The 111,691-nt window shown below is 55.2% G+C and carries 109 protein-coding genes, 3 tRNA genes and 4 pseudogenes (1 of these 116 only partly in view); 48 read left to right on the forward strand and 68 right to left on the reverse strand.

All coding sequences use genetic code 11. The features are described from left to right. Positions 1-355, forward strand: the 3' end of a protein-coding gene (locus A7Q03_RS05460) for a lipoprotein-releasing ABC transporter permease subunit (RefSeq protein WP_067448021.1). Its footprint begins 896 nt before the window's first position; the window shows 355 of its 1,251 coding nt (coding positions 897-1,251); the start codon falls outside the window, past its left edge; its stop codon occupies positions 353-355. Further along, positions 348-1,028 carry a lipoprotein-releasing ABC transporter ATP-binding protein LolD gene (gene lolD / locus A7Q03_RS05465; RefSeq protein WP_067448023.1) on the forward strand — a complete coding sequence of 227 codons (681 nt, stop codon included), beginning with the start codon at positions 348-350 and terminating at the stop codon, positions 1,026-1,028. The genes A7Q03_RS05460 and lolD overlap by 8 nt, the downstream gene beginning before the upstream one ends. Before the next feature lie 278 nt (positions 1,029-1,306). Here lolD and A7Q03_RS09815 read toward each other — a convergent pair whose 3' ends face one another. Continuing rightward, positions 1,307-1,807, reverse strand: a complete 501-nt coding sequence (locus tag A7Q03_RS09815) for a tetratricopeptide repeat protein (protein WP_369814459.1) — start codon at positions 1,805-1,807, stop codon at positions 1,307-1,309. A gap of 120 nt (positions 1,808-1,927) precedes the next feature. After that, positions 1,928-2,080 (reverse strand): annotated as a pseudogene (locus A7Q03_RS05475) (hydroxymethylbilane synthase); the annotation flags it as partial. Positions 2,081-2,180: 100 nt separating this feature from the next. Between A7Q03_RS05475 and A7Q03_RS05480 the strand changes: the two are divergent. After that, on the forward strand, positions 2,181-2,558 hold the full coding sequence (locus tag A7Q03_RS05480; RefSeq protein ID WP_067448029.1) for a hemerythrin domain-containing protein: 378 nt from the start codon (positions 2,181-2,183) through the stop codon (positions 2,556-2,558). Between the two features lie 117 nt (positions 2,559-2,675). Here the strand turns inward: A7Q03_RS05480 and folD are convergent, their stop codons facing one another. Then, positions 2,676-3,539, reverse strand: coding sequence for a bifunctional methylenetetrahydrofolate dehydrogenase/methenyltetrahydrofolate cyclohydrolase FolD (gene folD, locus A7Q03_RS05485; protein WP_067448031.1), 864 nt, complete (start codon positions 3,537-3,539; stop codon positions 2,676-2,678). 379 nt (positions 3,540-3,918) lie between these two features. Between folD and A7Q03_RS05490 the strand changes: the two genes are divergently transcribed. The 7 genes from A7Q03_RS05490 (at position 3,919) to rplI (ending at position 5,835) form a co-directional block, all read left to right on the forward strand. Beyond that, positions 3,919-3,996, forward strand: a tRNA-Pro gene (locus A7Q03_RS05490). 32 nt (positions 3,997-4,028) lie between these two features. After that, positions 4,029-4,105, forward strand: a tRNA-Arg gene (locus A7Q03_RS05495). A 12-nt stretch (positions 4,106-4,117) separates the two neighbouring features. Then, positions 4,118-4,193 (forward strand) — tRNA-His (locus tag A7Q03_RS05500). 251 nt (positions 4,194-4,444) lie between these two features. After that, entirely contained in the window at positions 4,445-4,819 is a 375-nt protein-coding gene (gene rpsF, locus A7Q03_RS05505; RefSeq protein WP_067448033.1) for a 30S ribosomal protein S6, read from the forward strand. A 10-nt stretch (positions 4,820-4,829) separates the two neighbouring features. Next, complete coding sequence (gene priB / locus A7Q03_RS05510) at positions 4,830-5,126, forward strand: primosomal replication protein N (protein WP_067441469.1); 297 nt, start codon at positions 4,830-4,832, stop codon at positions 5,124-5,126. A 6-nt stretch (positions 5,127-5,132) separates the two neighbouring features. After that, entirely contained in the window at positions 5,133-5,363 is a 231-nt protein-coding gene (rpsR, locus tag A7Q03_RS05515) for a 30S ribosomal protein S18 (RefSeq protein WP_067441425.1), read from the forward strand. Between the two features lie 19 nt (positions 5,364-5,382). Beyond that, on the forward strand, positions 5,383-5,835 hold the full coding sequence (gene rplI / locus A7Q03_RS05520) for a 50S ribosomal protein L9 (protein WP_067448035.1): 453 nt from the start codon (positions 5,383-5,385) through the stop codon (positions 5,833-5,835). Positions 5,836-6,208: 373 nt separating this feature from the next. Here the strand turns inward: rplI and A7Q03_RS05525 are convergent, their stop codons facing one another. After that, complete coding sequence (locus tag A7Q03_RS05525; protein ID WP_156496201.1) at positions 6,209-8,242, reverse strand: M3 family metallopeptidase; 2,034 nt, start codon at positions 8,240-8,242, stop codon at positions 6,209-6,211. A 228-nt stretch (positions 8,243-8,470) separates the two neighbouring features. After that, a complete protein-coding gene (locus A7Q03_RS05530) occupies positions 8,471-8,869 on the reverse strand; it encodes a hypothetical protein (protein WP_067448039.1) in 399 nt (132 codons plus the stop codon). On the opposite strand from A7Q03_RS05530, the gene A7Q03_RS10155 reads away from it, so the two are divergent. Next, positions 8,868-9,062 (forward strand): hypothetical protein, encoded by a 195-nt coding sequence (locus A7Q03_RS10155; RefSeq protein ID WP_153705555.1) that lies wholly within the window; start codon positions 8,868-8,870, stop codon positions 9,060-9,062. The genes A7Q03_RS05530 and A7Q03_RS10155 overlap by 2 nt on opposite strands. Before the next feature lie 57 nt (positions 9,063-9,119). On the opposite strand, the gene A7Q03_RS05535 is transcribed toward A7Q03_RS10155, so the two are convergent. The 3 genes from A7Q03_RS05535 to A7Q03_RS05545 all read right to left on the reverse strand — a co-directional run bounded on the left by A7Q03_RS05535 (position 9,120) and on the right by A7Q03_RS05545 (position 15,212). Beyond that, complete coding sequence (locus tag A7Q03_RS05535; protein WP_067448041.1) at positions 9,120-10,616, reverse strand: efflux transporter outer membrane subunit; 1,497 nt, start codon at positions 10,614-10,616, stop codon at positions 9,120-9,122. A 61-nt stretch (positions 10,617-10,677) separates the two neighbouring features. Beyond that, the gene (locus A7Q03_RS05540) at positions 10,678-13,926 is read right to left on the reverse strand and encodes an efflux RND transporter permease subunit (protein ID WP_067448043.1); all 3,249 of its coding nucleotides are present in this window, start codon (positions 13,924-13,926) and stop codon (positions 10,678-10,680) included. A 14-nt stretch (positions 13,927-13,940) separates the two neighbouring features. Next, positions 13,941-15,212 carry an efflux RND transporter periplasmic adaptor subunit gene (locus tag A7Q03_RS05545; RefSeq protein WP_067441417.1) on the reverse strand — a complete coding sequence of 424 codons (1,272 nt, stop codon included), beginning with the start codon at positions 15,210-15,212 and terminating at the stop codon, positions 13,941-13,943. A gap of 262 nt (positions 15,213-15,474) precedes the next feature. Here A7Q03_RS05545 and A7Q03_RS05550 point away from each other — a divergent pair, with 262 nt between their 5' ends. From A7Q03_RS05550 to A7Q03_RS10165, 3 genes are all read left to right on the forward strand, one after another. After that, a complete protein-coding gene (locus tag A7Q03_RS05550; RefSeq protein WP_067441415.1) occupies positions 15,475-16,149 on the forward strand; it encodes a TetR family transcriptional regulator in 675 nt (224 codons plus the stop codon). 224 nt (positions 16,150-16,373) lie between these two features. After that, complete coding sequence (locus A7Q03_RS10160; protein WP_156502940.1) at positions 16,374-16,517, forward strand: hypothetical protein; 144 nt, start codon at positions 16,374-16,376, stop codon at positions 16,515-16,517. Positions 16,518-16,731: 214 nt separating this feature from the next. After that, positions 16,732-16,977, forward strand: a complete 246-nt coding sequence (locus A7Q03_RS10165; protein ID WP_153705552.1) for a hypothetical protein — start codon at positions 16,732-16,734, stop codon at positions 16,975-16,977. A gap of 59 nt (positions 16,978-17,036) precedes the next feature. Here the strand turns inward: A7Q03_RS10165 and A7Q03_RS05555 are convergent, their stop codons facing one another. Both A7Q03_RS05555 and A7Q03_RS05560 read right to left on the reverse strand, forming a co-directional pair. After that, positions 17,037-17,903 carry a peptidyl-prolyl cis-trans isomerase gene (locus A7Q03_RS05555; protein ID WP_067448045.1) on the reverse strand — a complete coding sequence of 289 codons (867 nt, stop codon included), beginning with the start codon at positions 17,901-17,903 and terminating at the stop codon, positions 17,037-17,039. Positions 17,904-18,142: 239 nt separating this feature from the next. Further along, positions 18,143-18,436: a YciI family protein gene (locus tag A7Q03_RS05560; RefSeq protein ID WP_193563044.1), complete on the reverse strand. Its 294-nt coding sequence runs from the start codon at positions 18,434-18,436 to the stop codon at positions 18,143-18,145. A 502-nt stretch (positions 18,437-18,938) separates the two neighbouring features. Here A7Q03_RS05560 and A7Q03_RS05565 point away from each other — a divergent pair. The 4 genes and pseudogenes from A7Q03_RS05565 to A7Q03_RS09820 form a co-directional block, all read left to right on the forward strand. Continuing rightward, positions 18,939-20,942 (forward strand): FimV/HubP family polar landmark protein, encoded by a 2,004-nt coding sequence (locus tag A7Q03_RS05565; protein WP_067448047.1) that lies wholly within the window; start codon positions 18,939-18,941, stop codon positions 20,940-20,942. A gap of 254 nt (positions 20,943-21,196) precedes the next feature. Then, positions 21,197-22,006 carry a tRNA pseudouridine(38-40) synthase TruA gene (truA, locus tag A7Q03_RS05570; protein ID WP_067448049.1) on the forward strand — a complete coding sequence of 270 codons (810 nt, stop codon included), beginning with the start codon at positions 21,197-21,199 and terminating at the stop codon, positions 22,004-22,006. A gap of 10 nt (positions 22,007-22,016) precedes the next feature. Continuing rightward, a complete protein-coding gene (locus A7Q03_RS05575) occupies positions 22,017-22,262 on the forward strand; it encodes a glutaredoxin family protein (protein ID WP_067441404.1) in 246 nt (81 codons plus the stop codon). An 18-nt stretch (positions 22,263-22,280) separates the two neighbouring features. Beyond that, positions 22,281-22,406: pseudogene (locus A7Q03_RS09820) on the forward strand (N-(5'-phosphoribosyl)anthranilate isomerase); the annotation flags it as partial. Between the two features lie 75 nt (positions 22,407-22,481). On the opposite strand, the gene A7Q03_RS05580 reads toward A7Q03_RS09820, so the two are convergent. The 4 genes from A7Q03_RS05580 to glmM form a co-directional block, all read right to left on the reverse strand. Beyond that, the gene (locus A7Q03_RS05580) at positions 22,482-23,096 is read right to left on the reverse strand and encodes a DUF4189 domain-containing protein (RefSeq protein WP_067448051.1); all 615 of its coding nucleotides are present in this window, start codon (positions 23,094-23,096) and stop codon (positions 22,482-22,484) included. A gap of 253 nt (positions 23,097-23,349) precedes the next feature. Further along, positions 23,350-24,978, reverse strand: coding sequence for an FAD-dependent oxidoreductase (locus A7Q03_RS05585; protein WP_067448053.1), 1,629 nt, complete (start codon positions 24,976-24,978; stop codon positions 23,350-23,352). A 123-nt stretch (positions 24,979-25,101) separates the two neighbouring features. After that, positions 25,102-25,782 carry a DedA family protein gene (locus tag A7Q03_RS05590; protein ID WP_067448055.1) on the reverse strand — a complete coding sequence of 227 codons (681 nt, stop codon included), beginning with the start codon at positions 25,780-25,782 and terminating at the stop codon, positions 25,102-25,104. Between the two features lie 27 nt (positions 25,783-25,809). Continuing rightward, positions 25,810-27,141 carry a phosphoglucosamine mutase gene (gene glmM, locus A7Q03_RS05595; protein WP_067448057.1) on the reverse strand — a complete coding sequence of 444 codons (1,332 nt, stop codon included), beginning with the start codon at positions 27,139-27,141 and terminating at the stop codon, positions 25,810-25,812. A 396-nt stretch (positions 27,142-27,537) separates the two neighbouring features. On the opposite strand from glmM, the gene A7Q03_RS05600 reads away from it, so the two are divergent. Further along, positions 27,538-28,068, forward strand: coding sequence for an inorganic diphosphatase (locus tag A7Q03_RS05600; protein ID WP_003824323.1), 531 nt, complete (start codon positions 27,538-27,540; stop codon positions 28,066-28,068). Positions 28,069-28,185: 117 nt separating this feature from the next. Here A7Q03_RS05600 and A7Q03_RS05605 read toward each other — a convergent pair whose 3' ends face one another. Continuing rightward, positions 28,186-28,701, reverse strand: coding sequence for a MarR family winged helix-turn-helix transcriptional regulator (locus A7Q03_RS05605; RefSeq protein WP_067448059.1), 516 nt, complete (start codon positions 28,699-28,701; stop codon positions 28,186-28,188). A 304-nt stretch (positions 28,702-29,005) separates the two neighbouring features. On the opposite strand from A7Q03_RS05605, the gene guaD reads away from it, so the two are divergent. The 3 genes from guaD (at position 29,006) to A7Q03_RS05620 (ending at position 33,021) form a co-directional block, all read left to right on the forward strand. Next, entirely contained in the window at positions 29,006-30,307 is a 1,302-nt protein-coding gene (guaD, locus tag A7Q03_RS05610) for a guanine deaminase (RefSeq protein WP_067448061.1), read from the forward strand. Positions 30,308-30,397: 90 nt separating this feature from the next. Then, positions 30,398-31,636: an MFS transporter gene (locus tag A7Q03_RS05615; protein WP_067448063.1), complete on the forward strand. Its 1,239-nt coding sequence runs from the start codon at positions 30,398-30,400 to the stop codon at positions 31,634-31,636. 173 nt (positions 31,637-31,809) lie between these two features. Next, entirely contained in the window at positions 31,810-33,021 is a 1,212-nt protein-coding gene (locus A7Q03_RS05620) for a nitrate/nitrite transporter (protein ID WP_067448065.1), read from the forward strand. A gap of 90 nt (positions 33,022-33,111) precedes the next feature. Here the strand turns inward: A7Q03_RS05620 and A7Q03_RS05625 are convergent, their stop codons facing one another. After that, positions 33,112-33,768 carry a triacylglycerol lipase gene (locus A7Q03_RS05625; protein WP_067448067.1) on the reverse strand — a complete coding sequence of 219 codons (657 nt, stop codon included), beginning with the start codon at positions 33,766-33,768 and terminating at the stop codon, positions 33,112-33,114. A gap of 4 nt (positions 33,769-33,772) precedes the next feature. After that, on the reverse strand, positions 33,773-34,129 hold the full coding sequence (locus tag A7Q03_RS05630) for an STAS/SEC14 domain-containing protein (RefSeq protein WP_067448069.1): 357 nt from the start codon (positions 34,127-34,129) through the stop codon (positions 33,773-33,775). Between A7Q03_RS05630 and A7Q03_RS10725 the strand changes: the two genes are divergently transcribed. Further along, entirely contained in the window at positions 34,128-34,256 is a 129-nt protein-coding gene (locus A7Q03_RS10725) for a hypothetical protein (protein WP_255361306.1), read from the forward strand. The two genes, A7Q03_RS05630 and A7Q03_RS10725, sit on opposite strands and share 2 nt — an antisense overlap. A gap of 191 nt (positions 34,257-34,447) precedes the next feature. Here the strand turns inward: A7Q03_RS10725 and clpP are convergent, their stop codons facing one another. The 6 genes from clpP to A7Q03_RS05660 form a co-directional block, all read right to left on the reverse strand. Then, positions 34,448-35,068, reverse strand: coding sequence for an ATP-dependent Clp endopeptidase proteolytic subunit ClpP (gene clpP, locus A7Q03_RS05635; RefSeq protein ID WP_064084091.1), 621 nt, complete (start codon positions 35,066-35,068; stop codon positions 34,448-34,450). A gap of 97 nt (positions 35,069-35,165) precedes the next feature. Then, a complete protein-coding gene (gene tig, locus A7Q03_RS05640) occupies positions 35,166-36,470 on the reverse strand; it encodes a trigger factor (RefSeq protein WP_067448071.1) in 1,305 nt (434 codons plus the stop codon). A 367-nt stretch (positions 36,471-36,837) separates the two neighbouring features. Further along, a complete protein-coding gene (locus tag A7Q03_RS05645) occupies positions 36,838-38,475 on the reverse strand; it encodes a SulP family inorganic anion transporter (protein ID WP_067448073.1) in 1,638 nt (545 codons plus the stop codon). A gap of 272 nt (positions 38,476-38,747) precedes the next feature. Next, positions 38,748-40,001 carry a M48 family metallopeptidase gene (locus A7Q03_RS05650; RefSeq protein WP_067448075.1) on the reverse strand — a complete coding sequence of 418 codons (1,254 nt, stop codon included), beginning with the start codon at positions 39,999-40,001 and terminating at the stop codon, positions 38,748-38,750. Positions 40,002-40,561: 560 nt separating this feature from the next. Continuing rightward, positions 40,562-41,677 carry a phospholipase A gene (locus A7Q03_RS05655; RefSeq protein WP_067448214.1) on the reverse strand — a complete coding sequence of 372 codons (1,116 nt, stop codon included), beginning with the start codon at positions 41,675-41,677 and terminating at the stop codon, positions 40,562-40,564. 54 nt (positions 41,678-41,731) lie between these two features. After that, positions 41,732-42,532, reverse strand: a complete 801-nt coding sequence (locus A7Q03_RS05660) for a hypothetical protein (RefSeq protein WP_082880696.1) — start codon at positions 42,530-42,532, stop codon at positions 41,732-41,734. Positions 42,533-42,738: 206 nt separating this feature from the next. On the opposite strand from A7Q03_RS05660, the gene A7Q03_RS10170 reads away from it, so the two are divergent. Next, on the forward strand, positions 42,739-42,870 hold the full coding sequence (locus A7Q03_RS10170; RefSeq protein ID WP_153705547.1) for a response regulator transcription factor: 132 nt from the start codon (positions 42,739-42,741) through the stop codon (positions 42,868-42,870). 122 nt (positions 42,871-42,992) lie between these two features. Next, complete coding sequence (locus tag A7Q03_RS10390) at positions 42,993-43,109, forward strand: helix-turn-helix transcriptional regulator (protein WP_167738609.1); 117 nt, start codon at positions 42,993-42,995, stop codon at positions 43,107-43,109. A 105-nt stretch (positions 43,110-43,214) separates the two neighbouring features. On the opposite strand, the pseudogene A7Q03_RS09830 reads toward A7Q03_RS10390, so the two are convergent. Beyond that, positions 43,215-43,412: pseudogene (locus tag A7Q03_RS09830) on the reverse strand (molybdopterin-synthase adenylyltransferase MoeB); the annotation flags it as partial. Between the two features lie 159 nt (positions 43,413-43,571). Here A7Q03_RS09830 and A7Q03_RS10175 point away from each other — a divergent pair. Further along, positions 43,572-43,772 carry a hypothetical protein gene (locus tag A7Q03_RS10175; RefSeq protein WP_153705546.1) on the forward strand — a complete coding sequence of 67 codons (201 nt, stop codon included), beginning with the start codon at positions 43,572-43,574 and terminating at the stop codon, positions 43,770-43,772. Positions 43,773-43,851: 79 nt separating this feature from the next. On the opposite strand, the gene carA is transcribed toward A7Q03_RS10175, so the two are convergent. The 4 genes from carA to A7Q03_RS05680 form a co-directional block, all read right to left on the reverse strand. Then, the gene (carA, locus tag A7Q03_RS05665; protein WP_067448077.1) at positions 43,852-44,985 is read right to left on the reverse strand and encodes a glutamine-hydrolyzing carbamoyl-phosphate synthase small subunit; all 1,134 of its coding nucleotides are present in this window, start codon (positions 44,983-44,985) and stop codon (positions 43,852-43,854) included. Between the two features lie 333 nt (positions 44,986-45,318). Beyond that, entirely contained in the window at positions 45,319-46,890 is a 1,572-nt protein-coding gene (locus A7Q03_RS05670; RefSeq protein ID WP_067448079.1) for a TerC family protein, read from the reverse strand. 404 nt (positions 46,891-47,294) lie between these two features. Then, positions 47,295-47,753: a threonine/serine exporter family protein gene (locus A7Q03_RS05675; protein ID WP_067441353.1), complete on the reverse strand. Its 459-nt coding sequence runs from the start codon at positions 47,751-47,753 to the stop codon at positions 47,295-47,297. A 3-nt stretch (positions 47,754-47,756) separates the two neighbouring features. Next, the gene (locus A7Q03_RS05680) at positions 47,757-48,563 is read right to left on the reverse strand and encodes a threonine/serine exporter ThrE family protein (protein ID WP_067448081.1); all 807 of its coding nucleotides are present in this window, start codon (positions 48,561-48,563) and stop codon (positions 47,757-47,759) included. Positions 48,564-48,874: 311 nt separating this feature from the next. Between A7Q03_RS05680 and A7Q03_RS09835 the strand changes: the two genes are divergently transcribed. From A7Q03_RS09835 to dnaE, 3 genes are all read left to right on the forward strand, one after another. Next, the gene (locus A7Q03_RS09835; RefSeq protein WP_082880698.1) at positions 48,875-49,441 is read left to right on the forward strand and encodes an L-threonylcarbamoyladenylate synthase; all 567 of its coding nucleotides are present in this window, start codon (positions 48,875-48,877) and stop codon (positions 49,439-49,441) included. Positions 49,442-49,864: 423 nt separating this feature from the next. After that, positions 49,865-52,141, forward strand: a complete 2,277-nt coding sequence (locus A7Q03_RS05690; RefSeq protein ID WP_067448085.1) for a DNA internalization-related competence protein ComEC/Rec2 — start codon at positions 49,865-49,867, stop codon at positions 52,139-52,141. A 169-nt stretch (positions 52,142-52,310) separates the two neighbouring features. Continuing rightward, positions 52,311-55,742, forward strand: a complete 3,432-nt coding sequence (gene dnaE, locus A7Q03_RS05695) for a DNA polymerase III subunit alpha (protein ID WP_067448087.1) — start codon at positions 52,311-52,313, stop codon at positions 55,740-55,742. Between the two features lie 186 nt (positions 55,743-55,928). Here the strand turns inward: dnaE and tilS are convergent, their stop codons facing one another. The 8 genes from tilS to def all read right to left on the reverse strand — a co-directional run bounded on the left by tilS (position 55,929) and on the right by def (position 65,352). Next, on the reverse strand, positions 55,929-57,248 hold the full coding sequence (gene tilS, locus A7Q03_RS05700) for a tRNA lysidine(34) synthetase TilS (RefSeq protein ID WP_067448089.1): 1,320 nt from the start codon (positions 57,246-57,248) through the stop codon (positions 55,929-55,931). Further along, positions 57,226-58,185: an acetyl-CoA carboxylase carboxyltransferase subunit alpha gene (locus A7Q03_RS05705; RefSeq protein WP_067448091.1), complete on the reverse strand. Its 960-nt coding sequence runs from the start codon at positions 58,183-58,185 to the stop codon at positions 57,226-57,228. Before A7Q03_RS05705 ends, tilS begins: the two co-directional genes overlap by 23 nt. Before the next feature lie 502 nt (positions 58,186-58,687). Then, positions 58,688-59,962, reverse strand: coding sequence for a sigma-54 dependent transcriptional regulator (locus A7Q03_RS05710; RefSeq protein WP_067448093.1), 1,275 nt, complete (start codon positions 59,960-59,962; stop codon positions 58,688-58,690). Then, positions 59,949-62,063 carry a PAS domain-containing sensor histidine kinase gene (locus tag A7Q03_RS05715; protein ID WP_067448095.1) on the reverse strand — a complete coding sequence of 705 codons (2,115 nt, stop codon included), beginning with the start codon at positions 62,061-62,063 and terminating at the stop codon, positions 59,949-59,951. The genes A7Q03_RS05710 and A7Q03_RS05715 overlap by 14 nt, the downstream gene beginning before the upstream one ends. 9 nt (positions 62,064-62,072) lie before the next feature. After that, on the reverse strand, positions 62,073-62,669 hold the full coding sequence (locus A7Q03_RS05720) for a DUF4390 domain-containing protein (protein WP_067448097.1): 597 nt from the start codon (positions 62,667-62,669) through the stop codon (positions 62,073-62,075). Then, the gene (gene rsmB / locus A7Q03_RS05725) at positions 62,632-63,891 is read right to left on the reverse strand and encodes a 16S rRNA (cytosine(967)-C(5))-methyltransferase RsmB (protein ID WP_067448099.1); all 1,260 of its coding nucleotides are present in this window, start codon (positions 63,889-63,891) and stop codon (positions 62,632-62,634) included. Before rsmB ends, A7Q03_RS05720 begins: the two co-directional genes overlap by 38 nt. Then, positions 63,888-64,823: a methionyl-tRNA formyltransferase gene (fmt, locus tag A7Q03_RS05730; protein ID WP_067448101.1), complete on the reverse strand. Its 936-nt coding sequence runs from the start codon at positions 64,821-64,823 to the stop codon at positions 63,888-63,890. Before fmt ends, rsmB begins: the two co-directional genes overlap by 4 nt. A 25-nt stretch (positions 64,824-64,848) precedes the next feature. Continuing rightward, positions 64,849-65,352, reverse strand: coding sequence for a peptide deformylase (def, locus tag A7Q03_RS05735; RefSeq protein WP_067448103.1), 504 nt, complete (start codon positions 65,350-65,352; stop codon positions 64,849-64,851). Between the two features lie 187 nt (positions 65,353-65,539). Between def and A7Q03_RS05740 the strand changes: the two genes are divergently transcribed. Then, a complete protein-coding gene (locus A7Q03_RS05740; protein WP_067448105.1) occupies positions 65,540-66,799 on the forward strand; it encodes a LysM peptidoglycan-binding domain-containing protein in 1,260 nt (419 codons plus the stop codon). A 762-nt stretch (positions 66,800-67,561) separates the two neighbouring features. Here A7Q03_RS05740 and htpX read toward each other — a convergent pair. The 3 genes from htpX to A7Q03_RS05755 all read right to left on the reverse strand — a co-directional run bounded on the left by htpX (position 67,562) and on the right by A7Q03_RS05755 (position 71,492). Beyond that, positions 67,562-68,419 carry a protease HtpX gene (gene htpX, locus A7Q03_RS05745; RefSeq protein WP_067448107.1) on the reverse strand — a complete coding sequence of 286 codons (858 nt, stop codon included), beginning with the start codon at positions 68,417-68,419 and terminating at the stop codon, positions 67,562-67,564. Positions 68,420-68,712: 293 nt separating this feature from the next. Continuing rightward, positions 68,713-70,023 carry a M23 family metallopeptidase gene (locus A7Q03_RS05750; RefSeq protein WP_082880699.1) on the reverse strand — a complete coding sequence of 437 codons (1,311 nt, stop codon included), beginning with the start codon at positions 70,021-70,023 and terminating at the stop codon, positions 68,713-68,715. 242 nt (positions 70,024-70,265) lie between these two features. Continuing rightward, positions 70,266-71,492, reverse strand: coding sequence for a YihY family inner membrane protein (locus A7Q03_RS05755; protein ID WP_067448109.1), 1,227 nt, complete (start codon positions 71,490-71,492; stop codon positions 70,266-70,268). A gap of 195 nt (positions 71,493-71,687) precedes the next feature. On the opposite strand from A7Q03_RS05755, the gene rlmH reads away from it, so the two are divergent. The 3 genes from rlmH to ispD all read left to right on the forward strand — a co-directional run bounded on the left by rlmH (position 71,688) and on the right by ispD (position 74,171). Then, complete coding sequence (gene rlmH, locus A7Q03_RS05760; protein WP_067448112.1) at positions 71,688-72,158, forward strand: 23S rRNA (pseudouridine(1915)-N(3))-methyltransferase RlmH; 471 nt, start codon at positions 71,688-71,690, stop codon at positions 72,156-72,158. Between the two features lie 586 nt (positions 72,159-72,744). Beyond that, on the forward strand, positions 72,745-73,467 hold the full coding sequence (gene dnaQ / locus A7Q03_RS05765; protein ID WP_067448114.1) for a DNA polymerase III subunit epsilon: 723 nt from the start codon (positions 72,745-72,747) through the stop codon (positions 73,465-73,467). Then, on the forward strand, positions 73,464-74,171 hold the full coding sequence (gene ispD / locus A7Q03_RS05770) for a 2-C-methyl-D-erythritol 4-phosphate cytidylyltransferase (RefSeq protein ID WP_067448116.1): 708 nt from the start codon (positions 73,464-73,466) through the stop codon (positions 74,169-74,171). The genes dnaQ and ispD overlap by 4 nt, the downstream gene beginning before the upstream one ends. A gap of 155 nt (positions 74,172-74,326) precedes the next feature. Here ispD and A7Q03_RS05775 read toward each other — a convergent pair whose 3' ends face one another. The 7 genes from A7Q03_RS05775 to A7Q03_RS05800 form a co-directional block, all read right to left on the reverse strand. Next, positions 74,327-74,953, reverse strand: a complete 627-nt coding sequence (locus A7Q03_RS05775; protein ID WP_067448118.1) for an NAD(P)-dependent oxidoreductase — start codon at positions 74,951-74,953, stop codon at positions 74,327-74,329. Positions 74,954-75,107: 154 nt separating this feature from the next. Next, a complete protein-coding gene (gene hutW, locus A7Q03_RS05780) occupies positions 75,108-76,940 on the reverse strand; it encodes a heme anaerobic degradation radical SAM methyltransferase ChuW/HutW (RefSeq protein ID WP_067448120.1) in 1,833 nt (610 codons plus the stop codon). 389 nt (positions 76,941-77,329) lie between these two features. Further along, positions 77,330-78,997: an AMP-binding protein gene (locus tag A7Q03_RS05785; RefSeq protein WP_067448122.1), complete on the reverse strand. Its 1,668-nt coding sequence runs from the start codon at positions 78,995-78,997 to the stop codon at positions 77,330-77,332. A 116-nt stretch (positions 78,998-79,113) separates the two neighbouring features. Then, entirely contained in the window at positions 79,114-80,220 is a 1,107-nt protein-coding gene (gene mnmA / locus A7Q03_RS05790; protein WP_067448124.1) for a tRNA 2-thiouridine(34) synthase MnmA, read from the reverse strand. A gap of 54 nt (positions 80,221-80,274) precedes the next feature. Continuing rightward, a complete protein-coding gene (gene der, locus A7Q03_RS05795; protein WP_067448126.1) occupies positions 80,275-81,732 on the reverse strand; it encodes a ribosome biogenesis GTPase Der in 1,458 nt (485 codons plus the stop codon). Between the two features lie 89 nt (positions 81,733-81,821). Beyond that, on the reverse strand, positions 81,822-82,391 hold the full coding sequence (locus tag A7Q03_RS10180) for a hypothetical protein (protein WP_153705541.1): 570 nt from the start codon (positions 82,389-82,391) through the stop codon (positions 81,822-81,824). Positions 82,392-82,540: 149 nt separating this feature from the next. Beyond that, positions 82,541-83,548, reverse strand: coding sequence for a L,D-transpeptidase (locus tag A7Q03_RS05800; protein ID WP_067448128.1), 1,008 nt, complete (start codon positions 83,546-83,548; stop codon positions 82,541-82,543). Between the two features lie 294 nt (positions 83,549-83,842). Between A7Q03_RS05800 and pncB the strand changes: the two genes are divergently transcribed. Both pncB and A7Q03_RS10185 read left to right on the forward strand, forming a co-directional pair. Next, positions 83,843-85,051, forward strand: a complete 1,209-nt coding sequence (pncB, locus tag A7Q03_RS05805) for a nicotinate phosphoribosyltransferase (protein ID WP_067448130.1) — start codon at positions 83,843-83,845, stop codon at positions 85,049-85,051. Between the two features lie 166 nt (positions 85,052-85,217). Next, entirely contained in the window at positions 85,218-85,466 is a 249-nt protein-coding gene (locus A7Q03_RS10185; RefSeq protein WP_153705692.1) for a hypothetical protein, read from the forward strand. A 341-nt stretch (positions 85,467-85,807) separates the two neighbouring features. Here A7Q03_RS10185 and A7Q03_RS10600 read toward each other — a convergent pair whose 3' ends face one another. The 5 genes from A7Q03_RS10600 to A7Q03_RS05835 all read right to left on the reverse strand — a co-directional run bounded on the left by A7Q03_RS10600 (position 85,808) and on the right by A7Q03_RS05835 (position 89,334). Further along, entirely contained in the window at positions 85,808-86,002 is a 195-nt protein-coding gene (locus A7Q03_RS10600; RefSeq protein ID WP_231863742.1) for a hypothetical protein, read from the reverse strand. 702 nt (positions 86,003-86,704) lie between these two features. Next, positions 86,705-86,818, reverse strand: coding sequence for an MOSC domain-containing protein (locus A7Q03_RS10850; RefSeq protein WP_369799509.1), 114 nt, complete (start codon positions 86,816-86,818; stop codon positions 86,705-86,707). Positions 86,819-87,230: 412 nt separating this feature from the next. Continuing rightward, on the reverse strand, positions 87,231-87,686 hold the full coding sequence (locus A7Q03_RS05825; protein ID WP_067448136.1) for a hypothetical protein: 456 nt from the start codon (positions 87,684-87,686) through the stop codon (positions 87,231-87,233). A gap of 220 nt (positions 87,687-87,906) precedes the next feature. After that, positions 87,907-88,728: a hypothetical protein gene (locus A7Q03_RS09840; RefSeq protein WP_082880700.1), complete on the reverse strand. Its 822-nt coding sequence runs from the start codon at positions 88,726-88,728 to the stop codon at positions 87,907-87,909. 138 nt (positions 88,729-88,866) lie between these two features. Beyond that, positions 88,867-89,334, reverse strand: coding sequence for an META domain-containing protein (locus tag A7Q03_RS05835; RefSeq protein ID WP_067441286.1), 468 nt, complete (start codon positions 89,332-89,334; stop codon positions 88,867-88,869). Between the two features lie 278 nt (positions 89,335-89,612). On the opposite strand from A7Q03_RS05835, the gene hpnC reads away from it, so the two are divergent. Continuing rightward, complete coding sequence (hpnC, locus tag A7Q03_RS05840; RefSeq protein WP_067448138.1) at positions 89,613-90,428, forward strand: squalene synthase HpnC; 816 nt, start codon at positions 89,613-89,615, stop codon at positions 90,426-90,428. Positions 90,429-90,536: 108 nt separating this feature from the next. Here hpnC and folE2 read toward each other — a convergent pair whose 3' ends face one another. Continuing rightward, entirely contained in the window at positions 90,537-91,319 is a 783-nt protein-coding gene (gene folE2, locus A7Q03_RS05845) for a GTP cyclohydrolase FolE2 (protein ID WP_067448140.1), read from the reverse strand. A gap of 189 nt (positions 91,320-91,508) precedes the next feature. Here folE2 and gshB point away from each other — a divergent pair, with 189 nt between their 5' ends. The 6 genes from gshB to A7Q03_RS05875 all read left to right on the forward strand — a co-directional run bounded on the left by gshB (position 91,509) and on the right by A7Q03_RS05875 (position 95,187). Further along, positions 91,509-92,462 carry a glutathione synthase gene (gene gshB / locus A7Q03_RS05850; RefSeq protein ID WP_067448142.1) on the forward strand — a complete coding sequence of 318 codons (954 nt, stop codon included), beginning with the start codon at positions 91,509-91,511 and terminating at the stop codon, positions 92,460-92,462. Between the two features lie 91 nt (positions 92,463-92,553). Next, positions 92,554-93,273, forward strand: a complete 720-nt coding sequence (locus tag A7Q03_RS05855) for a DUF6796 family protein (RefSeq protein ID WP_067448144.1) — start codon at positions 92,554-92,556, stop codon at positions 93,271-93,273. Continuing rightward, positions 93,270-93,632 carry a diacylglycerol kinase gene (locus A7Q03_RS05860; protein WP_067448146.1) on the forward strand — a complete coding sequence of 121 codons (363 nt, stop codon included), beginning with the start codon at positions 93,270-93,272 and terminating at the stop codon, positions 93,630-93,632. Before A7Q03_RS05855 ends, A7Q03_RS05860 begins: the two co-directional genes overlap by 4 nt. Positions 93,633-93,799: 167 nt before the next feature. Further along, on the forward strand, positions 93,800-94,222 hold the full coding sequence (locus A7Q03_RS05865) for a hypothetical protein (protein WP_067448147.1): 423 nt from the start codon (positions 93,800-93,802) through the stop codon (positions 94,220-94,222). Beyond that, complete coding sequence (locus A7Q03_RS05870) at positions 94,219-94,500, forward strand: hypothetical protein (RefSeq protein ID WP_067448149.1); 282 nt, start codon at positions 94,219-94,221, stop codon at positions 94,498-94,500. The genes A7Q03_RS05865 and A7Q03_RS05870 overlap by 4 nt, the downstream gene beginning before the upstream one ends. An 81-nt stretch (positions 94,501-94,581) precedes the next feature. After that, complete coding sequence (locus A7Q03_RS05875) at positions 94,582-95,187, forward strand: murein L,D-transpeptidase family protein (RefSeq protein ID WP_067448151.1); 606 nt, start codon at positions 94,582-94,584, stop codon at positions 95,185-95,187. 85 nt (positions 95,188-95,272) lie between these two features. Here A7Q03_RS05875 and rsmI read toward each other — a convergent pair whose 3' ends face one another. Beyond that, positions 95,273-96,148, reverse strand: a complete 876-nt coding sequence (gene rsmI, locus A7Q03_RS05880; RefSeq protein ID WP_067448153.1) for a 16S rRNA (cytidine(1402)-2'-O)-methyltransferase — start codon at positions 96,146-96,148, stop codon at positions 95,273-95,275. A gap of 126 nt (positions 96,149-96,274) precedes the next feature. On the opposite strand from rsmI, the gene A7Q03_RS05885 reads away from it, so the two are divergent. The 5 genes from A7Q03_RS05885 (at position 96,275) to A7Q03_RS05905 (ending at position 99,133) form a co-directional block, all read left to right on the forward strand. Further along, a complete protein-coding gene (locus tag A7Q03_RS05885) occupies positions 96,275-96,622 on the forward strand; it encodes a YraN family protein (RefSeq protein WP_003823326.1) in 348 nt (115 codons plus the stop codon). A gap of 347 nt (positions 96,623-96,969) precedes the next feature. Beyond that, positions 96,970-97,560 (forward strand): phosphoheptose isomerase, encoded by a 591-nt coding sequence (locus tag A7Q03_RS05890; RefSeq protein ID WP_067448155.1) that lies wholly within the window; start codon positions 96,970-96,972, stop codon positions 97,558-97,560. A gap of 37 nt (positions 97,561-97,597) precedes the next feature. Continuing rightward, complete coding sequence (locus tag A7Q03_RS05895; RefSeq protein ID WP_064106386.1) at positions 97,598-98,206, forward strand: BON domain-containing protein; 609 nt, start codon at positions 97,598-97,600, stop codon at positions 98,204-98,206. A 32-nt stretch (positions 98,207-98,238) separates the two neighbouring features. Continuing rightward, positions 98,239-98,724 (forward strand): hypothetical protein, encoded by a 486-nt coding sequence (locus tag A7Q03_RS05900; RefSeq protein WP_067448157.1) that lies wholly within the window; start codon positions 98,239-98,241, stop codon positions 98,722-98,724. Between the two features lie 214 nt (positions 98,725-98,938). Then, the gene (locus A7Q03_RS05905) at positions 98,939-99,133 is read left to right on the forward strand and encodes a DUF1737 domain-containing protein (RefSeq protein WP_067448159.1); all 195 of its coding nucleotides are present in this window, start codon (positions 98,939-98,941) and stop codon (positions 99,131-99,133) included. A 67-nt stretch (positions 99,134-99,200) separates the two neighbouring features. On the opposite strand, the gene A7Q03_RS05910 is transcribed toward A7Q03_RS05905, so the two are convergent. From A7Q03_RS05910 to gatC, 15 genes and pseudogenes are all read right to left on the reverse strand, one after another. Then, positions 99,201-99,656 carry a hypothetical protein gene (locus tag A7Q03_RS05910; RefSeq protein WP_067448161.1) on the reverse strand — a complete coding sequence of 152 codons (456 nt, stop codon included), beginning with the start codon at positions 99,654-99,656 and terminating at the stop codon, positions 99,201-99,203. A 237-nt stretch (positions 99,657-99,893) separates the two neighbouring features. Beyond that, a complete protein-coding gene (gene holA, locus A7Q03_RS05915) occupies positions 99,894-100,901 on the reverse strand; it encodes a DNA polymerase III subunit delta (RefSeq protein ID WP_067448163.1) in 1,008 nt (335 codons plus the stop codon). Continuing rightward, positions 100,901-101,377, reverse strand: a complete 477-nt coding sequence (gene lptE, locus A7Q03_RS05920) for an LPS assembly lipoprotein LptE (protein ID WP_067448165.1) — start codon at positions 101,375-101,377, stop codon at positions 100,901-100,903. The genes holA and lptE overlap by 1 nt, the downstream gene beginning before the upstream one ends. A 113-nt stretch (positions 101,378-101,490) precedes the next feature. Then, a complete protein-coding gene (locus A7Q03_RS05925) occupies positions 101,491-101,937 on the reverse strand; it encodes an RDD family protein (protein ID WP_067448167.1) in 447 nt (148 codons plus the stop codon). Between the two features lie 136 nt (positions 101,938-102,073). Further along, positions 102,074-102,403 carry a hypothetical protein gene (locus tag A7Q03_RS05930; protein ID WP_231866524.1) on the reverse strand — a complete coding sequence of 110 codons (330 nt, stop codon included), beginning with the start codon at positions 102,401-102,403 and terminating at the stop codon, positions 102,074-102,076. A gap of 136 nt (positions 102,404-102,539) precedes the next feature. Further along, entirely contained in the window at positions 102,540-102,971 is a 432-nt protein-coding gene (locus tag A7Q03_RS05935; protein WP_067448171.1) for a hypothetical protein, read from the reverse strand. A gap of 191 nt (positions 102,972-103,162) precedes the next feature. Then, the gene (gatB, locus tag A7Q03_RS05940; protein WP_067448173.1) at positions 103,163-104,593 is read right to left on the reverse strand and encodes an Asp-tRNA(Asn)/Glu-tRNA(Gln) amidotransferase subunit GatB; all 1,431 of its coding nucleotides are present in this window, start codon (positions 104,591-104,593) and stop codon (positions 103,163-103,165) included. A gap of 105 nt (positions 104,594-104,698) precedes the next feature. Next, positions 104,699-105,319 carry a trimeric intracellular cation channel family protein gene (locus A7Q03_RS05945; protein WP_067448175.1) on the reverse strand — a complete coding sequence of 207 codons (621 nt, stop codon included), beginning with the start codon at positions 105,317-105,319 and terminating at the stop codon, positions 104,699-104,701. Between the two features lie 151 nt (positions 105,320-105,470). Next, positions 105,471-105,722 carry a hypothetical protein gene (locus tag A7Q03_RS05950; RefSeq protein ID WP_067448177.1) on the reverse strand — a complete coding sequence of 84 codons (252 nt, stop codon included), beginning with the start codon at positions 105,720-105,722 and terminating at the stop codon, positions 105,471-105,473. A gap of 8 nt (positions 105,723-105,730) precedes the next feature. Then, positions 105,731-106,501, reverse strand: a complete 771-nt coding sequence (locus A7Q03_RS05955; RefSeq protein ID WP_067448179.1) for a DpnI domain-containing protein — start codon at positions 106,499-106,501, stop codon at positions 105,731-105,733. A gap of 41 nt (positions 106,502-106,542) precedes the next feature. Beyond that, positions 106,543-107,049, reverse strand: a pseudogene (locus tag A7Q03_RS05960) (DNA adenine methylase); the annotation flags it as partial. Between the two features lie 52 nt (positions 107,050-107,101). Then, positions 107,102-108,550: an Asp-tRNA(Asn)/Glu-tRNA(Gln) amidotransferase subunit GatA gene (gene gatA, locus A7Q03_RS05965; RefSeq protein ID WP_067448180.1), complete on the reverse strand. Its 1,449-nt coding sequence runs from the start codon at positions 108,548-108,550 to the stop codon at positions 107,102-107,104. Between the two features lie 78 nt (positions 108,551-108,628). Next, on the reverse strand, positions 108,629-109,207 hold the full coding sequence (locus A7Q03_RS05970) for a DUF4303 domain-containing protein (protein ID WP_067448182.1): 579 nt from the start codon (positions 109,205-109,207) through the stop codon (positions 108,629-108,631). Between the two features lie 66 nt (positions 109,208-109,273). Further along, positions 109,274-109,780, reverse strand: a complete 507-nt coding sequence (locus A7Q03_RS05975) for a hypothetical protein (protein WP_067448184.1) — start codon at positions 109,778-109,780, stop codon at positions 109,274-109,276. 311 nt (positions 109,781-110,091) lie between these two features. Next, positions 110,092-110,382: an Asp-tRNA(Asn)/Glu-tRNA(Gln) amidotransferase subunit GatC gene (gene gatC, locus A7Q03_RS05980; protein WP_067448186.1), complete on the reverse strand. Its 291-nt coding sequence runs from the start codon at positions 110,380-110,382 to the stop codon at positions 110,092-110,094. A 213-nt stretch (positions 110,383-110,595) separates the two neighbouring features. Between gatC and A7Q03_RS05985 the strand changes: the two genes are divergently transcribed. Then, positions 110,596-111,636, forward strand: coding sequence for a rod shape-determining protein (locus A7Q03_RS05985; protein ID WP_067441210.1), 1,041 nt, complete (start codon positions 110,596-110,598; stop codon positions 111,634-111,636). Positions 111,637-111,691 lie beyond the last annotated feature (55 nt).

Consider the following 111,691-nt stretch of genomic DNA (forward strand, 5'->3'; position numbering starts at 1 on the left):
AAAGCAGGCTGCCATCGCCATTTTGCGCACCCTCGGCCTGCCCCCGCGCGGCATCATGAAGATTTTCTTGGTGCAGGGTACGCTCTTGGGCGTGGTTGGCACCGCCATCGGCGTGGTGCTGGGCGTGACTGTGGCGCTGAATGTGGGCGTTATCGTTTCTGCCATCGAGCAGATGGCCGGTCGCAAGCTGGTTACTTCCGCCATCTATTTCATCGACTATATGCCTTCGCAAGTAAAGCTGTCTGATGTGCTAGCGATTATTGCTATTTCCCTCGGCCTCTCCTTCGTGGCCACCATGCTGCCCAGCTGGCGCGCATCCAAAACCCAACCCGCAGAGGCCTTGCGCTATGAATAAAGAAGCCGTTATCCAATGCCAAAACGTAGGCAAAACCTACGACGACGGCAGCCTCAAAGTAGAAGTGCTGCGCAATATCGATTTTCAGGTAGCCTCAGGCGAAGGCATCGGCATCATCGGCGCCTCCGGCAGCGGCAAATCCACCCTGCTGCACATTCTCGGCGGGCTGGATAAACCCACCAGCGGCGAAGTGAAAATCCAAGGTCAGGGCCTAAACAGCCTCTCCCAGGTGGCTATCGGCCAGCTGCGCAACCGGCATTTGGGCTTCGTTTACCAATTCCACCACCTGCTGCCCGAGTTTTCCGCGCTGGAAAACGTGATGATGCCGCTTTTGGTGGCACGCAAGAGCCGGGCCGAAGCGCAGACGGCCGCTGCCGAAATTTTAGAAAAAGTCGGCCTTGGCAGCCGTATGACCCACCGCCCCGGCGAACTCTCCGGCGGCGAACGTCAACGTGCCGCCATCGCCCGCGCCCTGGTAACCAAGCCCGACTGCCTGCTGGCTGACGAGCCCACCGGCAACCTCGACCGCAAAAACGCTATCCATGCATTGGAAATGATGCTGGAGCTCAAACATGAGCTGGGTACCGCTCTCATTGTAGTTACCCACGACGAGCAACTGGCCAAACGCTTCGACCGCGTGCTCACTATGGACGACGGCAGTTTGCGGGCTTGAATCTATCCAACAACTATCCAAGCCGCCTAGCGCATAACAAAGGCTACCTGAAAGCTCAAACTAGAAAGAGTTTGGCAATTTTCAGGTAGCCTTTGCCCATTTCCGAAAATGAAGGCATAAATCACCCTGCCCCGATAGCATTTCAGGTAGCCATTTATTTCAGATGGTATCGGGTTACCTGAAAACAGAAGTGATTTACTTATCCAACCGTTTCAATTGTTTGGTAGCATATTTATCATCTGCTGCCGCAGCGCAGCGGTAGTAGCGGATAGCTTTTTTCAGATGGCCTGCATCTTCATACAGGACACCGAGGTTGGATAATGCAAGGATGCTACCCGCGTGGGCGGCGAGTTTGTACTATTTCTCCGCCAGTTTTTTGCTGCAGGGCACGCGCCTTTGCCGTTGTTAAAACCGAGGTTGTTACAGGCGGCGGCATTAACCTGCAAGGCGGCGCGGGCGTACCATTTGCGGGCTTTGGCGTGGTTTTGTGGCAGGCCGAGGCCTTTTTCGTATAGGTAGCCGATGGCTTCCTGTGCTTCGGCATGGCCGTAGTTGGCAGCGCGGTGGTAGTGCTTTTCAGCTTTGGCAAGGTTTGGCTTGACGCCGTAGCCGTATTGGCGGGCGCGGCCGAGGACGAACCAGTTGTCGGGGCAGCCTTTTTTGGCGAGTTTGCGGTAGGTGCGGCAGGCGGTGCTGGCTTCGGCCAGGTCGGCGGAGAAAGAGGCGCAATGGAGGTATTCGAGCAGGGTGGCGCGGTAGAGGGATTTGGGGTTTATGATTTTCCTTTAGAGGTGTTTTCAGGTAGTCTCAAGCACAGGCTACCTGAGACGTTTGGAGGGCATTCGTTTTGATTTTACTGAATACTGCCCTGATGCCGTTCAGTTTTGTTCCTACTTTTTTTAAGTAGCCTGCTCGGCCAACACGGCGGCGATGAGCTCTTGAGCGCCGTTGTCGGCCAGTTTTTTGGCTACGGCACGGCCGAGAGCATCGGCGTATTCGCGCAGAGCTTGGGCCTCTTCACGCAGGATGACGGAGCCGTCGGAATGGCAAACGGCGGGCAGTCTATCATGAAACGGCGGCGTGTTTGTGGGCGTTTTGCGCTGCCCGCTATATAATCTGGCCATCGTTCGACCACTTCAGGCTACCTGAAAAATGAAACGCCATCCCCTGTTGATTCCGCTGTCGCAAGACCACCACCATTCGCTGGCCATGTGTGCCCGCATCTTGCGCGACCCTGCCGCCGACCATCGTGCCGATTTTGCCAAGCAGAAAGATGATTTGCTGGCGCATTTTGCCGAAGAGGAAGCGCTGTTTGCGCCGTGGTGGGATAAATTGGCACAGCCGGCCATGCAACGGCGTTTTGAGGACGAACATGTGCTGTTGCGCCAAATGCTGGCCGCGCCTCAGTTCGACAATCCCGGTTGGATGAAGACTTTTGCCGAAATCCTGCGCGGCCATGCGCGTTTTGAAGAGCGCGAACTATTTCAGGCGTTTCAGGAAATCTTGGGTGAAGAGGGAGAGGCTACCTGAAAATATTGTGTGGCTTGCCCAGTAGGGTTTCAGGTAGCCTTTTGAGTGGCTATATCATATAGAAAAACAAGAGCAAACTGCCGATATAGCAGTTTGCTCTTTACATACAAGTACGCCTTAGGCTGTCGGCTTGTCGTGCAGCGTAGCGGCATAGTAGGTGTTTTCCAGCAGGATGGCGATAGTCATCGGACCTACGCCGCCGGGAACGGGAGTAATCATGGAGGCACGCTCTTTGGCGGCTTCAAAATCCACATCACCACAGAGTTTGCCGTCTTCTAGCCGGTTGATGCCCACATCCACCACCACGGCGCCAGGTTTAATCCAGCTGCCCTGAATCAGCCTGGCTTTGCCCGTGCCCACTACCACTACGTCGGCTTTAGAAACCTCATGCTCCAAGTTTACAGTAAAGCGGTGGCATACGGTAACAGTGGCACCAGCCAACAGCATTTCCAGCGCCTGCGGGCGGCCAACAATATTGGATGCGCCCACGATTACCACTTTTTTGCCGCGCAGCTCCACGCCGTAAGTTTCTAGCAGGGTCATCACTCCTTTGGGTGTGCAAGGGCGCATCAGCGGCATTTTCATGGCCAGCCGGCCGATGTTGTAGGGGTGGAGGCCATCCACGTCTTTATCCGGCTGGATGCGCTCGATAACCGACTGGCTGTTAATGTGTGCCGGCAAGGGTAGCTGCACCAAAATGCCGTCCACGGTGGGGGCGGTATTGAGTTCGTCAATCAGCTGAAGCAGTTCTTCTTCGGTAGTGGAAGCGGGCAGCTCGTAGGAACGGGAATCGAAATTAGCCTTTTCACAGGCAATTTTTTTGTTGTGCACATACACTACACTGGCAGGATCACTACCAATCAGCAAAACAGCCAAACACGGGGGGCGCAAGCCTTGTTTGCAGCGCTCGGCCACTTTGTCGGCAAGTTTCAGCAGACGTTCGTTGGCAACGGCTTTACCATCGAGAATCTGGGCTGTCATGGACTGTTCCTTTTCTGTCGGGGTGGGTGGGGAAGTAAAATGGATTGGCTGAATGGCTGCCACGAATAGAAGTAGCAATCTATTGATAAAAAATAAAGATAATCCATGCAGCACTATGCGCTGCAGTCAGCAATTGTTAAGGTTTCAACGATTGTCGACGTGGCGATTATAGCATGTTGCTAATAACTCTTTTGGGCTGCTGGAAATCTTGCCCGTGTGAGTTTACTGTGCATATACGTACTGGTGTTGTGAATTAGATATTCTATTAATAAATTGTTATTTAACATGAAATGTTATCCATGAAAGCAAGGCGACATTTAATTTTGAATCACCTGCTTGACAAAACAAAAGCAGCGTGGGTAAAATCCTTATTTCTTATCGGGGCGTAGCGCAGTCTGGTTAGCGCATCTGCTTTGGGAGCAGAGGGTCGTGAGTTCGAATCCCACCGCCCCGACCAAAGTTCTCTGAGAAATTGTGAACGACAGGATAGCGCCCGTAGCTCAACCGGATAGAGCACCCGCCTTCTAAGCGGGCGGTTACAGGTTCGATTCCTGTCGGGCGCGCCATAAAGTTTTATGGTGGCTGTAGCTCAGTTGGTAGAGCCCCGGATTGTGATTCCGGTTGTCGTGGGTTCGAGCCCCATCAGCCACCCCAAATTGAAAACCCGTATGCTGAAGCATACGGGTTTTCTTTGTATCCCAAGCTTATTTCACCCCACTAAATCCTCTTTTTCAGGTAGCCTGTATTGATTGTGCAAATATTGTACACACACTAAGCCACGATTATTCTGCTACCCCCAGCAAATACTTGCTTACGCTATACTTTACCGATATAATGCTACGCTTTCCACCCTTGCCCGCTGTTTCCGCATGACGGCGGGCTGTATTTAGCCATAAGGAGAGAACATGCGTCATTACGAGATTGTATTTATCGTTCATCCCGACCAGAGCGAGCAAGTACCTGCCATGGTTGAACGTTACAAAGCCCTGATTACCGAAACCGGCGGCCACATTCACCGCTTGGAAGACTGGGGTCGCCGCCAGTTGGCCTACCCCATCAACAAGCTGCACAAAGCACACTACGTGCTGATGAACATCGAGTGCACCCCGGCTGCCATCGAAGAGCTGGAAACCGGTTTCCGCTTCAACGACGCCGTATTGCGCCACCTGACCATCAAAATGGACGAAGCTGTTACCGAAGCTTCTCCCATGATGAAGGAAGAAAAATCCAAAAACCTGCTGAATGGCCAGCCTCAGGAAGAAGTTGCCACCAAAGCCTAAGAGTGAGATTTTGAACAATACTGTAAGCCTTACCGCCCGCATCAAGGATGTCGATGCCTTGCGCTACACCCCGGCCGGCATAGCCGTATTGGGATTGGTTTTAGAGCATGAATCGTGGCAAACAGAAGCAGGCGAACATTATCTCGCCCGGTTTGAACTCCAGGCGAAATTAATCGGCAAACAGGCAAAATTCTGGCAATACAAAGCAGGCAGTATGGTGGATATATCCGGATTTCTTGCGGCTTACAGCCAAAAATACCGTCGCCCCATATTGCATATACAGACAATTATTGAAAATAAAGGTTGAATTGAGATGGCTCGTCAAACATTTAAACGTAGAAAATTCTGCCGCTTTACCGCAGAAGGCATCAAACAAGTAGATTACAAATCAGTTGATTTGCTGAAAGATTTCATTTCCGAGAACGGTAAAATCATTCCTGCCCGCATTACCTGTACTAAAGCCCATTATCAGCGCCAGCTGTCTGTGGCCGTAAAACGTGCCCGTTTCCTGGCTCTGCTGCCGTACACCGACCAACACAAATAATTAACGGAGAATTTATATTATGCAAATCATTCTGTTAGAAAAAATTGGCGGCTTGGGCAATCTGGGTGATGTGGTAACCGTAAAGAATGGCTATGCCCGCAACTTCCTGATTCCGCAAGGTAAAGCCAAACGTGCTACCGAAGCTGCACTGGCCGACTTCGAGGCTCGCCGTGCCGAACTCGAGGCTCGTCAGGCTGCAATCCTGGCTGATGCACAGGCTCGTCAGGCTAAACTGGAAGGCCAATCTATCACTATCGCCCAAAAGGCTGGCGTGGACGGACGCTTGTTCGGTTCTGTAACTAACGCCGACATTGTCGAAGCTATCCGTGCATTTGGTGTGGAAGCTGTTAAAGCCAACGTACGTCTGCCCAACGGCCCTTTCAAAGTAGTTGGTGAATACGAAGTCGAAATTGCCCTGCATGCTGATGCTGTAGCCAATATTACCGTGGTTGTTGTGCCGGCCACAGAATAAGTCCACGCTGTTATCTGCAACATCAAAAAGGCTACCTGAATATTTCAGGTAGCCTTTATTTTATTGTTTTTACTGTATAAGGGATAAATACGTTTTTTAATGTGGCTAAAGCAATTATTTTCATAAAAGTAAAAGGCCACGCGGCATAAACAGTATGGGTAGATAAGATGGCGAAATATAGCTAAATACTTATTTCTTCATCCGATGTTGGTTCACTTTGCGGTATTCCCGTGCTGTCTGGGACTGCAGCTTTGTCTCTTTCCTGTTTGGCATGACTATAATTTATTCAGTAGAAGGGCTACCTGAAAATTTTAGTTTCGTAGAAAAATGTGCTGCGCTTCGTTTTCAGGTAGCCTTTTCTTTACTCTGCGGTTTAGGCACCGTTCAAATCGAAGCCGCTGTGCCGGAGTAGGGCGTCGATGCTGGGGGCGCGGCCGCGGAAGGCTTGGAAGGATTCGGCGGCGCTGCGCGAGCCGCCCACGGCGAGGATTTCCTGCCAGAAGCGGCGGCCGCATTCGGCCACATCGCCGCTTTCTTCAAATGCGGCGTAGGCATCAGCGCTGAGCACTTCAGCCCAGGCATAGCTGTAGTAGCCGGCCGAGTAGCCGCCGGCGAAGATGTGGCCGAAGCTGTTGGCGAAACGGTTGTAGGCGGGCGGTTGCACCACGGCCACTTCGCGGCGCACGCTGTCCAACACTTGAGCCCAGCCGGAAAGACGGTTGGGATTGGTTTCGCTGTAAATCAGCATGTCGAACAAGGCGAATTCCATCTGACGCACGAGGAACATGCCGCGTTGGAAGTTTTTGGCGGCGAGCATTTTGTCGAACAATTCCTGCGGCAGTGGTGCGCCGTTGTCTTCGTGTTCAGACATGCCGCGCAGCACATCGTATTCCCACACGAAGTTTTCCATAAACTGGCTGGGCAGCTCCACAGCATCCCATTCCACGCCGTTGATGCCGCTCACGCCCAGCTCGTCCACTTGGGTGAGCAGATGGTGCAGGCCGTGGCCGGTTTCGTGGAAAAGGGTGAGGATTTCATCGTGGGAGAGGCGGGCTTCTTTGCCTGCTGCGGGCGGGGTGAAGTTGCATACCAGATAGGCGGTGGGGCTTTGCAGCTGGCCGTTGGGCAGGAGGCGGCGGCCTTTATAGTCGTTCATCCACGCGCCGCCGCGTTTACCTTCGCGGGCGTACAAATCCATAAACACGCCGCCGATGTGCGCGCCGTTTTGCGAGAGCTCGAAATAGCGCACGTCGGGGTGCCACACAGGCACGGTTTTTTCGGTGAAATCCACGCCGTAGAGCAGTTTGATTTGGGCGAACAGGCCGAGGAGCACTTTGTCCACGGGGAAGTATTTTTTCACTTCGGTTTCGCTGAACGAATATTTGGCCTGACGCAGTTTTTCGGAGGCGTAGGCCAAATCCCAGGGCTGCGGGTTTTCAATGGCGAGGGTGTCGCGGGCGAAGGCCTGCACGGCGGCAAAGTCTTGTTCGGCGAATGGTTTGGCGCGTTTGGCCAAATCGCGCAGGAAGTCCAGCACTTGCGCGGGAGAATCGGCCATTTTGGTGGCCAGCGAGAGCTCGGCGAAGTTGGCATAGCCCAGCAGCTTGGCTTCTTGTAGGGTGATTTCCAGGCGGCGGGTAATGTTGGGGCTGTTGTCGAACCGGCCTTCATTGGAAAGCTCGCTGGCGCGGGTAACGTAGGCACGGTATACCTCTTCGCGCAGTTCGCGGTTGTCGGCGTATTGCATCACGGCGAGGTAGTGTGGCATTTGCAGGCCGATTTTGTAGCCGCTTTTGCCTTCGGCCTGCGCGGCGGCAGCAAACATGGCCATGGCGTCTTCAGGTAGCCCGGAGAGCGGCTCGGCATTGTCGAAATAGAGGGCGAAGGCATCGGTGGCATCAAGCACGTTTTGCGAGAATTTGGCGGCTAGTTGTGCGCCTTCGGTTTGCAGGGCAGCGAATTCGGCCTGTTTTTCGGGCGGCAGCTCGGCGCCGCTGAGCACGAAATCGCGCAGGTCGTGGTTGAGCTTGGTTTGCTGCGCCGGGCTTAAGGCGGCGAATTCGGGGGAGCTTTTGATGGTTTTGAAGCGTTGGTAAAGCTCGATGTCTTGGCCGATTTCGGTAAAGAACACGGTGATTTCCGGCATCAGCTCGTTATATACGGTGCGCAGCTCGGGGGTGTCGGCCACGGAGTTGAGGTGCGATACCACGCCCCAGATGCGGCCGACGCGCTCGGTGATGTCGGTAAGTTTTTCCACGGTGTTGCCCCAAGTGGCTTTGCTTTGAGCCTTAACTGCGGCAATGCCGGCCCGGGCTTCGGCGATGGCGGATTCGAGTGCAGGGCGGATGTGGGCGGTTTGGATTTGGTCGAAACGCGGCTCTTCACCGAGTTGGAGCAGGGGATTCACGGATTGTCCTTTTGATGATGGGGATGATACGGGCAAATAGGGGCGGGGCGGGTTTTCACAAGGGCAGGGGCAGGGTTAATTGGTGTTTTCAGGTAGCCTGGGTTTGAATCGGCTTGAGGCTACCTGAAAATGAACATCCGGTTGTGGCGGAATAGGGCGGTTTGAGTCTGTTGCGCTTAGCGATGCGGTTTCAGGTAGCCTTTGCTGATACAGCCTTGGGCAGATGACTCAATGGGATAGTTGGTGGGCTTTTAGCAGCTGGTAAAACAGTTCTACTGCTTGGGCGTGCTGCTGTGCGGAAATCGGGAGGGATAGGAAATTTGGCCAATCGATATCGGCAGGGCTGAAGCCGCAGACGTAGGCCAGGATCATGTTGGCAAAGCCAGCGGTGGATTCGGCATAGCCCAGTTGTTGGGCAACGAAATCGTGGAAGGGTCGAAGGGTGTCGGGTTCGTCAATATGGTGACAGCGGGTGGCCATGGTGTAGCCGCTGATGAAGTTCATCAGGCTGGGAAGCGTGGGCGGGTTGATATACATACCGAGCCGGTTTTGCATTTGGAAGAGCAGGGCAGAAAGGGTGGTGGGAAAAGGCATGGTGTGGATTGGGGCTACCTGAAAAGTGGGCATGATTATAGCCAAAGCGCATTTCACTTCCTACCGCGTGAGCCAGCCTTGCGGTGCTGTTTGTACTGTATCCGGCTCGGTAGGAAAAATCATGGCTTTGGCTATGGCCAAAGTGCCGGTTTCAGGTAGCCTCAAGTTTTCAGGTAGCCTCAGTTGCGGTGTGAATACGGATAAAAAACTGCCGACCTTTCTATGATATGTGTGGGAGGGTCGGCAGGGCAGGCTGCCTGAAAACGTAATGAGGGCAGCCGGATTATTTGCCGTTTGCTGCGGCAGGGGCAGAAGCGGCTTCTGCTGTGGCTTGGGCCGGCGTTGCTGCTGCGGCTGGTGCGGCTTCGGTGTGTTGCTTGAGGCCGCCGCCGAGGGCTTTATAAAGGTCGGCTAGGTTTTCCAGCATGGAAAGCTGGGTAGCGAGCACAGCGGCATCGGCGGAATAGCTGCTGCGTTCGGCATCGAGCACTTCCAGCGAGCTAGACACGCCGTGGCGGTAGCGCAGATTAATCAGGCGCAAGCGGTCGTTGTAGGCTTTTTGGGTTTGCACGCGGGCATCGTATTGTTGTTGCAGGGTTTCGCGTGCCACCAGGGCGTTGGATACATCTTGGAAGGCGGACTGCACGGCTTTTTCATACGTGGCCACGGCCGATTGCTGGCGCAGTTTTGCCACATCCAGGCTGGCGCGCAGACTGCCCCAGTTGAAAATCGGTACTTTGATGGTGGGGGAGAATACCCAGGTGCGGTTTATGCCGTCGAATAGGCGATTCATCTCGGTGCTGCCGGTGCCGATGCTGCTGGTGATGCTGATGCTAGGGAAGAAGGCGGCACGGGCGGCGCCGATATTGGCATTGGCCTGTCGCAGGTCGTGCTCGGCAGCGCGGATATCGGGGCGGTTTTGCAGCAAGTCGGAGGAGAGGCCGGCGGGCAGTTGGGTGATGCGGAACTGTTTATTCAGCGGCAGGCCGGCGGGCAGATTGTTGGGCACGGGCTGGTTAATCAGCACGGCCAGGGCGTTGTGTGCCTGCTCGCGGGCGCGCAGGGCGGCGGCGTAGTCGGCTTTGGCCGATTCAATCAGGGCTTCCATTTCACGCAGGTTGACGGCAGAAATCACGCCGGCGTTGTGCTGGATTTGGTTGAGCCGGTAGGTTTGCTCGCGGGTTTGCAGCACTCTTTGTGCAAGCTTCATGGATTCTTCGGCGTAGCGTTCGTTGAAATAGGCTTTGGCTACGGCGGAAACCAGCGCGAGGTGGGCGGAATCACGCGCGGCGGCGCTGCTGAAATAGCCTTGCAGTGCGGCTTGATTGTTGCTGCGGGCTTTGCCGAACAGGTCGAGCTCGTAGGAGGCGATGCCGAGGCCGACGGTGTAGGATTCAGCAATGTAGGAGCGGCCGGTGGCGCTCAAATCTTGCGCCACGCGGGTACGTTGGCCGGTGCCGCTGGCGTTGATGCCGGGCAGTGAGGCGGCGCGGGTAATGGCGTATTGGGCTCGCACTGCTTCGGCATTCAGGGCGGCCATGCGTAGGTCGGGGTTGTTTTGCAGCGCCAGGGTAATCAGGGATTTAAGGCGCGGGTCGGCAAAGTAGTCTTCCCAGCCGGTGTCGGCGGCACGGCTACTTTGGTTGGTGGCGGTGTCGTAGCGGAAGCTGGCGGGCACGTTTACTTCGGGCTGCTGATAGCGTGGCGCAAGGGTGCAGGCGGAGAGCAGCAGGCTGAAGGCGAGGCTGCCGGCAATCGGTTTTAAAACGGTTGTTCTCATGTGCTTTGTCCTTATGGTTTTCAGGTAGCCTCCAATGCGGCAGAGGCTACCTGAAAACATTTTACTGGTCGTTATGCAGGTCGCGTTTCTCTTCTTCGCTCAGCCCTTCTTCAGCGGCAGAAACGTAGAGTTCGGCCTGCTCGGGGCTTATGTTGGTGTGGGCGGCGGCCATTTCGGTTTCGTGTTGGGACGGTTTAAACAGCTTGCGTACCAACACATAGAACAGCGGCACCAGGAACACCGACAGCAGCGTGCCGACAGACATACCCCAGAATACGGCGGTACCGATGGCGCGTTGGCTGGCGGAGCTGGCACCGGAAGCGACATACAGCGGCACCACGCCCAAGATGAAGGCGAAGGAGGTCATCAGAATCGGGCGGAAACGCAGGTGGGCGGCGGCCAAGGCTGATTCCATCGCGCTCTTGCCCTGCGCTTGCAGGTCTTTGGCAAATTCGATAATCAGAATCGCGTTTTTCGCGCTCAAGCCGACTACAGTAATCATACCGACCATGAAGTAGATGTCGTTGAAGAACACCTCCCGGATGCCGAATACGCCGTTGAACAGGTTGCGGCCGAACACGCCCAGCACCACGCCGAGGAAGCCCAAGGGGGCAACCAGCAGCACGGCAGCGGGAATCGACCAGCTTTCATATAGGGCGGCCAGCACGAGGAAAGTGGCCAGCAATACGAAGCCGTAGAGCATGGTGCGCTGGGAAGAGCCGCTGGCCTGTTCGCGCGATTCGCCCGCCCACTCCACGCTGTAGCCGTCCATTTGCGATACGATGCGTTCTACTTCGGCTATAGCGTCGCCGCTGGCGAAACCGGGTTTGACCGCGCCGCTAATCGACATGGCGGGATAGCCGTTGAAACGAGTGCTCTGCTCCATGCCGGCTTCCCACGAGGCGCTGACCACGGTGGAAAGCGGCACGGCCACGCCTTGACCGTTGGGCACGGTCATGGCCAAAATTTGCTCGGCCTGCATACGGGCCTGGGGCACGGCTTGCACATACACTTTTTGCAGACGGTCGTTGTTGGGGAAGTCGTTTACATACGCTCCGCCCAGAGCTGTACCCAAGGTGCTGCGGATAGAAGCCATGCTGATGCCTTGTGCGGCAGCAGCTGCGCGGTCGATGGTAAGTTTGAGCTGCGGCGCATCTTCCAAGCCGGCGGCACGGGTGTCGCCAAATATCGGGTTTTTACGCATTTCGGCAATCAATTTATTGCGTGCCGCCAGCAGGGCTTGATGGCCTTGGCTGTTGCGGTCTTGCAGGTAGAATTCCAGGCCGCCGTTACCCAGTTCGCGGATGGGTGGTGGATTCACGGCGATAGCGAAACCGTCGCGGATCAGGCCGCTGGACATGAAGGTACCAGTCAGTTTCCGAGTGATGCTGGCCGCATCTTCACCTGCGCCTTTGCGTTCGTCCCAGTTTTTCAAAATCACAAAGCCCATAGCCATGTTCTGACCGCTACCTGAAAAGCTGAAGCCGGATACGGTGAATACATCTTTCACGCCGGGCGTGCCTTTGGCAATCTGCTCCACGGCCAGTAGGGTTTGGTCGGTACGCTCTTTGGTGGCGCCGGCCGGCAGCTGGATGCTGACCATCAGGTTGCCTTGGTCTTCTGACGGCAGGAAGGAAGACGGGATACGGGTGTAGAGCAGGCCGGCGGCAGCCACCAGCGCTAAGTACACAATCAGCATACGGCCGGCACGGTGTAGCAGGGCGGCCACCCAGCCTTCGTAGCGCTTGTTGCCAGCAGTGAATTTGCGGTTGAACCAGCCGAAGAAGCCGGTTTTTTCCTCGTGATGCCCTTTCCTAATCGGTTTGAGCAGCGAGGCGCACAAGGCTGGCGTGAGTGACAGAGCAAGGAAGGCTGAGAAAGCGATAGAGAGCACCATAGTGATGGCAAACTGCTGGTAGATTTTGCCGGTGGCGCCGCTGAACATGGCCAGCGGTACGAACACGGAAATCAACACGGCGGTAATGCCGACCACGGCGCCGGAAATCTGCCACATGGCTTTGTGTGTGGCTTCGCGCGGCGGCAGGCCTTCTTCCGACATGATGCGCTCCACGTTTTCTACCACCACGATGGCATCGTCCACCACAATACCGATTACCAGCACCATGGCAAACATGGTCAGCACGTTGATCGACATGCCGAAATAGTAGATGCCGGCAAGACCGCCTAAGAGCGAAATCGGCACCACAATGGTGGGGATCAGGGTATAGCGGATGTTTTGCAGGAACACGAACATCACGATAAACACCAACACCATGGCTTCCACCAAGGTGTGTACCACTTGTTCGATGGAGATTTCCACAAAGGTGGAGGTATCGTACGGAGCGCTCCAGCTAACATCACTGGGGAAATATTGCGCCAATTTGGCCATACGTTCTTTTACCAGTGCGGCAGTGGCGGTGGCGTTGCCGCTATTGGACAACATCACGGCCATGCCGACGTTTGGCTTGCCGTTGAGGCGGGTACTGGCAGAGTAGTCTTCCGAACCTAGCTCGATTTTGGCCACATCGCGCAGATAAACGTTGGCACCATCTGTGGTGCTGCGCAGGATGATGTTGCCGAATTCTTCTGGCGTGCTGAGTTGGCCTTCGGCGGTGATGGTGGCAGTGATGGTTTGCCCCTGCACTGATGGTAGAGAGCCGAGCGAGCCAGCGGAAATTTGCACGTTTTGTGCGCTGATGGCGGCGGAAACGTCGGCAAAGGAGAGGTTGAAGTTTTGCAATTTCTGCGGGTCTACCCAGATACGCATGGCGCGTTCGGCAGCAAACAGGCGCACTGCACCCACACCTTCAACACGTTGCAATTCTGGCACGATATTGCGTTTGGCGTAATCGGCCATTTCTTCCAAATCTTGCGTTTGCGAAGAGAGCGCCACCACCATCAGGAAGTTGGATCGAGATTTGGATATGCGTACACCGTATTGCTGCACGGTGGCAGGCAGGCTGGACAAGACTTCATTCAGCTTGTTGTTTACTTCCAGCTGTGCCACGTCTTCATCGGTGTCGGGCGTGAAGGTGAGGGTAACGCTACCTGAACCGCTGGAGTCGGCAGAGGTAGACATATAATCCAAGCCTTCCACGCCATTCATATTGCGCTCGATCACTGCCAATACACTGTCTTCCATCACTTGGGCGGAAGCACCGGGGTAGGTGGCGGTGAGGTTGAATGTAGGCGCGGCAACAGACGGGTATTGCGATACTGGCAGTTTTCGGATGGCCAGCACACCCGCCAAAATAATAAAGATGGAGATAACCCATGCGAACACGGGTCGGTCAATAAAAAATTTAGCCATTTACGTACGCCCCTTTATTTGGCTTGGGAAGCAGATTGGGCGGCCGGAGCGGAGGCTGCTGTGCCGGATAGGACGGGAGCAGAAGTGCTGTTTGGCTTGATCGGGGCGGCAGCTGTGCCAGATTGTTGCGGCTGTGAGGCTTGCCATTCCTGGGTTTTCACTTTTTGCGCCCCCATCATGCCGGCAATCATAGTGCCGTCTATGGCTACTTTGTCGCCGTCTTTCAGCCCGCCGGTAATAATCCAATTGTTGCCGCTTTGGCCGGCAATGGTTACTTCCTGTTGGCGCATTGAGCCATCGGACGCTACGATTACCACGGTATTTTTGGCACCACGGGTAACGGCGCGTTGCGGAATGAGGTAGGCGCTGTTGGCTTGTGCCTGCGGCAGGCGTACGCGCACATACAGACCGGGTAGCAGGATATTGTCGTCGTTCGGCACTTCCACACGCAGGGAAACCTGGCCGGTGGTTTCGTTTACCGTCGGGTCGGTAAACAGTAGGCGGCCTTTTTGCGGGTATTCGCTGCCGTCTTCTAAAATAATGGTTACTTCCACTGCGCCGTTTACCGCACTCATCTGGCCTTCGGCAATCTGGCGGCGCAGTTTCATCACATCCAGCGCAGACTGGGTAACGTTTGCATACATCGGATTGGTTTGCTGGATGGTGGCCAGCACGGTTGCACCACCGGCAGTGAGCAATGCACCTTCGGATACGTTGGAGCGGCCGATATAGCCGGAAATCGGCGCGGTAATACGAGCGTGGTTCACATTAACCTGCGCCGAGCGGATGGCGGCGCGGGCGGCGTTCACATTGGCCACGGCAGAACGTTGTGCGGCCACGGCAGCATCGTATTCCTGTTTGCTGATGGCATCAGCAGCTACCAAGGGCTGGTAGCGTGCCAAATCGGCATTGGCTTTAGCCTGAGCGGCTTCGGCGGCAGCTAGCTGGGCGCGTGCGCTGGCAAGGCCGGCTGAGTAGCTGGCGTCGTCCAGTTGATACAGCGCCTGGCCAGCTTGTACATAACTGCCTTCTTGGAACAGGCGGCGTTTGATGATGCCGCTCACCTGCGGGCGCACTTCGGCAGAGCGGAATGATTCCAAACGGCCGGGCAGTTCGGTGTTGATGGTGGTGTCTTCTGCCTTCACGGTAAGCACGCTTACTACTAATTCCAGCTCACTCTGCCGCTGTGGCTCGCTTTTGCCGCAAGCAGACAGCGCTAATACGGAAGTCACGACGATTGCACTCAGCCTGAAGCTCGTTTTCCCTGATATGCTGAAATATGTCATTATGATGATGGCCTTGTTAAGTTGATGTCTAATTTAATGAATTATGGCCGCTTGAAGCCCATGGGGGGCGGAAGCAGCCGCTAGATAAAAATAATATTTTACATACATTATTGTATGTTGTCTATGGCTATTCAAATGAAGAAATGCTAATATACTAAAAAGCAACATTATTGCGCGGGCGAGCCGATAGGAAGCTTGAAAGCCTGCTCTAAACATGACAGAATTCAATAATAAATAAACCAGTGAATATTCTGGAATAGTGATGAGAAAAACGAAAATTGAAGCGCAGAAAACACGCAACTACCTACTTAAGGCAGCATTGGATACATTCTATATAAGAGGGGTCAGCCGTTCATCTCTAAACGAAATCGCTCAAACTGCCGGCGTAACGCGTGGCGCGCTGTATTGGCATTTCAAAAATAAAGAAGATTTATTTGAAGGTCTGTTTCAAAAAGTATTTGTCGAATTATCTAGCAAGTTGGCGTACGATATAGAAACCCAATCGCCGGATATTTGGGAAAGTTTTGAAGTAGCCACCATTAATCTGTTTCAAAAGCTGGAAACCGATGAAACCGTAAGAAAGTTTTGCAACATCATTCATTTGAAATGCGAATACACTGAGCAAAACCACTCTGTGGTGAAAATCATGCGCAGCTATCAGGATATGTGGCAGCGTCAGCTCACCGATGTGCTGACGTTAAGCCTGCAAAAGAAAAAGCTACCGGAAGATTTGAATATTAATCTGGCGGTGGTGTTTATGATGTCAGTTATCAGCGGGCTGATGAACATTTGGATGAATATGCCCGAACAATTCAGCATCGGCAAAACTGCGCCGAATATTATCCGTACCGCCATGAAGGCATTGCAGCATTCGCCGGATTTGTGCACTCAGTCTTTTAAACCTCTGCCACTGAGTATGCGGCAGCATAAGGCTTAATATTTCCGTACCGCATACAGGCTACCTGAAAATTTTCTGCTTCATTCATACAGAGTTTTCAGGTAGCCTGAAGTGTTTGTAGCTAAAGCTCTTATTTATTCCTACTACGTTGGATCGCCTTCTCGTATTACTCATACTGTCTACGGCTCACCACCTGGTAGGGAAAAATAATTGCCTCAGCTATATTATCGTTTGAGCTCCTCAAAATATGCCATATGAAAACCTTGTTTTCCGAGTTAGTCCTTTCCCTGTTGCTCATCGGCGTAGCAGTGGGCATCATCGGCATTGTGCTGACATTGCTGCTGCACACGGTACAGCATTTGGCGTTTGGTTATCCGCTGAATGTAGAGAGTTGTCGTACTGCGTGATGGTGGAAGAGAGCATACCGCTGCGGCGTTTGATAGTGCTGCTGCGCTATTGGCTTGCGGCATGGTGTTGTGATGGTGCGCTCGGCATTGGGTGATGTGATTCAGTATCCGCTACTGGATTTTCTTTTTCCGGATGAGTGGGTTAAAACATGAGCACTGGTAGCCTGTGCGTGGAATATTTGACTGCCGGTAGTGGATATGGGGGCGGCAGCATTTGTGGGAGCAGTGGTGTTTTGGGTGTGGCGTAGAAAATGCTGATTACCACGCTGGTGTTTATGCTGGAATTGTCGAACCAGTCGCCAGCGCTGTGGCTGCCGCTGTGTTTGGTACTGACTTTGCTGGTGTATCGGGCATTGCCGGTGAAGCAGGTGGTTTGAGGGCAGGATGGCTGGAGAATCTACCTGAAAAACAAAAACAGTGGTATTGCCATGCCGCTTCCAATTTTTACCAGCCGCCATAAGTAGGCATAACAAAAGGCTACCTGAAGTTTTCAGGTAGCCTTTTCTGTGCTGAATAAGCTTAGCGGATATTGGCTTGTTGATAGAGGCGGGCAATTTCCTGCTCGATCAGCAGGTTTTGCAGGTCTTGCTGGATTTGTGGTTTCATTTGGGCAAACGGCGGCACGCGCACGGGGCGTTTGGCTTCCAGATAGAAAATGGCGAAAATGCCGTTGCTTTCCACTGGGGTTTCGGTGAATTTGCCCTGGCCGAGCGATTTCACGGCGTTGTACACTATGGGTGCACCTTCTTCCAAATCTTTCAGCGGGGTAAAAGTGGGGCTGATGCCGCCGTTGGCACGGCTTGGCGTGTCGATGGTGTATTGGCGGGCAACGTCGGTGAAACGGCGGCCGCGTCGGAGGTCGGCCACGGCTTTTTGGGCGTTATCGCGGCTGTTGAGGATGATTTCGCCGAGTTTTACTTCTTGCGTGCCGCGATAGCGGTTGGTGATTTCCTGATAGGCCTGTTGTACTTGGGCTTCGGTTACGGGATTAGAACGCAGAATGTGAGCCACTAGAGCTTGGGCGGTTACATTGCCTTCAAAGGTTTCCCAGTCTTGGTGGAAGGTGGTTTTGCGGTCTTCACCACTGGTGCGGGCATCGGTGCGGGCGCGTTCGATGATTTGTTTGAATTCGGGGCTTTCGTTTAGGCGCAGGCGGCGTGATTCTTGAATCATCAGTTCGCGGGTTACGAGGCGGCGGGCAATGTTTTCGCGCAGCTCAGGGGTGTCGACCACCTGGCCGTTGCTCTGCTCGTTAATAATCCTTACCTGTTGGTCGATTACGGTGCTGTCAATGCGGGTATTGTTTACGGTTACAACGGTTTGGGCAGCTAGCGGGGAGACAGCCAAAACGGTAGTCAGTAGTAGTGCGAGTGAAGTTTGTTTCATGTTGTTGTCCTTAAATTCAAGATAGTTATAGCCGGATTATAAAGGATTTTGCGGCGCGCATTCTCCGGTGTTTGTGCGCAGATGATCAGGGCGTGGATTTAGGCAGGGTATAAACCGTGCAATATCTGCTGGACTGTGTGTTGGTTGCCGGTGTGGCAGATGTGTAATGGCTCCCGTCGGCCAGTTCGAGCAGGCTGTGAGAAAACGGTTTCCAGGGCGCTGGAGAATGATTTGTGTGCTCATGCAGGCAGTACTTTCTTAAACGGACGGATGAGGATTTCGGCATATACGCCGGCTTCCACATAGGGGTCTTGCCCAGCCCATTCTTCAGCTTCGTCTAAAGAGGCGAAGTCGGCCACGATGAGGCTACCTGAAAAGCCGGTTTCGCCCTCAGGCAGGGGACATGGTCCAGCCAAAACCAGCCGGCCAGCTTTGGCCAGCTTTTCTAACCTGGCCAAATGCGCGCTGCGGGCAGCTAGTCTGGCTTTGGTGGAATCGGTCACGTCGGAGGCCATCAGCATGAACAACATAATTCGGTTTCTCTTGATAAATTTGGAAATCGGGCAAAGGCGTTTGCTGCAACGAAATCTGTGGATAGTTTTGCCCGGCTGCCGTCAAACTTTGCATCATCTTGTAAGCTGGCAGTTTGCAAGTGGTGCGATTTAGGTGTTTATCTTAAAGCAAATGCGGAAATTCTGCACTTAAATATCGCAAAGCTGAGGATTGGGAGGATGCGTTGGCAACAGTGCAAACACACCAGAAAGGCGAAAGATTGAAAGACTGGATTTTTGTTAAATAATTAAAAATGTTTCATTCCTGTATAGAAAATCGGGCCAAATAGCAGAAATGGCTTGGCATAAATAGGAAATAAACGATATGATACCTGAGTTTAGAGATTTTAATCCGTTGCACAACTGCCGTGCTCAGGCTGGAATTTTGCTTATTTGGCCCTGTATTTTTCTGTTGGTTCAGACGGTTAGCAGTGCATTACTTTAGGTTGTTAAGGGGGATTTGATGTTTTGTAAGCAGTATAAAATGAAACTGATCGCGGCTTCGCTGGGTTTGGTAGCCTCTGTCGGTGCCCATGCCGCTTTGGGCGTTTTGCAGGTTCAGTCGCGTTTGGACGAGCCGTTTTCCGCCACAGTGGTGGTAACGGGCGACGAGGCACGTGCTTTGGCTTCGGCCAAGCCCACCATCAATGGTGCCAATCTGCAAGCCACGGTATCGCGCCGAAGCAGCGACCGTGCCGTTATCCATTTGCATTCCAGCACGCCAATTAAAGAGCCGGTGATGACTTTCTGGCTGGGCGTAGGTAATCAAAACCACCAATATACCGCCATTTTGGACCCCCGCGATTATCAATCTGCCCCCAGTAGCTCTCGTTCGCGCCACGAACGCCGTGCTGAAGCTGCACCGAGCCGCCGCCATCCTGCCGAATCCAGACGGCACCGCCGTGCTGCCGACCGTCGCGAAGCACCAGTGCAGATTCAGGGAGAAAGCTATCAGATTAAAGATGGCGAATTGCTGGTGGACATTGCCCAGCGCGTTAAGCCGTCCGGCATGACTTTGCGTCAAACCATCAACGCCTTGGTGGCCGCCAACCCACGCGCCTTCCGCAACGGAAACCCTGATTTGATGTATCGTGGTGCCACCCTCACCATTCCCGATGGCGAAACCCTGCGCCGTTTGGCACACAACCCACCACGCCGCGTAAGCGACCGCGCACAGGAAGAGCGCCCAGCAGTTGACACTGCTCCAGCACGCCAGCTGCCGTCGGTGGAAACTCAGTCGGCCGTACCCACTCCGCCGATTACTCCCCCTGCACCGCCTGTTGAGCCGGCTCAACCCCAGCCGCAACAACCTGCCCAGCCGCCAGTTCAGCAATTGCCTCAAGAGCAGCCTGCTGTTCCGCCCATGGCCAGCGATGTAGTCCCCGAGATGCCGGCTTCTGCCGTGCTGCCCGATATGGGTGCCAGCTTGCCTGAGCAGGCTTCCGATATGATGGTGTCCGAGCCGGTGGAAGAAATGCCGCCGCCCGTGGTTGCCCCGCCGGTGGTGGAAACCCCGCCGATGGAGGAAGAGGGCATGGACATCACTCAGATGGCACTCTACGGTGGTGGTGGATTGTTGGTGTTGGGTGGTTTGGCGTATCTCCTGATGAACCGCCGTCGCAAAATGGCCGCACCTGCCCGCGGTGACGATCATGCGGACGATGACGGCCTCTATTTTGAGAGTGTTACCGACCATTCCAGCAGCTTTTCTGCCGCTCCGGCTGCTCCTGCCGCAGCGCAGCCTGCACCAGTGAGCGAACAGGATTTGGGCTTGGACTTGAGCCACTTAGACGAACAGCAGCAGCTGGGCAGTACTCCCAGTACTGGAGACGCGGCCCGGCAGGCCGAAGCCGATGAGTGGAGTTGGCTGCAGTCCGAACAACCTGCTGCAGCACCTGCTGCCCCGGCTGCGCCCGCTGCTGCTGGATCTGCCGCTTCGGATGACGATTGGCTGAACTTTGCTACCGAAGAGCCTACTGCTTTCGCTGCCCCGGCGGCTCAAGCACCTGTGCAGCCAGCGCCCGAGCCACAGGCTGAACCGGTTGCCCCTGAAGAGCTGGATTGGGTGTTGGATGAAACTCCTGCTGCCGTTGAAGTGGTAGAGCCTGCCCAGCCGGCAGCGTCGGAAATGGACAATACCATTTCCTTTGATGTATCAAGCTTGGATACTGAAGGCGTGAGCAGTGTAGCTGAAGAAGCTGCCGCTGCATCCAATGTAATGGATTTGGACTTTGACAGCACGCCGGCTGTTCCGGCTCAAGCCGCTCCGGTGGAAGTTAGCCAGCCCGCTTCGGCATATACTGAGCCGGTTAGTGCCGGCCCGCTGCCGAAAGAGGCGCTGGAAGCCAAATTGGAACTGGCTAAAATGTATCTGGAAATCGATGATGCCAACACTGCCCGCCAGACCCTGATGGAACTGATTAACGAATCAGAAGGCAGCAGCATTCAGGCTGAGGCGCAGCAATTGTTGAACGATATCGGCCAGTAATCCAGCTAGCCACAGCAACCCGGGCAGTTCCGCCCGGGTTTTTCTATACAGGGCAGGATTTGCCGGCGTTGTTTCTGTTTTCAGGTAGCCTTTTCCAATATGCAGGCTACCTGAAAGCATGGCTGCAACGAAGCTATAGTGAATTAAAATTAAAAATGCTACTGCGTTGACCCGCCTTGCCGTACTATCTGCGGCTCGCCTCCTTGTCCCATTCTTATTTTAATCCACTATAAAACCAATTAATTTGAAGAAACATGAATCCATCTCCCATCAAACGACGTGTCTTATTCGTCAGCTACGACGGCAGCCGTTTTTTCGGCTGGCAGAAGCAGGCAGACGGCATTGCCACCGTACAAAGCGCCTTGGAAGCTGCTTTGAGCGAATTGGCGCAGGAACACATCAGCGTGGTAACGGCCGGGCGTACCGATACCGGTGTGCACGCCACCGCGCAGGTGGTGCATTTCGATTCCGCCGCGCAGCGGCCTGATCAGGCCTGGGTGCGTGGCGTGAACGCGCTATTGCCCAAGGGCGTGGCCGTGTGGCGGGTGCAGGATGTGGCGCCGGAGTTTCATGCCCGTTTCGATGCCTGCGGGCGGCGTTATCGTTATCTGTTGCAGTCGGCGCCGGTGCGCTCGCCGTTGTTGGTGGGGCGTGCGGGGTGGGCGCATTATGCCTTGGATATGGAAGCCATGCGCCAAGCTGCCGCGCTTTTAGTGGGCGAGCACGATTTTTCCAGTTTCCGCGCTGCCGAATGCCAGGCCAAATCGCCGGTGAAAACCCTGTATCGTGTAGCTTTGTGCGGCATGCCGGAATTGATGGCGGTGGATTTCCACGGCAATGCCTTTCTGCACCACATGGTGCGCAACTTGATGGGTGCGCTGGTGTATGTGGGCTGCGGTAAGTTGAGTGTGGACGGTTTTGCCGGGCTGCTGACCGCCCGCAGCCGCAAGCTTGCGCCCCCCACTTTTATGCCCGACGGGCTGTATCTCACCGGTATCGACTATCCGCCGCAATTCGGCGTGGCCACGCCGCCGCCACCCGCCTGGCTGTTTCCAGATTGGTAAGGAAAATCAGATGGTTCTAACTTTAATGTTTCGCGAATATTGCAGCCTGTGCCACCATATGCGCGCTGCCCTGCAGCCGTATCAGGCGGCATATGGTTTTGAGTTGCAGGTGTTTGATGTGGATGAAGATCCGGAGCTGGAAGCGCGGTATAACGAGCTTGTGCCGGTATTGCTGCATGAAGGCGAGGAAATCTGCCATTGGCATTTGGATGAGGCCAAATTGCTGGCGGTGCTGCAAAATGCAAAGGCTACCTGAAGGGAAAACCCGGGCAACGTAGCCGCCGCCGTGCGGCAAACCGGTGCTGCTTGGCTGGATGTGTCCAGCGGGGTGGAGCAGGCTCCAGGGGTGAAGAGTAGGGAACTAAAGGAGTGCTTTGTGCGGCTGGCGCGCGAGGCATGATTGATAAATGGTGCGGGCAATGAAAAGGCTACCTGAAAACTTTTCAGGTAGCCTTTCTAGCCTCAAGCAGCTGTTTTAGCGCTGATTGTAGCTGCTGTAATCATAGCCCGTGCAAAATGCCGTGCCATGTCGGGTTTCCACTGCAGAGAAGCGACAGTTCCCTGCTCCTTCTCTCGACTCACAAGCCTGCCTTGCCTTAGCCGCCGCCTGACGGTCATTTTTATCTATCCCGACAAACACATCAGATTCGGATCTGGCTCCCCTTGCCGGAAGAACCAACACACCGCAGGCATTGCTAAACACCCTCACAACTTTACAGTTGGACGACAAGCAGTTTTTAAGCGCTTCCTCCCTTGCTCGTTGTTCGGAATAATATCCGCCACTCCAGCCCAAACTGTTGGAAGATAAATCAAGGGCCAGCGCTCCATAAAACGGCGTGCGGCGCAGTTCCGCGATTTCTGCTTGCACCTTTGCCTCGCGCTGCTCCCAGGCGCGTATTTCGGCGGCGGTGGGGCTGCGGTTGATCGGCTGTTGTGTTGCTCCTCTTCTTGCACGGGCTGCATTATCTGCATCCGTCTGCATACCTGCTCTGGTATGTGGATCTAAATTCTGTGCCCAAGCCAAGCCCGCACTGCCCAATAGCACTGCCGCCAATACGCCCGCTGCCGTGTTCATCATGGTTTGCTTCATCTTGCCGCTCCTGTTTGGAAAGGGGGAAAAGGGTATTGCCGATGATCGGATTGTAACAAAATACAAGATATTGTAAACATCTATCCCGTTGCTTGAAGGCTACCTGAAAACCATAACATGGTTTTCAGGTAGCCTTTTCGTGTATGGCGATTGGGGATAGCATTGCCGGCTTGGTTTCTGGCGTAGCCGTAAGTTGGGCATGGATGCCCGGCCTACATTCTTTTGTTGGGTTACACCTGCGGCTATACCATCGTCAGCGCGGCAGGATTTTCTTGGCGGCTTCCACGCCCCAGTAAACGGCTTCTTCCATCACGGAGTAGCTGCTCAGGTCGCTGTGGGCAAAGGTGAGGCGGGAGTGGTGTTGGCGCAGCTGGAGTAGGGTTGGTTGGGTGAGGTAGCCGGGGGTGGGGGAGCTCATGCCGTGGCCGCGGATGCTGATGTCTACGGAGGCGACCTGGTGCCAGAAGCTTGGGCCGTAGGCTTGGATGAGGTCTTGGGTAGCGTGTTCGAGCAGCTCTTCTTCGCCCGCTTTAAGCAGCCAGCGGCGGATGCTTTGCGGGCTGTCGTGGTTGAGGGCGGTGTAGGCGGTGAAGATGGTGTGCTCGGGTTTGGCGGTGCGGATAAGCTGGTTGGTGGACACAACATAGCCGAGGCCTTGCGTGCCGTGTACTACGTTGTCCCACGCCAATTCGCTGCGCTGTGCTTCTCGGGGGAAGCCGTTGAGCACGAAATTGCTCACCAGCCAGGGGGCGTAGGCGGGCAGGTTGAGCGAGAAGCCGTAGTGCTGGGGCTGGGCGATGATGCGGGCGGCAATCATCAGGGGCATGGCGCAGATAACGTTTTGGGCGCGGATGAGGGCGGTATGGCCGCTTTGATTGTGGCGCAGGATAACGGCTACGTCTTCATCGGTTTCGCTGATTTGCAGGGCAGAGGCATTGATGGCGGTGGGTTGGGGAAAGGTGAGTTCGGTGGTTTCAGGTAGCCTGTCGATGTTTTGCAGGCGGATATGGCGGCGGATGGCTTCGGAGAGGTGGGCGAGGCCTTCGGGCCAGGTGAGCACGGCTTCGTGGGTGTGGCCGCGGGCGGCGAAGTAGTGCAGGCCGGCAAAGGCGGATACTTGGGCGATGCCTTGGCCGTAGTCGTCGCGGCAGCAGTAGTCGAGATACCAGAGCAGGCTGGGGGAGCGGTAGTTTTCTTTTTCGAGCCAGGCGGCGAAGGTGGTTTGGTCGAGGCGGCGCCATTCTTCGTCGGTGGAGGAGTGGGCGATGGGAATGGCGAAGATTTTTCGCCCGTCGCGGCCGTGTGCGCGGCGCAGGGTTTCGATGAGGGCGTGGAAGCGGCGGCTGTCGGCATCTTCTTGCGGCAGCAGGGAGTATTGCCAGCGGTTTTGGTAATACAGGCGCTCGGCGGGGGCATAAACCAAATCGGTTTCGTGATACAGGGGCTCGGGCTGATCGATGCCGTTGAGCAGGATGCCGAGGTCGGCGAGCAGCTGGCGCACATACACGCTTTCCTGCGAGGGCAGGGCCAAATAGTGTGCGCCGGAGGGGGCGGAGAGGCTACCTGAAACATAGGCGGCATTGTTGCCGTTGCGCTCGATGCCTTCGGCGAGGAGGAAGTTGCGCTGCCCGTGTTTGGTTAAATGCCAGGCGGCGGAGAGAGCGGCAGCGCCGCTGCCGAGGATGAGGGTGTGGCAGCGGTGTTCGGATTGGGGGGCAAGGGAAACTTGGCCGTTGCGCAGCTCGTGGCCGAAGGGCAGGCCGATGCGGTGGATGCGCACGGGCGGCAGGCGGTGGAGGTATTGATGGCCTAGGCGGGAGGCTGCGGCTGCGGCGGTGAGGGCGGCAGCGCTGCCGAGCAGTTGGCGGCGGGTGAGCTTCATGTTTCAGGTAGCCTCTGGCGGAGGCAGGGTTGGGCGGGATGGCTGGCAGAAGTCTAATAGTTTATATGTTTTCAGGCAGCCTCTATCAATTAGGCTACCTGAAAACCAAGATGCGGTGCAGCCTTATTCGGCAGATTGATTTTGCTGTTTGCTGCGTTCGGCCTGCCGCTTTTGGCGCATTTCCTGCAGCTTGGCGTGGAAAAATTGGCGGCGGCGGCGTTTGCGCTGCCAGAAGTAGAACAGCACCAGTGCGCCGATGCCGATGATCACATAAAGTATGTGCTGGAACTGGTGGGCTTTCATGAGCAGCCAGTCTTTGTTTGCAGCGCCGTAGTGGCCGAGATACACCCAGGCGGGCACAGAAATCAGGGAGGCGAGACCGTCCATAATCAGCCAGCGCCAAAATGAGATCCGGCCGCTCATGCCGGCAGTGATGAAGATGGGGGTGCGCAGGCCGGGCAGGAAACGGGCCACGAATAATACCCAGCTGCCGTGTTTGTCGAACTTTTCCTGCACTTGCAGGTAACGTTGCGGCGGCATCAGACGTTGGACGAAGCGGGCTTTGAGGATGCGGTCGCCGTAGAAGTGGCCGAGCAGGAACATCATGCCGTCGCCGGTGAGCACGCCGATCATGCCCACCACCACCATAATGTGCTCATTGCTGTGGCCGAGGCCGGAAATCACGCCGCCGGCAATCAGGGTGATGTCTTCGGGAATGGGAATGCCGAAACCGCAGGCAACCAACACCACGAATACAGCGGCATAGCCGTATTGGGTGAACAGGGCTTCTAGAATGTCCAGCATGGTTGTGGGTGTTCCTGTGAGTTGCTGTTATTTTTGACGGATGCTGTCGGCAATGCGTTCGGCGCAGCGCTGCGCAAGCTTGGTGTCGCGTGCTTCCACCATCACGCGTACCACGGGCTCGGTGCCAGAGGCGCGCAATACCACGCGGCCGTGCCCGGCCAATTCGGCTTCCACGGCCTGCAGCTCGGCGGTGGAGGCGGCTTGCCAATCCTGCTCTTTGCTGATGCGTACGTTAATCATGGTTTGCGGGAAGGGCAGCCAATCTACGGCAGCGGCCAAATCCTGATCCAGCGTTTGCAGTGCAGCCAGCACTTGCAGTGCGGCAATGGTGCCGTCGCCGGTGTTGTGTTTGTCGAGGCAGAGGATGTGGCCGCTGGCTTCACCGCCCAGCTGCCAGCCGTGTTGGTGCAGCTGTTCCAGCACATAGCGGTCGCCCACTTTGGCGCGGCAGAATTCGATCTTGAGCTGCGCCAAGGCCAGCTCCATCGCCATATTGGTCATCACCGTGCCGACTACGCCGCCAACCAGCAAACCGGCTTTATGGCGGGCGCGGGCAATCACATAAATCAGCGAATCGCCGTCGTACACTTTGCCTTGTTTGTCCACCATCATCAGGCGGTCGCCGTCGCCATCGAGCGCAATGCCGTAGTCGGCCTCATTTTGCAGCACGGCGGCTTGCAGGGTTTTGGTGTAGGTGGCGCCGCATTTATGGTTGATATTGAAACCGTTGGGCTGATTGCCGATTTCGATCACGTCTGCACCCAGCTCGTGGAACACTTTAGGTGCCACGTGATAACCGGCGCCATTGGCGGTGTCCACCACCAGCTTCAGCCCGCGTAAATCCATATTGGCGGGGAAGGTGGATTTGCAAAATTCGATGTAGCGGTCGTCTGCGCCGCTCACGCGTTTGGCTCGGCCGAGGTGGTCGGAGGAAACGGTGTGCATTTCCTGTTCCAGCTGCTGCTCGATTTCCTGCTCGATTTCATCAGACAGCTTCATACCATCTTCGGTGAAGAATTTGATGCCGTTATCGGCATAGTGGTTGTGGGAGGCGGAAATCATCACGCCGGCAGAAAGGCGCAGCGCGCGGGTCAGATAGGCCACGCCCGGGGTAGGCAGCGGGCCGGTTTGGATAACATTCACGCCGGCAGCGGTGAAACCGGCCACCAGCGCGGTTTCCAGCATATAGCCGGAGATGCGGGTGTCTTTGCCGATGAGCACGGTGGGTTTGATTTCATCGTCGTGCTGGGTCAGCACTTGGCCGGCTGCATAGGCCAGCTTTAATACGAAATCGGGCGTAATCGGAAATTTGCCCACTTCGCCGCGCACACCGTCCGTGCCGAAATATTTTTTTGCCATCGTGAAATCCTTTGTAGTAGCCGCTTGCAGGCCGAATGAGCGAATTGTAAAGCAGCACTCCTTCTTATGCCAGCATTGCGGCGGTTAAATCGGGCAAACCTACGGCGCAAAAGGCATTTGAATGGCGGCAATCAGTAGGCGGCAAAGCATTCGGCAATGAAGTTTATATCCAGCCCAAAGGCTACCTGAAAAATTAGAGCGGCGCAGAAACTCGCACTACATTTTGATTCGTTGAAGTTTTGCTTTCAGGTAGCCTTTGCCTGAATGGTGCATGTGTTACAGCGAAGCAGGCTAAGGTGGGATTATTGCCCGTTTAGAACGGCTATATATAGATTATGCCAGCGATGGTCGCTATAATCGGGTCTTTCAAACCGTTCAAGCACAGAAGGAAAAACCATGGCAGACTTCAATAAAATTCTCGACGCCGGCGATGTAGACGGCGGCATCATCAATGTAGTGGTGGAAATTCCGCAAGGCTCCAACCAGAAAATCGAATGGGACCGCAAAATCGGCGCAATGAAACTCGACCGCATTGAGCCGCAGATTTTTGCCAAACCCACCAACTACGGCTTCATCCCGCAAACTCTCGATGAAGACGGCGACGAACTCGACGCCCTGATTATTACCGATCTGCCGCTGCCCACCGGCATCTACATGGAAGCCAGAGTGATCGGCGTGATGAAATTTGTGGACGACGGCGAAGTGGACGACAAAGTAGTGGTGGTGCCTGCCGACGACCGCCACAACGGCAATGCCATCAAGACTTTGGCCGATTTGCCGCCGCAGCTGATCAAGCAAATCGAATTCCACTTCAATCACTATAAAGACCTGAAAAAACCCGGCAGCACTAAAGTTGGCCACTGGGGCGACATTGAAGAAGCCAAAGCCGTTATCCGCGAATCGCAAGCCCGTTGGAAAGCGCAGTAACCTTGTGCTAGAGGCTGGCTGAAAAGGCTACCTGAAACGTAGAAACCCGTTGTTCTGAATAAGAGAACAGCGGGTTTTTGTTTTTTCAGGTAGCCTGATTTGGTGAAGGATGGTTGCTTATTTATTCTTTTCTAAGTCCTTGGATAAGGTGATCAATAGATCACGGAGTTGTTGATACTCTTGGAAGGATAGGTTTTTTATTGCTTTGGTTTCTATGCTTAAGTGTGAAGGGACAACTTTTTTTATCAGGGTTTCGCCCTTGGGCAACAAATTGATTAGCCAGCTGCGCCTGTCTTCTGGGTTTAAAATCCGCTGTACTAAGCCTTTTTTCTCTAGTTTATTGATTCTATTGGTTAGTCCGCCAGATGAAATCAATACTAGATCTTGTATCTGTTTTGGTGTCAATGTCTGGTTTGGCTCTCGTAACAATGCTGCCAATACATCGAATTCGCCAACTGTTAGTTTATAGTTGGCCAAGTTTTCATCTACTAATTGAGAAATAATCGAACCAATCCGAATAATCCTGCCGATGATTTCTGTGCCTGAGGTATCTAGGCGGTGGTCAAATTTCTTCCAATGGTCGGTTATATAGCCAACAACATCAATCACTTCTTTTGATTCTGCTTGAGTCATTATTTACCCCAATATTCGGTTATCTAATAAAATCATATATTAATACAAATATTTATCCAAAATGCAAGATTGCAAGCCATCGAGGGGAGAATAGGAATTATATCAAATAAAATTTGATATATATCAAATTTTATCAAGGTTTTCTTTAAAAGTCCTTATGCTGGATTGCGGTGTATTATTATTTCATATAAAATATTTTCATGCAAAGATATTTTATATGAAACTTTATTGGCTGTATGGCTTTAAAGTAATCTTTGCATAGGAAACATATAACTATTTCATACGCTTTAAAAAGGATTAAACTATGAAAACCGCTATCCGAAGTGCGATGCTTACATTCAAAAAAGACCCATTTTTTCATGAAATGGATGAATGCTTGGTATATGAATCTGATGCTGTAATTGTGATGGAAGGAGGGAAAATTACCCAAGTTGGCCGTGCACAAGATATTTTGCCTGAGTTGGATGGCGTGGAAGTAAAACGCTACACCGACAGCGTCATCATCCCTGGCTTTATCGATTCGCACGTCCACTACCCGCAAACTGAAATCATCGGTGCCTATGGCGAACAGCTCTTAGACTGGCTAAACAACTACACCTTCATCGCCGAGCAGGGGTTTAAAAATAAAGAACACGCCAGTGAAGTGGCAAAAGTATTTTTGAAAGAGCAGATTAGAAACGGTGTTACTTCCTCTACTGTTTATTGCACAGTATTCCCGCAATCGGTAGATGCCATCTTTGAAGAAGCGGAAAAATACGATATGCGGATTATGGCGGGTAAGGTTTGCATGGATAGGAATGCACCGGAAGTATTATTGGATACACCGCAGCGTGCCTATGATGAATCTTCTTCCCTAATTAAAAAATGGCATAACAAGGGGCGTGCCGAATATGTGATTACCCCCCGTTTTGTGCCTACCTCTACACCAGAACAGATGGAAATGATGCAGGCGTTAGCTGCGGAAAATCCAGATATGCTCATTCAATCGCATGTTTCTGAAAATGTGAATGAGGTGGCTTGGGTGAAAGATTTATGTCCGAAAGCCAAAGACTATACAGATGCTTATGCACAATATGGATTGGTTAGGCCGAGGGCGATTTATGGTCACGGTATTCACTTAACTGATCGGGAATTAAGTGTATTCAGTGAAACTGGTGCTGCTGTTGCACACTGCCCAACTTCTAATTTCTTCTTAGGGTCAGGTTGCCTAAACGTGAAAAAACTGCGGGATAAAAACCGTCCTGTCCACGTTGGCTTGGCAACTGACTTAGGTGCCGGTACCAGCTTCTCCATGTTGCAAACCATGAATGAAGCTTATAAAGCAGCACAAATGAACGGTACGCCATATACCTCTCTTCACAGTTTCTATTTGGCCAGCTGTGGCACGGCTGAAGCACTTGGGCTACAAGATAAAGTTGGCACGATTGCTGTAGGTATGGAAGCGGATTTAACGGTATTAAATTTGAAATCTACGCCGATTATCGACTACCGCATGAAATATGCAAAAGATTTGGAAGAGGCGTTGTTTATCCAAATGACTTTGGGGGATGACCGCGCTATTGCTGCCACGTATGTTGCAGGCAAAGAAGTCTATCGTGCCAACTGATATTTTCAGGTAGCCTATTAGAGGTTTCTTGAATTATTAGGCTACCTGAAAACGATTTTTTAGTTAAATCGGATTTTTGGAGTATTGATCATGAGTAACAAAACTGAATTTAAACTCGGCGGTACAAGAGCGTGGATCGTTTGGGTTATTGCCGTATTATTTGTGGTGTGGCTGTTCAACGTGCAAACGGGATATGCCATCGTTAACGACAGCGTATCCAAAGCGCTGAATCTGAGTATTGATCAAGTCGGCTTGATTGCTGCTACCTACACTTGGACTTTCGCTATTGCGCAAATGTTCTCCGGCGCTTTGCTGGATAAGCTAGGTAGCCGGAAAATCCTGATTCCTGCCATTACTTTGGTGATTATCGGCGTGTTCCTGTTTGCTTTTGCACAGAGTTTTGAAATGCTGCTCTTGTCGCAGGTTGTATTGGCTATCGGCTCCAGCGCCGGTTTTGTGGGCGCGGGTTATGTGGGCGGTGTTTGGTTCGGTATGGCTAAATTCGGCCTGATGTTCGGATTGGTGCAGCTCGTGGCCGCCTTGTCTTCCGCTTTCGGCCAAACTGGTTTCGACTTCGCCTTGGCTAATTGGGACTGGCGCACCATCATCACTGGCTTCGGTATCTTCGGTGTGCTGCTGCTGGTTGCTGCTGTGATGTTCGTGTGCAACCCTGCCCCGGTGGAAAGTCCAAAAAGCTCCGTTGGTGAATTTATTTCCTCTGTATTGCAATCTATTGTTGAAGTGTTGAAGAAAAGCCAGATTTGGGCCATCAGCATTCAAGGTGCAATTGTGTTCGGTACCATCCTAGCTTTGGGTGTGGTATGGGGCCCGAAGTTGTTGATTGCCCACGGAATGGATCCCAGTGCCGCCAACCACGCTACTGCCTGCCTCTGGCTGGGTCTGGCTGTAGGCAGCCCGCTGATCGACCGCATCTCTAATGCCACCAAATCACGTAAATTGCCAATTACGATTGCTACCATGGTGCAGATGCTTGTGTTAGCCGGTGCGATGTACATCGATGTAACTCCTACAATCGCCATGGTTTTGTACTTTATCTTCGGTTTCTGCAATGCCGGCCATATGCTGAACTTCACTGCTGCGTCAGACAACGTACCCCCGCACAGAATCGGTACTTCATCTTCTATCGTAAACGGTTCTATGTTTATCGCAGGTGGTATTTTGATGGGCTTGCCTGGTAAGATGTTGGCTGGCACTCAGGAAACATTGGCCGACTACCAAGCCGCTCTGCAACCTACCCTGATTGCATTGGCTGTCGCCTTGATTATTGCACTGCTTTGGATTAAAGAAAGTTTCCCGAAGCAGCAATAAATAGATAAATAAAATAGATTCAGGGGGATAGAGAAACTATTCCCCTGAATTTGCAAGAAAACAGCTAATTCCCTCCCTTCCTCGTTATCTCAACCCAACGTTCAGTCTTTCCTGATGCCGCCTGTTTGAGTGGGCAGTAAAGTACCAATTATGGAATTTTTAAAGGAACTATTATGTTTGCCAGTAAAAAAGCGTGGCTTTGTTGGATTTTAGCCGTCAGCTATGTCATTTTGATTTTTGGCTTTCAGACAGGATATGCGGTTATTAACCCAAAAATATCTGAAACATTAGGCTTGAGTGCTACAGAGATGAGCCTGATCAGCGCAACATATACTTTTTTCTTTGCATTCTTTCAGATATTTTCAGGTAGCATTTTGGATAAAACAGGTGTTAAACCAGCAATCCCATTGGCTTGTCTGTTTTTAACGATGGGTTTGGTGTTGTTTGTGCTGTCTAAATCGTTATGGGGGTTTGTATTAGCACAGATTTTTGTGGCATTAGGAGGCTCATTTGGCTTTATTGGTGCTGGATTTGTGGGCAGAATTTGGTTTTCCAGTGAAAAATATGGATTAATGTTCTCATGGGTTCAGTTTGTAGCATCGGTTTCAGCTTGTTTGATCCAGTTGGTATTTATTAAAGTTTTGGAGCATCTGCCATGGGGTGATGTTGTTATTGGTTTTTCTGTATTGGGTGGAATGATGATTCTATTGATGGCGATTTTGCTTGATAATCCAAAAAAATTAAATTTTCAGCCATTGCGTATCGAAACAGCCAGAGCTGTTATTAAGAGTTGTATAGTTGATTTGCTTAAGACAATTCATCAAAAAAAAGTTTTATTTATTATGTTTATTGGAGCGGTTTCTTTTGGGTCGATGCTCAGTTTCAGTATCGTATGGGGTAGCCGATTGCTGCAATCTTATGGAATTGGCCAAAATCAGGCGCATTTGGCAGTAGCAATGAGCTGGTTGGGTTTGGCGATAGGCTCGCCGTTGTTCAGTTATATCAGTAATTTTTTAAGAAGTAATGCAAAAGCTCTTGGAATAGGGCTGATTGGACAAACGGTTACTTTGGCAATCTTGGTTTGTTTGCAAACTAATGCATGGCAGTCTACTCCCCTTCTTTTCTTGTTCGGTATTTTTACTGGAGCATCTATGTTGCCATTTGCAATTGCTGCATCATTGGTTGATGCCAATCATGTTGGCACATCAGCAGCACTGGTGAATGGTAGTCAATTTTTATTTGGTGCAATTTTGGTTTCTATACCAGGCTACCTATTAAATCTCTATCCAGCAGCCAGTATGAGACAGATATTGCTTCCCGTATTCTTTATTTTATTAGCAACAACCTCTTGCTATGTTTTGCTTAGGAAAAAAGCAGCCAAATAAATTAGATATGATGATGCAAACCCCTTGTGATGAATAACCAACACAAGGGGTTGTTCCATGGTGGTACTCAAATTAAACAGACTCTTACCATTACTTATCCGCAGCTGCCGCATATTCAAACCGGCCGTGGCGCAGGAAGTGGGCGGTTTGTCGGGCGACGGTGGGGTCGGTGAGCATGGCGGAGTGGTTGACGGGTAGGACGAGATAGTCGTGGCAGTTGGCAGGGCGGGTTTCGGAGAGGAGGACGGTACCGTCGCCTTCGCCTTGCAAGCCGACGATTTGGCCGACGCCTAGGTGATGGTTGCCGGCGATGCAGCCGAGTTCGAGCTGGGGAGGCCAGGGCGGGAGATTGCCATCTAGGCCGTTCTGGTAGGCACCGCCGATAAGTGCAGGGGCGTAACGGTACAGCCGGTTGGCGGTTTCGCTGCCGAGATGCGGGGTGGCGAGGGTAACGCTGCGGCCGCGTACCAGTTCGGAGTAGTCGGCGGCGAAACGGCGCAACACGAGGCCGCCGAGGCTGTGGCAGATGAAGTGCAGCGGTTCTTGGTGCTGCTGGTAGTGGCGGCGGACGGTTTCGGCGAGGCGGCGGCTGTGCTGGGGCAGAGTTTGGGCGATGCTGTAGTAGCCGAAGCAGCGGCTGTGGATATTATGGCGGCGCAGTTGCCAGGCAAGCGGGAGCATCACCCAGGCATGCATATGGATGCCGTGCAGCAGGAGGGCGCGCAGCGGGGTTTTGGGCTGGTTCATGGTGTTAGCGGCTGCCGTCGGCAAGTAGCCATTTCTGGGCTTCAGCGGCATCGTTGAAATATTTGGGATGCTGGCGGGTGAGTAGGCTGGAAATATGGACGGAGAGGCGTATCCAGAGGTCGTTGGTGACGATGGCGATGCGGCCGAAGTCGTTGTCGTGGTTGTTGAGGAAGCGCAGTTGTTCGGTAGCCATGTCGATGGTGTAGTCGCGCAACAGGGATAGGTCGAGGAGGAGGTCGGGGCGGTGTACGCGTTGGAGGCACTCGAGGATGGCGGCTTCGAGGGTTTTGAAGTCTTCAAGGGTGAATTCGTTGTAGAGGGCAACGTTGAGGCCGTAGTTTTGCTGGCGGATGGAAATCATGGCAGAACTCCTGTTGAGATGGGTTTCCCGCGAGGGAGGGAGTGATACCGGCACGCTGTGGGCGCTTGCTGATTATAGTGAAATTGCCGGCAAACTGCTATGGCATGAGTTTGTATTGCCGCAATGAATGCGCTGTATGCGGGCGGCAAAAAGGCTACCTGAAAATCCACTTGGTCTATTTTCAGGTAGCCTTTTATAGCAAGCCAACTGAATTTTCGCTACAGCGTTGGTTCGCCTTGCCGTACTTCTGTATTGCTTGCGGCTTAATGCCTTGTAGCAGCAAGTCAATTTGGCTTGAGGATGGATTGAGCCGAGACTTTATTTGATGTCGCTGCGGCTGGACAACACTTGGTCGATGAGGCCGTATGCTTGGGCTTCTTCGGCCGACATGAAGTTGTCGCGGTCGGTGTCGCGTTCGAGTTCGTCCAGCGTGCGGCCGCAATGTTCGGCCAAGAGCTGGTTGAGTTTGGCTTTCAGTTTGAGCAGCTCTTTGGCGTGGATTTCGATATCGGAAGCCTGGCCGCCCAAGCCTCCGCTGATTAGGGGCTGGTGAATCATCACTCGGCTGTTGGGCAGGGCGAAGCGTTTGCCTTTGGCGCCGGCGGAAAGCAGGAACGCGCCCATGCTGGCGGCTTGGCCGAGGCACAGGGTGGACACATCGGGCTTGATGAAGTTCATGGTGTCGTAAATCGACATGCCGGCAGAAACCGAGCCGCCGGGGCTGTTGATGTAGAGGAAAATATCTTTATCGGGGTTTTCGCTTTCCAAAAACAGCAGCTGTGCCACCACCAGGTTGGCAGTTTGGTCGTTTACCGGGCCCACCAGGAAGATAATCCGCTCTTTGAGCAGGCGGGAGTAAATATCGAAGGCGCGCTCGCCCCGGCCGCTCTGTTCGATAACTGTGGGCACCAGATAGTTGTTTTCGATTGTGGGATTCATGGGATTCCTCGCGTTTATAAGGGATAATTTGGGCAAAAAGCACCTCGGCGGATACGGCCTTGGTGCTTTGTTTGCAACGAGTTTCAGGTAGCCTGAATTACTGCTGGCCCATCACTTCGTCGAAGCTCAGTTTTTTCTCGTTTACCTTGGCCTGACCCAACACATAATCCACCACATTGGCTTCTACGGCCATAGAAATCGGGCCTTCCAAGCGGCTGCGGTCAGCGAAGTACCAATCCATTACTTCCTGCGGATCTTCGTAGCTTTCGGAGAAGGTTTGTACCACGGCTTTAACTTGGTCGTCGGTCGGCTGCAGATTGTGCTTGCCCACCAGGTCGGCCAAAATCAGACCCAGTGCCACACGGCGTTCGGCCTGCTCGGTAAACAGGCTGTCGGACAAATCCACGTCTTCCGGCTTCATGCCTTGGTTCACTAGGTTTTGACGGGCGTTTGCGGCCATACGGGCAGTTTCTTCGCGCACCAGTGTTTTCGGTAGCTCGATGGGGGTAACGTCCAGCAGGGCTTTCATCACGTTGTCTTTGGTTTGCGCTTCCACGCGGCGGGTTACTTCGCGTTTGATGTTTTTCTTCACTTCTTCGCGCATTTTGGCCACGTCGCCGTCTTGGATGCCCAAGGCTTTGGCAAATTGTTCGTCCACTTCCGGCAGCACGGCTTCTGCTACGTTGCGTAGGGTGATGGCGAATACGGCGGTTTTGCCGGCCACTTCTTTGCCGTGGTAGTCGGCAGGGAAGTTTACGCTGACATCTTTGGTTTCGCCTTCTTTCAAGCCTTGGATGCCGGCTTCAAATTCGGGCAGCATCTGGCCTTGGCCGAGGATGAAGGGGTAGTTTTGTGCAGAGCCACCTTCGAAGAGGATGCCGTCGATGGTGCCGGCAAAGTCGATGATTACGCGGTCGCCGTCTTTGGCTTCGCGCTCCACGCGGTTGAAGCGGGTACGCTGGCGGCGCAGGATGTCGATGGTTTTTTCCACTTCCGCTTCGCCCACTTCGCCCACTACTTTTTCGATTTCCTGGTCGGCCAGGCTGCCCACGGTGATTTCGGGGAACACTTCGAAACGGGCGTTTACTTTGAATACTTTTTCGTCGTCTTGCGCTTCAACGGCATCAAAAGCGAGCAGGCCGGCGAGGCGGATATCTTCGGAATCCACGATTTCACCGAATTTGTGACGCAGGCTGTCGTTTAAAACTTCATCGCGGATGCTCGCGCCATACATGGATTCAATCATGCGCAGCGGGGCTTTGCCGGGGCGGAAGCCGTCCACACGGGCACGTTTTTGAGTGGCTTGCAGGCGTTTTTGTACGGCTGTTTCGATGTCTGCCCAGGACAGTTCCAGTTGCAGGCTGCGTTCGAGACCTTCCAGTTTTTCAATAGTTACGCTCATTCGTAAGACCTTGTTTTGGTGTTAATCAAGCCGATAGGCGGATGCCTGCTCGGAAAAGTTTGCACTTGGCCGGCGTGTTTTTCCGCACCGACCGTAAACGAAAGGCGCAAGTGTATCATAACTTGATGGTGCAGGCAGTATTTGGCTGAGGAATTTATGTGGCAAAACGGGTTTCAGGTAGCCTTTTTAGCGAGGGTGTGAGGCTGGTGGGAAACGGGAGGATGCGAAAGGGTAGGATGCTAAAGGGAGGCTACCTGAAAACTGGGTTGGAGTTTCAGGTAGCCTTTATTTGAACAGATTTGGTTTGAGGCTTGGCTGCTAACATGATGGTGTTGCTTTATTTTCAGGTAGCCTATTTGGTATTCCATCAACTTGCCGCTCCAGCCTTCCTTTCCGCACGCAGCATGGCGGCAGCGTCGTCGAATTCGCGGATGAAGTTGCCTTCGCCGAGCAGGGTAACGATGCCGCTGCGCTCCAGGCTGGCGCGTACTTGCTCATTGGCGCCGGTAACGATAACGCGGATACCGCGTTTTTGCAGGCCGCTGATAACGCGTTCTAGGGTGAGGATGCCGGTGATATCGATATAGGGCACCCAGCGCATCCGCAACACCACGGCGCGTGGCTGGGTGTTGATATCGGCCAGCGTGGTTTCGAATTTTTCCATCGCGCCGAAGAAGAAGGGGCCGTTCACGATAAACATCAGCACGTTATCCGGCAGGACGGCAGCATCGCGGCTGTGTTCTTCCTTGCGCACTTCTACCGCTTTGGCCATCTGACCGATAAAGTGCAGGGTGGACAAAATCACGCCGATGTTCACCGCCACCACCAAATCCACCAAGATGGTGAGGAAAAAGGTGATGAAAAACAGAATATAGGCAGCACGCTGGGCGCGGCGCAGGATGTGCAGGCAGCGTTTGGGCTCGCTCATGTTCCAGGCTACCTGAAACAGGATGGCAGCCAGTGCGGCCAAGGGAATATCGGCGGCCAGCGGTGCGGCCACGAGCAGAATCAGCGCCAATGTGAGGGCATGGATGATGCCGGCCAGCGGGCTGTTGCCGCCCTGGCGGATATTGGTGGCGGTGCGGGCGATGGCGCCGGTGGCGGCGAACCCGCCGAAAAATGGTGTGATGATATTGGCCAGCCCTTGGCCCACCAGCTCCTGATTGGCGCTGTGGTGCGTGCCGGCCATGCCGTCGGCCACCACGGCGGAGAGCAGCGATTCAATCGCGCCGAGCATGGCGATGGTGAAGGCAGGCAGAATCAGTTTGGCAGTTTCGGCTGTTGCAAAATTGGGCAGGGAAAAATGTGGCAGGGCGCGCGGAATGGCGCCGTAGGCCGAGCCGACGGTGGCCACGCCTTCAAAGTGGAACAGGCTTTGCAGCACGGTGGCGCACAGCAGCACCCACATCGGCGAAGGCAGGCGGCGCAGCAGCGGCACTTTGGGCATCAACAACAGCAGCGCAAGTGAAAACAGCCCCAGTGCGGTGGTGGTGGGGTGGAGATGAGGCAGACTTTGCAGCAGCGACCACAGCTGTTGGTGGAAATGCTCACCGCCGGCTTTGGGCAGGCCGAAAAATGCTGCCCATTGCCCCACAAAAATCACCACGCCGATGCCGGCAGTAAAGCCCATAATCACCGGCATGGAGATAAAGCGGATCATGCCGCCGAAGCGGAATAGTCCCATAAACAACAGTATGATGCCGGCGAGGATGGTGGCAATTTGCAGGCCGTCGAAGCCGAATTTGGCGGTGATGCCGGAGAGAATGGCGATAAATGCGCCGGTGGGGCCGGCAATCTGCACGCGTGAGCCGCCGGTCACGGCCACAATCACGCTGGCTACGATGGCGGTGTAAATCCCCTGTTCGGGTTTCACGCCGGTGGCGATGGCAAAGGCCATGGAAAGCGGCAGCGCCACCACGCCCACAATAATGCCTGCCACAATATTGTTCGCCCAATGGGTGCGGCCAAGCAAACCGGCGCGGCGGGCTTCTATCCAAGCAATCATGTTTGATTCCGTGCGCTTCTGTAAAAATATGTGAATTGTACGCTTGTGAGATGGGAATGACAAAGGTTACCTGATTATCAGGTAGCCTTTGTTTGCAGTAATCCGGTTTGAATGGTGCGGGGAGGATGCTGAATTATTAAAAACGGATAAGGTGTTTGCATAGGCAGCTGGTTGCCTGGGTTGATAGGCCGACGGCAAGGCTACCTGAAACTTTCGCTGAGTGAAGGCAGCGTTTTCAGGTAGCCTTTATTTTGCTAAAGCAGCCTAGGCTTTCAGCTAGTCTGCCCGCTCTGCCGCAGGGCGGCGATGCGTTCGCGGGCGTTGGGATGGCTGTCGTACCAGCGGGCATACCAGCGATCATTTACCAGGCTGGCGGCATTGCTGCGGTAGAGTTTGATCAGTGCAGAAATCAGGTCTTCGGCATGGGTGTGCGCGGCGGCGAAACGGTCGGCTTCAAATTCGTTGCGGCGTGAGGAAAAGCTGCCCAACGGGGCGAAGGGGAAAGAGAGCACAGGCAGCACCAGCATCATCAACAGCAGCGCCATGGCGTGGCTGGGATAGGCCACGCCCAAACCGTGATACACGGCGGCAAAGTGGATGATTTGCCCAAGCGCAAACAGCACCAAGAGTGCGAGCAGGAAACGCACGGCGATTTGCTTCACGATATGGCGGTGTTTGAAATGCCCCAGTTCGTGCGCCAACACGGCTTCAACCTCCTGCGGCTGCATGCCTTTGAGCAGGGTGTCAAAAAACACGATGCGTTTGTTTTGGCCGAGGCCGGTGAAATAGGCGTTGGCGTGGCCGCTGCGTTTGCTACCGTCCATCACGAAAATGCCGTTGCTGGCAAAGCCGGTGCGCGTGAGCAGATTGGTGATGCGCTGTTGCAAGTCTTCATCGGCCAGCGGTTCGAAGCGGTTGAACAGCGGGGCAATCCATTTGGGAAACGCCCACAGCATCAGCAGCGAGAAACCGAGCCACAACAGCCACACCCACAGCCACCACGCATTTCCAGCCGCGCCCATCAGATAAATCACGGCATACAGAAGCGGAATGCCGATGGCCGCGCCCAACAGCAGGCCTTTGATTTGGTCGGCAAAGAAAGTGCCCAAGGTCATGTTGTTGAAGTCGAATGCGGCTTCCAGCCGGAAGCTGCGGTAGAGCGCAAAGGGCAGGGACAGCAGGCTGCTAGCCAGCGAAAACAGCACCACCAACAGCACGCCTTGGTTTAACGGCGAGGCGGCAAGGCGGTTGGCTGTTTCTGCCAGCAGATTCAGCCCGCCGCCGAGGGTAAACATCAGCAGCAGCAAGGTTTCATACAGAATATGCCAACGCGAAAACCGCTGTTTGGCCAGCGCGTAGTCGGCGGCTTTTTGGTGTTCTTCCAGCGAAACCACGTCTTTGAAATCGCGCGGCACGCGGCCTCGGTGCGGCAGCACGACGCGGCTCTGGCGCAAAGAGAGCAGCAGTTGCAGCAGGGTGGAAAAGGCGGTAAAACCGAGAAAGAGGTAAAACACGGTGGCGGACATGGGCTGCTCCGAGTGGAAAACGGGCGGCAGTATAGTGGGATTTCTGATAAAGAGCTATGGCACTCGCTTGATTTGCTGTAATGGATGCATAGTGCATGGCTGGCTGATTTATGTTTGAAAAGAATGATTTGTTTTGTTTGGATTCAAATGCTTGGCAAATCAGTGGAAATTTGTGCGATGGAAGCAGGCAAAAAAGCGGCACATATTGAATATGTGCCAAATCTACAAAGGAGAAATAGAGGAGAAACTTGTTAAGCGGTCTCCTTGACCACCCAACAGTAATGCATTATAGGGCGGCCTAAAAAGGAAGGCAAGGCTAATACTATGATTTAACCTGCTTTTTCTGGATTGTAAGTAAGTGTGAATGTAGAATGCTAGCAGCATGAAACTAAAACAGAAATTAAATATACTGATTTATTCGAAATTCGGATTGTATATGGATTTAGGATGGATGTCGGTATTTTATGGCTGCTATATGCAAAATGCTGTGTGCAAATAATACACTAATTTTTCAGGTAGCCTGTTTGGATAGAAAGCTACCTGAAAAATATGAGTGTGGTTTAGAAAGCATCCCAATCGTTCAGCATCACGCCCAGGCCGATGCTGTTGTGTTTGTGGTTGTAATCGAGCAGGCTTTCTCCGTAGCCGTGGAAGGCTTGCACATAGCCTTTGAGTCGGCCGGCGATGGGGAAGGTGTAGTTCAGCTGCAGGCTGCCTTTGCTGCTGGCAGGATTGTAGCGGGCGAGGGCACCGAGGGTTTGGCGGTCGTTGAAGCGGTAGTACATCTGCAAATCGCCGTAGCCCATGTAGCGGTTGATGTTGGAGTTGTCGTCATCGTCGCTTTTTTCGGGAATGCGCCACCACAGGCGCGGCACCACGGTGAGGTTGCCCCATTCCATGCCGGCCATGGCGTAGATGCGGTTCCAAGAGCGGGAAAGTGGGTCGCTTTGGCCGTTGGACTGGTGTGCGGCACCAATGCCGAGCATACGCAGGCCGCCGCCGCCAGGCAGAGCGGCTTTCACGGGCTGGGTAAGGAAGATTTCGGGCTCGTAGTCGGTGTTGCGGAAGGGGGAGGACATGGAGCCTTTATATACTTGCCAGTGGGAAACTTGAGTGTAGCCGAACCAGAGGTCAGCGTTGGTGCCGAATAGGTCTTGTAATAGCTTGGTTTTGAAGGAAATCTGCATTTTGGCTTCAACGTGGTTTTGGCGCTGCTGCTCGGGAATGGCGGAAGTGTGTTCGGGGGAGGAGGGGTTGCGGTTGGGCGAGCTGTTGTACCAGCCGGGCAGCAGGTAGAGCGGGCGGTGGGCACGCACGCTGAGGATGCTGGATTCGTGGTTTACGTCTAAATCGTAGGCGAGGCTGAGCGGGCTGAAGGCCTGCGGCTGGGTGGGGGCGGCAGGGGCTTCGGTGAGCACCACCTTGGGTGTGCTCTCGGCCTGGCTTTGCTCGATGCTTTGTTTGATGTCGATGGCGGCTTTGGTGTCGGCGGGAGCAGATAAGGGCTGGGTGGGCGGAAGTTGTGCACCCATGCTGTGGTCGTAGCAAGCAAGGCGGGCGGCGGGGTCGCCGATTTGGGTACAGGCCAGGGCGCCGGCGGGGGCTTGGGTTTGGGCGGCGCTGTGGGCAGAAACGAAAAGGACGGTGGCGATGAGGGGGAGGCGGGATGTTTGCATGATGGTTGGGGTGTGAAACGTCATCTTTGGAGTAAGGCTACCTGAAAACCTGCTTCAGATTTCGCCCATGCGGTAAAACAAATCGGCCAGTGCGGCCAGGCGCAGGGTGTCGCAGCCCCAGCGTTCGGATTGGATGCGGCGCATCCACAAAATGGGATGCATACTGCGGCGCAAGGTGCGAATTATAGCGGGATTTTGCTTTTGCAGGCAGGTTTTGTAATGTTCAGCGGCTTGGTCGAGCAGGCCGCTGCGCAGGAGGATGTCGGCGGTGGATTGCAGGTAGCACAGCCAGTCGCGGCTTTGGCACTGCAGCAGGCTGAGCACGGTGGCGGGGTTGTCTTCGAAGTCGATAAAGCCGATGCCGCCGGCTTCGGTCAGCACTATATTGCGGGCGAAAGCTTGGCTGAGAAATTGGTTTTGCCGGTGTACGGCTTCGATGGCATGCAGACCTTGCAGCCAGCCTTCGAGGCTGCCGACTTTGGTTTGCTTTTCGATGGCGATGAGCAGGGTTTGCTCGCCCACATGGCTCATCAATAGGGCATTCTCCTGCACGGCCAATAGTTTCGGCGCGGGAATGCCGGCTTCGGCCAGTTCGCGTAGGCGGCCGGCTTCAATGGCTATGCTGGCCTCGCCGCCGGGGTTGGGCACTGGGGTGAGCACGCCCAAGCGGCACACTTTGGCCAGGCCGTTGAGTAGGCTGTAACGCCAGGCGGCTTGGCGTGGAGCGGCTTTGCGCAGCCACACGGTTTCGCCGTTGTCTAAACGGTGGCGGGCGATGGTTTCGGTTTGGGTGGCAGCGAGGGCGGCCAGCTGGGCGGCGTAGTTCATGGCAGTGCGGGAAAAAGAAAGCGGCATTATATAGCGAAACAGTTTTGCCCGCCTTGCTGTGAGGCTACTCCATTTTTAAGTAACCTGCCGCACATTCACACTACCAGGCGAGAAGGCGAAGTCAGCGATATGGTATGGATACAGGGTAAAGTAGGCGCTTTGGTGACGCTGGTGCCCATCTACGCCTTGGGCAGCTTCCAAAGGCGGTTGCCCTTTCCAAGCCCTCCGTGCCGATGCTCACCGTTTCCAAAGATGCCGACAACTTGCAAAAATGCTTCGAGCTCGGTGCGCACGGCTATATTTTGAAAAACACCGATACCGATTTCCTGGTGGCCGCTATCCGCCAGGTCGTGGCTGGGCAGTAAACCGTGTCGCCCGAGCTTCCCGCCCGACCATTCCGCCATCCTCGATTCCCGCACCCAGAGCGAGCACGATGTGTTGCACTGCGCAGCTGGTGGTTATCAGCAACAAAATGATTGTTTGGCGGATGTTTTTATCCGAAAACACGGTGAAGGCGTATATGCAGATTATCTTCCGCAAACTAAACATCGACAACTGCGTACGTGCTGCCGTGTATGCCCGAGAATTGGGCTTGGATAAGTGAAGAGGAATAATGAGATTGGCGGTTTCAGGTAGCCTGATATTGGAAAAGGCTACCTGAAAACGAGCTACGCAAGTTTCTGTGAAGCTAAATTTTCAGGTAGCCTTTTCAGCCTTTCTTATGTCCGCCGCACACTTTACAGGTGGGATTTGGGGGGGGGATGGAGAAGTGCTGCCATTGGCCGCTGAGTGCGTTGTATCAGCACAAAACGCCGTTTTCGGCAGGCAGGCCGAGCAGGATTTTCAGGGTTTCGGCAGCTTGGGTGGTGCTGATAATGCCCACTAGTGGGGAGAACACGCCGAATAGGGTGTAGGTAGTGGTGGCCGGCAATGTTGCGGTTGCCGGCGGCTAGGGTTTGATAAATGTCTTGTGTGGCGGAATCCACCATATCGCCCCCCATTTGGCTGATGCTTTTCAGATTAACGGGCTTGTCTTTGGCAAAAATCGGGCTGCTGATGAGCAGGCATGAAGATGAAGATGCTGTGTTTCATGTTTGTTTTCTGGTGTAGTGTTGCAGAAAAAAACAGCCTGATGTGGCTTACATTTCAGGCTGTTTTCGCTCCGGCGCGGGGATTAGCGATGCTGCTTTTGATAATCCTTGTTCCACGCTTGAACGGTGGTATTGGCATCGCGCGCGGCGGAGTGCAAGGTGTTGCAGGCAGATAAAGTGTCCAGCAAAACAGCGCATAAAACGATTCTTTTCATCTGCATTTTTCCTTTTAAGTGATTGATATGTGTGCGATGATTAAGCTTGTTTGGCGGCTTGCATATTTTGGATAAACCGGTCAAACAGATAGCCGACATCTTGCGGGCCGGGGCTGGCTTCGGGGTGGCCTTGGAAGCAGAACACGGGTTTGTCGGTCAGCTCGATGCCTTGCAAAGTGTTGTCGAACAAGGATTGGTGGGTAATCCTTGCGTTGGCGGGCAGGGTGTCGGCATCGACGGCGAAACCGTGGTTTTGGCTGGTGATGACGACTTTGCCGCTGTCCAAGTCTTGCACGGGATGGTTCGCGCCGTGGTGGCTGAAGTGCATTTTCAGGGTTTTTGCGCCGATGGCGAGGCTGATAAGCTGGTGTCCCAAGCAGATGCCGAAGATGGGTTTGCCGCTTGCCATCAGTTTTTGCACGGCTTCGATGGCGTAGATGCAAGGCTCGGGGTCGCCGGGGCCGTTGGAGAGGAACACGCCATCTGGGTTGAGCGCCAACACATCTTCCGCGCTGGTTTGGGCGGGGACGACGGTCAGGCGGCAGCCGCGTGAGGTGAGCATACGCAGGATGTTGGTTTTCACGCCGAAATCGTAGGCGACTACGTGGAACGGCTGCTCGGCAGGGGTAACGAAACCTTTGCCCAACGCCCATTCGCCTTCGGTCCATTCGTAGGCTTCTTTGCAGGAAACCTCTTTCGCCAAATCTTTGCCGACCATGCTGCCGAACGCGGCGATGAGTTCTTGCGCTTTTGCAACCGTTGCGTCCGCGCCGGTCAGAATTGCGCCGCCTTGCGCGCCTTTTTCACGCAGCAGCGTGGTCAGGCGGCGGGTATCGATGTCAGCGATGGCGACGGTTTTATTGCGCACCAGATAGTCGTGCAGGCTTTCGGACGCGCGGAAGTTGCTGTGCAGCAGCGGCAGGTCGCGGATAATCAAGCCGGCGGCATAAACGCTGCGGCTTTCTTCATCTTCGGCGTTGGTGCCGGTGTTGCCGATGTGGGGATAGGTGAGGGTTACGATTTGTTTGCAGTAGGACGGGTCGGTCAGGATTTCCTGATAGCCGGTCATGGAGGTGTTGAACACGACTTCGCCGGAAGCTGAACCTTTGTAACCGATTGATGTGCCTTGAAATACGCTGCCGTCAGCGAGAACGAGAAGGGCGGGAGTGGTCATGATTGGTGTCCGGACGCGGGGGATAAAGAACACGTTTCGCGGCTTTCTAAGCGGGGCAAAACGTGCTTCGGCGAAGGCGGCAGTGCCTGCTGGAAGTGTGTTATTTTAATGGACAACGGGAGGGCTGGGCAAGTTTGGGTGGGGAGTTTTCAGGTAACCTGAGCGCTTGTATGGTGGAGGAGTTATATTTGGCTGTTGCCATACCGAAGGCTACCTGAAATTTGTGGAAGGCAGACAAAACAATATAGCTTTTAGGCTACCTGAAGAAGCGGTTTCCATATTTTCGGGTAGCCTTTTCGTATCGCAGCAAAAGGTCACCTGAAACCGCACACTTTATTTCGGCTGGCGGCTGATGCGGATTTGTTCGATGCGCTGGCCGGCTTTGGCGGCCACGGTGAAACGCCAGCCGTGGTAGTCGAGGGTGTCGCCCACCTCAGGCAGGGTTTTTAGCTCTTCGATCATCAAGCCGGCCACAGTGTGGTAGTCGGCATCTTCTTCGGGTGAGGGCAGGCCGAGCTGCGGGGCGAGCTCGGCGTATTCGTGGCTGCCGTCCACCAGCAGGCTGTCGTTATTTTCCGAGCTGTTTTCGCCGGATTGGGCATTTTGCTCTTTACGCTCGTAGGCTTCGGGGAATTCGCCGGCAATGGCGGAAAGCAAGTCTTTGGTGGTAACCATGCCCTGCACGGCGCCGAATTCGTCCACCACGAGGGCGTAGTCGGCACCACTTTGGCGGAACTGCTCGATGGCGGAAAGAGTGTTGGTGCTATTGGGCAGGATGAGCGGCTGGCACAGGGCGGCCTGGATATCGGGCTCTTTCCCGGCCAGAAGCTGGTTGAGCAGGTCTTTTTTGTTGATGTAGCCCAAAGGCTCGTCGGCACCGGCCTTGCCCACCACAAGGAGGCGGGAATACGGGGTGTTTTGCAGCTGGGCATATTGCTGCTCGCGGCTTTGGGAAATATCGAGGCGTTCGATATCGCGGCGGGGCACCATGATGCCGGGCAGGGGGCGCTCGGCCAGGGTAAGCACGCTGCGGATCATGGATTTTTCGTTTTCTTCAAAGTGGCCGGCATCGTGGTTTTCTTCGCCGGCTTTGGCCAGCATGGTTTCGCGGATGCCCATCATGCCAAGCACGTTTTCGGCGGTACGGCGGCGCCAAGAGCGGCTGCCGTAGGCGTTTCTGTCGGTGTTGCGCTGGGAGATTTGGTTAAGCACTTCAATCAGCACGGAGAAGCCGATGGCGGCATACAGGTAGCCTTTGGGGATGACTACGTGGAAGGCTTCGGCAATCAGGCTGAAGCCAATCATCAAGAGGAAGCCGAGACAGAGCATCACCACAGTGGGATGGCGGTTGACAAATTCGGTGAGCGGTTTGCTTGCCCAAATCATCATGGCCATCGCCACAATCACGGCGGCCATGGCGATTTGGATATGCTGCACCACAGCCACGGCAGTAACCACAGCATCGATGGAAAACACAGCATCGAGCACGAGAATCTGCAATACCACGCCCCAAAACGGCGCATGCTGTTTGCGATGGTCGGTGTCGGAAACGGCGTAGTGGTTGGCGCCTTCCAGCCGTTCATGCAGCTCGGTGGTGGCCTTATACAGTAGGAACAGGCCGCCCACAAACATGATGATGTCTTTGCCGGCCACTTCCAGCCGCCCCAGGGCAAATAGCGGAGCGGTGAGCTGCATGATGCGGCCCATAAAGGCGAGCATGAGCAGCCGGATGAGCACAGCCAAAGTCAGGCCGGTGATGCGGGCGCGGTCGCGCTGGGCGGGGCGCACTTTGCCGGCCAGAATGGCCACGAACACCAGGTTGTCGATGCCGAGCACGACTTCGAGAATAATCAGCGTGGCGAAGCCCAGCCAGGTTACCGGGTCGGCCAGCCAGGAGAAATCCATAAGTAGAATCCTTAAAATTAAAGCGGCAATGAGCTTTTTTCAAAACCCCATCTTTGGCGCATTTCTTCGCAGTACGCCTCCCGAATGTTGGAAAATATTCAAATATTGTCTTCGTGATTTGCGATGCTACTGCTTTGAATTGAGATCAAATATGGGGTTTTGTAAGGGTTTCATAATAGGGAAAAACAAAGGCTACCTGAAAATGCCGTGGGCAGTTTTCAGGTAGCCTTTAAATACGACGCACCGCGTACAAACTTATCTACCGAGGCAGGCTCGGGCTCTGAGGAGGCGGGGGAAGCAGGGTGCATATCGGTACGGGAGTAGTAAAGAGGTGGCAAGTTTAGCAGATTGCGACAGCTTGCTGAAGCAATTATTCCTTTGGTTAAACTCAAACAGTATGGCGGCTACACTACTGGCCGTTGGCGGTAGAACAGCAGCCCCGGCAGCGCCAGCCCGAAGGCCAGTGCGCCGATAACGAAGCCTGATTTTACAAAATAATCCACCGCTTGCTCTAAAAGCTGTTCGGAAAAGCCCTTGTGATTTATCTGCACCAGCGCAATCATAGCCTTATACACATACACGCCTGGAATCATCGGAATGATGGCGGCCACAGTAAACACTTTCGGGTGCGCCCGATAGCGTTGCGACAAATACACGCCGATAAAGCCCACCAGCGAAGCCGCACACAGCGTGGCCAAGCCCTGCGACAGACCAAACTGCATCATGAGCGTGCGCGAGCCATGCCCCAACGCACCCAAATAAGCACAGTATTTCAACGCATTGCGCGGTACATTGAACAAAATCGCAAAGCCCACGGCGGGGATAGCGGCGAAGAACATATCGTCTAGCAAATTCAGCAGCATGGTTTAATCCCAAGCAGAAACATTCAACAGGCTCAAGGCCAACACAATGCCCAAACAGGTGCTGAACGTGAGCAGCATGGCCACTGCCCAGCGGCTCATGCCCATATTCACATGGCCTTTGAGCATATCGGCCAGCGAATTAATCAGCGGCATCCCAGGCACTAGCAGCAGGACGCTGGCCGCCGTGGCGATTTCTGGGTGCTCGCCCCAACCGAACTTCAGTGCCGTGCCCGACACCATTGAAGCCACAAAAGCAGTAACCGCGAACACCACTGCCGGGTTGTAGTGTCGTGCCGACAACCTTTGGCGTACCCACATGCCGCAGGCCGAAGCAATAAACGTGATGAAGCAAATCAGCGGATCGCCACCCGAGAGGTGGGCAAAGCTCGCGCAGGAGAGCCCCACCATAAACACCACAAAATAGCGGTTGTATTTTTCCGGCTTCACCGCATCCAGCTGTTCACGCACTTCCTGCACGCTAGATAGACCGTCTTCCGCATCCAGCACAATGTGCTGCACCGCTGTGATCACCGACATATTGATGCCTTTGTCGAAATTCTTGCGCGTGGTGGTGATGCATTGATTGCAACGGCGCGTGGTGATCACAATCGCATTGGGTGTGAGCGCACACTCCACACTGTCCATGCCCAGAGCACGGCCAAGGCGCACGGCGATTTGGTCAATAAGCGTGCTTTCCGCACCGTATTGCAACAGCAACAGTGCGGCATGGACGCACAGGCGGGTGATTTCCTGCTGCTGTTCGTAATCAGTGGAAACGGAGGGAAGGGAGGCGGGAACGGGAGTCGTCATTAAATATACCGGCTGGGAAAAACAGAAGGAAGACGCGTGCAGAAAACGGCTGGAAATGCTGTGGGTCAAAGAGCCGTTTGGTTGGATGTATGATGGGAACGAATTATACCGCAAGCCCCGTACAGCAGCCAATTGTGCAGTGTGAATGCGGGTGTTTACGGGCAAAAAGGCTACCTGAAAACGTGAACTTCAGTGAGGTTAAAACGGTTTCAGGCAGCCCTTATATGGTGTGGGTGTTGATATACGCCCGTGGCATTGCTTTTCAGATTACAATACCGCTTCAAACCCCATATCGGCATCCAGCAAGAATCATGTTTCCACGAGTTCTTTCCGTCTCCGCCGCCCGAGGGCTGCGTGCGCACCTGCGCGGCGGCGGCTTGGTGGCTTATCCCACGGAATCCAGCTACGGATTGGGCTGCCTGCCCACGCATCGCCACGCCTTGCGCCGGCTGATGCAGCTGAAAAAACGGCCGCAGCACAAGGGGTTGATTGTTATCGGCAGTAATTTGGTGCAGCTCGAGCCATTGCTGCAAAGGCTACCTGAAAACCAGCGCCGGCTGGCACAAAGCACTTGGCCGGCGGCGATAACGTTTTTATTTGCGGTATCAGGGAGTGTACCGGCGTTGTTACGCGGGCGCGGGCGGGAAAAACTGGCGGTGCGCGTGCCGGCGCATGATGGGGCACGGCGTTTGTGCGCGCTGCTGGGCACACCGCTGGTGTCCACTTCGTGCAACCGCAGCGGGCGGCGGGCTTTACGGCATCAGCGCGAGGTGCAGCGCTGTTTTGGGCGGGATGTGTATGTGGTAAACGGCCGCTGCGGTGGGGCGAAGCGGCCGAGCCGGATTGTGGATGCGCAGAGCGGGACGTGTTTGCGCTAGAGGCTACCTGAAAGCTGTTTTCAAGTAGCCTCTAACATACTATGCCGCGAGGTATGTAGTAGATCTGCGTTGCTGTAGGAGTATTTGAACTCTCGTGCCGTTCAGATTTTCAGGTAGCCTGTATTAATTATTGCATGCCCAGTTCACCTTTGCGCCTTATGCCTGCGCCTGCAGACGGATGGCAAGATCGATAGATTAACCATACTTGGCTTCTAAGCCTATGGGTGTTAAGGCTACCTGAAACTTGCAGGAGCAGGGTTTATATCCGCCTGCTGGGCTGAGCTTGCTCGAAGCAGTTTTTTAATTTGGCTGAAACGCGCCCGCTGTTAGCAAAGTTTCAGGTAGCCTTCATCTATCTTTGCCAATCCGGCGGCGGTTTGTTATAAGGTAATTTGATTAAAACGAATAAACAATGAGGTAACTATGCGCTTGGGCGGGGTGTGCTATTGGGTGGCGGGTGTGCTGCTAGCTTTTTTGTTGCCGGCAGCACATTTTGTTGCCGTTGCCGCTGCCTTGGCGTTGTTACTTGCTCTGATTGGCTGCTTCCGGCGCGCCCGTGGGGCGTGGTGGCTGCTGTGTGGGCTGCTTTACGGCGTGTGGCGGGTGCAGTTGGCGCTATCGCAGCAGTGGCCGGCGGAGCCGGAGTTTCAACGGGTGCGGCTGGATTTTCAGGTAGCCTCGGTGGCGGAGGCATCCGCGCAGGCGGTGCAGTTTGAAGCTTGGGCGCAAACGGAAGCGGGGGAGCGGTTTCGGCTGTTGGTGTCGGATCGGTATTTGCGCGAGTGGCGGCCGGGCAGCCGCTGGCGGATGACGGTGCGGGTGCGGCCTACGGTGGGCGAGCGCAATGAAAACGGCTTCAATCGCGAGGCTTGGGCGTTGAGCCGGCATATCGACGGCATGGCTTCGGCTGCCCGCGAACGGGTGGAACTGCCGCCGGACACGGGCTGGCCATCGCGTTGGCAAAACTGGCGATACGAGCGGCAGCAGGCTTGGCAACAGGCGGCGGAAACCTACCCGAACGGGGCGGCGCTGATGCGGGCTTTGGGCGGCGGCGGATACGGCGGGCTGGCGGATGAGCATTGGCAGGCGTTTCGCGTGTTGGGCATCAATCATCTGATTAGCGTGTCGGGGCTGCACATCGGTATGGTGGCGCTGGCGGCAGCGTATCTGGCGCGGCTTTTGCTGCTGCGCCTGCCGCTGGCCGAACCGCGCCGCTGGTATTTGGCGGCGGGCTTGGCCGCGGCTTTGTTTTATTCGGCCTTGGCCGGCTTCGGCGTGCCGATTCAGCGCAGTTTGCTGATGCTGGCGGTGTTTGCCGGGCAATGGTATCGGCGCGGCAGCCCTGCGCCGTGGCGGGCTTGGTGGCAGGCGTTGGCGGCGGTGCTGCTGTTCGACCCGCTCTCGGCTTTGGGTGTAGGCTTTTGGTTTTCCTTCGGCGCGGTGGCGGCGCTGATTTGGGTGGCGCAAGGGCGGCTGGAGGCTATGCCGGAGGATGATGCGCCGGAAGACGGCTGGCTGAACGCGGCCAAACATTCCGGCAAATGGCGCACCGCGCTGCGCGCCCAATATGCGGCCACGCTGTTGGGGTTTTGGCAGGCCGGGCAGGTGTTCGGCACCGTGCCGCTGGTCGCGCCTTTTGCCAATGCGCTGCTGATTCCGTGGTTTTCCTGGGTGTTGGTGCCGCTGGCCTTGCTGGCGGTGCTGCTGCCGTTTGAAGGCTACCTGAAAATGGCGGCTGCTATTGGCGAGCACACCATGAGCGCGGTGTTGTGGGCGGGCAGTTGGGTGCCCACCGGCGCGCTGGCGCATTTGCCGCCGCTGTTTTGGCTGGCCGTATTGGTTGCGCTGGCGGTGTGGATGTTGCCGCGCGGCCTAGGTTTGCGGCCTTGGGCGGCGCTGGTGTTGGCGGCATCCTGTCTGTATCGCACGCCCGCACCGGAGCACGGCACGGCGGCAGTGCGGATTATCGACGTAGGGCAGGGGCTCGCCTTGCAGGTGCGCACGCAAAACCATTGGCTGCTGTTCGACACCGGCACGGCGGGGGCGGCGCAGACGCAGCTGGTGCCCAACCTGCTGGCGCAGGGGCTGCCGCCGCCCGATGTGTTGGTACTCTCGCATCACGATGCCGACCACGACGGCGGCTTCCCCGCCATTCAGGCAGTCTTTGTGCCGCGCCAACTGTATGCCGGCCAGCCGGAAGCCTATGCCGAAGCGGCTCAATGGTGTGCTGGCGGCACGGCGTGGGAGTGGGACGGCGTGCACTTCGAATTCCTCACCCCGCTGCACAATCCGCAGGCCGACGACAACGAACAAAGCTGCGTGTTGCGCGTGTTGGCCAACGGGCAGGCCATGCTGGCCGGCGGCGATTTGGGCATTGCGGGCGAGCGCTGGCTGGTGGGCACATACGGCGATTCGCTGCACAGCCAATTATTGGTGCTGGGGCACCACGGCAGCCGCTCCTCATCCGATTCGGCCTATCTGAACGCGGTGGCGCCCGAAGCGGCGGTGGCGGCCAACGGCTTCGCCAACCCCTACGGCCACCCCGCCGCCATTGTGCGCCACCGCCTCTCCGCCCACCGCATCCGGCTCTACACCACCGCCCGCAGCGGGCAGCTGGATTTCGTGCTGGGGCAGGGCGGAGCAATGCGGCCGCAGCGCTTGGGCAGGAGGTTTTGGCAGCGCAAGCCGTTTGAGGAGTGAAGGTTTCAGGTAGTCTGTTGGTGGATGGAGAGGCTACCTGAAAATCTTTCCACTACTCAACCACCCCCGTCCGCGCTTACCGCCCGTTTGCGGTACAATGTGTGTCCTTCCTGTTTTCAATCAGGCTACCTGAAAGCGCGTAGCCAAACCCCTCTCCCAAGCCCGAAATATGACCGCCCCTGTTTACATCCCCCTGCGCCAACACACCGAATTTTCCATCACCGACGGCACTTTGCGCATCAAAGAGCTGGTGAAGAAAGCTGCCGCTTTCGGCCTGCCCGCGCTGGGCATCAGCGATTTGATGAACACGTTCGGCCTGGTGAAATTCTACAAAACCTGCCGTGGCGTGGGTATCAAACCGGTGGTGGGGGCGGATGTGTGGGTGGCTAATCCGGACAATCCGGAGCAGCCCTTCCGAGCCATGCTCTTGGTGCGCAACGAAGCGGGCTACCGCCGCCTGTGTGAGCTGCTCACCCGTGCCTATGTGGGCACGGACCGCAACGTTGCCCATGCCGAGCTGGAGCCGCAATGGCTGGCTGAGGGCGATAATGAGGGGCTGATTTGTCTTTCTGGTGCGAATTTGGGCGAAGTAGGCCGCCAGCTGATGAACGGCCATGACAACGCCGCCCGCGTCGCCGCGCAGAAATACGCGCAATGGTTTCCCGATGCTTTTTATTTGGAACTGCAAAGGCTACCTGAAAAACCGGAATGGGAAACTTCGGTTTCAGGTAGCCTCAAATTGGCGGCGGAATTGGGTTTGCCCGTGGTGGCCACCCATCCGGCACAGTTTTTAAATCCCGACGATTTCAAGGCGCACGATGCGCGGGTGTGTATTGCTGGCGGCTGGGTGCTGGCGGACAAACGCCGCCCGCGCGACTTTGTGGCCGGACAGTATTTTGCTTCGCCGGAAGAGGTGGCTGCGCGCTTTGCCGATTTGCCGGAGGCGCTGCAAAACACGGTGGAAATCGCCAAGCGCTGCAACCTCACGCTCACGCTGGGCAAAAATTTCCTGCCGCAGTTTCCCACGCCCGACGGCATGAGCCTGGACGACTACCTCGCCCACCTATCCAACCAAGGCCTGCGCGAACGGCTGGCCGCGCTCTATCCGGATGAGGCGGAACGCAGGCAAAAACTGCCGGAATACCAGGCGCGGCTGGATTTCGAGCTGGGCACCATCGTGCAGATGGGCTTTCCGGGCTATTTCCTGATTGTGGCCGACTTCATCAACTGGGCGAAAAACAACGGCTGCCCGGTGGGGCCGGGGCGCGGCTCGGGCGCAGGCTCGATGGTGGCGTATTCCTTAAAAATTACTGATTTAGACCCGCTGCGCTATGCGCTGCTGTTTGAGCGTTTCCTCAATCCCGAGCGCGTGTCGATGCCCGATTTCGATATTGACTTTTGCCAAAACAACCGTGGCCGCGTGATTGAATATGTGCGCCAAAAATATGGCTTCGAGGCAGTGAGCCAGATTGTTACCTTTGGCACAATGTCTTCCAAAGCCGTAATCCGTGATGTGGGGCGCGTGCTGGAGCTGCCGTTCGGCGTGTGCGACCGGCTTTCCAAGCTGATTCCGATGGAAGCTAACAAGCCGCTGAGCCTGGAGAAGGCGATGGAGGCCGAGCCGGAAATCGCCAAGGTGCTGGAAGAGGAAGAGGCCGAAGAGCTAATGGAGCTGACCAAAAAGCTGGAAGACCTCACGCGCGGGCTGGGCATGCATGCCGGCGGCGTGTTGATTGCGCCAGGCAAGATTTCCGATTTCTGCCCGGTGTATCAGGCCGATGAATCCGCCTCGCCCGTTTCCATGTATGACAAGGGCGACGTGGAAGATATTGGGCTGGTGAAGTTTGACTTCCTTGGCCTGCGCAACCTTACCATCATTAAAATGGCGCAGGAATTTATTGCGCAAACCACCGGCAAGCACATCGATGTGAACCACATCGACCTCACCGACCAGCAAGCCTACGAAGTGTTCCGCAAGGCCAACACCACGGCGGTGTTCCAGTTTGAATCCACCGGCATGAAAAAGATGCTGGCGCAGGCCAACACCACCAAGCTGGAAGAAATCATCGCCTTTGTGTCGCTCTACCGTCCCGGCCCGATGGATCTGATTCCGGATTTCATCGCCCGCATGAAGGGTGCGCGCTTTGAATATATGCACCCGCTGCTCGAGCCCGTGTTGCAACCCACCTACGGCATCATGGTGTATCAGGAGCAGGTGATGCAGGCCGCGCAGGTGATCGGCGGCTATTCGCTCGGCGGGGCAGACTTATTGCGCCGCGCCATGGGCAAGAAAAAGCCCGAAGAAATGGCGAAACACCGCGAAATCTTCGCCGAAGGTGCGGCCAAGCAGGGCATTGCCCGCGAAAAAGCCGATGAAATCTTCGACTACATGGAAAAATTCGCCGGCTACGGCTTCAACAAATCCCACGCCGCCGCCTACGCCTTGGTGGCCTACCAAACCGCCTGGCTCAAAGCCCACTATCCGGCCGAATTCATGGCCGCCACCATGTCGAGCGAGTTGGACAACACCGACCAGCTCAAGCTGTTCTACGACGATGCCCGCGATAACGGCATCCGCTTCCTGCCCCCTGATGTCAACCATTCCGGCTACCATTTCCAGCCCGACGCCCAACACCGCATTCGTTATGCCCTGGGCGCGATTAAGGGCACCGGCGAAGCCGCGGTAGAAGCCATTATGGCCGCACGCGAAGAAGGCGGCGCATTCCAGAGCCTGTTCGACTTCTGCGAGCGCGTGAGCCGCCAGCACATCAACCGCCGCACCATCGAAGCCCTGGTGCGCGGCGGCGCGTTCGACAGCATCGAGCCCAACCGCGCCCGCCTGCTTGCCAACATCGACCTGGCCATGAGCAACGCCGAGCAGCAAGAAGAAAATGCCAACCAAGGCGGCCTGTTCGATATGGTGGAAGACGCGATTGCCCCTTTGGAAATGATCGATGTGCCCGCTTGGGGAGAAGCCGAGCTTTTGGCCGAAGAAAAACAGGCCATCGGCTTCTATTTTTCCGGCCACCCCTTCGGCCCGGCCGAAAAAGAAGTGCGCCAATTCGCCCCCACCCGTCTCTCCCAGCTCAAGCCCAACGACAACGTGCGCGTGGCCGGCTTCGCCACCGCCATCCGCAGCATGGTGGGCAAACGCGGCAAAATCGCCTTCATCACGCTGGAAGATACCGGCGGCAAAGCCGAAGTGATGATTAGCGGCGAAACGCTCGAGCAGCTCGGCCGCGACACCCTGCGCGCCGACCAAGTGTTGATTGCCGAATGCCGCATCAGCCGCGATGACTACGGCGGCGAAGACGGCTTGCGCATCATCGCCAACCGCGTTTACACCCTGCAGGAAGCCCGCAGCCACTACGCTCGCGCCCTCACCCTGCACCTCGCCCCCCACGACAACATCCCCCGCCTGGCCGAACTGTTGCAACGCGGCGGCGAAGGCAAACGCGTTCCCCTGCGCCTGCACTACGCCAACGGCCAAGCCAGCGGCGAGCTCATCCCCGACAGCCGATGGCAGCCTTGCCTCAGCACCGAACTCTTGGAAGAACTGGTGTCGCTTTTGGGCGAGCGGCAGGTAGGGGTAAATTGGTAGGGGCTACTTGAAGAGGATGGCCAAAGAGATTTCAGGTAGCCTTTGGGGGCTACCTGAAAATGTATTGGTTGAGGTGGGGTGGCCGCAGGCGTAACCCAACACGCAGCCCTGATTGATAAATAATCCACGATGATTTGGAAGAATTTCAGGTAGCCTGCGCAGTATGTACAGGCTACCTGAAATTCTTTATTCCGTTTCATCATCCAAGCCGCTGCCGGACAAAATAAACCGGTTCAAATCTTCCGATTGCGCCTGCCAGCCGTTCGGCACGGAGAGGCAGCAATGTGTTTGCAGGTTGGCGGCGGCGAGGCAGCCGTGTTGTTCGTGCACCCACAGCGGCCATAGGGCGCGCATGAAGGGGGGTACTTTTTTTTCTTGCAGCAGGCGGCTGATTTTTTTGTGGCCGTGCGGCAGGGGCAGGATGTCGCTAGGTTGCGGGGTGCGCCAGATGCCGCTGTCGGGCTGAATTAGGTTCTCAGGTAGCCCGTGAGTGGTGGGTTGCCACATGGGTTGGGCAAGTAGTTTACCGGCGGTCCACTTGGCGGGAACGGGAAACAGGCAGCCGGCGTAGAGGATGGCACGACCATGTGGCAGCGGCCATTGGGCTTGCTGCACGGTGGGATTGGCGAGGGTGGCGGCGAATTGGCGTACGCTGTCGGCGCGGGGGCTGCCAAGGTGGTGATTACGGGCGAATAGGTGCAGTTGGTGGGTTTGCCGTAAGGGAGGAAGCTGCCGCCAAGAGGCTACCTGAAAACGGCCGGCGGCGTCATACAGGCTGTTGTGCTCAGTTTGGCTGTAGTCTTCCAATAGCGCCAAGTCGTGTTGCAGGCGGTCGACGGTGGCGAGCAGTTGGCGGGTGAAATGTGGCACGCGTTCTTGCCATGGGGGTAGGGCTTCGCGGCGCAGCCAGTTGCGCAGTAGGGCGGTGTCGGCGTTGCTGCTGTCTTCCACCCATGTCAGCTTGTGTTCTTGGGCGTAGGCGAGCAGCTCGGTTCGGGGAACGGCCAAGAGGGGGCGCCATAGGCTGATACGTTCGTTCAGCGCCCGCAGGGCAGGCATGGCGGCGAGGGCACGGAGCCCACCGCCGCGCAGGGCGGCCAGCAGCAGGGTTTCGGCTTGATCATCGGCATGGTGGGCGAGGGCAACGGCATCGGCGCGGCTTTGGGCGAAGCAGCGGTAGCGTTCGGCACGGGCAGCGGCTTCGAGTCCGAGTTTGCCGAACGCCACCTGCACGCGCTCTATGCGCAACGGCACTTGCCATCGGGCGCACAGTTCGCGGCAGAATTCCGCCCATTCGTCGGCGGGGGCATCGAGACCGTGGTGGATGTGTACCGCGCTCAATTCCAGCGACAATTCGTTGCGTAGGCTGCATAACAGGTGCAATAAGACCACGGAATCGAGCCCGCCGCTGAAACCGACTTCCACGGCAAAACGGCCGGCGTTTGGCGCCGGCCATTGTTGGGTAATGTGTTGCCGCAGTTGGTTATTTGTCGGTAAATTTTCCATAGGCCATGATGCGGTCGAAGCGTTTGGCCAGCAGTTGCTCCACCGGCTGGTGTTCCAAATCGGCCAGCTGCTGGCGGATGGTTTTGCGCACGTTGTTCATCACGGTTTCATAATCGCGGTGTGCGCCACCCAAGGGCTCGGCGATGATTTGGTCGATTAGCTCGAGGCTCTTTAAGCGCTTGGCAGTAATGCCTAGGGCTTGTGCGGCATCGGCAGCTTTTTCGGCAGTTTTCCACAGAATGGAAGCGCAACCTTCAGGCGAAATCACAGAATAGGTGGCGTATTGCAGCATATTTACGGCATCGCCCACGGCAATGGCCAGCGCGCCGCCGGAGCCGCCTTCACCGATTACGGTGCAGATAACCGGCACGCGCAGGCGGGTGAGCTCATACAGATTGCGGCCGATGGCTTCGGATTGGCCACGCTCTTCAGCACCGATGCCAGGATAGGCGCCGGGGGTGTCGACAAAGGTAAGCACAGGCAGGCCGAATTTTTCCGCCATCTTCATTAGGCGCAGGGCTTTGCGGTAGCCTTCAGGGCGGGGCATGCCGAAATTACGGCGGATTTTGGCTTTGGTATCGCGGCCTTTTTGGTGACCAATAACTACCACGCTCTGGCCTTCAAACTTGGCCAGCCCGCCCACGATAGCATAGTCGTCTGCATAGTAGCGGTCGCCGTGCAGCTCTTCAAAATCGGTACACAGCGCTTCAATGTAGTCGAGGGTGTAGGGGCGCTGCGGATGGCGCGAAACCTGCATAATTTGTGCGGGAGTGAGCTTGGCAAAAATGTTTTTGGTGAGCTCGTTGCTTTTCTTTTGCAGGCGTTCGATTTCTTCGGAAATATCCAATACCGAGTCGTTTTGCACGAAGCGCAGCTCTTCTATTTTCTGCACCAATTCGGCAATGGGCTGTTCGAAATCGAGAAAAATCTGTTTCATGTGTCTGTTTCCTTGTTGCGGCTGCACCGATTGACGGAGGCAGCCCAAGCTAAGCGCGCTTGGGGTGGCTAAAACACTTTATTTCCTACGGCATGGGTTCTGTTGTGCAGAAAAAATGTGCTTTATCTATAGCTGTAGCGCGGAGACGGTTTCTTAACATTACTTTGCGGTCTAAACCGCTGTAATGATACGCTAGGATGCGCAGTTTGTGCAGCCGTTGCTACTGATTTTTCGTGGTCCGGGTTGGTTTCAGGTAGTCTTTAAAATAGCTAACTGTTTTGTTGTATCGAGGCTCTTGCTAATTTTTGTTATGTTTGAAATGTGGGGCGCGGGTTTTTAGCTCCGCAGAAACTTGCCTCCTTCGGAGACCTCGTTTTAACTTCGATGAAGCTAATTTCAGGAAGCCTGTTGTTAGATGCTGCAAATAGGGCAGATACTAAATAGTACTACAGGCTACCTGAAAACCATTGGCTGGATTTTCAGATAGCCTGATTGGGTGGAGCTATTTGCTGTCGTTACTGCCTCGGCGGGAGAATTGGATACCGAGCTGTTTGAGCTTGCGGTACAGGTGGGTGCGCTCGAGGCCGACTTTCTGTGCCACTCTGCTCATGTTGTGCCCTTCTTGGGCGATATGGTATTCAAAATAGCGGCGTTCCAAGTCTTCGCGCAATTCGCGCAAGGGCAAGTCGAAGTTGAATCCACCCACCAGTTCGGAGGGTTGGTTGAGCGTGAACTGGCTGAGCACGGCCTGCACATTTTCCAAACAGATTTCTTTGCTCTCGGCGGTGAGCACAATGCTTTTCACCACACTGCGCAGCTGCTCGAAGTTGCCCGGCCAGTCGTATTGGCGCAGGGCGTTCAGGGCGGCAGTGTTGAATTTAACGGCGGTTTTGCGGCTTTCGGAAAACTCTTGAATCAGCTGCTCCACCAAGAAAACAATGTCTTCGGGCTGGTTGCGCAATGGTGGGATGCTGACCATGATGGCCGAGAGGCTGTTGAGCAGGCGGGAGTCGAAGTCTGGGCTGGTAATCAGCTCTTGCACAGGCTGGCTGCAGGCGCAGACGATGCGCACGTTGTAGCGGTCGGCCTTACCCAAGAGGAAGAGGATGCCTTGCTGGATGCTTTTGCCGTATTGGGCGATGTCGCCTAGATAGAGCACACCGTTGCCGGCTTTTTGCAGCAATTCGATGGGGCTGCTGCTGATTTGTTCGATTTTGCCGGGCTCCACCCAGGGGGCATTGCCGGTTTGGAAGTAGTGCGCCACCAACTCGAACGGTGAACCTGGCTCGCCGGAGAGTAGCACGGGGGCTTGGGTGCGGGCAGCACGTTCGAGCTGCTGGTTGAGCTGTTTAACAGCTTCGCTGGTGCCGAGTTTATCCAGCGACATGGTGGAAGAAGCCTGCATAGCGCTGTGTTTGAAGGCACGTTCTACGGCAGCTAAAAGCTTTTGTAGGGCGATGGGTTTTTCCAAGAAATCCAGCGCGCCGATTTTGGTGGCCTCCACGGCAGTATCGATGCTGGCGTGGCCGCTCATCATCACTACAGGCATGTTGAGCTGACCAGATTTGGCCCACTCTTTGAGCAGAGTAATGCCGTCGCAATCGGGCATCCAAATGTCCAGCAACACCATGGTGGGGCGGGTCTGGTTTCGAAGTTGGCGGGCTTCTTCGGCATTTTCGGCCAGAGTAACCGAATAGCCTTCGTCTTGCAGGATTTCCGACAGCAAATCGCGGATGCCCACTTCATCATCTACAATCAAAATATCACTGCTGCGCATCGTTTTCCACCAGTAGGGGTAAAGTAATTTTCACACAAGCCCCGCCTTCTGGGCGGTTGGCCAGCGATATGCGGCCTTTGTGCTCTTCAATAATTTTTTTTACCACCGGCAAGCCCAAACCGGTGCCGCCGGGTTTGTCGGTAACATAGGGATCAAAGGCGTGGAGAAGCATGTCTTCGCTGAAACTTTTGCCGTTATTGCAAATGTTTAGCAGCACTTTATCATCTTGCACCGCCGTTTGGATGAACACTTTCGGCTGTTCGTCTGCAGCAGCGGCTTCGGCGCCGTTTTTCAAAATATTGTGTAACACTTGGCGCATGGCACCGGCATCGGCTTCGACCACGGCTTCTATATTACTGAAATCCGCTTCAAATGTACAATTTGAGCTCTCATACAGCACCAAAAGCTCGGCAGCCAAAACGTTTAAATCGATACGTTCCAGTTTGAGTTTTGGTGCTTTGGCGTAGTTGCGGAAGGCTTCAACCATATCTTTCATGGCGGCCACCTGGTTGACAATGGTGTTGGTGGCGCGCTCAAGCATCGCGGCGTCTTTATCGTCCAGTTTGCCATCGAGCTTCCAGGCCAGGCGCTCGGCGGAAAGCTGGATGGGAGTGAGCGGGTTGCGGATTTCGTGCGCCAAGCGCTGGGCCACTTCGCCCCAGGCGGCTTCTTTCTGCGCCTGCACCAGTGTGGTTACATCGTCGAACACTAATACAGTGCCGGCGCCGTTGTCTTCAGGCAGACGGGTGGCCTTGCCCAGCAGGATACGGGATTCGTCGGGTGCGGCATAGGTGAGCTGCACGGGTTTGTCGCTGTCGATGGTGGGGAGGATGGCAAGCAGCACTTGGGCGGCCAGTGCCTCAGCCACGCCGAGCTTGTGCCATTCGTGCACGCTACTTTCCCGGCAGGCGGCCAAGTCGAGCATTAGGATGTGCCCAGCACTGCTGTTGCAGGCTTTCAGGTAGCCTTGGTCGTCGAGCGTAACCACGCCGCTGGTCAGGCTGGAGAGCACGCATTCGAGATAGTGGCGGGCGGCTTCCTGGCGGATATGGGAAGCGTTGAGCTCGGCGGTCATGTGGTTGAATAGGGTGGTGAGGCGGCCGAGCTCGTCGTTGCGGTATATGGCCAGTTGCTGCGAATAATCGCCCTGTGCCACGGAGCGTGCACCGGCAGCCAAGGAGAGAATCGGCGCAGTGAAGCGTTGAGCGAAAAATAGGGCAATTACCAGCGCGAGCAGAATGGCCAGCAGGGTGGCCATCAAGAGGGTGAACAGGAAGAAGGTTTGCAGACCTTGTTTGGCATAGCTGATTTCAGCGTAGCGGGCGCGGGCGGCTTCAATCAGGGTTACGTCGTTGGCTACTTGTTTCTGCACCGGTTGGCGGAAGAACAAAATATAGTTTTGGCCGTGTAGCTCGGGCAGGGCGAGCCAGCCTTGGGCGTAGAGTGTGTGGCCGACGTTGGCTACGCTGCGTGCGCTGCCGGTGGTTTTCACTTGTTCGAGGATATCGTGTGTGAGTTCGGGTGGCGGCAGTTTGTCGGCATCGGGCTTGCGGTATTCGGCAGCGGGGTTCAAGGTTTTGCTGTCGTAGAGTGCGAGCTGGTCAAAGCCGCTATTGGCAGAAAGCTGGCTCAGAGCCTGCCGCGCGTCTTGCTGCAGCGACATTTCGCCGATTAAGGCTACCTGAACAGTGGCAGCTTTGCGCACTGAGGTGTCCAGTGCCAAATCCAGTGCGGATTTGCTCAGGCTCAGACTGCGCTCCAGCGCTTCTTCGGTTTCGTTGCCAAACCAGGAGTCGATGCTGTGCGAAATAAACTGGGCAGATACGCCGAACAGGAACAGGCCGGGCAGGATGGCCACCAACATAAACATTTTGGCCAGGCGAATAGCGGTCTGCGAGCCGAACACCCGCCTGCGCCGGTCGAGCCAGAGTTTCCACAGTTGGGAGATGAGAATGGTGAGCAGGATGCCTAAGAGGGCGGCGCTGAAGGTAAGAATCCACCAGAAATACTGCGCCAGCTTGCTGGCGTGGCCAGTGGCGAGCGCCAGCACATATAGGGTGAGCATACCCAAAACAGCGATGAAGGTAAGCAGACGGCGCATGGTTTCCCTTTATTGCTGGCTGATGAGCAGTTTGCGCCAGCCGGAATCGAGCTGCCAGCTCTTCGAGGTTTCGCCGTTGATTTGGAAAGGGCGCGGCAAATCGCTGATGCTCAGGCTCAAGCGCACATCTGCGGCTACATCGGCGGGGGTGGTGTCGGAGAGTGTGCCTTTGTCGAGCACTTGCCAGTTGGCCACCGCACCGACGGCTTTCAGTGCGGTGGGCAAGGTACCGTATTCGGTGGCAAACGAGCCGACGCTGACACGGTAGCGGTCGGTGAGCGGGTGATAGGCGAGTTTGTAGTTGATGGTTTGCGCCGAGCCGACCAGCTGGCCGAGCCGCCAGCGGTAGGCGGCCAGGGTGGGCGACTGCAAGCGGTAGCTGAGTTGGAAATTAAGCGGCACGCCTTGTTTGAGGGCTACCTGAAGCTGGCCGGGCAGCTCGGTTTGGAAGCGGCTGTTTACCGACAGGCGGCCATCAGTGGTGAGCGTGGCGCTGGAACGGGTAACGTTGATGCCTTCTGCCCGCGCGCCCACGGCTGCAAAAGCCAGCAGGCAGCAGGCGGGCAGGCTAAGCAGTTTTGTGGATAAGCGCGTAATAGAAGCCATCTTGGTGCGGATTGGGTAACAGGGTTTCGTTGCGTGTACAGGTAGCGTCGGAGTGGCGTTGCAAAAAGGCTTGCAGCTGGCTGCCGTTTTCTTCGGCAAACAGCGAGCAGGTGGACAGGAGCATTCTGCCGTCGGGCTTGAGCGTGCGCCACAGGGCATCGAGCAGATCGGTTTGCTGGGCGGCCGTGCTCTTGGCATCCTGCGGCCGGCGCAGCCATTTGATGTCGGGATGGCGGCGGGCAACGCCTGAAGCGGTGCAGGGTACGTCGGCCAATACGGCGTCGAACAGGGGGCCATCATAACACGAAGCCCATTGCCGTGCGTCGGCAGCGTGTGGCTCGGCGCTTAGGCCGAGACGACTTAGATTGTCGCGCACTTGTTGCAGGCGGGCGGGGTCGATGTCGATGGCGGTAAGCTCGCAGTCTGCCCATTCGAGCAGGTGGCCGCTTTTGCCGCCGGGTGCGGCGCAGGCATCGAGTACGCGTTCGCCGTTTTGCACGTCGAGCCAGGCGGCGGCCTGTTGTGCCCCCCAATCCTGCACGGATACGAAGCCTTCGGCAAACAGCGGCAAGGCGGACACGGGCACAGGTGTGGCGAGCATCATGGCGTGGCTACCGAGGATTTCGGCCTGCATACCGTGTTCGGCCAAGATTTTCAGGTAGCCTTCCGCATCGGTGTGCCGGCGGTTGATGCGCAGGGTCATTGGCGGATGGCTATTAAAGGTTTCGGTGATTTGCAGCCAGTGTTCGGGGTAGTCTCGCTGCAGCCGTTCGAGCCACCAGCCGGGCAAGTTGTAGCGGCCTTCCAGGCTTTGCTGCGCCTGCTGCATCAGGCTGTCGCGCTCGCGTAGGAAACGGCGGAGCAGGGCGTTGGTGAGGGCTTTGTATTGGCCTTTGCCGATTTTACCGGCAGCGCGCACAGCTTCGTTTACCACGGCATGGGCGGCATTGCGGCTGTAGGCGAGCTGGTAGAGTGCGGCCAATATCAGGCTGTGGATGTCGGCACGGGGCAGAGGCTTGTTCAGCATCAGGCCGAGCAGGGCGCGCAGGCTACCTGAAAAACGTTGGCAGCCGTAGGCAATATCTTGCAGCGCGCCGCGTTCTTGGGTGGAGAGCTGTGGGTGGTCGCGCCAGATTTCGGCCAGGACGTCGGACAGATTGCGCCCGGCTTCAACGGCAGCCACGCTGTGGGCGGCGAGGGTTTGTATGTTGGCCAAGCTCATGTGTTTTCCGCTCCGAATCGGCTGCCGACGGCGACAGGGTGGCCGGCCAGAAAGGCAGCGGCTTCCATGCGGGCGCTGCCGGCGGGCTGAAGGGTTTGAATCAGCAGCGAGCCGCTGCTGCAGGCTACCTGAATACTGTTTTTATCGGCTTGCAACACGCTGCCGGCCACGCCATTGGCCGGGCAGATTTGTGCAGCCCAGATTTTCAGCGGTTTGCCGTGGTAGTCGCACCAGGCGCCGGGCACGGGGTTGAAGGCACGGATGCGGCGTTCGATAGTTTCGGCGGGCTGCGTCCAATCGATTTGGGCATCGGCTTTACTTAATTTGTGGGCGTAAGTGATACCGTGTTCAGGCTGGGGCTGGGCGTTGCGTTGAGAATAGTGTTGCAAATCGGCAACAATGGCGCGCGCACCGATTTCGGCCAGTTTGTCGTGCAGGGTTTGGGCGTTGTCGCTGGGGAGAATCGGGCAGGGATGGCGGCTGATAACGGCACCGGTGTCAAGCCCGGCGTCCATTTGCATGATGCAGATGCCAGTTTCGCTATCGCCTGCTTCAATAGCGCGCTGGATGGGTGCGGCACCGCGCCAGCGCGGCAACAGCGAAGCATGGATGTTGAGGCAACCGTGGTGCGGAATGTCGAGCACGGCTTGCGGCAGTAACAGACCGTAGGCGGCCACCACCATGACGTCGGCTTCCACAGTGCACAGCATTTCTTGTGCAGATTCGCTTTTCAGGCTTTCGGGTTGGGCTACCTGAAAACCGAGTTCGAGCGCGGTTTCTTTCACGGGCGAAGCTTGCAGCTTCATACCGCGCCCTTTGGGGCGGTCTGGCTGGGTGAGCACCAGCGGGATGTCGAAGCCGGCCTGGGCAATGGCGCGCAGGGCGGTGGCGGCGAAATCGGGGGTGCCGGCAAAAATGACTTTGCGAATCATGGTTTCAGGTAGCCTCTTGCTCGGGTTAGAGCGTGTGTTTGTCGAGTTTCTTCATTTTGGTTTTGATGCGTTCCTGCTTCAGGCGTGACAGATATTGCACGAAAACTTTGCCGTCAAGATGGTCGACTTCGTGTTGGATGCAGATGGCTTGTAGGCCGTCGGCATGAATGGTGTAGGGCTTGCCTTCGGCATCCAGCGCTTCGGCCACGATGCTTTCGGCACGGGTTACTTTGTCGTATACACCCGGCACCGAGAGGCAGCCTTCTTCATACACGGTTTCGCCGTTGCGCTCCAAAATTACAGGGTTAATCAGCACTTGCAGCTGGTCGCGGCTTTCAGACAAGTCCATCACCACCACACGCTCGTGCACGTCCACCTGTGTGGCGGCTAGGCCGATGCCCTTTGCTTCGTACATGGTGTCGGCCATGTCGGCCACCAGTTTTTTGATGCGTTCGTCCACTTGTTCTACCGGTTTGGCCACCAAGTTCAGGCGGGGGTCGGGATAGCGCAAAATATTCAGTAAAGCCATTTGATTTCTCTCTTAAGTGTGCATAGATAGATACGTTCTTGTTGCAGTTGTAACGGTTTTTTCGCCTGAATACTGGCGCAAGATACCTAAAATGTTCTATGATTCCGTTAATTTCATCAACAACAACGTAAATAAAGCGTTATCAGGTTCGTTAATCCTAACGTTAATCCTAAAGGGAAACTCTCTCATGAGAAAACATATTATAACCTTGCTTTGCGCCATTGGCTTGACTGTTTCTGCATTGCCCGTCGAGGCCGGGCCTCTGCGTGTGCGCCCCAACGCTCCTGCACGCTACACCGTGCGTACCGGCGACACCTTGTGGGGTATTTCCGGTAGATACCTTTATCGCCCGTGGAAATGGCCGCAGCTGTGGGGTGCCAACCGCCGCACCATTCGCAACCCTCATTTGATTTATCCGGGTCAAGTGCTGGTGTTGCACTATGTAAACGGCCAGCCGCGCTTGCGCGTAGATAACGCTGGTGGTATTCCCACCGTTAAGCTGCAGCCGCGCGTGCGTGAAACTTCTTCCGGCTACGGCATCTCCACCCTCAATCTGAACTACTACCGCATGTTCATGAAACACCCGCAGGTAATTGCCCGCCGTGCCACCCAAGATGCACCGCGCATCATCGCCGGCCCGGAAGGCAAAACTATGTATTCTCTGGGCGACCGCATTTATGCCTACGGCGTTACCGAATCAGGTGAATACCTAGTTTACCGCCCGATTAAAGATATTCGTGATCCCGAAACAGGCAAATTTATCGGTCAGCTGGTAACCTTTAGTGGTAAACTGGCTACCTTGCCGGTAACCAGCACCGCCTTGGCCGAGCGTTCCGAGCGCGACCGCCAAGCCCTGCCTGACAACCAATACTACACCCGCCTACACCCTTTGGTGAAAGTGCCGACCGAAACCGCACAGGCATTGCAGATTCGTGAGCAAGTGGCTGAAATCCGCCAAGGCGATTACCTGCTGCGTTATAACGGCGAAGAAAACGCTTTCAATATGATGCCCCACGAGCCCGAAAACCAGGTGCGTGCCCGCATCGTGGATGTGTTGGACGGCATCAGCGAAGCTGGTCGCTTCAGCACTGTTATCCTGAACAAAGGTTCGGCTGATGGTTTGGATAAAGGTACTGTGGTGAGCCTGTACCGTCAGAGCCGCCAAGTGCGCACCGATATCAATCCGAGCCCGACTGTGAAATACGTGAGCATCCCGGCTGAAGAAATTGGTTTGGCCATGGTGTATAACGTGGGCGAACACGTTTCTTCTGCCATTGTGCTGGAATCTAGGGTAAACGTATCAGTGGGCGATTTAGCTACTGAGCCCGGCCACGATTTGGATGACATGGGTCATCAGTACCGCCATGCACCCAATGACCCGCAAGGCCCGTATGAATACGACCACCATCAATACGACTTCCGCAGCAATATCGATCCAACCCGCTAAGCATGAAACAGTGTGATTGAATAAAAGGCTACCTGAAAAGTTCAGGTAGCCTTTTTGTTGCGGGAGAGGGCAGAGTGTTGAATAAGGAGTAGGGATACAGTTGAAGCAGACAGCGGGTAGTGTGGGTTTGAGCTCGCTGTGTACTAATCTATATTCACATTGTTGTTGATGGGTGTGTGTTAGTGGGTGTGGTTGGCATTGCGATATCGATATTTTGTTTTACCTGCTGTTTCCAGGTTTCAGGTAGCCTTGAGTTAAGCATTATATCGGACATAAGTATCCAAGCTATGGCTAGTTGAAATGCTGTGTCCAAAGTTTCTGCATGGTAGGGGTGATGTGGAATTCGTCGTCCGAGTCTTCGTCGAGCAGTGCCAATAGTGTACGAGCGGATGGGAATTCTGCCATTGCTGCTCCAGCAGGGCGGAAATGGTATGTTCGATTGCCGGATCGTGGATGGCTTCTACAGCTAGGTAGATATTGAATGAGGCAAGGTGAGCCCCATCAGGGTGTGCTGTTCTTGGCATGAAAAACTGCCGGTTTCGTAGGCAGAGATGAATTCGGGCAGGTGTCTGGGGTTGGCGTTCCCAATTCCCTGTCTTGCATATCGGGGAGGTAGACAAGGCCGGGAAGGCTGCTGAGTTTTCCATAGAAGTACATAGTTTAGATATGTTTTTCTATTAGAAGGCTACCTGAAAACCACTTGCGGTTATTTCAGGTAGCCTTTTGCTATTTGGACTGGCAGAATCCGCTTACCAAATCGATTTAATAGTTCAGCCGTTGCAGGCGGGCGATGCGGTCGTCGAGGGTGGGGTGGGTGCTGAACAGAGAACGCAGGGTGTTGTCGTTGATGCCCATGGCGGCCATGGGGGGCGGCAGGCTGCTGTGGCTGCCTTTGAGCCGTTGCAGGGCACAGATCATTTTGGGCGCCCCCACCAGTTTGGCAGCTCCGGCATCGGCACGATATTCGCGCTGGCGGCTGAACCACATCACGATGATGCCAGCCAGCCAGCCGAAGATCACTTGGAATACCATGCTGACTACGGTTTGGATGGCGCTGCTGCCGCCATCGTGCTGCCGGTTTTGACGCAGGGAGGAGGCAATAACGGAGGCGATGATTTGGGAGAAAAACAGTACAAAGGTGTTCACCACACCTTGAACCAGGGTGAGCGTAACCATGTCGCCGTTGCCGACGTGTGCCATTTCGTGTGCGAGCACGGCTTCCACCTCGTCACGGTTCATGATTTGCAAGAGGCCGGTGCTGACGGCAACCAGTGAGCTGTTGCGGCTGGCGCCGGTGGCGAAGGCGTTGGGCTCAGGCGACTCATAAATGGCAATTTCGGGGGTTTGCAGGTTCCATTGTTTGGCCTGGACTTCCACCACGCGCACGAGCCAATCTTCGGTTTCGTTGCGCGGCTGGCGGATAACGTGGGCGCCCACGGCCTGCTTGGCGCTGCTTTTCGACATGATGAGGGCAATCAACGAGCCGGAAAAGCCGGTGATGGCGGAGAGCAGCAGCAGGCCGGAGATATCTTGCGGATTGAGGCCGAGCAACCCGAACAGCAGGCGGGCAGCCAGGAGTACGGCCATATTGGTGAGGAGAAAGAGGATTATGCGCTTCACGGTATTGGTCTGGGCGGTTTGATTTCAGGTAGCTTTTTGGCTTCTGCTTTTGTTTACTGCAGGCTGCTGCGGCATAGTGCCGCTGTGCCGCTTTAGCGGGAATGCTGTTTGGTGTGCTGTTTGACGTGGCAGTTTCTTGGCGAAACTGGTTTATTGCTTTTATGCGGTAAAGCTGAGGTTTCAGGTAGCCTTTTATTGTTGCGGCAATCAGGCAATATATTGCCATAAAATCGCTGCTTTGAGGCTACCTGAAAATCAGTTTCTTGGTTTCTTATCGTTAAATCAACCGGCCATCAATCCAGCTGGGCGACGGTTTTGCCGATGCCGCGCAGTTGGGCGAGTTTTTGTTCCACAGTTTGCTGCTGGCGACGGAATTCGGCCAGCTCGGCAGTGGTGAGCCGTTTGGCGGGCAGGGCGACACCGGCGGGGTTGACCGGCACGCCGTTTAGGCGCACTTCATAGTGCAGGTGCGGGCCGGTACTGCGGCCGGTGGTGCCGATGAAGCCGATGATGTCACCGGCGCGCACGCGCTGACCGGGGGCGGCGTTGGCGGAAAACGCGCTCATGTGGCCATAGAGCGTTTGCATGCTGTCGCTGTGGCGCAGGATCACGGTGTTGCCATAGCCGCCTTTGGGGCCGCGGAATTCCACGATGCCGTCTGAGGGGGCGTGAATCGGTGTGCCGGTGGGGGCGGCGTAGTCAATGCCGGTGTGCATGCGCAAATAGCCCAATATCGGGTGGACGCGCACGCCGAAGGGTGAGCTGATGCGGCTGCCGGGCACGGGTTGGGTTTCGAAGCCTTTTTTCAGTGGCTGGCCGTGTTCGTCGTAGTAGCGGCCGTTGCCGTCTTCGCCGAAATAGTAGGCGCGGTAGAGCTTGCCTTGGTGGCTGATTTCCACGGCGAGGATGTCGCCCATGGAAATCTGCTGGCCGTGAAAGTAGTTTACCTGATAAAGGATGCGCACGGTGTCGCCAGCTTCGAGCTTATAGAGATCTAGCCGGTTGCTGAACAGTTCGCGCAGGGAATCGCGTACTTCGGCAGGGATTTCGGCACGCGACATGGCGCCGGCGGTGGTGCCGCTGGAGCGGATGATAACGGATTTGAGCGTGGACAGGGTGGTGGTTTTCACGTCATCGGTTTTGGCCTGCCAGCGGTTGCCGGCATAGGCTAAATCAACCAGTTGGGTTTCGCCGTTATCGTCGTCGTTGAAAAATTGCACTTGCACGGGGCGGCGCTGGGCATCGAGCCTGAGGCTGACGGTTTGGTCGGGGTGCAGGTGGGGCTGTTTGCCTTCTGAGGCGGCAGCTTGGGTGATGTCTTGAATTTGCTGGGCGGAAAGGTTGAAACGCTCCAACACGTTGCGCAGGGAGTCGCCGGGCTGGATGACTTCATCGCTCCAGTAGCCGGTGGCCGGGGTTTTGCCTTTGGCGCGCACGGTGGCGAGTTTTTCCACAATGCGTTTGCTCTGCATCGCGCCTTCCGGCTTGGCGGAGGCGGCAGCGATGATGGCAATTAAAATGAACACGCCCAGCAGCGCAGCGGCCGCAACAAGGACGATGCGGGCACGGCGTGGCAGGCGGGAAAATAGGGCGGATGGGGACACGATTTGGCAGGATGCCGTTGTGGCAAACGGGTCTATCAGAAGCGCGCTATTTTAATGGATAGGCAGGGCAGGGCGGGTGCCGCTTTGCGGTTTTTTACTTGTTATTGAACTAGGGTGCGGCTGGAAACCGACACAGGGGATGCAAATGGTTGGGCTTAATTGGGGATTTTGGCTTCAGGTAGCCGGTTTTTTGCGTAAAGGGCTACCTGAAATCCATATAACGCTTTCGTGTGTTAACCATCTTACTGCTGATTGAGCTGGATAAATTCGGCCATGGTCATATCAGCGGCGGTGATGGCTGGGGTCATGATTTGCTGCACGGTACGGCCGATGGAATCGTTGGTGTGGGTATGGCTGCCATACACGAACAGCTGGAATAAGTCGGCCACGCGGATGGCTTCGGGGCTGGTTTTCAGCATCCAGCCGTTGCGCAGGCTTTGCGCAATGTAGCCGCGTCGGGCAAGTTGTTCCAACAGATCGCCAAGCTCGTCGTAGCCCAGCTGGATGTGGCGTCGGAACTGTTGGGTTTTCAGGCTTTTGCCTTGGCTTTGCGCTTGGGCGAGCAGGGTGAGGATGCCTAAGGCGTCGTGAAACCGCGTGCCGTGGCAGCCTTGGCGGCGGAAAGCGTCGCCCTCCCAATAGGAAAGCGAGGCGGCCAGGAGCGCGCCGCTGAGGATGACAATCCAGTTTAAGTTGAGCCACAGCAGAAACATTGGCACGGCGGCAAAGGTGCCGTACACCAACTGATAGTTGTTGAAGTTGGCCACATACACGCCGAAACCGCGCCGCAACAGCTCAATAGACACCGCCGCCAGCGCGGCGCTGATCAGGGCGTGGCGGATGGGCACATAGCGGGCGGGCACGAGCTTGTAGAGCAGGCAGAGCATGCTCCAGGTGGCGGTGAGCGCCACGCCGAACTGTACGGCGGATGCGAGGAGCGGGTAGTGCAGGTAAAACAGGGTGCGCCGCAGAAACACGCCCCACAGCGAGAGCCCGAGCCCAACCAGCAGGGGGCCGATGCTCAGCAGCGCCCAATACACCAACACGCGGGTTACGATGCTGCGCGGGCGTTTCACCCGCCAAATTTGGTTGAATGTGCGCTCGATGGTGTGCACCAGCATTAGCGAGGTGATGATCATCATGGCGATACCGATGGCGGTGAGGCGGCTGGCGTGGTCGCGGAATTGGAAAATGTAGTCGCTCACCGCCGCCACGCCTGCCGGCATCATGATTTCCGACACCAAGCGGTGAAACTGAGCGGAAAAATCAGCAAACACGGGAAAGGCAGATACCACCACCACGACCACGGTAAACAGCGGCACCAAGGCCAGCAGTGTGGTAAATGTGAGGCTTGACGACACCTGCGGAATGTTCACTTCATAAAAACGCGTATAGAGGAAACGGGCAAACGCCAGCGTACGCGAGTGGCGCAGGGGTTCGGGCAGGGAGAATTTGGGCAGTAGGCGCATGGCGTGTTGGGGCTGCCTGAAAACCTGTTTTGGTTTTTCAGGTAGCCTGTGTATTTGGTTTAAATGATGCTGGCTGAATGTTTTAAAATAATAGAGTTGCGGGCCAACCGAATCAGTCGGCCTGCCGTATTGTAAAATAATGTTATTGAAAAGACAAAACCACCCTGCTAGGGCAGGGCGGGAGCGAGGCAAACCATGAACATCACCATATTGGCCGTGGGCAGCAAAATGCCCAGTTGGGTGGACAAAGCCGTGAAGGAATATGCCAAACGCTTCGGCCGCGACATCAAATACACCCTGAAAGAAATCAAGCCGGAAAAGCGCGGTGCGGGCGTGAATGCGGCGCAGGGCATGGCGGCGGAAGAAAAACGCATCTTGGAAGCCATGCCGGCCGATGCGTTTTTGGTGGTGTTAGACGAGCGCGGCGTTGCGCCCACTTCGCAGGAGCTGGCAGGCTACCTGAAAAAATGGCAGCAGAACGGGCGGCATGTTTGCATGGTAATCGGCGGGGCAGACGGGCTCACCAAGCGCATCAAACAACAAGCCGGCCTGATGCTGCGCCTCTCTAGCCTCACCCTGCCGCACGGCATGGTGCGCGTGTTGCTCACCGAACAGCTGTATCGGGCGGTGTCGATTCTGCATAATCATCCGTATCATCGTGAATAATGTTTCATTTTTAATATGATTTGAATATAGCTAAAGCGCTTATTTCTTCCTACTGCATAGGCTCGCCTTGTCGTAACTACTCGTACTGTCTGTGGCTTGCAGCCTTGTATAAAAATATGTTTTAGCTATTTACATATACCTATGCCGCACATAAAAAATTGCCCCGGCAAAAGCGGGGCGCAAAAAGGAACACAAACCACTACCAAAACTAAACATCTCGTAACAGAGCGAAATGCTGAAATTTAGCAGTTCAGCACAAGATAGAACCGTCTTACTTTACTGAACGTGCATGTATTATACCGAAGAATGGCTATATCATCAAATGATAATTATTACTATTAACGTAGATATCGTGTAATAATTTGTTAATCCTACAAATCATTTTTACTGCCAGATAAGCTAATTCGAAGTATTGCCGCATTGCCGGCCAAGCAGTCTTTGCTGCAGTCTAACAAACTAGTATGTGTTGGCTTGCCTTACTGCATGTGTGTACTATCTGCGGCTCGCTGCCTTGCCTTGATTTAAAGTTAGTCCGCTATGAGTTAAGATGCTTCCCATTTGCCAACATTATTAAAGCTATACTCCGATGAAACATTTGCGCCAAATCATTCTTGATACAGAAACCACCGGTTTTTATTATGATCGCGACGATCGCCTCATCGAATTTGCCGGCCTGGAAATGATCGACCGCCGACTTACCGGCAACTATCTGCATTTATACGTCCACCCCGAGCGCGACATTCCTGAAGAAGCCGTCAAAGTGCACGGCATTACGCTGGATAAGCTCGAAGGCAAACCCAAGTTTGCCGAAATCGGGCAACAGATTGCCGATTTTATTGCCGGTGCCGAGCTGGTTATCCACAACGCTCCCTTCGATGTGGGCTTTCTCAACGCCGAATTCCGCCGAGCCGGCCTGCCGAGCGTGGAGGAGCTGACTGCTAATGTAGTGGATACGCTGGTGATGGCGCGCGCCATGTATCCCGGCCAGAAAAACTCACTGGATGCCTTGTGTACCCGCCTCGAAGTGGATCGCAGCAAACGCGTATTCCACGGCGCATTAATCGACTGCGAACTGCTGAGTGAAGTTTATCTGGGCATGACCCGCTCGCAATTCAGCTTGGCCGACCAGTTTGCCGAAGAAGAAAGTGCCGAAGCCGATGCGCCCGCTGTGGTGATCGCGCCTACCGAACGCCCGGCGCAACTGAAAGTGCTGGCTGCCAATGCCGAGGAAAACGCTGCACATGAAGCCTACCTGGACGAGTTGGACAAAAAAGCCGAAGGCGGCAGCATCTGGCGGAAAACGCCATGAGCCGCTATTTCGCCCTCGTGCCCGCGGCCGGCGTGGGCAGCCGCTTCGGCGCCGCCCTGCCCAAACAATACGTGCGGATAGCAGGCCGCACCGTGCTGGAGCACACCCTGTGTCGCCTATTGGCCGAGCCGCAGATTGTTCAGGTAGCCGTGGTGTTGGCGCGGGATGATGCGTGGTTTGAACAGGAAGTGGGGGTACCTGAAAACTTGGCTGCCAAACTGCGAACGCTGTATTGCGGCGGCGAGAGCCGTGCCGAAAGCGTGTTTAACGGGCTGAATTCGCTGCTGAAACACGGCGTGATGCGGCCGGACGATAAAGTGCTGGTGCACGATGCCGCCCGCTGCTGCCTGCCTGCTGAAGCCTTGCGGCGGCTGTTGCAAGAAGCAGGGCAGCATCCGGTTGGCGGCATTTTGGCTTTGCCCGTGGCCGATACCCTCAAACGTGGCAACGGCGAAAATCACATTGCCGAAACGGTGAGCCGAAGCGGTTTGTGGCAGGCACAAACCCCGCAGCTTTTTCCCGCCGAGTTGCTGCAACGGGCGCTGGCTGCCGCCAATCCGGCGGAGATTACCGACGAGGCCTCCGCCGTTGAACAGCTGGGTTTGCAACCCCTGCTGGTGCAGGGCGACAGCCGCAATTTGAAACTGACTTGGCCGGCAGACGAGAGGATTGCACGGCTGCTGTTGCAAGATGAGGCTACCTGAAAAAGCCAAGCTTCTTTTGCTTGGCTGAATATTTTTCAGGTAGCCCTTATTGTGCTTGAGGCTACCTGAAAGTTCCATCTGGTTTTCAGGTAGCCTGAAATAACGGGCAAACTGCTATTTGGAAGCGGTTTGCCCGTTGGTTTTGGCTGGATGGTTTAAGCGGCTTCCCCGGAAGTCACCGAATACACCTTACCATCATGCCCGTCTTCATCGATGATTTGGCGCACGGCGGTGGCGAGGGCGGTGCGGGTCATGTATTGGCGGGGGATGGCGGGGAGCTGTTCGTGCAGCTGATAGGTGGTGTCGTCGCCGTTGGCAAGGCCGCAGGGGCGCAGGATGGTCCAGGCGAGGGGGCTTTGGCGCAGGGCGTTTTCGGCTTCGGTTTTGGCGGCCACGGCTTCGCCCAGAGCTTGTTTGAACATGTCACTCATCAGCGCGTATTGTTTGCCACAGCCCATGCTGGTAACGAGGATGAGGTAGGCTTGGGGGGCGTGCTGTTCGAGGGCGCGGATGATGTGGATGTTGCCGGTGGCGTCGCTGCGGATGCCTTGTTCGTTTTTGCCGCCGACAAAGCTGACGACGGTGTCGGGCCGGTATTGCTGTATGGCTTGGGCGACGGCTTCTGCGTCGAGTGCGTCGGCAACGGTGGTGCGGATGTGGTGTCGGGCGAAGAAGTCATCGGTTTCAGGTAGCCTTAATGCGGCTACAGCAGCTTGGGGGTTGGGAAGCCGTTGGATGAGTTGGCGGCCGCTGGAGCCGTTGGCGCCGAATATCATCAGCATGGTGGTGCTCCTGTGGGGAAATGGTTGGGAGGTTTGCGCGGATAAATATTCCGGCAAGAGTGCAGGCTGCCTTTTGGTTTTAGCTTCACAGAAACTACGCCTTCACTATGTGAAGACTGCATTTCCAGGTAGCCTTCAAACTATCCGGGTGGGTTTAGGCGAACAGGGCGCGCATGGCTTGGATTTGGTTTTGTTTGAGTTCGCCGGCTTCATCGCGGCCGACGAAGATTTTGAACATGGCGCCGCCGTTGCGGTTGACGAAGTTGAGCGACACGGTGTCTTTGCCCATGAAGGGGCGTTCGATCAGGTAGATGGCGGCGCAGTTTTCATAATAAATGTGGCCGTGGATGCCGCCTTCTTCGGCATGTTCGAAGTTGTAGAAGCCGCGGCCGACTTTACCGTTGGGGATTTTCCCGGTTACTTCGGCAATCACGTCGGGGGTGTGGGCGATGAAGGTAACGGCTTCGTCCCAGCCGGCAAGGGCTTGCATGATTTCGACAAAGCGGTTGCCTTCGGTTTTCTTGATGAGCTGTGCAGGCAGGCAGTTGATCACGTCTTCAAAGCTGCATTGGTGCTGGCCGGCAAGCATTTCGAGGATTTGGCCGGGTTTTTCGGCCAGAGAGTTGCGCAATACGGTTTGCTGTTCGGTAGAGAGTTTTTGCATAGTGCTTTCCTTTTCATCAGGTGGGAGGGATATCATCAGTTTACGGGTGAGGGTGGGCGACCAGTAGCGGCCGCTGGTGTTGAGAATGGCCTGGCCGTTCTCGTGGATGGTTAGGAGCTCGGCTTGCTGCCATTGGCGCAGTAGGGTTTGCGCTTCGGCGTTGTCGGCAAACAGGGTGGTGTCGATGCGGCCGAGTTCGATGTCGTGCTGCACTTGGCCGAGCAGGGTTTTGTGTCGGCCGTGGCGGCTCATGAAGGAGAGGGCTTTTTGGCCGGCAGGGGCTTTCAGGTAGCCTTTTAGGTCGCTCTGCACTTGGTAGCTGAAGCCGCCGAAGTTGCCGCCTGCGCCGGAACCGAAGGCGAGGCAGGGCATATTGGATTTGACGAGGGTGTTGTAGCGGTTGCGCTCGCCGCGGCCGGGATAGGCGAAATGGTTGTTGCTCACTTGCTGCCAGCCGAGCCGCGCCAGTTCGCGCACGGCGTAGGCGTAGTGTTGGGATTGCACATCAAAACCGAACAGCGGCGGGAATGCGCCTTTTTCAATCATGCGGTTGATGGGCAGGAAGGGGTAGCAGTTGAAGGCGTAGGTGTCGAGGCCCGACAGGGGCAGGCCGGCGGCGCGTTCGATGTCGTGCGCCCAAATTTCATCGGTTTGGCCGGGCAGGCCGAAAATCAGGTCGGCCACAATCACAGCATCGAGGCCGCACAGTTCTTTCAGGTAGCCATAGGCTTCTTCGCCGCTGTGTTTACGGCCAAGGCGGCGGCGGATGGTGGTGTTGAAGGTTTGAATGCCGATGGAAATGCGGTTCACGCCGGCTTCAACGGCGGCGCGGGCTTTGTCGAGCCCGAAATGGCTCATGCGGCCTTCAAGGGTGAATTCGCAATCGTCGGCCAGCGGCAGGTATTGGTAGCAGGCGCGGATGAGGCGAACTAGGTCGGGCGTGTCGAGCGCGGTGGGCGTGCCGCCGCCGAAATACACGGCTTGGATTTTGCCGCTGCCGCTGCGCTGTTCGGCTTCAGCGGCCAGCTCATCAATCACTTTGTCCACATACGCGCCGCCATGCTCTTCTTTCCAGGCGTTACGGTAGAAACCGCAGAACACGCAGTGGTTGGCACAGAAGGGGATGTGGAGGTAGGCCAGGCCGTCTTCATTGAGCGAATGGGCGATTTGGCTTTGCCACAGTTTCTGCCATTGCGGCATCGGCACGGGCACGCCGCCCCAAATCGGCATCAACGCCTGCCTTTCGGGAAAGGCTTGCGGCGCAGCTTCTTTCGACGGCCAGCGGATGGTTTTGATGGTTTGTGGGGTGGTGGCAGCAGACATAGACTTTATTTATTGGCAGATAGTAAACAAAATAGGAATTGATTCTACTACATGGAATGGTGTTGCTGAAATAGCAGAGTAGAAGCGTTTTCCTTTACCTTATTCTAGTGGTTTATTTTTATAAGATTTCTGTATATTTAAAGCAATTATTTCTTCATGCTGCGTTGGTTCGCTTCTCCATACTCCTGTACTGTCTTCAGCTCACCGCCTTGTATGCAAAAATAATTGTTTCAGCTATAGGGAAGGCTACCTGGAAAACGAGGTGGTGGTTTCAACTAGCCTTTGGTATGCTGAGCGGAATTGTTGAAGCTTAATTTTGCTTTACTGTGGTTTACAAAAAATAGGCAGCTGGTGTAGACCGAGCTGCCCATTTTTTGCCTTGCTGCCAACTACTGTTTCTCTTCCCGCAGCTCGCGGCGCAGGATTTTGCCCACGTTGGATTTAGGCAGCTCGTCGCGGAACTGAATGTCTTTTGGCACTTTATAAGCGGTGAGCTGGGTGCGGCAGAAGGCGATGATTTCTTCGCGGGTGAGTGCCGGGTCTTTTTTCACCACGAAAAGCCGCAGGGCTTCGCCGGTTTTGTTGCTGGGCACGCCGATACAGGCGGCTTCCAGCACCATCGGGTGTTTCGCCACCACTTCTTCCACTTCGTTTGGATACACATTGAAGCCGGATACCACAATCATGTCTTTTTTGCGATCCACTAGTTTGATGAAGCCTTGTTCGTTCATTTTCACTATATCGCCGGTAGCGAGGAAGCCGCGCTCGTCCAGCACAGCGGCGGTTTCTTCAGGGTGTTGCCAGTAGCTCTGCATGATTTGCGGGCCTTTAATATACAATTCACCGATTTCGCCCAGTGGCACTTCGTTTCCTTCACTGTCACGGATTTCTACCTCGGTGTTGGAGATGGGCAGGCCTACGGTGCCATTGTAGTCGCTGATGTTCAGCGGGTTGGCGCATACGCCGGGACTGGCTTCGGTGAGGCCGTACACTTCCACAATCGGCTGGCCGGTGAGCGCTTTCCATTGTTCGGCCACGTTTTCTTGCACCGCCATGCCGCCGCCCAGGCACAGTTTCCAGCTGGAGAAATCCACGCTTTGAAAATCGGGATGGTGGAGCAGGGCATTGAACAGAGTGTTTACGGCGGGCAGCACGCTCACGCGATATTTTTTCAGTTCTTTGATGAAAAATTTAATATCGCGCGGGTTGGTGATGAGCAGGTTTTGCGCGCCGATGCGGGTGAAGATCATCAGGTTTACCGTGAGCGCGAACACGTGGTACATCGGCAGCGCGGTTACCACCAGTTCGCCCTCGACAGTAAGGTTGGATTGAATCCACTCTTCGGCCTGCAGCATATTGGCGCAGATATTGCCGTGCGAGAGGATGGCGCCTTTGGATACGCCGGTGGTGCCGCCGGTGTATTGCAGAAAGGCGGTGTCTTCGAGCGTAACCGGCACGGGATGGAAGATGTGCGCCGCGCCTTGCTTGAGTGCGTGGTTGAAGCGCACGAAGTGGGGCAGATCGTAGGGCGGCACCATTTTTTTCACATGGCGCACAATCAGATTCATCAGGCCGCCTTTGAAGAAGCCGAGCAAATCGCCCACCGAGGCGAGGATAATGTGTTTCACATCGGTTTCGGCCACCACTTCGGCCAGCGTGTGGGCAAAGTTTTCCAACACCAGGATGGTGGTGGCGCCGCTGTCTTTCAGCTGGTGTTGCAATTCGCGCGGGGTGTAGAGCGGGTTTACGTTCACCACGATGCCGCCGGCCTGCAAAATGCCGAATACGGCCACGGGGTATTGCAACAGATTGGGCAGCATCACGGCCACGCGGCTGCCTTTTTCCAGCTTGAGTACGTTTTGCAGATAGGAGGCGAACTGCTCGGCCAGGCGCGCAGTTTGGGCATAGGTTTGCACCTTGCCGAAGTTGGTGAAGCCGGAGCGCTTGCCATAGAGGTAGGCGGTTTCGTGGAATACTTCGCAGATTGAGCTGTAGCGGCGCACGTCGATTTCGGGGCGTACACCTTCCTGATAGCTTTGCAGCCAGATTTTTTCCAATTTGGTCTCCTGATAGGGGCTACCTGAAAATTCAGCTTCGCAGCAACTTGCCGCACTGTGCTTTCAGGTAGCCTTTAAGGTTTGTGTTGCTGGGTTTTATGTTTGGTTTAAAGGGGTTAAACGCCTGCGCCGGCTTGGTCGATAATGCCGCCGCCCAGACAGACGTCGCCATCATACAGCACGGCGGATTGGCCGGGGGTAACCGCCCATTGCGGCGCGTCGAATACCAGCTCGGCAGAGTCATCACCCAAATAGCGCAGTTGGCAGGGCGCATCGGCCATGCGGTAGCGGGTTTTGCAGGTGTAGCGGCCTTCGGGTGGGCGGCTGCCGTGTGCTTCGCCGGGGTTTTTAGGCAGCGTCCAGCTTAATTGGCTCATGGTGAGGCTACCTGAAAATAATAGCGGGTGTTGGTGGCCTTGCACCACGATTAAGCGGTTGGCGGCCAAATCTTTGCCGGCCACAAACCACGGCTCGCCTGCGCCGCCGATGCCTAAGCCTTTGCGCTGGCCGAGGGTGTAGAACATCAGGCCGACGTGTTTGCCCACGACTTTGCCTTCGGGCGTAACCATATCGCCTTCGCTGGTGGGCAGGTATTTTTGCAGAAACTCGCGGAAGGGGCGCTCGCCGATGAAGCAGATGCCGGTGCTGTCTTTTTTGGCAGCGGTGGGCAGGCCGGCTTCGGCGGCAATGCGGCGCACTTTGGGCTTTTCCAAGTGGCCGAGCGGGAAGAGGGCGCGTTCGAGCTGGGAGGGCTGAAGGCGGTAGAGGAAGTAGCTTTGGTCTTTGTTGGCATCCAAGCCTTTGAGCAGGTAATGCTTGCCGTTGCGCACTTCTTTGCGGGCGTAGTGGCCGGTGGCGATGGCTTCGGCGCCTTGCTCGATGGCGTAATCCAAAAAGCATTTGAATTTGATTTCGGCGTTGCACAGCACGTCGGGGTTGGGGGTGCGGCCGGCTTGGTATTCTTGCAGGAAGTAGGCGAATACTTTGTCTTTGTATTGGGCGGCGAAATTGACGATGTCGATGTCGATGCCGATGATGTCGGCCACGGCGATGGCGTCGAAAGAATCCTGCTTGATGCTGCAGTATTCGTCGTTGTCGTCGTCTTCCCAGTTTTGCATGAACACGCCGTGCACTTGGTGTCCCTGCTGCTTGAGCAGGTGGGCGGTTACGGAGGAATCGACGCCGCCGGACAGGCCGACGATGATGTTTTGCGGGGTAGGCATAATGTTTGGTTTCTAGGTGGGGCTACCTGAAAGTTTTCAGGTAGCCTTTTAATTTTAAGATTGGCCTTGCCGTTTTTTCACGCTCACTTGGCGTTTTTTGGTTTTGGCTTTGCTGCGGGCTTTTTCGTCGCGTTTGGCGATGCGGTTGCTCAAGGTGGTGCGGCGCAGGGGTTTGTTTTTGGTTTTTTCCGCCGTATCTTCGTAGGGGTTGTCGGAAATATTGTATTGGATGCGCAGCGGCGTGCCTTGCAGGTTGAAGGCTTTGCGGAAGGTTTGTGTGAGGTAGCGGGTGTAGCTGTCGGCCACGTGTTGCAGCGAATTGCCGTGAATCACGATCACGGGCGGGTTCATGCCGCCTTGGTGGGCATAGCGCATTTTCGGGCGCACTAGGCCGGCGCGGGCGGGCTGCTGGCGTTCGATGGCCGATTGCAATACGCGGGTGATTTTGGGCGTGGGCATTTTGATGAAGGCCGCGTCGTAGGCCGATTGGATGCTGGCAAACAGGCCGTCGATGCCGCGTTCTTTCAGGGCGGAAATGAAGTGGAATTTGGCGAAATCGAGGAAGTGCAGCTTGCGCTCGATGTCTTTTTTAATCGCGTTGCGCCGCTCTTCGGAAATGCCGTCCCATTTGTTTACCGCCACCACCAGCGCCCGCCCGGCCTCCAGCGCGAAGCCGGCGATGGTCGCGTCTTGGTCGGCAATGTCTTGCTGCGCGTCCAGCACCAATACGGCCACATTGGAGGCTTCTACTGCCTGCATGGCTTTGATGACAGAAAATTTTTCCACCGCTTCTTCCACCTTGCCGCGGCGGCGTACGCCTGCGGTGTCGATGATGGTGAAGGGCTTGCCGTCGCGTTCGAAGTCGATATGGATGCTGTCGCGGGTGGTGCCAGCCATATCGAAGGCAATCACGCGCTCTTCGCCCAAAATGGCGTTCACCAGCGTGGATTTACCCACATTAGGGCGGCCGATGACGGCGAACACAGGGTGTTTGACTTCGCTGTCTTCTTCTGCGGCTTCGGGGAAGTTTTCCAGCACTTCTTCCATCAGATAATACACGCCGTCGCCGTGCGCGCCGGAAATCACGTGTGGTTCGCCCAAGGCCAGTTCGTAGAATTCGGCAGCCAGCACATCGCGGCGGCCGCCTTCGCCTTTGTTCACGGCCAGATACACGGGGCGCGGACTTTGGCGTAGTCGGTCGGCGATGATTTTGTCTTGCGGCGTAAGGCCGGCGCGTGTGTCCACCAGGAAAATCACGGCATCGGCTTCATCTACGGCCTGCAGGGTTTGCTTGGCCATTTCGTGCAGAATGCCGCTGTCCACCACGGGCTCGAAGCCGCCCGTGTCCACTACCAGATAAGGCTTGCTACCGACTTTGCCGTGGCCGTAGTGGCGGTCGCGCGTGAGGCCGGGCAGGTCGTGCACCAGCGCGTCTTTGGTGCGCGTGAGGCGGTTGAACAGGGTGGATTTGCCCACATTGGGGCGGCCGACTAGGGCGATGGTGGGTTTCATGATGTTAGTCTTTCTGTATCAGGCTGCCTGAATGCGGGTTCGGGCGGCGAGCAGGTGTTTTATGAATAACACAAGATAATAGATGGAGACTATTGTTTTAATTTAAGATTAATGTTTTTTAGAGTTTCAGATATCTGTTTAATGCTATTTGAAATAGTTATTTCTGGAGTATCTCCCAACCTTCCAAAAACCTCATAATCATTCATGCTTAGGATATATTTATTATATTCTTGCTTGGTATCAGTAGGGTGTCTTTTCCATTTTATCAAGATTTCAATTGATGAAAAATCGTAAAGGTATTCATAAGTTGCAAAAGAACAGGTTAGTTTTTGATTAGGCTTTAATATACTAATTTTTCTAAAAGGTAAGCTATCTGTATTTGATCCCATCTCTCGCTTAAGTGATGGTGGATATACGATTTCGATATCATAGGCTGTTGCGTTGCCGGTATTATCTACATGAATATCAAAGTGGTTCATTGACCATTGGTTTGGTATAAAGGTTACAACGACATGAGGCTGTGAAACAGCATCTGCCATTTTTTCAGTGGCAATTGCTAATGTTCTTGTTAATTTGCCAATATATAATGCTGCAATAGCAGAGATAATTGTTGCTATGAGGCTTAAAATTTCTGACCAATTTATTCCTATAGGTGTCATTTTTTAAATGAATTATTTACTGGAGAATAAGATTATAGCTTGTTATGGGTTAGTACGGATAAGTATTCTTCAGGTAGCTTGGTGTGGGAGTAAGGCTACCTGAAACCAAAAACCTGCCGTTCCTAAAAAACGGCAGGTTTCTATTTGGCTTACAGCAAGGTGTCCGACAGCGGAATATCCTGCGGCTGCACGGGCGTGGCGGGCAGGGGGCGTTCGCGTGGCTCGGTGCGGCGGCGCGGGGCAGGGCGGGCGCTGGCGGGAATCGGGGTTTCAGTGCTGCCGGTACCGTCGGTGAGTGCTTCCACAGCACTGCCTTCAGGCAGGATTTCGTCCTGCTGCTGGGGCTCGGAGGCTTCCACAGCTTGCGGACGGCTCAGCTCGGCAGCGCCGTTTTGCCAGGCCACAGATTGTAATTTGCCCTGCACGCGGGCATTGGCGTTTTGGCAGGTGATGCAAACCAAGCGGCCGTTGCGGCTGCGCAAAACGCTGTTGATGCGGGCTGGGTTGGCGGTGAGGCCGTTGGCCTGCGACCAGGCGGCGATGCTTTGGCGCAGGGCGGTGGTGTTCAGGTTGCGCTGCTGGTAGGGGTCGGCATAGGCGGCGAGCCAGAGGTGGTTGTTAGCATCGGCATTGAGGCTGGCCAGCTGGTAGATCACGGCGGCGTTGGCACCGGTGTGCACGCTGCGGGCGAATTGCAGCGCGTTGTTGCTGTGCATGCGCACGCAGCCGTGGCTGCGGATGCCGGGCACGCTGGCGGGGGCGTTGGTGCCGTGGATACCCAAGCCTAAGCGCGGCGGGCCCAAGCGCACAAATACCGGGCCCAGCGGGTTGCTCGGGCCGGGCGGGATGCTGCTGATTGCGGGCAGACCGGTGGCAGCGCGCTCGCGGCGGATGCTTGCAGGGATGGCCCAAGTGGGGTTGTAGGCTTTGGAGCCGATGTTGTAGTTGCCCAGCGGGGTGCGGGTACGGTTTTTACCCACGGCCACGGGATAGATGTTTTTCAGTTGGCCGTTTTCATACAGGAAAAGGCGCATCTGCGGGATGTTGATGACGACGTGCTGGCCTTCGGCCACCGGTGAGAAATCGGGCAGCGGGGTGTTGTTGGCGGCGGCGGTGCCGACGGTGGCCAGGAGGCAAAGTAATGCGAGTTTTTTCATGTTAATCGTTGGGAAAAATAAGTTTGCGTGTTGTAAAGACGATAATGGTGTCATGATACCCGAAACTGCCACCGCTCGATGCGGCAGGCTACCTGAAAGCGGTAAAACGTGTTTTAATGCCACACATTGTTCCGATTACGGCGCATAGTTTATGCACGGCCGGCTCGGTTTGATTTGTTTAAATGTAATAGAATAATAAGTTAGCAAAAATTTCAGGCTACCTGAAAGCCCAGCGTCTTACAAAACCCAAACCACATTCACTGCTTTTCTGTTCACTCACTTCACGGAGCAGCCATGCAACACCACATCATCCAATCCTTGCTGGACACCGACCTCTACAAATTCACTATGCTGCAAGTAGTTCTGCACCAATTTCCACAGGCGCACGGCGTGTATGAATTCCGCTGCCGCAATCTGGAAGAATGCGTGTATCCGCTGGTGGATATCCGCAGCGAGCTAGAAGCCGAGCTCGATGCCCTGTGCACCCTGCGTCTTACTCCCGAAGAACTCAACTATCTGCGCAGCCTGCGCTTTATCAAAAGCGATTTTGTTGATTATTTGGAGTTATTCCAGCTCAAACGCCGCTTCATCCAAATTTCTGTGGATGAGCAGAACCGGCTCTGCGTCCATGTGGAAGGGCCGATTATCCAAGCCATGTTTTTCGAGATTTTCGTGTTGGCGATTGTGAACGAACTCTACTCCCGCCGCCTTGAGACTCCTGCAGTGCTGGCTGAAGGCGAACGCCGTCTACAGGTTAAGGCTGAACTGTTGCGGGGCTATGCTGCTGCCCAACAGATAGGCGAGCCGCCTTTCCTCGTATCCGATTTCGGCACACGCCGCCGTTACAATCTCGCCTGGCAGGAACACGTGGTGCACACGCTGAACCAAGCCGCCCCCAGCTGCCTGCGCGGCACCAGCAACGTTTATCTGGCCAAAAAACTCGGCCTCATCCCCATCGGCACCATGGCGCACGAATTTATGCAAGCCTTCCAAGCTTTAGACGTGCGCCTGCGCGATTTCCAAAAAGCCGCACTGGAAAGCTGGGTGCGCGAATACCGCGGCGACCTCGGCATTGCGCTCACTGACGTGGTGGGCATGGATGCCTTCCTGCGCGATTTCGACCTTTATTTTGCCAAACTCTTCGACGGTCTGCGCCACGACAGCGGCGATCCCTATGTGTGGGGCGAAAAAGCCTACGCCCACTACCAAAAGCTCAAAATCGACAGCCGTACCAAAATGCTCACTTTCTCCGACGGCCTCGATTTGGAAAAAGCCTGGGCGCTGCACCAATACTTCAAAGACCGCTTCAAAACCAGCTTCGGCATCGGCACCAACCTGACCAACGACATGGGGCACAAGCCTTTGAACATCGTGCTCAAACTGGTGGAGTGCAACGGTCAATCCGTAGCCAAACTCTCCGACAGTCCCGGCAAAACCATGGGCGATAACAATACCTTCCTCGCCTATCTGCGCCAAGTGTTCGAAATTGCCGACATGCAATAGGACGTGAAAAATTTTCAGGTAACCTCTTGCTGCTAGCATTTAGATGCTACCTGAAACTTTATCCATGCCCTTCGGATTTCTACTAATATGAAATGGCTGGCTACCTGGCCGTCATCATTAAAACTATGTACCGCTGCTTCGGGCTGGCCGATCTTTATGGCTGTGTGTGGCAACCAGCATCGTTTACCTTGGCTCTGGTTCGGACTCCGATATGCTGTGTACGATGGCACGGAACAGATTGGATTTTCTGTGCCTGCTGGCTATTGGTTATGATGAAATCTGCCGAGGTGATTTGCTGCTGTTGCCACCCAACCATAATAAAGACAAACTTTTTGTCAAACCCAACCTGCCTTTTGTTCTTGGGTGGAAAATACTTTCCACACCACTGTTCCTGAGTTTGGAACGGAGATTATGACGCCGGTTTTGTTGATGGGGCAGGGAAATGCAGACAATATGTTTGTTTGTTGGGTTAAGCAGCAGGTAGCGGAATAAATGGGTAGCGGCTTGCTGCCTTATGTCGGGTGATGCTAAGCCGCTCTGCCCGATATGGCTCCTGAAAATTTGTAAGGGTGGGTTTTATATCCGCCTGCAACGTTAGTACGGGCTATCTGCAAACGTAAGTTGCACCCGCAATGTTGGTTGTGCTAAAGGCTGCCTGAAAGTTTCAGGTCCTTTCCCATCCCAATCTGCTAAATACTCCCAATCTTCATTGGATGCGTGCGTATGTGTCGGGAAAAGTAAATTGTTCGTGCCGCATTAGCCCCAAAATGCTGCTTCAAACCCTGCCGCTCTTGTTCGAAGCGGGTGTATTGCCAGTAGCGTTTGCATTAAGACAGCCACGGATGGCGCAACAAAGCGGCGGTTTTCCACGGTGCCGTGTCCAGTCATCAGCCAATAAACGAGGCTGCCGGGCACGGCGGTGTCGGCGAACAGTATCGAGTCGTCAAACATGTTGCCAAATACCGCCCATTTTCGCGCCAGCCGTCTATTGGCAAATATTGTTTCACCTTGTTGTTTCAGCCAAACGCCCAATCGTTCCAAATATCGGGCAAACCTGCATAAGGCAGCCATTGCAGGAACAAGGTTTGCATTTCCAGCCAGTAGTCGGCACACGGATTTTCGCCCGGTCATGTACTGTCTATAATGGCAGTAGAAATCCGTCAGCTTGCCTAAATGCAGGTGGCGCTTGTCGGCTAAGGCAGATTTTGCGGCTCTGGTGTGTAAGGCAGGCCGAAGGTTTGGGCGAAAGTGCGGATAAGGTTGGTGTTTGGCATGGGGTTTTATTCCTGTTCGGGCAGTTTTGCCTGGTGTTTATATTTTCAGGTAGCCTCGCGGGTAGGTTCTACATTCGTGGTGCGGGCTACCTGAAACTGTAGGCTGTAATCCTTAATGGTGTTTGGATTGAAGGCTACCTGAAACCCTATTCGGCTGCTCTGGGATTAAATTCGTCCAGTTTCTGCTCTACCCAAACTCGGGCGGTATTGGGGTGTCGGGCATGGTTCGGCTTCGCCGAAGTGGGAGACGGCGGGCAGGGAGTGCAGGTCGGTATCGATGTCTAGGCTTAAAAAGTAGTCATGCAGGTCAAAGCTTACGTTGAGGACGCAGCCGGGGAGGGACGATGCGGTCGTGCAGGTGGCTGAAAAGGCAGTGCTGCTAGTCAGCGCAGATTGTGCTGCACTTGACAGCGATGTCTGGTACGCCGAAGCGTTCGTTGAGTTTCCAGCAAGGCTGGCGGCCTTGGCTGATTTTGAAGTGGACGTTGCCAATTTGCTGGTCGCTGAGGCAAACTTGCTATTCGTCTGTGCCTTCGATGCAGAGGTTTTTGCCGAAGCTGGCTGCTGATTTGGCTGTATTCAAAGGGTTCGGGCTAGGCAATGCGGATTTCGCGGATGGTGTCGATGGTTTGGGGTATGATGGGTCCCTCCACAAGGTTGGGGCGGATTATAGCGGATGGACTTGGTTTCCTCTTTTACAGGCTATGGCTGAAGCGCATTTTTCCCTACAAGGCGGCGAGCTGCAGATAGTATAAGAGTACGGTAAGGCGAGCCGACACCATATGAAGAAATAATTGCTTTAGCTATATCTGAAAGTTTCAGGTAGCCTTTCATTTGGCAGCCTGAGCCAAGGCAATAAAAAACAGGCAAGCTTGCAGCCTGCCTGTTTGCATGGTTTGGCATAATTAATCGTTGAATATGTTGCGGCTGCCAACAAATACTTGGCTGCTGTATTTACAACTGCCAGCAGTTTGGCAGCCGGGGATGGTTACACTCAAAGTGTAGCGGCCGGTATGGGTGGCGCGAAAGCCGAACATAGGGGCGTCGTCTTCTTCAGTGTCGGCTTTGATTATGCTGCCGTCGGCTGATTTTAGGGTCAGGTCGATGTTGTTGCAGCCAAGGTCACAGGCGGCGAAGAAGGAGTAATATTTGCCGGCGGTAAGCTGAACCTGGTGGTTTTTGGTTTCACCTGATTTGGCGCTGCCTTGGAACAGGTTGGCTTGGCGGGCGCCGGGATCTTTCTCCTGAATAACTTGTTTGTAGAGCTGCTGGGCTTCAGGCAGCCATGAACTGCCAGGCGCGGCCAAGGCGGCAGGGGCGGCGATTAGGGTAACCAGGCCTAAAACGGCAAATTTTTTCATGTTTCTTCCTTTTGTTTGGTTATATTAGAGTAAAAGTGTACACATTATAATGTAAACTTGAGAAATGCTCTACTTTCCTATATTTTTAAAATCACTGGTTTATGGTTATGTACTTTGTGTTTTCGGACGGGTTAGGGAAGGCAAAAGGCTACCTGAAATTTTAGCTTCGCAGAAACTCGCGAGCTCGTTTTCAGGTAGCCTTCTTTAAGTGCACTCGAGTTCAGCGATTGAATACGGGTTTGGTGCCCATGAATACCTGGCTGCTGTATTCGCATTGTTCGGTGCTGCATTTCGGCATGGTAACAGTGAGGGTGTAGCTGCCGGTGCGGTTAGCACGCCAGCCGAACATGGGGAAATCATCGTCGTCGCTGTTTTCTTTAACCACGCGGCCATTGGCTGATTTTAGGGTCAGGTCGATGTCGCTGCAAGAGTAGTCGCAGTCGGCGAAGAAGCTGTAGTATTTGCCGGCGGTAAGCTGTACCTGGTGGCTCCGGTTTTGCTCTTTAGCAGCACGGCCGCTAAACAGATGGATTTGACGAGCTTGGGCGTCTTTTCTGTGCACTATATCGCGGTTGATTTTTTGTGCTTCGGGCAGCCAAGGGCCGTTTTCAAAGGCTTGGATGCTGTAGGCACAGCCGGAAGAGGCTTCGCATTTGGCCATGCTGGCGGTGAGGGTGTAGGTACCGCTGGTTGCAATAGTGCTGTTGATGACGGGGTTGTCGTCGTCGTCGTTATCTTCTTTGATGGTTTTGCCGTTGCTATCGGTCAGCTTGAGGTCGATGTTGGAGCATTGGCGGTCGCAGTCGGCAAAGAATACGTAGGATTTGCTGGCCTCGAGCTGAATGGTGTGGTTTTGGCTGCGGTTTTGTGCCAGATTGCCGTTGAACAGCTGGAGTTCTCGCGCATCGGCACTCCGTTGACGCACGATTTCGCGGTTGATTCTTTGTGCTTCGGGCAGCCAGTTATCCGCCTGCGCAGGTGCAGCGAAGGCGGGGGCAGCAGCCATCAGAGTGGCGATGGCGGCAAGAGTAAATTTCTGCATGGAATGCTCCTTCTGGTTAAGAAAGTAATAAAAGGGGAACAACAGACAGATTATAGCCAATGTGCGGGAATTTAACTAATCTTTTCTTATGTTAATCAGGCTACCTGAAAAACCATTTTCAGGTAGCCTGATTGGGGCTTAACGTACCGAGCGGATTGGTTCGGCTTGCAGGAGAACATGCTGCCTGCGGTCGAGCAGTTCCAGCCTGTTGCCGTTGATGCGGTAGGCGGCGGTGCGGGCAAAGGCGGCAGAGAGCCGCTCTTCCTGCGCCTGAACGTTCGGCGGGCAGAGCATCAGAGTGGTGGCGAGTTCGCCGATTTGCAGATTTTGGCCTTGGTGGCTGAAGTGGCCGGATAGGGAGTTACAGCCGAACGAGGCGTTCACGCGATTGTTGGCGTTGAACTCCAACGATCCGTTGGCGGCGTGGCGGCCGATGCGGGTGATGCGCCAGCCGTGGCGGGAGAGTTCTGCTGCGGGTGCGCTTGGTGCTGTGGCGGCAGGTGCAGGCCGGTCTGGCCCAGCGGGGGGCGGTGGTGCGCTGTCGGCAGGGTTGGGGTGGGCGGCGCAAGCGGTGAGTAGGAAGGCGGCAAGATAAATCGGTTTCATCGTGTGGGCTCCTATCTGGTGGAAAATTATTGAATCCAATATATTTGGATTATACACCCGAGGGTGTTGTAGTGTTAATTGAAATATAGCAATTTAAAAACATTTTGTTTTGAGAAAGGCAAACAGTATGGCAAAGGCTGCCTGAAAACTATAGTATAGTCGCCCCAAATAGGAACGATACGGCGTTGGTTCATTTAGCTGTGCTGCCTGTGGCTCGCTGCCTCGCTTCCTTCCTATTTGGAACAACCCGAATATTCTAACAAACACAAGGACACACCGTGTCAGTCGGACACTACGAAAATTTCCCCGTCGGCTCGCTGGTTTTACCGCGCCGCCTGCGCCGACCGGTGCACGCCATTTATGCGTTCGCCCGCACTGCCGACGATATAGCCGACGAAGGCGATTTGCCCAACGAAGAGCGCCTGCGCCAGCTTGATAATCTGCGCGCCGAGCTCGACCGCCTAGCCGCCGGGCAAACCCCGCACAGCGAATTGATGCAGCGGCTCGAGCGCGAAGCTATCCGGCCGTTCAATCTTCCGCTTGAACCTTTCTACCACTTGCTTTCCGCCTTCAGCCAAGACGTGGTGAAAACCCGCTATCAGCACTTTGGCGAGCTGGTGGATTACGCCCGCCGCAGTGCCAATCCGATCGGCCGGCTGCTGCTGCATCTCTACGGGCACACCGATACACTCAGCTTCGCCCAAAGCGACGGCATCTGTACCGCCCTGCAACTCACCAACTTCTGGCAAGACGTGGCCGTGGATTGGCAGAAAGGCCGCGTTTATCTGCCGCAAGACGATTTAGAGAAATTCGGCGTGAGCGAAGCGCAAATCGCCGAAGGCCGCGCCGACGCCGCCTTCCAACGCCTGATGGCGCACCAATGCCAGCGCGCCCACAAAATGCTCAAAGCCGGCTCCCCGCTGGGCAAAACTTTGCATGGCCGCATCGGCTTCGAGCTGCGCCTGATTATCCTCGGCGGGCAAAGCATCCTGCGCAAGCTGGAGGAAAACTACTACAACGTCTTCACCCGCCGCCCTGTACTCGGCGCGAAAGATTGGTGGCTGATGCTGAAACGGGCTTGGCTCAAGAAGTGAGCAGTTTTATTTAGCCCAGCCAAAAGGCTACCTGAAAATTTTAGCTTCGCAGAAACTTGCGGGCTCGTTTTCAGGTAGCCTTTTTGTTGCACGGCAATATTGTTAACTTCAAGGATACTCAATCAGCGCATAGGCTGAATGGTTGTGGATGCTTTCGAAGTTTTCGCTTTCCACGCTGAAGCGGTCGATGCGTGGGTCGTTTTTCAGCGCCACGGCGATGTCGCGTACCATGTCTTCCACGAATTTGGGGTTTTCGTAGGCGTGCTCGGTAACGTATTTCTCATCGGGGCGTTTGAGCAGGCCGTAGAGCTGGCAGGAGGCTTTGTTTTCCACCAAATCGATGATTTCTTCAATGGAAACTTCCTGCTTGTGGCAGGTGAGGGTAACGGTAACGTGCGAGCGCTGGTTGTGCGCGCCGTATTGCGAAATTTCCTTGGAGCAGGGGCATAGGCTGGTAACCGGAGCCAATACTTTGATTTGGTGGCTGTATTCTCTGCTGGCCGACACTTCGCCTTGCCAGGTGACGGCGTAGTCGAGAAACGAGGTGATGCCGCTCACGGGGGCGGCCTTTTTGCGGAAGAAGGGGAAGCTGATATTGATGCGGCCGGCTTGGGCATCGAGCCGCTCCAGCATATCGAGCGTGAGCTGGTGCAGGCTGGTGAAATCGAGCACCAGGTGCTGCCGCTCTTCCATCAGCGCCACAAAGCGCGACATATGCGTGCCTTTTTGCGAGGCAGGCAGGGCAACGGTCATGCCGATGCGGGCGATAGTGTGCTGCACGCCTTCTGCGCCCTGGATTTGCAGCGGGAAGTGCAGGTCTTTGATGCCCACTTGGTTGATGGGCATATTGCGTTGGTCGGGGCTGCTTTGCACGTCGGCAATGGCATTCATCCGTGGTTTCCTTATCGGGTGTGTGTGGCGGTGGATTAAGGGGGCGAAGTATAGCCCTGCCGCTGCCGCCGGGCAATTGTTGGCGTGAGTTTATAGCTCAGATTTATGGCCACAATTTTGTGCAATCGGGTGTGTTGCCTGGTTTTGGTTTATCATACCGCCCGCACCCCCCCTGTTTAAAGGACTGCCATGAACATCCTCTTCATCGCCGACCCGCTGGCCACCTTCAAAACCTACAAAGACACCACCTACGCCATGATGCGCGAAGCCGCCAAGCGCGGGCACAAATGGCACCACACCCTTGCCGGCGAACTCTCCGTGCAAAACGGCAAAGTAGTTGCCCAAGCCGCGCCTTTTGAATTCATCGGCGCGAAAGATGATCATGACCACAACTGGTTTCAGGTAGCCTCAGCCGAACAACGTGCGCTTGCCGATTTTGATGCCGTGATTATGCGCACCGACCCGCCGTTCGATATGCAATATCTCTACAGCACCCAACTGCTCACCCTCGCCGAACAGCAGGGCGCAAAAGTGTTCAACAGCGGGCAGGCCATGCGCGACTTCAACGAAAAACTCGCCATTTTGAATTTCGCCCAATTCACCGCGCCCACCCTCGTTTCCACTCGAGCTGCCGACGTGCGCGCCTTTTTAGCCGAACACGGCGACATCATCGTGAAACCGCTCGACGGCATGGGCGGCATGGGCATTTTCCGCCTCACCGAGCGCGACCCGAATATCGGCAGCATCCTCGAAACCCTGATGCGGCTGGATACGCGCACCATCATGGCGCAACGCTACATCCCCGAAATCGTGCACGGAGACAAACGCATCCTCGTGATTGACGGCGAAGTCGTGCCCTTTGCCCTTGCCCGCATTCCGCAGCAGGGCGAAACGCGCGGCAATCTGGCCGCAGGTGGGCGCGGCGTGGCGCAGGAATTGAGCGAGCGCGACCGCGAAATCGCCGAAACCCTCGCCCCCGAGCTGAAGCGGCGCGGCATTTTGCTGGCGGGTTTGGACGTGATTGGCGAAAATTTGACTGAAGTAAACGTCACCAGCCCCACCGGTTTCCAAGAAATCACCAAGCAAAAAGGCTTCGACGTAGCCGCTAAATTTATCGATGCAGTGGAACGGAACGCACGGTAGTTTCGCTTCATTGGAGCCCACGTTTTAGCTTTGCAGAAATTCCGCTGTGCTGCATTTTCAGGTAGCTTTTAGTTCATTCGGAGTACACAAAATGACCAAATCACACACATTATTGTTGCCCGGCCTGTTGGCTGCGCTGTGTTGGACGGTGGCGGATATGCTGCTGGTGGGCTTTGTGCAGTCGCCGGAGCAGTATCCGCTGTTTTCGCACACACTGGCCGCAGGCCTGGGCGACGATGTGGATTTGGCAGTGCTGATGCTGGCCGGATCGCCGCATCGGCTGTTTTGGGGCGTGTTGCCCGCCACTTTCAGCCTGCCATTTTATTTGGCCTCGGCTTTCGGTGTGCGCCGTTTGCTGCGCGGCAGGGCGGCAGGTGCGGTGTTGTGCCTGCTCTCGGCAGGCTATGCACTCTCGCCTTTGGGGCATGCGGGCTTTTATTATATGGGCATCAGCGCGCAAACCCTGCTGCATAGCCCGCCTGAAGCCTATCTGCTGCTACTGGCGCAATTTCGGGCGTTTCATGCCATGCTGACGGTGCATTGGTTTGCCTCGGCGGGGCTGCTGGCCGCGGGCTGGCTGGTGCTGCTGGTGCAAACCGTGCGTGGGCAAACCGCCTTGCCGCGTGCCTCGGTATGGGCAAACCCCTTGCCGGTGGGCGCTGCGGTGGCGGGCGTGTGCAGCCGGTTTCCACAATCTGCTGCAGCGGCCTGCATCGGCGGGGCAACGTTCAATATCGCCCAGGCGGTGTTTTTCGCCTCCGCTTGGTATTGTCTTTATTCCAACCGCCAACATCAAAAGGAGCATCGATGAAACCCGGCAAACGCGGCCTCGCGCGCCTTATCGCCGCCGCCCAATATTCCTGCGACGGCCTCGCCGCCGCCTACCGCAACGAAGCCGCCTTCCGCCAGCTGGTGTGGCTGCATGCCGTGCTGCTGCCCTTGGCGTGTTGTTTCGATTTTGATACCCCCGTGCGCATGCTGCTGGTGGGCGCATCGCTGCTCTCGCTGATTGTGGAGCTGTTCAACACCGCCATCGAAGCTGTGGTGGACAGGATTTCCGAAGAGCTGCACCCGCTCTCCAAAATCGCTAAAGATGCTGGCTCCGCCTCGCAGCTGGTGGCGTTGCTGCTCGTTAGCGTTTTTTGGCTGATGGCCTTAAGCACCCTGTAGTCCAGCCCCGTTTAATAGAAAGGATAGCATATGAAACTTAAGCAAATCGTTATCCTCTCCGGCCTGCTTTTGGCCGCGGCCGCCTAGGCAGAAGTGCGCGCCAGCCCTGTGGCAGAAAGCATGGTGGGTGGAGGCTACCTGAAACCACAACTACCTGATTCAAAATCATGAAAGACAACTTCCAACTCCTCGACGACACCCGGCATATGTTGCAATGGTTTGCCGACGAACCCTATGCAGAAATCCGACGCAGCATCGAAAGCATTCTGCGCGAACAAGTGGCCGACAGCCGCCTGCTTGATTTTGCCGTTACCTCCCCGCCCGATTGGCTTACCGTCGGCACCCGCTCCGAAAGCAATCCCGAAGCCGTAACCATAAACCGCACCGCCGTGGCCTTTGAATTTTGCCTGCACGTGTCCGGCGGCGGCCGCACCCACGAACTCCAAGGCGTGTATAGCTGGGCGGCCTGGCATTTGGACGGCAGCGGCGAACCAAACCAGCAAGTCTGGTTCGATATCGGCGGTACGCTGGCCGAATTCGGCAAAGACGGCGCACTGCTCGAGCGGTTGAACCAAGAGGCAGCGGCATGAGCCGGGCGGATAATCGGATTTGGGTGTTTCAAGGCAGCGGCAGCCGGAATGTGTCGGCCTGCTTTTCCGGTAAAGAAAACGCAGAGCGCTGGATTCGGCAACACGCCCTCAGCGGCCTGCTCACTGCCTATCCGATTGACCAGCCGGTGTATGATTGGGCAGTGCAAAGCCAAATCATCCGCCCCACCAAAGACGAGCAACAAACCGCCCAATTCATCCAAAATTTCAGCAGTGCCCATTTGGAGCACTATCACTACGAAGCAGGCAAAGAAGCCTAAAGGCTACCTGAAAACCGAATCTTCAATGCAGTGGAAACGAGCCACGCGAGTTGCGGTAAAGCTCAAATCGATGCCAAACCCATGAATAAAAAACCGCTCCTTGCCCTGTTCGGCACAATTCCTCTGCTGCTTGGCGGCGGCTATGTTTTTCTGCGACACAGCAGCAATCCGCCCGGCAGCCTGCCCAACACAGGCAACAGTGCCGGCCTCAGCCCCAGGCAGCAAAGCCTATTGCAACAGCCCGCCCTGCCGCCGGGCAGCGAAATTGCCAAACTCATTGTGCGCAAAGCCGAGCGTGAAATGGATGCCTACGATGCGCAAGGCAATCTGCTGAAAACCTATCCCATCGCACTCGGCTTTAGCCCGGTTGGCCACAAACAATTTGAAGGCGACGGCAAAACCCCTGAAGGCCGCTACACCATCGACGACCGCAATCCCCACAGCAGCCACCATAAAAATCTCGGCGTTTCCTACCCCAACGCCGCCGACCGCGCTCATGCCGCCGCACAAGGTAAAAGTCCCGGCGGCGACATCAAAATCCATGGCCTGCGCAATGGCTTCGGCCTTATCGGCGCGCAACACCTGCACCGCGATTGGACCCACGGTTGCATTGCTGTAACCGATGGCGAAATCGATGAACTTTACGCCCACGTCAAACCGCAGGCTGAAATTGAGATTTTGCCTTAGCGGGCAGGGTAGTCCGGCATGGTAAAAGGCTACCTGAAAACGGTAAATCGTTTTTCAGGTAGCCTTTTATGTGGTTCAGTTGTTTCTATTCCCGCTTCTGCGCCACCGCCCATTCATACAGCGCCTTCTTGTTTGCCCCGCTGATTTCCGCAGCCAGCGCGGCGGCTTTTTTCGGCGGCAGTTCTGCGGCGAGCAGGCTCATGATGTGTCGCGCCTGGTCGTTTAGTTCGTTGGCAGCGGCGGCTTCGGGCGGGTGCAGCACCAGCACCATTTCGCCGCGCGTTTGGTTGGTATCGGCACGCACGGCAGCCAGCACGTCGGCCACGCTGCCGCTGATGAAGGTTTCAAACGTTTTGCTGATTTCGCGTGCCAGCACCAAATGCCGGTTGGGCAGGATTTCGGCCATTTGGGCGAGTGCCGCCTCGATACGGTGCGGCGTTTCAAACATCGCCACGGCATAGGGCACTTCGCGCCAGCGCTCAAACCATTGCGCCCGTTCGCCCGCCTTGGGCGGCAGAAAGCCGGCAAAATAAAAATCCGACTGCGTTACCCCGGCCACGCTCAAAGCCGCCATCACCGCGCTGGCTCCGGCCACCGGCACCACCTTGAAGCCTGCTGCCCGCACGCCCGCGGCCAGCCGCGCCCCGGGGTCGCACACGGCCGGCGTGCCCGCATCCGATATTTGCGCCACCACCTGCCCGGCAGTGAGCGCGGCGGTGATGGTGTCGGTCATTTGCCGCTCGTTGTGTTCGCGCACGCTCACGAGCTTGGTACGGATGCCGTAGGCGGAGAGCAGCTGCTGGCTCACGCGTGTGTCTTCCGCGCACACCAAGTCTGCCCGTTGCAACACCGCCAGCGCGCGCAGCGTGATGTCGGCCAGGTTGCCGATGGGCGTTGCCACCACATACAGCGTTTGCGGCTCAATCTGCGCGGCCGCCTTATCCAATATTTTTTGCCACATGGTCTTCGGGTATGATTGCGTTTGAAACGCCGCAAACTATAGCAAATTAAATTCGCTTCCGATACAAGGCGGGATAGGCCGTGGCGGAAGCGGAGCTGATTTGCGGTATCGCACGAAAGGAAAACCATGCGCCTCAACCACGCTGCCGGCCAAGCTGCCGAAGATACCGCCGCAGGCTACTTGAAAAAACAGGGTTGCCGTATCCTGGCGCGCAACTGGCATTGCCGCTATGGTGAAATCGACATCATCGCCGAGCAGGGCGGGGTGTATTTGTTTGTGGAGGTGCGGCAGCGGCGCAGCCAAAGCTTCGGCGGCGCAGCAGCGAGCATCACTCCGGCCAAACTGGCCAAACTCAGCCGCAGCGCTGAAACCTGGCTCCAGCAAAATGCGCCGAATCAACCTTGCCGTATCGATGCCATCTTGATTGAAGGCGATCAGCCGCCGCAGTGGTTGCAGAATATCGGCGGGTATTGAAGCGGCAGTCGGTGCTGGCGCAAGGCTACTTGAAAGAGGATTGGATTTTTTGGCTTTGCAGAAACTTGCGTTACTGGTTTTCAGGTAGCCTTGGCGCTTGCAGTGAGGTTGGTATTGACCACACCGGCAAGCCTAAACGGTGCTTTGCTCGCCCGAGGTGGTAAAGGCCACCTGAAAATGCGGATGTGTTTTGTGCTTGACAGCAACTGGCGCTGCTTGTTTTAGCCGTGTCGCAGGCGATGTTTCAGGTAGCCTTTACCCGCTTGCCCGTTGCCAGCAATTGTTCAAACCACCATATGCCGCTACAATAGCCGACGTTTTCATTTTTTATTTTTCAGGTAGACTTTATGAACCCAGCCGCCCAACGCGTATTGCAGCATTTTCAGGAAAGCATTGCCGCCAAACAGCAGTGTGCCGAACAATTGGCCGAGCCAACGGCGCGGGCGGCAGCGTTGCTATTGGATTCGCTGATGGCCGACGGCAAGATTTTGGTGTGCGGCAACGGCGGTTCGGCAGCGGATGCGCAGCATTTTGCCGCCGAGCTTACCGGCCGTTTTGAAAAGGAACGTATGCCGCTGGGCGCCATCGCGCTCACCACCGACACTTCCGCGCTCACCGCCATCGGCAACGATTATGCCTTTGATCGGATTTTTGCCCGCCAAGTGTCTGCACTCGGCCGCCCGGGCGATGTGCTGGTGGCGATTTCCACTTCCGGCAATTCCGGCAATGTGCTTGCCGCCATTGATGCCGCCCGCGAGCAGGGCATGAGCGTGGTGGCGCTCACCGGGCGCGACGGCGGTAAAATCGCCGGTGTGCTTACAGAAGGCGATGTGCTGCTCAACGTGCCGCATAATCGCACGGCGCGGATTCAGGAAATCCATATCCTGCTGATTCACGTCCTGTGCGATCAAATCGATACCGCTTTGTTTGAAGAATAAACGCTTCCCCCATTTCCGCCCAAAAGGACAATAAACCATGAAAAAAAGTTTCCGCCTCCTGCTGCTGTGCCTGCTGCCGCTGCCGCTTTCCGGCTGTTTTACCGCGCTGGTGGGCGCGGGCGCATTCGGCGTGATGTCGGCCACCGACCGCCGCAGTACCGGCGCGCAGGCTGACGACCAAGTGATGGAAGTGCGTATCCAAAACACGGCGCTCACCCATCTGCGCAGCAACAACACTACGCAGGGCTTTGAGCCGAAGCTTTCCGTGGTGAGCTTCAACCGCCAGGTGCTGCTGATGGGCTTGGTGGCCAGCGAGGCCGATAAGGCATTTGTGGAGCGCGTGGCTCGCGCCCAGCCCAATGCCGAGAAGATTTACAACTATATTCAGGTAGCCACCAGCGCACGCGGCTTCGGCGAGGTAAGCAACGATTCGTGGGTTACTTCCAAAGTACGTACCACTTTGCTCGGCACCAAGGGCGTGTCGGCCAACCATGTGAAAGTGGTAACGTATAACGGCGTTACTTATGTGATGGGCATCCTCACGCCCGAAGAGCAGGCGCTGGTGAGCAATACCGTGAGCACTACCGCCGGCGTGCAGCAAGTGGTTACGCTGTATGAAACCTTCGTGCCCAGCAATGTGCGCTAAACACGCTTATCTTTGAATTGTAAGGAAAGTTCATGACCGGCAAAGAAATGCCTTCTTCTTCCAAAAAGCCGCAGCGCAGCACGTTTAGCCGCATTGTGTGGATAGCGTTTATTGTGGCCTTTATCGTGGTGTTCGCGCTGGTGGCCATGGCTTGGCTCACGATACAAAAATCTGATTTCGGGCCAAGCGCCGGTGATGCTTCCACACCGCAGCAGGGCGTGGAAATTTGGCAGCCCAACGGCGCATCAGCCGCGGCCGGCCAAACCTACAGCCTGCCACCGGCTGCCGATATGGATGTCGCTTCCCAGGCATCCGAGCCGGCACAAGAGCGCCCCGCCGCGTCGCGCCGCGTTACACCGGCCACCCCTGCTGAGGAAGAAGTGCCGATTCAGCCGGTTGCCCCGCAGCAGGAAACAGAAATCCGACCGATTGAGGTGCCGGTGAAACCTGCGCCGCAACCCCAGCCGCGCCAGCCTGGAGGCGATGGCAGTGGCAATCCGGTGGATAGCCTGTTTTAAAACGGAGGTTACCTGTAAAGCGCAGTGTAGCGAAGTTTTAGGCAGCCTGTTTGTGGTTATGGTTGCAGCAATGTTTCATGGCCGGCTATTGCTATAGTTACACGTATTTCTTCCTACTGCGTTGGCTTGTTTTGCCGTATTGCGTTGTACTGTCTGCGGCTTGCTGCTTGGTATGAGAAAATGTGCTTCAGCTATAGTTAAGAGGAGAGAGATAGTGAAAGTTTACCGCTTGCTTACCGGCACAGACGATTCCGTGTTCTGCCGCCGCGTAACCGAAGCCTTGCAACAAGGTTGGGAGCTGCACGGCAGCCCGACCTTGGCGCACACCGACAACGGCGTGCACGTGGGGCAGGCGATTGTGAAAGAAGTGGCGCAATACGACCCGAATAAGCCGTTGAGCGAATATTGATATGCAGCAAATAGCAAAGGCTACCTGAAAACTTTTCAGGTAGCCTTTATGGTGTCTGGGCGTGCAATCAATTGCTCTGCACTTGAACCCGGCTCGGAAACTTCGCAGCCACTTGGGTGATGATGCTGTGTGTGCGGGTGCCGCGTTCAACCACCTGTTTTAGCCGCGCTTCGTCCAGCCCCTGTTTTTCCACTTCTTGCAGCACGCTGTGGTATTCGCTAAAGGCACTGGTGCATTCGGCAAGCAGGGCATCATCAGGAATCGAGTGGCAGCCGCCTCGGTCGGAATTGGCCATAAACCCAGCACTATGCCGCACCGGCATCATCACAGCTTCGGGCACACTGCCGAAATCGGTACGCTCATTTAGATGGGTGAGGAAGCGGTTTTCGTTGTTGATGAACACATTGTAGTGTTCTACAAACTCTTTCAGCTTCACGGTTTTAACAGCATCGTAGCCGCGCCAGCCTAGAAGGACGATGGAAAGGGCGCCGCTGATGAGGATTTTTTTGGCTTTAGGGAACATGGTTTCTTCTTGGTTTGCTTGAAAAAAGTCATGATTAGATTGCTATATTGTTGGCGGGTATTTTCAGGTAGCCTCTACAGTGTGCGGGAGGCTGCCTGAAAATATAGTCGCCCTAGGGGGGGGGAACGATACGGTCTTGGTTCGCCTTGCTGTATCGTTCTTATTGTTGTGACTTACCGCTTTGTTTCAATCCCTATTGGAAGCAATATATATTATACTGGATTGCATCGATACCCATTATCCGGCCAAACTCACCAGCAGCTGCCGGATGGCGGGCCAGGCTTCGCCGGTTTCTGCGCCTTTGATGATGCGGTCGATGCGGGCGCATTCTTGCAGGGCGGTGATGAGGCGCGGGGTGGGGATGCGGCGCACAGCCAGGGGGGCGAGTTGCTGTTTGCTGCCCCACAGGCGCAGGCTGTTGCGCACTTGGGCTACGGTTTGCCCTTGTTTGAGGGCGGCGGTGAGGCGGATGAGGGTGCGGATGTCGTCGGCCAGCATCCACAGCAGCATTACGGGTTCTTCGCCGTCGGCTTCGAGGCCTTCGAGCAGGCGCACCACGCGGGCGGGTTCGCCGCTCATCCAGGCGGCGGCAAGCTGGAATACGTCGAAACGGGCTACGTCGGCCACGGCGGCTTCGGTTTCGGCAATGCCCAATTCGTGGCCTGCGGGGTAGAGCAGGGCGAGTTTGTCGATTTCCTGCTTGGCGGCCAAGAGGTTGCCTTCCACGCGTTCGGCAAACAGGGCAAGCGCCTCGTTGCCGATGGATAATTGATGCTGCGCGAGGCGGCCGCGTATCCAGCCGGGCAGGGCTTGGGCATCAACGGCTTTGGCTTCAACCACGGTGCCGCTGCGGCTGAGGGCGGCAAACCATTTGGCCTGGGTTTGGGCACGCTCGAGTTTGGGCAGGAGGATAACGGTTACGGTGTCGGGCGGGAGGTTGGCGGCCAGTTGTTCGAGGGCTTCGCCGCCGGCTTTGCCGGGCTTGCCGCCGGGCAGGTGGATTTCGAGCAGTTTGAGTTCGGCAAACAGGCCGATGCTGTTGGCGGAGGCGAGGAGGTCTTGCCAGTCGGCGGCGGTGTCGGGGGTGTGGGTTTCGCGGTTCAGGTAGCCCTGCTCTTTGGCAGCGGCGCGGATGGCGTCTAAGGCTTCTATCCGCAGCAGGGCTTCTTCGCCATGCAGCACATACAGCACTTGCAGGGGCTGTTTGAGTTGCGGCAGCAGGCGTTCGGTGCTGATGGCGGCCATTATTCGGCTTTCAGGTAGCCTAGGCGGCGCACGAGCTGGCGGGCGGCATCCACGCGCATATCGGCCCAGAGTTGGGCTTCTTCTTCTTGTTTACCGAGGATTTCGCTGTCGCTATAGTCCAGCGTGCGGTATACGCTGATGAGCATGGGCTCGCCCAGGGCTTTTTCGCCGCGCCAGGCTTGGGCGGCTACTTTGAGCTCCAGCCGGTATTCGGTTACTGTGCCGGAGAGGTTGAGGGTTTGGATGTTTTTATTGGTTTGGATATCGGTTACTTTGACCACGGCATCGGCAAAGGCGCTGTCGAGCTTGGCGTGGCGGCGCAGCAGTTCGGTTTCGATATTTTGCTGCAATTCGCGCCCTTGTACGGCCCAGGTTTGGTAGGGCAGGGGCGGGTTGAGCGCGGGGTCGCTGCCGGCCAGGCGGAAGCCGCAGGAGGCCAGCAACAGCAAAAGGGGCAGCATCAGATATTTTTTCATGGTGTTTCCTTGGCTTGCGCCGCAAGAGGCGGCGGCTAGGGGCGTATTCTAGCGGATTGTGGACGGGAGAGGCTACCTGAAAAGCGGCAGCATGGGCTTTCAGGTAGCCTTTGCTATAGAGATACCACCACCGAGCCCATAAACCGGTCTTGCAGGGTGCGCCGTTCGAATTTGAGAATCAAGAGTATGGCCAGGCAAATGAGATATGCCAAGCTGGCCGGCCAACGGAAGAAAATCAGCAGCAACACAAAAGCCGCTTCCCGAGCCAATACCGTGCCGAGAAAGCCGGGATTGCTGCCGTTTTTGTCTAGCACACGGATGCGGAACAGCCATTTGCCGAACGACTGCCCTTTCAGCGACATCAATATGGTTTGCAGTAGCATATAAGCCAGCATCGGCAGCAGCACCAGATGGAAATCGTTGTTGCCGGGGAAGCAATACAGCAAGGCTTGCAGCAGGGCATAGGCTAGGCCGAAGTTTAGGGCGGCGGCCGAGATTCGTTTCCAAGCAGGGGCAAGCCGATATACCTTGCCGTTTTCCAAGCGGACTTCTGGGTTCATAAGGTGGCTGTGTATGTATGGTGGATTAAAATCAGAATGGGACAAGGTGAACTAGCGCAGCAGCATCCTTATCTTAATTCACTATGATATTAAGAGCTAAACAGGCTACCTGAAAATTCTGCAGCATGCTCATCCTTTAAAACCAATAGTCCTGCATGGCTGCCAATAATTCCGGGGTGATTGCGTATCCGCAATTTTCACCGATGACGCTGTCGATGCCGCAATAAGGGCAGCATGCCGTGTATTGCCCGTCGTCTTCCGGCACAAAGTCGCCTTCCTCCAGCTCGGTGGAGCGGAAGATAGCGAGGCAGTAGAAGCAGCCGCAACGCTGGGGTGGCAGCAGATACGCTTTATTCTTGAAAGAAAATTGGTGCGCAGCGATGGCAGCGGCGCCCAATGCTGCATCTATTGATAGGTTGGTCATCTTGTTTCCAGAAGAGGAGGCTACCTGAAAACGGCTGGGCATTTTCAGGTAGCCTTTCAGGATGGTTTAAGGCTGCATCTGCAAAGTTTGCGCAGAATAGGCAGCACCAATCCGTTTTGCCCGGCATTTATGCTGTTGGGCATACATATACGGGCGGCAAACTTTATTTGCGCCCGCATCAGCGCAGGCGGTTTAAGCCCAACGCATAGGTTCGCCCGTTTTGCCAAGCAAACCACCAATACAGGCGCATATTCGGATTATCGGGCTTGCTCATGCGGCAAAACGCAAAGGCCTGATTGTGGATACACGCCATCGGCATCGCTCGGAGCTCAGATGGCAGCAAGGTTTTCCATTCGTGAATTTTCTGTGTGGAAGAAGTTTGCAGGCGGCATTCGCCCGTGCCTTGGCACACCGGCGACCATGGGCTGTTGCCATTTTTCCCGTCCATCATCCATTGCGCGCCGCGCTGGTAATAGCGCATCTGCATTTGCGTGGGGCGTTGGTCTTTATCCAGCAGCACATATTCGCCGGCATCGGATGCGTCCAAACCGGCTGCGAATGCGCTGCCGGCCAAAGCCAGCCACAAGACCATGATTTTGGCAATTTTCATAACAATCTCCCAAGATGAAACCCTTGCTTATTCCTGCAGAAGCGCGGGTTGATTGGGCAAACGGTGCAGCTTGCTTTTTAGCAGGCCAAAGCAGCCTGCACCTTAGTTTGCAGTTTAGACAGATACTCAAGCGGCATTATTAAGGCTACCTGAAAAACCTTTTATCGTTTTCAGGTAGCCTTATCCTTGCTTTAAGCCAACTTTGCTTTAATCAACTCCTGCACCTGCGCAGGATTCGCTTTGCCTTTACTAGCCTTCATCACCTGTCCCACAATCGCATTCAGGGCTTTTTCGTTACCGGATTTGAACTGCTCCACGGCTTTGGCGTTGTTGGCCAGTACTTCATCCACCATGGCTTCAATCGCGCCGGTATCGGTCATCTGCTGCAAGCCGTGTTTTTCAATGATTTCGGCGATGGTGGCTTCAGGTTCTGCCCACATGGCTTCAAAGGCTTTTTTCGCTAACTTGCTGCTTAATGTGCCGTCGGCGATCTTGCCCACCAGTGCGGCGAGGCGTGGGGCGGTAATCGGGCTGTCGGCAAGTTCCATGCCTTCTTTGTTCAGCGTAGCGGCGAGCTCGCCGTTCACCCAGTTGGCAGTCAGCTTGCCTTGTCCGCTGGCTTTGGCGGCTTCTTCAAAATAGGCAGCCTGCACACGGCTGGCGGTGAGTAGGCGCGCGTCGTAGTCGCTCACGCCATAATCCGCTACGAAACGCGCCGCCATTTCTTTCGGCAGCTCGGGCATTTCTGCTTTGGCTTTTTGCAACCGGTCGTCTGAAATGATGACGGGCAGCAAATCTGGGTCGGGGAAGTAGCGGTAGTCGTGCGCGTCTTCTTTCAAACGCATCACGCGGGTTTCGCCTTTTTCAGGGTCAAACAGCATGGTTGCCTGCTGTACTTTGCCGCCGTCTTCCAAAATCTCGATTTGCGCTTCCACTTCGTAATTAATCGCCTGCTCCAAGAAGCGGAAGGAATTGAGGTTTTTAATCTCGCGGCGCGTGCCGAATTCCGCTTGACCTTTCGGACGCACCGATACGTTGGCATCGACGCGGAACGAGCCTTCCGCCATATTGCCGTCGCAGATGTCCAGCCAGGTTACCAAGCTGTGCAAGGCTTTGGCGTAGGCAACGGCTTCGGCAGCGGAGCGCATTTCAGGTTCGGATACCACTTCCAATAGCGGCGTGCCGGCGCGGTTCAGGTCAATGCCGGTCGCGCCGTTCAAGCCTTCATGCACGGATTTGCCCGCATCTTCTTCCATGTGCGCGCGGGTTACGTTAATGGTTTTCACATCGTCGCCGACCACGATTTCCAATTTGCCGTGTTCAACAATCGGCAAATCCAACTGGCTGATTTGATAGCCTTTGGGTAAGTCGGGATAGAAGTAGTTCTTGCGGTCGAACACGTTTTTCTGATTGATTTTCGCATCCAAAGCCAAACCTAATTTGATGGCTTTTTCAACGACTTCGCGGTTCATTACAGGCAGTACGCCCGGCAGTGCGCATTCCACCATGCTGGCGTGCGCATTAGGTTCCGCACCGAACGTAGTCGATGCGCCGCTAAAGATTTTGGATTGAGTGTTGAGTTGGACGTGGATTTCCAGTCCGATTACGGTTTCCCAGGTCATAAGGGGTCTTTCTGTTGAAGAAGGGTTAATCGGTTTGTAAGGGTTTCCGGGTGGGCAGAGGCTACCTGAAAACCTATATTCTATCTTTCAGACGGCCTTTTACCGCTATTTTCTGCGCGGCTGAAAGCCGGGAAGCTGCCAGTGGAAGCGGTAGGCGGCCAACCGCAGAAACAGGCCGGCGGCAAACAGCAGATGCAGGGTAAAGGCGTTTATCCAGCCGATCCGCGCGAGGAAATACATTAGCCCGCCGATGAAGATGGCAACGCTGCCGTAGAGGTCGGCACGCAATACGATGGGCACGTCGTTCACCAAAATATCGCGGGCAATGCCGCCGCCCACGGCGGTGACGAAGGCGAGCACGATCACGCCGAACAGGTTTAATTGCAGGCTGATGCCGATTTGTGCACCGGTGATGCTGAAGGCGGCCAGGCCGATGGCGTCTGCAATCAGGAAGGCGGCGGCAAGGTGGGTGCGGCGGTAGCGTTGCACGTGCAGCAGCCAGGCGATAACGAGGGTGGCGAATACCACAATGAGCGCGTCGGTGTGTCGGAATACCTGCGGCACATGCCCTACCAGCGCATCGCGCATCATGCTGCCGCCCACAGCGGTGAGCAAGGCGGTGATGATCACGCCGAGCACGTCGAGCCGCTTGCTGTAGCCGACGAGGTAGCCAGACACGGCGAAGGCGGCGGTGCCAATGATTTGGATGAAGTCGGTGGTGGTCATGGTTTCAGGTAGCCTTGCAGGCAGTGTTAGGTGGTTGAATAGGTTTTCAGACGGCCTTAGAGGCTACCTGAAAAACGGTGGATTGGGTTTTTACATCTGATATTTGGTATAGCTGAAATAGAGTTGTTAGATTCGAATATCGAGCTTTCTACTACTTATATATTTTTTGCTCCACCGTCCACCAAGTTTGCTGGTAGTGGTTTAGAAAATCTGCAGCTTCCCATTTTGTTTCTTCACCATCAATGCCTTCATCTATAACGGTATCTCCTTGCCGCATCAGAAAGTGTGTTGCTCGTGCATGACCTTTACGGATGGAGGCCTCGCAGATAGCCAATACTGGATTATTCAATAATTCAAGCAATGCTTGGGTATGGATGCCTTGGATATTCTTTGCTTTATGCATTGGATGTTCTATTCAATTGGTAGTTTCCGATAATGCCTGTTACCGAGAAACTCAATCTTCCATTGGTCGCGCAATATCTGCAACTGTTGGTAGATTTTATCTTTGATATGTTTGTTTTCGGGAAACTGGGCGGCCAATTCAGTTTCAAACTCATACATTTGCTTCAAAGAAAATTTTTCAGGTAGCCTGTCAGCGCATTTCATTATGGCCAGCAACCAGCCTTTTTTCTCCGTTTTTTGCTGCCTTAAGAACAGGTATTGCCGCCATTGTTTGAACACGGTTTCGGGTGGCATGGCCTGCCCTTGGTTTATCAGCAGAATTTTTCCACTTTCCGGCAGGCTGCCGATATTCATCGAACACATGATGTAATTGGGGTGGTTCGGAATACCTTGTTTGCGCGGCACAATCATCGCGGGGGTAACAAAATGTTTGGGTATCAGCACCAGTTGTCGTACGGCGTAATCCACTTTCCGATATGACAGACAGAAGAAATTCGGGTTTTGCTCGGATTGTATGCGCTCAATCATGGTTTGATACGCACCGTCTGCCACGCTTCGGCCTGCCGACTGACCGCTTTTACTTTTTAGTTCGAACTGTTCTGCACAATCCTGACAGTAAAAATCGGCAACTGGGCGGTTATTTTCAAATTGTGTAATCGGTTGCCGACCACAATTCGGACAATAAGCATTCTGCCCCAACCAGCTTTCGGTCATCACCCTTACTTGCTGGCTTGCACTTTTGTATTGCCGCATCAATGATTGGTCTAAATAGAGGTTCACTGCAGTGTCCTGTTTTCAGACGGCCTTCCAGGTCTTTTAAAGGCTACCTGAAAATCGCCACACAGCAATTCTATCCTCTCTGATTTGGCGATAAATCCCTGCATTTCCTTTTCGGGGAAGTAAGGAGATTTATCGTGGCCGAATGGTACGTTGAATTCGCCTTTACTGTTGTAGCGGCACAAGCCGTTGAAGGCATGGCGGTTTAAGTAGACAAACAATGCCGAGCGCTCGTGCCTGTCCGTGCTAAGATTGAATTGGGCGCGCAGTTCGTAGAAGTGGGCTTCCCGATTATTTTCGGGAAGGAAAAAGGAGCGGGCATAATCGATAAACTGCTGCTTTTCCTGCTTCAATGTTTGAAACAGTCCGATGAGGTCGTGATTGCTGTCATTGAGCAGGTAGCTGTCAAACTCCAAAGCAAGCGACAATGCGGCTGAACCTGCAAACGGCTCAATCAGGCGTTTGCGCGGGCGTTTGGGCAGGCTATGTTCTATAAAGGGAACGAGCTTGGATTTGCCGCCCGCCCATTTTAGAAAGGATTTAGTTTGCATAATATGTTCCCTATTTTTCAGGTAGCTTCAAAACAGAGGCTACCTGAAAACTTCACACCGGCACTTTCGTATGCCAATCGCTCGCCAGTTGTACTTGATGCGCTGCGCCAAGGATTTTGGCTTCAGAGAAATGATTGCCGATAAATTGCACGCCGATGGGCAGTCCGCTGCTGCTGAAACCTGCGGGCAGGGTCAGGGCAGGCAAGCCCGCCAGATTTACGGCGATGGTGTAGATGTCGGAAAGGTACATCTGCACAGGATCGTGGATGTCGCTGCCGAGTTTCGGGGCGGCGGTGGGCGCAGTTGGGGCGAGGATGAAGTCGCATTGTGCGAAGGCCGTCTGAAAATCGTTGGCAACGAGGCGGCGCAGTTTTTGGGCTTTCAGGTAATAGGCGTCGTAGTAGCCGTGCGACAACACATAAGTACCAATCATGATGCGGCGTTTGACTTCGCTGCCGAAGCCTTCGGCGCGGGTGTTGCTGTACATTTCTTCAAGGTCGTTGAATTTTGCAGCACGATGGCCGTAGCGTACGCCGTCGTAGCGGGAAAGGTTGGTGCTGGCTTCGGCGGAAGCGAGGACGTAGTAGGCGGGGATGGACAGGGCGGTTTGCGGCAGGGAAACTTCAATGGTTTCCGCGCCTTGCGCTTTTAAGAGGTCGATGACGCTTTGCAAAGCAGCCTGCACATCGGCATCCGCGCCTTCGCCGAAATATTCTTTAGGCAGGCCGATTTTCATGCCTTTGAGCGGTTTGTCCAAATCGCGGGTGTAGTCTTCTTTGCTGCGTTCCAAGCTGGTGGAATCGCGCTCATCAAAGCTTGCCATCACATTGAGCAAAATCGCGCAGTCTTCGGCGGTTTGCGCCATCGGACCGGCTTGGTCGAAACTGGATGCGTAGGCAACCATGCCAAAGCGGGAAACTGTGCCGTAAGTAGGTTTGATGCCGGTGATGCCGCAGTGTGAAGCAGGCTGGCGGATGGATCCGCCGGTATCTGAACCGAGCGCAACAGGGGCAAGACGCGCTGCAACAACGGCTGCGGAACCACCGGACGAACCGCCTGGAACGTGTTCGGGATTCCACGGATTTTTGGTCGCGCCGTAGAACGAGGTTTCATTGGTCGAGCCCATGGCAAACTCGTCCATATTGGTACGGCCGAGCGTTACCATACCTTCATCAAGCAGGTTTTGTACGACGGTGGCAGTGTAGGGGGAGACAAAGTTGTCCAACATTTTGGAGCTGCACGCACTGCGCCAGCCTGTTTGGCAGAAAATATCTTTGTAGGCGATGGGTACGCCAGTGAGCGCGGTGGCGTTACCCTGCGCGATACGCGCATCGGCGGCACGGGCTTCGGCGAGGGTTTTGTCTTGGTCGAGGGTGATGTAGCCGTTGATTGCCGGGTTCTGCGCGGTAATAGCGGCAAGATATTCGGTTGCCAGTTCGACGGCGGAGATTTGTTTGGATTGTAGCAATTGGCTGGCTTGTTTGAGGGTGTATTGGGTCATGAGGGTCTTTCGGTTGAAAATAAGTGAAATTTTAAAGGGTTAATAGTGCAGGCTGCTTTTTGAGGCTGTCTAAAAATATCAGCCTATCAATTTTTGGTAAGTATCCAGTTGGTTGAGCTGCGTGGCGGAACGGTAAAGCAGCGATTGTTCGTCATTTTCATCATAATCATCAATATAAAATGCAAACAGCAATATGCCGTTTTCAGCACGGTTGCCGAACAGGCCTTCTTGGTCGCATTGTTGTAGTGCGGCTATTAGGGCAGTTTCGTATTCGGCACGTTTTTGCTGATAGGTATCGTCATCATCTAGATTTTCTATGCTGCGGTATGCAACTTGGTAGAGCTCGCTTTGGTTTTCCAGCCAGTTATCTGAAGCATTCTGGATTTCGGTTTGGCCTTCATAAAGTGTACATCTGCCATCCCAAATCGCCTGCAGGATGGTGCAGTTTTTGTATTTTTTCCTGTGCTTGGCAACAAAGGCTGCTAAATCCTGATAGGTAATCGCGGCGTTGCCTGCGGCAAAAAAGTCGTCCACCAAATAGAAATAATACGCGGCAACTTCCTTGCCTGCCTGTTCAACCTGCTGCTTGATACGGTTGAAACATTGGCGGATGTGGCTAACGGCGGCGGTGTGCAGGTGTTGTTGCTCGGTGGACATGGGGTTCCTTTAGTTTTCAGGTAGCCTTTGCTGTTTTGAGGCTACCTGAAAATTTTGCGGGCAGGTTTATTTGGCTGCGCTAATGTGGCCGCACACGGCTTGTATCATTTTGGCGGTGTGCTGGTCTTCGCCGCCCACGGCGTTGAGTTCATTGATAGTTTCTTCGCTCAGTTCGGCAGGCTTGGCATAGGGGTGGGTATCTTTTAAGCCGTTTAGGCTGCCGTTGGAGTTAAACAGGGCCAGTGCGCTCATCACGGATTGGTGTTTGCCGCTGCCGCAGAATACCCAGTCGGATACCAGCATATAGGGCTCAGCGCCAGTGCGTTGCGAGCGGTGGCGGGATACGACGGAATACCAGCCGCCGCCGAGGGCTTGGATGGTGTCGGGATAAAGATAGGCAGTGTAGGCGCCGTCGCCGTCGCTTTGGTAGCTGTAGAGGAGCACGTCTTCGCCGAGCTTGGTTTGCGCTATGGCGGCAGCTTTAGGGTTGGCTTCACGTTCGGCCGGGCTGGCTCCGGCGTGGGCAGTGGCGGCGAGAATGCCCAAGAGGGCGGTGAGGAAGAGTTTTCTCATGATGTTTGCTCCGTGGGGGGTGCTTCAGGTAGCTTGAGGCCTTTGCTAGAGTTGCCGAATTAAGAATGCAGTTTAGGGCATTTCACTAAGCACCTTCTTTATCTCACTGTGGCGTTAGTTCACCTTGTCGTACTAACGTTGTACTGTCTGTGACTCGTTGCTTTGTAAAGGAAAAGAATTTGTTTGGCTGTCGCAACACAGCGAGCGCAGACATGCCATTAGGTGGGTGAGCGATCTGGCACAACGTTCCAAATATGCTGCTGGTGGTAGTTTTGTAAAGGACTCAGCCTGAGAAAAAACTACCTGAAAATTTATTCCTCAATTACTTGCGGCACGATATACAGGCGGTTGCGCACTTCGGGGGCAACGGCTTGGTATTCGGCAGTGTGGTCGGCTTCGGTGATTTGGTCGGCACGCAGGCGCAGGGCGAGTTCGTGCGGGTGGGTCATCGGTTCGATGCCGTCAGTGTTCACGCTCTGCATTTGCTCTACCATGGTGAAGATACCATTTAGCTCGTCGAGAGTGGTGGCTTTCTCAGCTTCGGTCAGGCTCAAACGCGAGAGGCGGGCGATTTTTTCAACGTCGGAAAGTGTAAGCGACATAAAAATTCCTTAAATTATGTTTAGCAAACAGCTCAATCTCAGGTATGATTGCATATTTCAATTGAGACTAGCTTGCAAAGCTTAAATTATAGCCTAAAAGCCTGCTTCTCGGCACGGCACAAGAATTAGGGCTGCCCGAAGCAGCACCGGTTTCTCCGCAGGTTAGGTTTCTTTAAAAATATTCATCAGTATTTAAACGCTAGGATTTAAGGCATGTTCCGCTTTCTCACCAGATATTTCTCTAATGATTTGGCCATCGATTTAGGTACGGCCAACACCCTGATTTACATCAAAGGCCGCGGTATTGTTTTGGACGAGCCTTCGGTGGTGGCTCTCCCCAACGACATGAGCAACAATAAGAACGCCACGGTGGCGGTGGGTGCGGAAGCCAAGCGTATGCTGGGGCGTACGCCAGGCGGCATTCAGGCGGTGCGCCCGATGAAGGATGGGGTGATTGCCGACTTTAATGTTACCGAGAAAATGCTCAAGCACTTTATCCGCAAGGTGAACAACAGTCGCTTTGCTGCCGCTCCGCGCATCGTGATTTGCGTGCCCTGCGGCTCAACCCAGGTGGAACGCAAGGCGATTCACGATTCGGCGCAACAGGCTGGTGCGGCCTCTGTAAATCTGATTGAAGAGCCGATGGCAGCAGCCATCGGTGCAGGTTTGCCGATTGAAGAACCGACTGGCTCCATGGTAGTGGACATCGGTGGTGGTACGACCGAAGTTGGCATCATCTCTTTGTCTGGTGTGGTGTATTCCCATTCTGTGCGTGTGGCAGGTGATGCGTTTGATGAAGCCATTATCAATTATGTACGCCGCAATTACGGCATGCTGATTGGTGAAGCCACCGCTGAAGAAATCAAAAAAACCATTGGCACGGCCTTCCCGGGCAATGCCGTGCGCGAAATCGAAGCCAAAGGACGCAATCTGGCCGAAGGTATCCCACGTGCTTTCACTATCAGTTCCAATGAGGTGCTGGAAGCCTTGGCTGAGCCGTTAAACCAAATCGTGCAGGCTGTGAAAAACGCATTGGAGCAGACTCCGCCGGAATTGGGCGCAGATATTGCTGACCGTGGCCTAGTGCTCACCGGTGGCGGTGCACTGCTCAACGGTTTGGATCGTTTGCTGGCCGAGGAAACTGGCTTGCCGGTGAGCATTGCCGAGGACCCGCTTACCTGTGTGGTGCGTGGCTCCGGCAAGGCGCTGGATTTAATCGGCAAGATGAACTCTGTGTTTGTGCCCAATCCTTGATTTATCCTGGTAGCATCCCATGTGCTGCAGAATCGGCGCGGGATGCCACTTAAGT

Source organism: Eikenella sp. NML99-0057 (assembly GCF_001648535.1).
Taxonomy (GTDB): Bacteria; Pseudomonadota; Gammaproteobacteria; order Burkholderiales; family Neisseriaceae; genus Eikenella; species Eikenella exigua.

Excerpts from the sequence above, each read along its gene's own strand:
- A7Q03_RS05895 (WP_064106386.1), top strand. The coding sequence starts at position 97,598 with ATGAAAAAAAGTTTCCGCCTCCTGCTGCTGTGCCTGCTGCCGCTGCCG.
- A7Q03_RS05690 (WP_067448085.1), top strand. The coding sequence starts at position 49,865 with ATGCGCTTGGGCGGGGTGTGCTATTGGGTGGCGGGTGTGCTGCTAGCT.
- rsmB (WP_067448099.1), bottom strand. The coding sequence starts at position 63,891 with ATGAGCTTGGCCAACATACAAACCCTCGCCGCCCACAGCGTGGCTGCC.
- dnaQ (WP_067448114.1), top strand. The coding sequence starts at position 72,745 with ATGAAACATTTGCGCCAAATCATTCTTGATACAGAAACCACCGGTTTT.
- A7Q03_RS05855 (WP_067448144.1), top strand. The coding sequence starts at position 92,554 with ATGACCAAATCACACACATTATTGTTGCCCGGCCTGTTGGCTGCGCTG.
- fmt (WP_067448101.1), bottom strand. The coding sequence starts at position 64,823 with ATGATTCGCAAAGTCATTTTTGCCGGCACCCCCGATTTCGCCGCCACC.
- A7Q03_RS05530 (WP_067448039.1), bottom strand. The coding sequence starts at position 8,869 with ATGCCCACTTTTCAGGTAGCCCCAATCCACACCATGCCTTTTCCCACC.
- A7Q03_RS05630 (WP_067448069.1), bottom strand. The coding sequence starts at position 34,129 with ATGATTTCCATCCGCCAGCAAAACTACGGCCTCAACGTTGCCCTCTAC.
- A7Q03_RS05675 (WP_067441353.1), bottom strand. The coding sequence starts at position 47,753 with ATGCTGCTGAATTTGCTAGACGATATGTTCTTCGCCGCTATCCCCGCC.
- truA (WP_067448049.1), top strand. The coding sequence starts at position 21,197 with ATGAATCCATCTCCCATCAAACGACGTGTCTTATTCGTCAGCTACGAC.
- rplI (WP_067448035.1), top strand. The coding sequence starts at position 5,383 with ATGCAAATCATTCTGTTAGAAAAAATTGGCGGCTTGGGCAATCTGGGT.
- A7Q03_RS05535 (WP_067448041.1), bottom strand. The coding sequence starts at position 10,616 with ATGAGAACAACCGTTTTAAAACCGATTGCCGGCAGCCTCGCCTTCAGC.
- A7Q03_RS05950 (WP_067448177.1), bottom strand. The coding sequence starts at position 105,722 with ATGCATAAAGCAAAGAATATCCAAGGCATCCATACCCAAGCATTGCTT.
- A7Q03_RS10155 (WP_153705555.1), top strand. The coding sequence starts at position 8,868 with ATGATTATAGCCAAAGCGCATTTCACTTCCTACCGCGTGAGCCAGCCT.
- A7Q03_RS05870 (WP_067448149.1), top strand. The coding sequence starts at position 94,219 with ATGAGCCGGGCGGATAATCGGATTTGGGTGTTTCAAGGCAGCGGCAGC.
- A7Q03_RS09835 (WP_082880698.1), top strand. The coding sequence starts at position 48,875 with ATGTTTCCACGAGTTCTTTCCGTCTCCGCCGCCCGAGGGCTGCGTGCG.
- A7Q03_RS05655 (WP_067448214.1), bottom strand. The coding sequence starts at position 41,677 with ATGCAAACATCCCGCCTCCCCCTCATCGCCACCGTCCTTTTCGTTTCT.
- A7Q03_RS05925 (WP_067448167.1), bottom strand. The coding sequence starts at position 101,937 with ATGAACCCAGAAGTCCGCTTGGAAAACGGCAAGGTATATCGGCTTGCC.
- ispD (WP_067448116.1), top strand. The coding sequence starts at position 73,464 with ATGAGCCGCTATTTCGCCCTCGTGCCCGCGGCCGGCGTGGGCAGCCGC.
- carA (WP_067448077.1), bottom strand. The coding sequence starts at position 44,985 with ATGACCACTCCCGCCCTTCTCGTTCTCGCTGACGGCAGCGTATTTCAA.
- folD (WP_067448031.1), bottom strand. The coding sequence starts at position 3,539 with ATGACAGCCCAGATTCTCGATGGTAAAGCCGTTGCCAACGAACGTCTG.
- A7Q03_RS05910 (WP_067448161.1), bottom strand. The coding sequence starts at position 99,656 with ATGTTCCCTAAAGCCAAAAAAATCCTCATCAGCGGCGCCCTTTCCATC.
- A7Q03_RS05705 (WP_067448091.1), bottom strand. The coding sequence starts at position 58,185 with ATGAAACAGATTTTTCTCGATTTCGAACAGCCCATTGCCGAATTGGTG.
- guaD (WP_067448061.1), top strand. The coding sequence starts at position 29,006 with ATGAAAACCGCTATCCGAAGTGCGATGCTTACATTCAAAAAAGACCCA.
- A7Q03_RS05935 (WP_067448171.1), bottom strand. The coding sequence starts at position 102,971 with ATGAAAATTGCCAAAATCATGGTCTTGTGGCTGGCTTTGGCCGGCAGC.
- rlmH (WP_067448112.1), top strand. The coding sequence starts at position 71,688 with ATGAACATCACCATATTGGCCGTGGGCAGCAAAATGCCCAGTTGGGTG.
- dnaE (WP_067448087.1), top strand. The coding sequence starts at position 52,311 with ATGACCGCCCCTGTTTACATCCCCCTGCGCCAACACACCGAATTTTCC.
- gatA (WP_067448180.1), bottom strand. The coding sequence starts at position 108,550 with ATGACCCAATACACCCTCAAACAAGCCAGCCAATTGCTACAATCCAAA.
- A7Q03_RS05970 (WP_067448182.1), bottom strand. The coding sequence starts at position 109,207 with ATGTCCACCGAGCAACAACACCTGCACACCGCCGCCGTTAGCCACATC.
- def (WP_067448103.1), bottom strand. The coding sequence starts at position 65,352 with ATGGCTTTACTGAATATTTTGCGCTATCCCGACCCCCGCCTGAACTTG.
- pncB (WP_067448130.1), top strand. The coding sequence starts at position 83,843 with ATGCAACACCACATCATCCAATCCTTGCTGGACACCGACCTCTACAAA.
- A7Q03_RS05545 (WP_067441417.1), bottom strand. The coding sequence starts at position 15,212 with ATGACATATTTCAGCATATCAGGGAAAACGAGCTTCAGGCTGAGTGCA.
- rsmI (WP_067448153.1), bottom strand. The coding sequence starts at position 96,148 with ATGTGGCAAAAAATATTGGATAAGGCGGCCGCGCAGATTGAGCCGCAA.
- A7Q03_RS05890 (WP_067448155.1), top strand. The coding sequence starts at position 96,970 with ATGAACCCAGCCGCCCAACGCGTATTGCAGCATTTTCAGGAAAGCATT.
- A7Q03_RS05825 (WP_067448136.1), bottom strand. The coding sequence starts at position 87,686 with ATGAAAAAATTTGCCGTTTTAGGCCTGGTTACCCTAATCGCCGCCCCT.
- A7Q03_RS05900 (WP_067448157.1), top strand. The coding sequence starts at position 98,239 with ATGACCGGCAAAGAAATGCCTTCTTCTTCCAAAAAGCCGCAGCGCAGC.
- A7Q03_RS05650 (WP_067448075.1), bottom strand. The coding sequence starts at position 40,001 with ATGTCCGCCACCGTGTTTTACCTCTTTCTCGGTTTTACCGCCTTTTCC.
- gatB (WP_067448173.1), bottom strand. The coding sequence starts at position 104,593 with ATGACCTGGGAAACCGTAATCGGACTGGAAATCCACGTCCAACTCAAC.
- A7Q03_RS05775 (WP_067448118.1), bottom strand. The coding sequence starts at position 74,953 with ATGCTGATGATATTCGGCGCCAACGGCTCCAGCGGCCGCCAACTCATC.
- A7Q03_RS05580 (WP_067448051.1), bottom strand. The coding sequence starts at position 23,096 with ATGAAGCAAACCATGATGAACACGGCAGCGGGCGTATTGGCGGCAGTG.
- A7Q03_RS05645 (WP_067448073.1), bottom strand. The coding sequence starts at position 38,475 with ATGATTGCTTGGATAGAAGCCCGCCGCGCCGGTTTGCTTGGCCGCACC.
- holA (WP_067448163.1), bottom strand. The coding sequence starts at position 100,901 with ATGGCCGCCATCAGCACCGAACGCCTGCTGCCGCAACTCAAACAGCCC.
- A7Q03_RS09840 (WP_082880700.1), bottom strand. The coding sequence starts at position 88,728 with ATGCAGAAATTTACTCTTGCCGCCATCGCCACTCTGATGGCTGCTGCC.
- glmM (WP_067448057.1), bottom strand. The coding sequence starts at position 27,141 with ATGGCAAAAAAATATTTCGGCACGGACGGTGTGCGCGGCGAAGTGGGC.
- A7Q03_RS05540 (WP_067448043.1), bottom strand. The coding sequence starts at position 13,926 with ATGGCTAAATTTTTTATTGACCGACCCGTGTTCGCATGGGTTATCTCC.
- tig (WP_067448071.1), bottom strand. The coding sequence starts at position 36,470 with ATGAGCGTAACTATTGAAAAACTGGAAGGTCTCGAACGCAGCCTGCAA.
- A7Q03_RS05590 (WP_067448055.1), bottom strand. The coding sequence starts at position 25,782 with ATGCTGGACATTCTAGAAGCCCTGTTCACCCAATACGGCTATGCCGCT.
- mnmA (WP_067448124.1), bottom strand. The coding sequence starts at position 80,220 with ATGCCTACCCCGCAAAACATCATCGTCGGCCTGTCCGGCGGCGTCGAT.
- A7Q03_RS05670 (WP_067448079.1), bottom strand. The coding sequence starts at position 46,890 with ATGGATTTCTCCTGGCTGGCCGACCCGGTAACCTGGCTGGGCTTCGCC.
- gshB (WP_067448142.1), top strand. The coding sequence starts at position 91,509 with ATGAACATCCTCTTCATCGCCGACCCGCTGGCCACCTTCAAAACCTAC.
- A7Q03_RS05835 (WP_067441286.1), bottom strand. The coding sequence starts at position 89,334 with ATGAAACCGATTTATCTTGCCGCCTTCCTACTCACCGCTTGCGCCGCC.
- A7Q03_RS05605 (WP_067448059.1), bottom strand. The coding sequence starts at position 28,701 with ATGACTCAAGCAGAATCAAAAGAAGTGATTGATGTTGTTGGCTATATA.
- A7Q03_RS05865 (WP_067448147.1), top strand. The coding sequence starts at position 93,800 with ATGAAAGACAACTTCCAACTCCTCGACGACACCCGGCATATGTTGCAA.
- rpsR (WP_067441425.1), top strand. The coding sequence starts at position 5,133 with ATGGCTCGTCAAACATTTAAACGTAGAAAATTCTGCCGCTTTACCGCA.
- A7Q03_RS05985 (WP_067441210.1), top strand. The coding sequence starts at position 110,596 with ATGTTCCGCTTTCTCACCAGATATTTCTCTAATGATTTGGCCATCGAT.
- A7Q03_RS05710 (WP_067448093.1), bottom strand. The coding sequence starts at position 59,962 with ATGCGCAGCAGTGATATTTTGATTGTAGATGATGAAGTGGGCATCCGC.
- lolD (WP_067448023.1), top strand. The coding sequence starts at position 348 with ATGAATAAAGAAGCCGTTATCCAATGCCAAAACGTAGGCAAAACCTAC.
- A7Q03_RS05585 (WP_067448053.1), bottom strand. The coding sequence starts at position 24,978 with ATGAAGCTCACCCGCCGCCAACTGCTCGGCAGCGCTGCCGCCCTCACC.
- A7Q03_RS05620 (WP_067448065.1), top strand. The coding sequence starts at position 31,810 with ATGTTTGCCAGTAAAAAAGCGTGGCTTTGTTGGATTTTAGCCGTCAGC.
- rpsF (WP_067448033.1), top strand. The coding sequence starts at position 4,445 with ATGCGTCATTACGAGATTGTATTTATCGTTCATCCCGACCAGAGCGAG.
- clpP (WP_064084091.1), bottom strand. The coding sequence starts at position 35,068 with ATGAATCCCACAATCGAAAACAACTATCTGGTGCCCACAGTTATCGAA.
- A7Q03_RS05715 (WP_067448095.1), bottom strand. The coding sequence starts at position 62,063 with ATGCGCCGTCTGCTTACCTTCATCGCTGTTTTGGGTATGCTCACCCTA.
- hutW (WP_067448120.1), bottom strand. The coding sequence starts at position 76,940 with ATGTCTGCTGCCACCACCCCACAAACCATCAAAACCATCCGCTGGCCG.
- A7Q03_RS05875 (WP_067448151.1), top strand. The coding sequence starts at position 94,582 with ATGAATAAAAAACCGCTCCTTGCCCTGTTCGGCACAATTCCTCTGCTG.
- A7Q03_RS05885 (WP_003823326.1), top strand. The coding sequence starts at position 96,275 with ATGCGCCTCAACCACGCTGCCGGCCAAGCTGCCGAAGATACCGCCGCA.
- A7Q03_RS10600 (WP_231863742.1), bottom strand. The coding sequence starts at position 86,002 with ATGTTTGACGACTCGATACTGTTCGCCGACACCGCCGTGCCCGGCAGC.
- A7Q03_RS10175 (WP_153705546.1), top strand. The coding sequence starts at position 43,572 with ATGAAGATGAAGATGCTGTGTTTCATGTTTGTTTTCTGGTGTAGTGTT.
- A7Q03_RS05930 (WP_231866524.1), bottom strand. The coding sequence starts at position 102,403 with ATGCCCAGCCGTTTTCAGGTAGCCTCCTCTTCTGGAAACAAGATGACC.
- A7Q03_RS10390 (WP_167738609.1), top strand. The coding sequence starts at position 42,993 with ATGTTTTTATCCGAAAACACGGTGAAGGCGTATATGCAGATTATCTTC.
- A7Q03_RS05660 (WP_082880696.1), bottom strand. The coding sequence starts at position 42,532 with ATGCCGCTTTCTTTTTCCCGCACTGCCATGAACTACGCCGCCCAGCTG.
- A7Q03_RS05945 (WP_067448175.1), bottom strand. The coding sequence starts at position 105,319 with ATGACCACCACCGACTTCATCCAAATCATTGGCACCGCCGCCTTCGCC.
- folE2 (WP_067448140.1), bottom strand. The coding sequence starts at position 91,319 with ATGAATGCCATTGCCGACGTGCAAAGCAGCCCCGACCAACGCAATATG.
- A7Q03_RS05575 (WP_067441404.1), top strand. The coding sequence starts at position 22,017 with ATGGTTCTAACTTTAATGTTTCGCGAATATTGCAGCCTGTGCCACCAT.
- A7Q03_RS05720 (WP_067448097.1), bottom strand. The coding sequence starts at position 62,669 with ATGGCTTCTATTACGCGCTTATCCACAAAACTGCTTAGCCTGCCCGCC.
- A7Q03_RS05600 (WP_003824323.1), top strand. The coding sequence starts at position 27,538 with ATGGCAGACTTCAATAAAATTCTCGACGCCGGCGATGTAGACGGCGGC.
- A7Q03_RS05550 (WP_067441415.1), top strand. The coding sequence starts at position 15,475 with ATGAGAAAAACGAAAATTGAAGCGCAGAAAACACGCAACTACCTACTT.
- der (WP_067448126.1), bottom strand. The coding sequence starts at position 81,732 with ATGAAACCCACCATCGCCCTAGTCGGCCGCCCCAATGTGGGCAAATCC.
- A7Q03_RS05680 (WP_067448081.1), bottom strand. The coding sequence starts at position 48,563 with ATGACGACTCCCGTTCCCGCCTCCCTTCCCTCCGTTTCCACTGATTAC.
- A7Q03_RS05625 (WP_067448067.1), bottom strand. The coding sequence starts at position 33,768 with ATGAACCAGCCCAAAACCCCGCTGCGCGCCCTCCTGCTGCACGGCATC.
- A7Q03_RS05800 (WP_067448128.1), bottom strand. The coding sequence starts at position 83,548 with ATGAAAAAACTCGCATTACTTTGCCTCCTGGCCACCGTCGGCACCGCC.
- tilS (WP_067448089.1), bottom strand. The coding sequence starts at position 57,248 with ATGGAAAATTTACCGACAAATAACCAACTGCGGCAACACATTACCCAA.
- A7Q03_RS05480 (WP_067448029.1), top strand. The coding sequence starts at position 2,181 with ATGAAACGCCATCCCCTGTTGATTCCGCTGTCGCAAGACCACCACCAT.
- A7Q03_RS05565 (WP_067448047.1), top strand. The coding sequence starts at position 18,939 with ATGAAACTGATCGCGGCTTCGCTGGGTTTGGTAGCCTCTGTCGGTGCC.
- A7Q03_RS05755 (WP_067448109.1), bottom strand. The coding sequence starts at position 71,492 with ATGCGCCTACTGCCCAAATTCTCCCTGCCCGAACCCCTGCGCCACTCG.
- A7Q03_RS05615 (WP_067448063.1), top strand. The coding sequence starts at position 30,398 with ATGAGTAACAAAACTGAATTTAAACTCGGCGGTACAAGAGCGTGGATC.
- A7Q03_RS10180 (WP_153705541.1), bottom strand. The coding sequence starts at position 82,391 with ATGACACCTATAGGAATAAATTGGTCAGAAATTTTAAGCCTCATAGCA.
- gatC (WP_067448186.1), bottom strand. The coding sequence starts at position 110,382 with ATGTCGCTTACACTTTCCGACGTTGAAAAAATCGCCCGCCTCTCGCGT.
- A7Q03_RS10725 (WP_255361306.1), top strand. The coding sequence starts at position 34,128 with ATGGCAGAACTCCTGTTGAGATGGGTTTCCCGCGAGGGAGGGAGTGAT.
- A7Q03_RS05555 (WP_067448045.1), bottom strand. The coding sequence starts at position 17,903 with ATGAAACAAACTTCACTCGCACTACTACTGACTACCGTTTTGGCTGTC.
- A7Q03_RS10170 (WP_153705547.1), top strand. The coding sequence starts at position 42,739 with ATGCTCACCGTTTCCAAAGATGCCGACAACTTGCAAAAATGCTTCGAG.
- A7Q03_RS05975 (WP_067448184.1), bottom strand. The coding sequence starts at position 109,780 with ATGAGAAAACTCTTCCTCACCGCCCTCTTGGGCATTCTCGCCGCCACT.
- lptE (WP_067448165.1), bottom strand. The coding sequence starts at position 101,377 with ATGAAAAAATATCTGATGCTGCCCCTTTTGCTGTTGCTGGCCTCCTGC.
- A7Q03_RS05740 (WP_067448105.1), top strand. The coding sequence starts at position 65,540 with ATGAGAAAACATATTATAACCTTGCTTTGCGCCATTGGCTTGACTGTT.
- A7Q03_RS05860 (WP_067448146.1), top strand. The coding sequence starts at position 93,270 with ATGAAACCCGGCAAACGCGGCCTCGCGCGCCTTATCGCCGCCGCCCAA.